Source organism: Nitrobacter sp. CN101 (assembly GCF_055390255.1).
Map to the genome: position 1 here is coordinate 3881701 of NZ_AP038833.1, position 115343 is coordinate 3997043.

Below are 115343 nucleotides of genomic sequence, written 5' to 3' on the forward strand. Positions count from 1 at the left end.
GCCGCCGTCGGCGAAAGCCCACCAGAAATGACCTCGAGCGCAGGTCACCCACAAGGCGTCGTTCGGTAGTTCGTAAAACTCCCGCAGCTCCCTCAATCCGTTGCTGACGCCGCCTGATCTTCGTCCCATCTGCGCCAACTGCTGTCTGGCCAGCGCCCAATCGCCCTTCATACAGATGGGGTGCTCAATTTTGGGATAACCGAAGGGAATGATCCCTTGATCCAGGGCTTGATCCGTCCACTGCCCGCCCCGCCCCAACTTGATGTATCGGACCACAGAAGGGGCAAAGGTTCGCGCGGGCGGCTCGGCTTGCCCGGTCTCGGACCTCAGATCGTTCATTCGAGGATTAATCATGAGCTGGCAGTTCGCTTGCCGTGCCGCCGAAGTCCAGTTGAGCGGTCCAACATCGGACTTCAAAGTTAATATTATCCTTTTTTGGGATAATCCTGTCTCGGGATCAGCTTGCCCGGGCGATGACCATTTCCGCCCGCGGGATCGGCAAAACCGTCCATTCCTCAGATCAGGCCGCCTTCTGCGCCCTGATGGTGGCTGCCCGTAAGCAGGCCGGCCTGACCCAGCATGAGTTGGCGCGCCGTCTCAAGCGGCCTCAGTCCTTTGTCGCCAAATACGAGGGCGGTGAACGCCGGATCGATGTCATCGAGTTCGTGACGATCGTGCGAGCGATCGGAGCCGATCCCGTCAAACTGCTACGAAATCTGATGGCCGGCAAGCCGCCGGCGAAACCTCGGCGCGCATCGGCGAAATAGCCCATCGTCCTCCATTCAGCCCCCCTGCGATCACATCGTGATCCGGCGTCCCCGCTCTTCGCCATAAGATTATCCAGGTTCCGCTCGACTTCGCATGGCCGCAGAGCGGTAGTGGAGCCAACTCACGGAGGGCCCGATGGAGCGCGTCAGCATCGAACCGGCAATCAAGCTCATCATTGCCGAGATTCACACCCGATTGAGCGAAGCGACGCGCATTGCCAAGGCAGCCGAGGCCTGTGTCCAAAACGGCGCTATCGCTGAGGGCGTCGAGGTCGCCATGGATATCGAACAGCTCATTTATGAAGCTGGGCGATTGCAGGATGCTGCCTCGCTGCTCAACCGTATGAGACGGGATCAGAGTTAAGTTGCCAAGCCGTGACCATCTAGAGCTACCGCGAAAGCGGTGAATACTCTCACAGATCGTCGGCGCCCCATGGGGGTCTAACCACCACTCATCAGCAGATTAAGGCTGCTCTCTGGTCGGCTCGTCTTGCGCCAGGCGCTCGGCTCTCTTGTCATCATCATCGTTCCCTCGCGGCGTCATGGCGATAACGCAGCAGTGGCGACAATAGATACTCGATGACGCGTCGTTGGCCGGTCTTGATTTCCGCTGTCACGGCCATGCCCGGCGCAAGCTGGACGTTCCTGTCGTCGATCTGCATGTGAATGCGATCGAGCGAAATACGTGCTGCATAGACCAGCTCCTGGCCCTGAGGTTCGCTCGTATCGGACAGCGCCCCCGGTGTCGATCCGCAGGCTTTTCGTGGACGATGGCATCCTGAGTATCGCCCTGTTCAGATTTGCGGAGCCGGCTCTCTTGTACATGCATGCGACAGATCAGCCACGACGATTGTTCTTTGGTTTGCGTTTCGCATGCGACGCAGTTGCCAGTTGTGGTTGTCCAGTGTGGGCAGGCTTGTTCCGGTGCTTGTTTTTCTTCTCGAAGTCCGGTGTCCTACCAGATCTCACGCCACTTTCCTCGCGGGATTTGCCGTAGAGCTTCTGTTTTGTCGCGCCATCGGAATGGTCGCTGCGATGCGTGCCGCGATCGATGTCTCCGGATTCGTGCCGAGGCTGATGTGAGCGCCGTTCCGAAGGCGCATGATCCCGGACGGCGTCCGCCAGCGGCTCGATGCGGATATTGTCTTCCTTGTCCGGACGCCGGACCTTGGCGGCGAAGGATGCCGCGACTCGCTCGGAAATTTTGAACTCGGTCGTCGTATCCAGAACGCGGATCGTGCCGACGTCCTGCTTCTCGATACCGCCACGACGGCAAATCATCGGCAGGAGCCAGCGCGCTTCCGCTTTCTTCCTGCGTCCAATGGCGGCGCGGAACCAGACCCCGCCCTCTATCATCTGGTGACGCGCGGATGATTTTCGTCTCTTTGATCGGGGCTCGGCCGAGCGATCGTCGCCACGCCGTGATCGGATGCCCTTGTCTCGACCGCGATCGTCAGGAGGCCGGCCGGTGCTCGGGCCGGGATCGAGAATGTCTTCCGGCGACGGAAGCCGCGCGCGGTACAGCCGGGCGAGCGCCGCGGCGATATCCTCCGGCGAGCGCTGGGCAAGCAAGGCCTGCGCCAGTATCAAATCGTCGTTCGTCGTCTCCTCGGTCAGCAGCGGATCGCACAGCATACGCTCCTGATCGAGGTTGCGAATTTCCTCGGGCTGGGGAGCCGTGCCCCAGGTGGCCTCGATGCCAGCCAAATTCAGCAGCAGTTCAGCGCGCCGCCGTCGCGCCGGCGGCACCAGCAATACGCTGACACCCTTTCGACCGGCCCGGCCGGTACGGCCGGAGCGATGCTGCATGACCTCCGGATCGTTGGGAATATCCGCGTGGATCACGAGATCGAGGTTCGGCAGATCAATGCCGCGCGCGGCCAAATCGCTCGCCACGCAGACTCGGGCGCGTCCGTCCCGCAAGGCTTGCAAGGCTTGCGTTCGCTCGTTCTGCGTCAACTCTCCGGACAGCGCGACCACCGAGAAGCCGCGTTCCAGAAGTGTCGCCTGCAAATGCCGGACAGCATTTCTGGTGTTGCAAAACACCAGCGCACTCGGCGATTCAAAGAATCGCAAGACGTTGACCACCGCGTGGTCGACATCGCTGGCGGCGATTCTGATGGCGCGGTACTCAATATCGGCATGACCGCCTTCGTCGCCAGCAACCTCGATCCGAAAGGCCTGTTGCTGATATTGCTTTGCCAGCGCGATGATGCCGCGCGGTAAAGTTGCCGAGAATAACAACGTTCGGCGCGTTTCCGGCGTGGTCTTGAGGATAAATTCGATATCCTCGCGAAAACCGAGATCGAGCATTTCATCGGCCTCGTCGAGCACGACCGCCTTTAGTTCGGAGACGTCGAGACGCCCGCGCCGCAAGTGATCGCACAATCGCCCCGGCGTGCCGACCACGATGTGGGCGCCCTCGGCAAGCTCGCGCTGTTCGCGGCGGGGATCCATGCCGCCGACGCACGAGACGACGCGCCCATTAGCGTATTGATAAAGCCATGCGAGTTCGCGATGGACCTGCAAGGCAAGTTCGCGCGTAGGCGCGACGATCAACGCACGCGGCGCGGCCGCCTGCCCGAACCGCTCGGCGTCACCCAGAAGGTTTTTTACAATGGCCAGCCCGTAAGCGACTGTTTTGCCGGATCCGGTTTGCGCCGAAACAAGAAGGTCGCGATCGACAGCCTCGTCTGCAAGCACGGCGATCTGAACGGGGGTCGGCTGACGGTAGCTGCGCTCGGTTAAAGCTCGGGCGAGTGGCGGAGGTGTGGTCGGAAATGGCACGGGATGACAAACCTTGGTTGGCGTTCAGACCCCATCACATCGAATCGAACGGGATAAAGCTGCGTGCTGGCAGATGCACAACCGCCTATGGGGATTTAATTGAGATGGAAGCGCTTTACGCTAAAGAACGGCAATAGACCATGGCCCCGGCCTGCCCATATCCCTCATGTGCGGGGGCTTCTTCGCGGCGCGCCGACGTGGTTTCCACTGTCGGCTTGGCACCCGATGGTGCGGCTGGCTGGGGAGCTCGATTGGGAGTTTGTGGAGACAAGTTTAAGTGCGGCATGACGATGGATCGGGGCAACGAAATATGCCTCCCCGAAGGGAGGCATTGGTTCAGGAGCTTCCGGCTCGTTGCGCTCGCGGATGACCAGCCACCCATTAGTCGATAAGTGTCTGTGCGACGAAGTTTATGTGAGCCCTGGCGTATCGCTGGTTCTGCCGCCAGCCTCGACTCAAATGTACCCAAATCACCTCTTGCGATGCGCGCGTTGAGCTTCTTCTTTCGAACCTTCTGCAGAGAAATTTAAGCAGACCTCGTACCCATCCGGAACCAACGAAACCCGAGCCAGAACACGGGCGCGGCAACGCGAACTAGCGCAGCTCCCGCTTTACAGGTCGTGAAACGTTAAGACATACGCCATACCACTGCCGGGTCTGCACTCTCGGTAAGTATGGCCAGAACATCCAAGCGCTTCGCCGTTAAACTTGGTCGCTGGGGCCGCCGCGTAAAGTGGGCGCAGCGACTGATCACCAACGCGCCGCAATCGGTTCGGATCGCAGGCATTGTCGCGATCGTGCTTGCCACCTTCGCGTTGATCAACCTTATAGTTCAGGTGGTCCGCAAACCGACTGAGTTGCTCTTTTTCGTCGGCCACAGACTGAGCAAACAGCCTGCCGAGACGTGGCGGCAATACGGACCTTTGTTTCGAACCTTTGCGACCCGTTCGATCTCGCCGGAATTATTGGCGGCGCTCGCTCAAGTTGAAAGTTCGGGCAACCCGGTAGATCGGACATATTGGCGCTGGCGGTTCAGTTTCAATCCTTTCAATATCTATCAGCCGGCATCCAGCGCCATCGGCCTGTTCCAAATGACCGATCCTGCCTATGCCGAGGTCGCACATCTCTGCATCCGAGCGAAATCAATTGAAAATTCTGGTTGTGGCCTCGGCCTCTATATCCGCGTCATACCCAGCCATGCCGTCGAGTTGGCATCGATATACTTGGACCGAAATTTGGCTGACGTCCTCACTCGGTCCGGTAACAAGCCGGCCAACGAGCAACAACGGCAAGATCTTGCCGCCTTTATCCATCTCTGTGGCGGAGGCCCTGCCACCGCATACGCGCGCCGTGGCTTCCAAATGAGGGCTACGGAGCGATGCGGGGATCATCTCGTGGCGGCATACATCTCCAGAGTCAATGCGATGAAGCGGCAGTTCCAGCAGCTTGCTGCCAACAACAGAAATTAGCCGCCAAGCATCCATTTTCATGAGCTTCGGGTGTCAAATCTATCGGAAATTTCGAGTTTGAGCCGCAGCCTACAGGCTCGTTGAAGTCAAAGCGATAATGCTCCCGGGCGACTACCGCTCTTTCAGGTCGGTCTGGATTGGACGAAGAGGGAGCGGACTGTTCAGTGCCCTCGCAGCGGTCTACTTTCAAATAGCTACACGCGCATTAGAAGACGCAGTTAGTCGAATAGACTTACAACGGAGAAAACCGGGCAACAGTCCTGCCATCCGAGGCCGCAGAAACTTCGAGGATACTCGTACATGCCGTCAGAATTGCCCATCCGGCATATCGCGGCTGACCTGAGATCCTGAACTTCCTCCAGCATTAAGTAGAGTACGTCGATCACTTGCGCTAGCGCCGAAGTTTGGACCACCGGAAGTTAGATTTTTTCGCCTCTTGCGCTGGCGGCGACACCGGGATGAAGGTGTCGAACGGCCGTCGTCTGAAGGCTTTGGAAGACAAGAACGCCCGGCTGAAGTAGCCGCTCGCCGAGCAGATGATTCCTCGACCAAACGTGGCGGTGAAGGTGGGACGGTTATTTTCGATTTTTACCAAGGGCATTGAAGCAACCGGTCTCGGCGCTGGAGCATTCCATGAAAAGCATTGCTTATTTGACGGCTGCCGCTGCTGCGATAGCGGGCGGTATTCTCTACACAGCCTCCGCATCAGAACAAACTGACGGAGACGCCTCGCCGATTTATGGAGTCAAAATTCCTGCAGGTTACCGCGACTGGCGGTTAATCTCGGTGAAGCAGCTGGCGGGAACAAAAGTCAAGCAGTTACGCGCTCAACTAGGCAACGACATTGCAATAAGGGCTTTTCGCGAAGCGAAGCTTTCATTCCCAGACGGCTCGATAATTGCGGCGTTGCACTGGAATGAAGCCTCATCGGATTTGGACAACCAAGTGTTGGCCGCCGGTTTTCCCGGCGCTGATCTTGAATCGGTCTTTGCTGGGTCGGCCGTGAACGTACAATTCATGGTCAAGGACTCGAAAAGGTATGCCAAAACGGGAGGTTGGGGATACGGAGACTTCACGAACGGAAAGCCCGGCGATCAGGCGTTGCATGAAAAATGTTTCTCCTGCCATGTACCCGCAAAAGACCACGACTACATATTCACACGTTACGCGCCAACGCCCTGATCTCAACCTCACGTTAAGGTTTTGGCGAGAGATGGACGTGCCTTGAGGATACAGAATTGAGCAGCGACGTCGCTGATTGGCACATCTGGGGTGACACTTGATTGCAAACTCATGTTCTTGTTCACGTAAACGTCAATCCCTGTGTGTACCAAAAACTTATCCGAGTTGATGACGTGATGAAATCACCTAAACTGGCGAAATGATCGGACTGCACTGTTTCGCTTTGGCCGTCCTGGCCTCGCCATTCAAGTCGAAGTTGCGGCTTGAAGCTGAGAACGCGGCGATTCGACATCAGTTGATCGTTCCGCGGCGCAAGCTATACGCGAATGCGCGCGCAAATCATTTCAAGAAACACGCGCTCCCATTTGTCATTGAACAATGACGCGCTGATATCATGTGCCGCCGAGAACAGCCGAACGCATCATCTTCCATCCGATCCTGGGCGGACTGCACCATCAGTATGTCCGGGTTTAATATGAAGGCACAGGGGCCCGGCGCGCCATGGCATCGGCTTTTATATTATTTCTCACATACTGATTGCTGCGTGGATAGCACGGCAATGTTGTGCCAGACCCTCGTGCGAGACCACGAATTTTTTCAATGGCGTTTCGATATCATAAAAGTAAATGTTGGCGATGAAGCCATAGATGGCGGCGTCGATGGTCGTCGGTCGATCGCCATGCACATAGCCTTGTCGCGAGATCTGGTTCGCGAGTGCGGCGAGATCGGCGAGCCCTCTGGCCATTGAAGCGTCAGCCTCGAAGCGGCCAATGCCCTGGTAATAATAACGCTGGGCGTTGAACTCCTTGGCCTTCATCAATCCGTCATTGGTAAGGCTCGGATGTTCGCGCTTGAGCGCATCACGGAACTGGGGCCAGTAGCGCTCGTCTTTCCAGCGCGAATATGACATCACCCAGTAGAGATCGTCGAGAGTGCGAGTAATGAGGAGATTGGTTGTGCGCTGCGCGGACGTCAGCGCCCCGTCCAGCGTCACGCCATATTTTTCGGTGATATAGACAACGATGGTCTCGCTATCGCCGACGCAGTCATGGTTGTCGACGATATAAGGCAATTGCCCGCGCGGCGCCTTCGACGCATCGAAAATGTGTTCGTGCCGGAACGGCACGCCGGCGAGCTTCAGAAAAGCGAACACCTTCAGACCGTAGCCATTGTTGTCGGCGACGCCGAACAGCGGCGGATAGGAATAGAGCGTGAGCATGATGCCCGTCACGTTCAAGGTGGCGGCAGGCTACCTCAGAATTGACTAGTCGGAAACGCCCGGCACGACAACCCGGCGTCGGGACGAATAGGCACAAAGACTGCTTTCGAACGCGGATACTACCGGGGACCGAGCCAGACGGACCAGTCGATTGGCGTTTGGTGAGCGGCCACGACGAATCATGCGGGCCATTAACCGTTCAGGCATGGCACGTCGAAGAGTGTGCTATCCGACGGAGTAGCGCCTGCTGTTCGGGGCCTTCTCCGTCCGCAGGAGTTCTCCAAGTTTGATATGTGATTGTCGACCAGCCCGATGAAGAAACGAGCTGGTGGATGATAAAGTGTGCCCGTCAGCGGACGTGCGCCGTCCAACGAAATGAACGCGGCCAGTTAGCCAAAGCGGCGCAAGTTTGACTCGATCGCGCCTCCCAGGAACGTTTCCCCCGCCAGTCCTTTCACACAGTAACCTAGGAGAAACCAAGCTCTAATGCAGGAGGCCCGGCAGGGTGCCGGGCCTTTGTCTTTCTCTTGCGCTCTGAACAGTTAGGATTAGAAATCCATGCCGCCGCCCGGCATCGCCGGGGCGGCGGTGTTCTTCTTCGGCACTTCGGCCACCATGGCTTCGGTGGTGATCAGTAGGGCCGCGACGGACGCTGCGTTCTGGATTGCCACACGAACCACCTTAGTCGGGTCGATAATGCCCTTGGAGATCAGGTTGCCGTATTCGCCAGTCTGCGAGTCGAAGCCATATGAATATTGCTCCTTCTCGAGGATCTTACCGACGATGATGCTGCCGTCTTCGCCCGCGTTGATCGCGATCTGGCGGGCCGGCGCCGACAGCGCCTTGCGCACAATCTCGACGCCGGTCTTCTGGTCATCGTTCTGCGTCTTAATGCGCTTGAGCTGCTCGGAGGCACGGAGCAGGGCGACGCCGCCACCCGGCACGATGCCTTCCTCGACGGCCGCGCGGGTCGCATGCATCGCGTCATCCACGCGGTCCTTGCGTTCCTTCACCTCGACCTCGGTCGCGCCGCCGACGCGGATCACCGCGACGCCGCCCGCGAGCTTAGCGAGACGCTCCTGCAGCTTATCGCGGTCGTAGTCCGAGGTGGTTTCCTCGATCTGCGCCTTGATCTGGTTCACGCGCGCCTCGATGTCGGCCTTCTTGCCGGCCCCGCTGACAATGGTGGTGTTCTCCTTGTCGATCATCACCTTCTTGGCGCGGCCGAGCATCTGCAGCGTGACGTTCTCGAGCTTGATGCCGAGGTCTTCGCTGATCGCCTGACCGCCGGTCAGAATGGCGATGTCCTGCAGCATGGCCTTGCGGCGATCACCGAAGCCCGGCGCCTTGACGGCTGCGACCTTCAGACCACCTCGGAGACGGTTGACGACGAGGGTGGCGAGCGCTTCGCCCTCGACGTCTTCCGCAATAATCACAAGCGGTTTGCCGCTCTGCACCACGGCTTCTAACAACGGAAGCAATTCGTTCAACTGAGATAGCTTCTTTTCGTTGATGAGGACGTAGGCGTCGTCCATCTCGACGCGCATCTTTTCGGCGTTGGTGACGAAGTAGGGAGAGATGTAGCCGCGGTCGAACTGCATGCCCTCGACCACCTCAAGTTCGGTCTCGAGCGACTTGGCTTCTTCAACCGTGATGACGCCCTCGTTGCCGACCTTCTTCATGGCGTCGGCGAGGAACTTGCCGATTTCCGTGTCGCCATTGGATGAAATGGTCCCGACCTGGGCGATTTCCTCGTTCGAGGTGACCTTCTTGGAGTTCTTGACGAGGTCGGCGACCACGGCTTCGACGGCCAGGTCGATCCCGCGCTTCAGGTCCATCGGATTCATGCCGGCGGCGACCGACTTGGCGCCTTCCTTCACAATCGCAGCCGCCAGAACCGTCGCGGTGGTGGTGCCGTCACCGGCCGCATCCGCGGACTTGGAAGCGACTTCGCGCACCATCTGCGCGCCCATGTTCTCGAACTTGTCCTCAAGCTCAATTTCCTTGGCGACGGTGACGCCGTCCTTGGTGATACGGGGCGCGCCGAATGACTTTTCCAGCACGACGTTGCGGCCTTTGGGGCCGAGCGTGACCTTCACCGCGTTGTTGAGAATCTCGACGCCGCGCAGCATGCGGTCGCGAGCATCAACGCCGAATTTGACTTCTTTGGCTGACATAATAATCTCCGTTTTCGTCAGATCCCAAAGATCGCGCGATTGGACGGTTTCTTGAGAAATGAGATTTGGATTGCGAGCCTTATCCTTCGAGGCGCCAGCTGCGCCGACTCCTCAGGATTAGGAAAAATGGCTGTGCCTACGCGGCCTTCTTCTTGGCGGCGGGCAGATCGGTGAGAACGCCCATGATGTCGCTTTCCTTCATGATCAGGAGATCCTGACCGTCGAGCTTGACCTCGGTGCCGGACCACTTGCCGAACAGCACGCGATCGCCGACCTTGAGATCGATCGGGATCAGATTGCCTGCCTCGTCACGGCCACCAGGCCCGACGGCAGTGATTTCGCCCTGCGAGGGCTTTTCCTTGACCGTATCCGGAATGATGATGCCGCCAGCGGTTTTGTCTTCGGCGTCGATACGCTTGACCACGACGCGATCGTGAAGCGGACGGAAGTTCATGCGATCCTACTTTGCTGTTGGGATTCTGGAATTGGCAGTCGTAATGAACGAGTGCTATCCGCTTCTGACATAAGCCCGGAACGCTAGCGCGCAAGATCTACGACCGCGATATTTCCGGCTTCCGGCGCCGACCGCATGCATGTGCCAGCGGGGACGGAGATCACATCGCCATTGCGAACCGGGCGCCATTGCACCTTATCGGCGATGGAGATGTCTTCGATCGAGGTACGCAACATCGCTGATGACGGCGGATTTCAAACCAACGGCAACCCGCGAGCCGGCTTCGAAAATATCAGGGCTGCCCTCTTACCGTTCGGCAGAAGGGCTGATGGGAGCATGAGGATAAGCGATGATGACGATGCCGAGAAGCAGATACAGGAGATACTCGCGCGCTTCAGCGACGGGCCCGAAAGCACCGACGTGAAGGTGCCGCAGGTCAAGGATACCCTGGAGGCATTCCTGGAAGCGCGTCCGGCAGGCGCGAGGAGCGGCAGCTGATCGTGCTCGACAAGCTCCCCTGATCGACGCTTCGTTCAAGGACTTTCGGAGCAGGCGGAGCTAGCTATGTGGGCGCGCGGTCACCATATCAGATAGGCCTCAGAGGACCATATAGATGGATGACATAGAAGTTCGGGTGACGGAAATCGTCGCGCAGTACGGCGACCTGACGCAGGGCTCGGAGTCGCGGGCAAACGAGTTCAAGAAGACTGTTCAGGACTTCATAGAACACGGCCCCGGCATGCCCGAACAGCGGCGCCAGGCATTGCTCAGGCATATGAAGGGCTGGGACCGCAAGTATAGAGACTTCCTGATTAGCCCGAACTGAACGTTAGGGTGGGAATAGCGAAGCTTGCGCGGCTCGAGGCGTGGTAGACGTCACATATGCCTTTGTTTGAAACAATGACGATTGCGCGTGTGCATTTTACCGATGTGGTAGAATTCATCTGCGCCATTGTTGGCGGAGACATACCGAATACGAGCCGTTCTGCGAATGCGGGGCAGCTTTAATTGTTTATGCGCCAATTCCGCCTTCCCAGGCCATCCGCTCCGTTCAACGGATGTAAACCACACAGCGCGTAAACTGATAGCGGCTCGTTGAAAACTGAATAGGGATAAGAACAATCAACATCAATGGAAGAAAACTACGGATCCGATCTCAGCGGTGCTCTCGAAGCGTTGCGTGACGGCCGCAAGATCCCTCGCAAGAGCTGGACCGCCTACCACTCACTCGGCCTTCAGACGCCGGACGAGCAATCAGCTAACACTATTCGCTACACAAGAAGATCTGCGCTCGCTGCAAGAGCGACAAGACATAAACCTGCTTAATAAGCGGCACCCGAAGAACGGCCGCCATCTAAGCATGTCCGATAACGACTTTGCTCGCTTTGCCGACGGTGCCACCACCGCTACCATTGGCTCAATGGCGTGCAGCAAAACATGCAACGGCAATCGGTGAGATTTATCGAGGATAGGTATCAGAGATAAAAGTGGGGCTCGTGGTCAATCTGAAGATTCGTGCGCATCGGGATTGGATCGTTCTTGCTTGCGCAGCTCCTCTTCGGCCTGATCATAGAACTCTTCGCCTTCAGGACTGCCGGCCTCTTCCCATAGTTGATTGGCGCGGAAGGTGATCTGGGCGTTGTGTGAGGCGTCTATGGGGCTTCCTGCTTTCTGCGACGGGCGGCGCACGGCCCCGCGGGACTCTTGGGGGCAAAAGGTGCGGGACCGTGCGGGATCCTAGGGGGATAGGGCCCTCGACTTGATATGTAGGTCCGTTCCCTTTTTGTTAGATGGTTCGCGCACTACCTGAAGCGCTTCATGCCGGCCAATACTCACTCAACTTGCAAATCCGGCACGCCGCTCGAATGTTTCGCCGAGCGCGAAGATAGAGAGGGAGTTGCGGCCGGAGCTAGGCGGCACATGCTGAGATTCTCGACTTGGCCATCGAGGACGTAACCGCTCGCGAATCGGAGAGAGCCGCGGCTACACCCAAGGCGGCCGAGCGCCGAGGCATTTTCCTGATTAGCGAAGCGTTTGCGGCGCTGCGCGCGCTCGTCGGGATAAAACTTTGAAAAATTCTGCCTAGCCGGTCTCTAAACACGGCTGCGAGTCCGTTTCTCTAAGACGTAAGTCTTTCAAGAGGGTTTGCGCGCGCCGTCCTCATTAGGTGCAAACCGTGGTCATCGCCGTTTGCCGTAGAAAAATAATATCGGCCAGATAAACGCGTAGGTACACGCGGAACGCACATAGTCTTTAAGCGATCGTGGGCCTGCGGATGATCTGCGAGAATATCTATCTTCCAAAACTAGTCCTATGACCGCGCCGATGGCGAGATAAACGGCGCCTAGAGTGATCCACAGCATCATATCACCCATCTTTCTTTCTGCTGGCGCCTCGGAGGCGCGGCCAGGGCCTCGGCATTCTCGGGATTGATGAGAAGGAGAGATTTCCCGAACCGTCCGACCCAAGAATGAGTCCCAATCGTAACCCGTCGGCTGAACCCATCCGTTCCTATTTATGGGCAGTGATGCTGACATCCTTGCCGCCGACGATGATGCAACGAAAGCGCGCCTGGCTCTTGATTGCGTTGGTGCCGCCGTGGTCGAATTGAATCGACGGCTAGCGGAGGCGCGAGCTACGGAGCGCATGGCTTTGGCCGCAAAGATTTTTTGGAGTTGCGTGAACTCGTCGACCTGCCAGATGATGCAACTATGGCATGGAACAAACATTGCATTGCAGACGGAACTGAAGGATTGCCTGTCGTTGACACGGTTGCAACGCCTTGAACTTCATAATCGCTGGATGGGCTTTCGTTCGCCAACGCGATCCGTCTCCTTCCTGTCGGCGGGTTCGAAGAGCACGCGATCGATTTTGAGGAAATTGCTCTGCATCACGCGGGTTACGGCTGACCGCTCGAATGGCGGACGTCACACCACGCGACCACAACACACCTGCGGACGCCAGCCGGATTGTATGGTCTCCAGTGGATGAGCGTGACGACTTACTGGATAACGCATCGCATCGACTTTGGTGCGGACTCTAGTTTCGGCGTTGTAAACTTCTACGCGAAGCATTGGAAATCTTACCAGTAGCTCAGCACCAGCCGCCTTAGCGACTTCCTCATCGGCAAAGTTAGCCTAAACCTGCGGTCGGGATGATATCCGCGCGTTGAGGGTTCCGAGGCCGAAGTTCCTCAGGCTGAGTTTCTTCCTGCTTATCTTTTAAGGGTTTCACGGCTGCCTATTTTGTTGGGTCAATTGTAAGCAAAAACAACCGCGACCGACAGGGGATCAGCCCGTCGAACCTTCAACTTCCTTACCGGACGCAATCCAATTCGGCGTTTCGTTCATTGGCTCATGTACCAAATGGCGATCCCGACAAAAATGGTGACGATCACGCCGACGCCGTAGCGCACCCACTTTGGTATCGAGTCCCACATCCAGCACCGCCGTTCATTTGCAGCGAATAACCCATACTTATCGATTTCCGCCGAAACGCGCCAGATGCAGCGCGTGTCTGCAAAGCTGACCGGCGACACCCCCCGTGCTCGCGCCGATTGATTGGGTGGCTCGGCGGCTGGAGCGGCAAGTAACCGGCCTGTCGCGGACAGCGGGAGCGTATGGTGGAGAAAGCGAGGGAGGGCGGCGCAATGGGAACATGGCGCCGCAGCAATTAGGCGAACTTGGCCGGCGTTTTAACCGAGCAAGTTCGCCCACAAACATCATAGTTGCGGCCCCGACGCCAGGCATCGAACGCGGGCGCGGCTATTGCCGTGCAGGACTTTCCTGTGATCGCGCCGCAAGCGGTTTGCAAGAACGAAATTTCTTATTATCGCGCAACTCCCATTGCGATCACGCGCTCATACCCCTACTTTCCTAAAGAGCGTCCAGAAATTTAGTCCTTACAGAAGTCAACCCCCACAGTTCACGACAATGTGGGTGTGTGTGGGAGGTTGTTATGTCGCTTCAGACACCATCCCGCGTCCGGGACTGGCTTGTTCCGCCGATTGTTATTCCTCTGTTCCTTGGCCTCGTCATTCTGGGCTCTGTCATTTGGCGTTGGTAATTTTAGATCGAATGTCGTGATCGAGATCTGCGCGGTTATCTCCGTCGGAGCTTCGAGGGACAACGTGACCGGAGAGCGTTTTATGACCGTCAGATCCCGTAGAGACTCCGTCGTTTTCAAACATAGCTTCTGCATCGAAGGCATCGATCGGCCGTTTCCGCCCGGTACCTACGAGGTTGTAACCGACGAGGAGGAAATCCAAGGTTTGTCGTTCCTCGCGTTCCGCCGGATAGCGACGTCCTTCAGAGCGACCGATTCGCGCAGAGCGCGTTTAACGACCGAGGCGTTCGATATTGATCCAGATGATCTGAAAGAAGCCTTGCGAATAGACGCTGTAGTCGAGCTAGGCGATGGCTTGTCCGGCTAACCGGACGGTCCTAAACGGCTGAGAATTTACCGGAGTTGTTTGATCATGAATCCCGATAATGAAGTTCGCCCAGGCGGTGTGCCCCCAGTCAGGAACGCGCCAGATATCGAGAGGCTGTTAACGGTCCATGATTTGGTGGCGGAGCTGAGCCAGTGGAATGGTGATGACCAAGTGGTGTTCCGATCGACCTCAGATGGCAGCGCGCTGCGGTTCTATTGTTTTCGATCACCCGAGGCCGGAATCCTTGAGATAAATCTCAGGGGTTACCATTAGATGCGATAGCGGTTCGCTGTACGCTTGATCGCCTAATAACGGATGGAGGACGCTTTTGGGCGATAAGGTTCGTACATTCGTAGACCTTTGGATTCAGTCTCACATCCGCGCCGAGGGCTATTAGGCGAAAGGGGACACCAGGCTCACTAAGGCGCTTGCTCGCAAGTGCGTTGAGATGGCTCAAACGGAGGGCATATCAGCTAGCGATATCGACGCTGAATTCGGTGATATCATCGAGCACGTTCACTGGCAGATCAAACGCGTAAACGACGATTTGGCCATGAGCGTAAGGGATATCGATATAGCAAGTATCCGACGTATCGATCAACAGCTGGAAGAAGGGTGATCGACTCCTTTCCGGCGTCAGATCCCGTAAGTGTTACGCAGCCTAGCAAGTCCAGATTCGAAGCTCGCTAACCGCAAACTCTCTCGAAGGCTCGGCGCAGTGCATTTATCAGCTGAAGGGTGTTCAATGACTTCTTTGCGCAAAACTATCCTGGCATTAACTGCCGGAACCGGCGCTGTAGTCCTTACGTTCTTGACCGCTTCGGCGGGGATCGTTTGCTCCGAAAACGTGTGCTGGCACATACCGGATCAGTACAGCTACCCGCCGGACGCGAGGGTCGTCATTCACGACGATAGTTGGCGCGCCGACCCGCATGTCGTCTTCCGCGAACATGAGGGGCGAGGTAATTGGAGGGGCGACGAATGGGTGACTTGGTAACAAGTCTGCGACAGCCGTGAGAAATGGCCCACGCTTGGTGAGCGAGCTCCGAGTTAAAAGGGCTGATAGATCGCTAGCGCTTCGCCGAACGCTTTCAACACCACCGCGTCGGAGAATTCACCGACGGACGGATCTCCGGTGCGACTACCGAAGTCTTTCCAAATGGCCTGCGGGCGTAAATACGCTCCACATCCGCCTTATGATCTGAGATCCCACGCCACGTTCTGCGCGTCAGTTGCTTACGCTGTCAGCGCATCGTGGAAATCCGTGCCGAAGCGCCCTCGTGTAAGTCCGCGCTGGCTGGCAACATAATTGAACATTATCAGCCGCGCGATGAGGCCCTGTTTGTATCGGTAACTGCGTTTTTTGGGGCAGCCCTGCCGTTGTTCCACTTTAAACTCTCGAACCGGAGGCAAGCTGGCTGCCCAAACCGTTGCAACGTCCTCGGAACGGGAGACGTTGCTCGAGGCTGTAAAATTCGGTTGCGTTCCGCCGGATGATATCCAGGTGACCGAACTGATGACTAAGTAGCAATGACCGTCGCTTGGATGATGTCATCATATGTCGGACTGATGCCTAGTCTTCGTCAATTTGCTATCAGCTTTGTTGCCCGCCCTTTCAGCAAGACGCGGGCAGCTATCTGCCTTTTCGCGAATAAGCTTGATCTTGGGCCATCGTAGACAACGCGCATCCGGCCGGATCGTCGGCTCCCCAGCGTGACACTTGCCTGGCGGCTGTCGTTCAGCTGCAAAGACTCTTGTCTCAATGCCTTTGTGATCGCGGGGCAAAGCAGTTTTGCTTTCGAACTATATTTCCTTGTTGTCGCATGCGCCCATTGTGATCAGCGGTATAGGCCCCACTTCCAACGAGCGCCCAGAAAATTATTTTAGGTTCGTTCCCGAAAAGGAAACACCATGTCCAATACACCGATCACTCCCACTGAACATCCGGGTGAGGCCAAGCCGGTCGCTCAGGACAACACGCGCGATACCAAACCTTTGCCAGAGGCTCCAAAGCAGAAATATCCTGTCATTGTTTGGTGAAAGGGAAGCCCGACGCGTGCCCGGGTTTCTTTTTCCGGCAAGTTGTCATGTCAATTCAGGTACGATTTTGCTTTCGAGACTTGCCCGTATCGCCGATGATTCCTTGGCTTTGTGGCTCCGCCATTTGCGTTGATAAATGATCAATGCGACGATTGGAGATCGATCTGAGCAAGTTATGTCGGTGCTTCGAGCGTAAACATGGCTCACGCATCGCTTGTCCGATTTCTACGGACATCGGTAAGCAACGCTCACGCTTCTGTTCTGGCGATCACATAATCCCGCATCATGAAGGTGATACAAACTTCACTCATCCTTAGCAGATAGTAACGCAATCATGATCCATGATTGCATCAAAGTGCCGCGTTCACGCCACCGCGAAAACAAACGGACGTAAGACACTTCCGGTCGCGCCGCCCCGAGCGCTGAGATTGATCCGTCCATCGACGACGAAAAGAGAGTTTCTATGAGTAAGACATCACTGCACGAACAAGTCGCCAACGCGCTCGTTCACAACGCCGTCAACGACGGCTTTCAAATCTCCATCAACAGTGGGGAGAAGACGATCGTCAACCGATCACGCAATAGCGCAGAGATCATCAAAGCGATGTTTCATGCCGATATGGACACGCTCACGCTTAACGTCGAAGAACAGCGCGTTGGCATCATCACTCTAATGTACGACAACGAAGAAAACGGACTCGATGTGATCGGCGATCACACTGATATCCCCCACATAAACCGTCTCGTCGAGTACACCATGAAGGAGTTCGAGCGGTGAACTTGAGGCTTCTACCAATGAATCTTGAACTGAGGATAGATGAAGTAGCGTCGCCGGCGATCAAGCGCGCCGCGCGGCGTTGTGCGTTATTAGAGAATGCTTCCCGCTTTCACGGGCCTCAAGGAGAGGGAGGCTTCTTCATATTGTAGGAAGCCTAATCGGACGCTTGGTGACTAGGGCGATCCGGCACCAAAGACGACTGGAGATCATCTTCCGCGATTGTCTGCGCGGACCCACTCTCCATCACATCAAGTTCGCGCCTCTTCTCCTGCATCGTAGCCATTTCCAGAAAAATCTTCTGCTGTTGGGCGGTGATTTGGACAAGTGAACGAGAGAGAAGCGACTTTCTGGCCTGATCAATTGACATGAGAGAACCTCATAAACAGCCGCAAAACCCAAACGGTAATGGCGAACAGCCCCGCTTCGGCGGGATTTCCATCAGAGAGGCCGCCCACTGAGGCGGCCTCTCTGTATTTTGGCTCGTTGGTCATTTTGCTCTTGAATATCGAGAAGGCTTCGATCGTTTGACTTTTCCCAAAGCAGGTTCAGCGCTGCTGTAACTGCCCAATCAGATTTGGCCGTCAGACGTTCACGAAAACGACCTAGGCGTTTCGTGCTTGCCAAAACGTAGGCATGATATTTGCCCATTATCTCGGTGCCTGAAGGGCTGGGGACGACAGCCACTTGTCCATGTCGGACGCCATTTCAGCCTGTCGTGCCTCTCGGATCAGCCGCTCTCTTTCAACGCCTGGATGAGTACCCCTCGCCTCTTTACGCAGACGCTGAGCTTCGTCATTCAGGCGCTGATAGAGCGATTTTGGATTCGGTAGAAAGCGAGATCGAGTCTGCATGGCGTGAGTCCTTTTGTTTGCCGAAGGCGGGATCGCACCGCTATCAATCACCTATAAATGCGGAGGTCCGGGCGGCGAAGCGAGGTCGAGCGCTCAGAACGCCGCAAGCGTCACTCGTTATGCGATTTCGCGGCGAGATGGCCGAATCAGGGGGCGCGATGCGTTAGCCGGAGCTTCCGTCGTCCACCGGGTATTGCACTTAGTGCAGTGCCATTCGTTGGTGACGACATGGGGCGAATATTGCGAGCTCACGGGTGCTGTTACAGCATTCCCACAAGCGCAGGTATCAGTCCCTTCGGGGCGCGATCTTCGGATGGGTATCTCACGAGCGACGCGATTTGCCCATCTGCGCTCCGATCCTCTTTGAAGAATCGGATAGACCATGGCGTACATAGCTGGCTCCCTTTGTGGGGCGGGAGCACAGAAGCGTCTCTCTGTTGCCAGAGCCGGTTGGAAGCGTACTGGCAATAATAACTATATGGGCAGCCTCACCCATCATAACTAGAGCCGCACAACCGAAACCCAGAAAGAAAAGAAGGTCTCATGATTCGGTTTGGCCGGGCCTACTCGACAATCCTCGTTGCGAAGATGATTAGACCTTCAATCCGCTCGGGCAGCGTTTCTATAAGAAAAAGCCGCCCATTGGGCGGCCTTCTACGTAGGGAAAGCGGCGGCGCGGCTCTATCAGGTGCCGCCGCTGTATCCACCGTCTCGCTGGTCGTCAGTAGGCTCCATCTCGTGACGCGCTTCTGGTTCATGAGTGTCGTTTTGTCATCCCGTTATCCGGGTCGTGGGCCAGCGTTCTCGCGCAGCCAAGGCCGCGTCTCGCGACCTCAACCTGGACGGATCACTACCTCGTTATGGTAGCCATCGAGCTTTGCGTATCGAGCGTTCCAGTCAAAGACGGACTCCGTACCGTGCTTCGGGCCACCTTTCAGCCGACTCCCGCTGATGTCGGAACTGTATTCGCCAAGGTCGGAGTTATATCGCAGCGCCCTCCAGGGCACCGGGTAATGCTCTTTGCCCATCCCGAGGAAACCACCGAAACTGAGCACGGCGTAGGCTATTTCCCCACTGGTCTTGTCAATCATGACGCTTTCAACTGAACCAATTCTCTTGTTCCCTGCCCCATAGACAGCTTTGCCAGACTCTCTATCGCTGATCAGGTGATCGATCGTTTCTTTGGTTGTCATGTACTTCTCCTAGGTTACTGAGAGAAGGGACTGACGAGGGAAACGTTCCTAGGGCGCGCGATCTACTTTGGACAGTCAACTTGCGCCGGTTTGGCTAATTGACTGCGCTGTCATTTCGGTAGACGGCGTGGATGGCGATGTTAGAGGCGAATACAACGCCAGCGATCACGCGCCGACCTGGATCAAGCTTGGTCGGTAGAGCGCGTCCTAGCGTATGCCCCTGTTCGGAGCGCTTGACGTTTTGGGTGTCGCTGCGGCGAAGATGAGTGATATCGTCGCAAAGCTGAAAGCGAACACTGACTGAACCGAAATTCTTCGCGACGTGATCGCTGAGAATCAATGCTGAATAGATTCGCCTTGCGCGCCGTGCTACATCCCTCGTTTGTTACACCGCGATCTCATGCGGAGCGGTAGCTGATAAGGACGGATTGAAGCCCAAAGCTTCATAGGACATCGCGCCGCCTTTCGTATCTGTGAAAAGCCGAACGGAGCGAAAAGAACGGCGCACGTAGTTCAGAAGATAACGCATGAGGGTGGTGGCGACACCCTGACGACCTGCGCGCTTCAGAACGTAGACATGACGAATGCGGCCCGTACACACTTCGGTGATATAGGGATCTCATCCCCCCACGGCTATCAGGCATGATCCTTGAAAACTCCCAAGGAAGATTTCGCCTAGGCAGTCGAAGCGGTTACTTCCCTTCTCCCAGCCGTTCCACAGCTTTTACAATTTCTGGTTTCCGCTGATCGGTTTGGTGTCAGGGATGTGCCCAAGGCAATTGAGTCAGGCGTTTGTCCCAATACTCCCATGAAAAGTTTGCATCTTCGAGGGCCGCGAAGAACACATTATCGGCGGGGCTAAAGCTCCTCTGGCATTCTTCAAGGTTATGTCTGCGGACAAAGCTCAGAAAGCGAAAGCTCCATCGGTCGCTAATAATGCCATCGGCTATAAGTTTCGCCCGAATTCGATCATGCCACTGATTCTCTCGTTGTTTCAATTTGCGGATTAGGTTTGATGGGTCAGCGGCCGTCGTTACCTCAACGATTATGACTTCAGGCACTCCAGGCTTCTCGAAACTGAGGGCGACGAAATCAGGACAAGACCACTCCGAATGTTCCTCGTCCCCAGGAACGGAATACTGAGGAGCGATGAACACCTTTCCACCGCGCGTCAGGTATGTCGCAATCAACTGTTCGGCTAGGGCTTCCATCCAGCAATTCTCCGTTCGTCATATCTGCCCATAATCGCCCTACACCTTTGATCGGTATGTTTGGTAGGACGCGGCGTGTAGTGGGCACCAAGACGCCGCCGTTCGATTGGGTCTAGGGCCTGTTCGAGGAGGGTGCCGAAGATAGAGGGGTCTACCTCGCGCCAATTGTGGGAAGCGGCCTACCTTGTCGACTCTCCTTCGTTTGCCTGCCGGGCGAATGCACGGGCAGAGGCAAAGTTCAAAAGGCCATTCGCGGCGCGTCGCCCGAGCTCATCTCTGCGGCTGAGAGTGCGGTGCGATAGGAGCCGGCGGACTCTCGGCGGACTTATCGCGCGTGTTGCGCCCGGGCACGATGAAAAGGATACCGAACAGCACTAGGACGACTGCGCCCGCGATAGCCCAGACGGTGGTGCGGCTGAAGCGCCGTGTATTGCTCATCTTCCTGAAAGGGTCGTTGTTATCCGGGAATGCCATGGCTGCGATCCCTGCATGTTTGGAAACAACAGCCGCCGGGCCGCGGCCGTTCCTATGCGGCCGCGCACGGACGCGTGATAACATCAGGAGGAGCCGGAGGGTTCGCCGCCCGTCCAACTTTGAGTGCGGGCAACGGGTACACGAGTCTGTGCGCCGTGCAATTCGGCATGACTTGATAGCCTAGTCGGCGTGGCGTTCTACTCGATCACCGCGCTCGCGGCGGCAATCACCTCATTCACCACCAACCTGTCCGGCACGCCGGCGATCGGAAGACGACAAATGAGCTTGAGACGCTTCTGGTCCTGCTCGCCATCAGTCTCGCTGCGGCCGGCCTGTACTGCGCGCTGGTCGCCGTCGGCTATTGGGAGACGGTCGCCAACGTGCTCCTCATCGCCGGCGCCTTCTACGCGTTCGTTATCCAGCGGTTTGAAAGCATGTCCTAGAAGCCCGCATTGGCCTCTAAATGGCTCTATAACGAAAGAACCCCCCACTTGCGGGGGTTTCTGCGTTTCATGAGGAACGGGCGCACGCGCGGACTGTTGGCTGCATTAGATAAGGAGCTTTCCTAATGAGAAATCCACGTTCTACGGCGCAAGTAGCCGGGCACCCCATCCACCCGATGGTGATCGCGTTCCCCATCGCATGCTTCGTTCTGGCCTTCGCTTCCGATATCGCCTTCTACGCAACGTCGAACCAGTTCTGGGCAATGGCCTCGTTCTGGCTCCTCAGCGTCGGCCTCATCACGGCCGCGGTCGCCGCCGCGACGGGCCTTGTCGAAGTGTTCGGCGACAACCGGGTCCGTGACCTGTCGGACACGCGAGTGCACGCGGTGAGCAACGGCATTGCGCTGCTGATCGCGCTTTATAACTGGTACTCGAGATTCGAGCACGGCAGCTCCGCCGTAGTGCCGACCGGCATGGTCCTCTCGGGGATAGTCGTCCTTGTGCTGATGTTTGCCGGCTGGAAGGGCGGCGAAATGGTGTTCCGCCACCGCGTCGGCGTGGCCGATCACCGCGAACGCTACTGATACCCGGTTCATGAATGTTCTTCTGCGCCCCGTCCTCGAGAGAGCGGGGCGCAGATGCCAGACCGAAGCCGCACCTGCTCTTCACTATACCGGCACCGCAGCACAAATTGAGTCGCTTATGCCGCTTCGATAGGCGCAAAATGAGTTATCACCGCCCGGCCCCTGGCATTCATCGGTGACTGAGAGTGTTGCGCTCCCGCCTGATTCAAGGGAGCGGTACATGCCGGATTATCGACTTTATTTCCTGGGACTGGACGGCCACTTTCGGAAGGCCGAACCTATCCTCGCGGCTAACGATATCGACGCGATGAAGGCAGCCAGAGAGTTTACTGACGGCTCAGAGCTGGAACTTTGGGAAGGCAACCGGAAGATTGTGGCCTTCGGCTCGGATCGGCCTCAGATCGTCAGCCCGCTTTCACCCTCTTCTTTAAAGCGACCTTCATGCGAGTAGACGCCTCAGTGGGCGGCTTTCGATAATTTGCGGTCGGCGGGCGACTCCCGCCGACCTTTCCTGATCTGTAGGAAATAACCCAGTCAGTCGCGGTTGGCCCGTACCACCGAGCTGACCGTGGCTTAGAGCGCGAACCGCCGCACCACAGTAGGTGAAATCTCATGGAATTATGATCGTTCCGAATTAATTGCAGATGGAGCGATTCATGTTGTCGGCGTTGGCATGGGATCGGGCGCAACGACGACGTTAAGGAACCTGACGCCCAATCTACTGTCATGAACATGCTTGTCCGCAGCCTCTTTCAGGATCAGCTTCTCGAGCGTCAGGTCCGACACTGCCTTGCGCAGCCGGCCGTTCTCTTTCTCAAGCTCTTTCGAGCGCTTAACCCGATCGAACAGTCGGCCGGGATTGGGCTGGAAAACGCGCGGCAGTTGATCCTTGTGCGAACTCATCAAGGCATCCTCCATCAGTCGCGCCCGAGCGGATAGAACCGAGTTGCGATTGCGTGGCCGTCGGTTTCGACCATATTGGCCTGCCCCTATGAGGTGGTCCGGTTTCAGTCTTAATGCATAATCGGCTTTTCGGCCATTGCTTGCGCTGCTGGCGGAAGCGATCCGGCTGGCTTTGAAGGCCAGGCGATGGCCTCTGGCGCCGGCGGTTTATATCCGAGCGATGAGTGTGGTCGCTCGGTGTTGTAGTAGCGCCGCCATGCCTCGATGATGACCTTGGCCTCGGCGAGGCTGTAGAAGATCTCACCGTTGAGCAGTTCGTCGCGAAGCTTCGAGTTGAAGCTCTCGCAGTAGCCGTTCTCCCAAGGGCTTCCGGGCTCGATGAACGCGGTCTTGGCGCCGACAGCTGCAATCCACTCTCGCACTGCCTTGGCGATGAACTCCGGCCCGTTATCAGAACGAACGTGGCCGGGCACGCCGCGTAGGATGAACAGGTCCGACAAGACGTCGATGACGTCGGTCGAGTTGAGCTTGCGATCAATCCGGATCGCCAGACATTCTCTGGTGAACTCGTCGATGATGTTGAGCATGCGGAACTTCCTGCCATTGTGGGTCCGGCCCTCGACGAAGTCATAGGACCAAACATGGTTTGGATGCTCGGGCCGAAGCCGGACGCACGATCCGTCATTCAGCCAGAGTCTGCCTCTCTTCGGTTGTTTCTGAGGAACCTTCAGCCCCTCCCGCCGCCAGATACGCTCGACACGCTTGGCATTCACCGTCCAACCCTCGGACCGCAGCATCGCCGTGATCCTGCGATAGCCATAGCGGCCGTAGCGTAAGGCCAGACTGATGATGTCGGTCGTCAATGCCTCTTCATCCGGTCGGCTTTGCGGCTTCTTGCGCTGGGTCGAGCGATGCTGGCCCAGAACCTTGCAGGCAAAGCGCTCCGAGACGGAGAACTTCACCATGACATGGTCGACGCAGCGGCGACGGCGGGAAGGGCTCAGAAGTTTCCCGAGGCAGCCTCTTTCAGGATCAGCTTCTCGAGCGTCAGGTCCGACACTGCCTTGCGCAGCCGGTCGTTCTCTTTCTCAAGCTCTTTCAAGCGCTTTACCTGATCGCCCTTCAGGCCACCAAACTCCTTGCGCCACCGGTAATACGTGAACTGCGTCACGCCGATCGAACGAACCGCTTCGCCAACCGATCTGCCTTGTGAAAGCAAAACATCGACCTGGCGCAGCTTCGCGACGATCTCTTCCGCCTTGTGCTTCTTCTGGGGCATTCCAATGTCCTCTCTAACGGCTAATAGCCTAATTCAGGGAGGACCACTTTTCAGGGGGCAGACCAGAACCGTGCCGTGATCAATATGTGCATCTTCTTTCATTGCTCATCCCTCCCTAAACGATAGCCGCGTGATTTATTCTGTTTCTGGTCCTTGCCAACGCCAAGACCATATTGGCATGCCTTCCAGCCCCTTTTTCTTTTGAGCGTCGGCATGAATCTCGCCCTGAGGCAGGACGAGTCAGCTTGTTGACATCGATCTGGTCCTGCACGGTTTGCGCCTTCTGCTCACGGGCGACTTCCAAGCCGCTACAGGCCCCTATCTGCCCATGCTCTGCCCAAACCGATTTTGTGGGCAGATTGATCTCTCGATCTGGCGTAAGTCGTTGATGTTGTAGCTCCCGAAGAGATTCAAACTCCTGACCCCGAGATTCGTAGTCTGATGCTCGCCGAGCACCGATCCGAGTAACGAGCAACAAGATTGCTCAGAAAGGACTGGCTTTGCTGCGGCAACGGAGCGTTAGTGTGGCTGTGAGCTAACAGGTTCGCAGGATCCTGCCCCGCCGGCCTTTGGCCACTGCGGGGCTGCGGCGGTGGGCGCGATGGGTGCCCCGCAACCACGGAGATCCTGATGACCAAAGCCAAAGCAAAGCGGCCTCCGGCGACCAGACCTGCTTCAAAATCAGCTACGACCGAGCTCGTTAAAGCCAGATACGTTAGCATGAAGAGAAAAAGGCTAGCGGTTTCGAAGGTCTTGCTGACGGCAGATTCATCTGCCTTGCCAGCGAAAGCATCAGGCGCTCGCGCTAATTCTAAGCAGGCTCGGGTGCTCGCTTTGCTGCAAGCGCCAGATGGCTGCACGATCGAAGCCATCGTCAAGACGACGGGTTGGCAGCCGCATTCGGTGCGCGGTTTCTTCGCGGGCGTCATCCGGAAGAAGCTCAAGCTGACGTTGATATCGGAGGCTGCTGAAGCTGGTCGGATCTACAAAGTCATCGGAAACGCCGCATCTGCCGCGTCGACCGGATCGAAGCTTGGCAAGGCCGCGGCCTGATGCCATGGCTCGCAGTTTAGTATCGCGAAAGCCTATCGGTCGAAGGCTGAAGAGCCTGTCAATGGAAGATGAGATTGCACATCTTCGCAGTCTCGATCTGATCGGCCTACAGTGCCGCTGGCAGAGTGTGATGGGGAGGCCAGCCCCGGAGCACCTGTCTAAATATCTGCTGTTCGGCATCCTCGCCTATCGCACCCAGGCCGATGCACTTGGGGGTCTCGATGCTGCGACGGTTCAACTTCTGAAGCGTGCGGCTACCGTGCAGTCTTTGAATGAGGTTTTGCCGCTCGTAGCGGCCCAGGATCAGCGCAAGCAAGCGATGGTGCTCGGCACTGTGCTAACGCGAGAATGGAACGGGCAACATTATCGGGTGATAGTCGTTGACGGCGGCTTCGCTTTCGAGGGAAAGACCTTCGACAGCCTGTCCAAGATTGCATTCGCCATCACCGGCACGAACTGGAATGGGCCCCGCTTCTTTGGTCTCCGTGCCGGAAACGGCACGGGGGTGCGAACATGAAGCCGGCCGACAACCGAGTCGTCCGGTGCGCGATCTATACACGGGTGTCCACCGACTCCGGCCTTGACCAGGAGTTCAACTCGCTGGATGCCCAGTATGATGCGTCCCAAGCTTATATCCGAAGTCAGGTGCATGCAGGCTGGTCGCTGGTCAAGGCGCGATATGATGATGGCGGCTTCTCTGGCGGATCGACCGATCGCCCTGCCCTACAGCGATTGCTGGCGGATGTCGCGGCCCGCCGGATCCACATCATCGTCGTTTATAAGGTGGACCGGTTGACCCGATCTCTGGCTGACTTCGCAAAGCTGGTCGAACTATTCGATGCCCATGGTGTGTCGTTTGTCTCGGTGACCCAGCAGTTCAATACCACCACATCAATGGGACGATTGACGCTGAACGTCCTTTTGTCCTTTGCGCAATTTGAGCGGGAGGTCACCTCGGAGCGTATCCGCGACAAGATCGCAGCCTCTAAACGCAAGGGGCTATGGGTCGGTGGCATGGTTCCGCTAGGCTATATCCTCAAGGAGGGTCAGCTTCACATTCAGGAGGAAGAGGCCAGTACCGTTCGTCTGATCTTTCAGCGCTATCTGGAACTCGGCAGCGTCAACCGCCTGGTCAAGGACCTCAAAGAACGAGGCTTTAAGTCCAAGGTCCGGCAGCTGGCGTCAGGCGGAACGCGAGGAGGTGTGCCGTTCACACAGGGACCGTTGTTTTACATGCTGCGGAACCGCTTCTATCTCGGCGAGGTCAAGTTTAAGGGAGAGATTCTGCCTGGGCCTCAGCCGGCCTTGCTCGACCGCACACTATTTGAGGCCGTTCAGCAAAGGCTGACCGAACAGTGGTCACATCGCACGACGACACGCATCCGAACCCGCGCGCTCCTTGCAGGGCTACTGTTTGATGACGCAGGCCATCGGATGATCTTGACCTACTCCAGTCGGGACCGCGTTCGACATCGCTACTACGTCTCTGCGCCTTGCATCCGGGGTCAAACAGATGAGCCGGTTGGCACTGTCACCCGTGTGCCTGCCTCAGAGCTCGAAGCCACGATCTCCAAGGCGGTCATCGCCAATACGGAGATAGATGAACCGCCTTCGAACGAAACGTTGTCTCGAGACACCCTTGAGCGGTTTGTCACCCGGATTGAGGTTCGTAAGAGCCAGTTGGCCCTTCATCTAAGGTCTGGCGAAAACGATCTTCAAAGAATTCAGAGCCACCACGATCCGGATCCGGCTGAATCTCACGCTGTCACCTCGCGCATCGTCGTCGTGCCCTGGAAAAAGCCATCGAGGCCCGCCCGGGAAATCTTGCTGCCGGCGAACACGCCTGAGCATCGCGCCCGGCCCATGAAGGCCGAACGCCGGTCGGCTCTCATCCGATCGATTGGCCGCGGCCGTCTCTGGCTTCAGGAGATCGTCGAGGGCCGAGACACGATCGAAAGCCTTGCCGCACGGCAACATTGCAGCATCCGACATATTAATATGACCATCTCGCTCGCCTTCCTTGCACCGACCCTGGTCACAGCAGCCGTTGAAGGACGTTTCCCGCGCGGAATCGGTGTTGCTGCGCTTCGCGATGCGCCAGCTGAATGGTCACAGCAGATGAGGCGCCTCGGCTTGGCACCGGCAGATGCTCCCGGTTCTGCCAGCCGATAACCGCGTCTCATTTCGTCCGTCAAAATTTCCAGGAACGGGAATTTATGCCGCAGAGACAGCGCCCCAAAATCAGCCCAGACGGGTCACGGAGACCGTGCCTCCGCAGATCAAAACGCGAAAAAGCCCGCTAACAGCGGTGCTTTTACGTAAGTCTCTGGAAATGCGTGAAATAACAGACTGGGTGGTGGCGGACGCAGTCGGATGCGAACCGGTCTCCCTGTTATTTGGGCTAAACAGGGCAATTTTCGGCAAAAAACAGGGAGACGTATAGCGACGATCGTGACTTGCGCCTGCCTCGTAGCGCTTTCTGTGATTTTTCTGAAAGAGGACATCAGGGAGTAACAGGGAGGCGGCCCCTTAGAAACACGATCGAAAAGACAAAAACACGGCCTTTTCTCAGCACGCTGCCCTTTTCATTCGCTCTAGTTTGTCTATAGATGTTTGATAGACAGGAGCGCTTTCCTTGCCTCATTCTGCAATTGCCGTTTTCACCAGCAAATCACTTGAGACGCTGCTCGCACATGGCGGTTCCGGCCCCTGGGTAGGTGCGGAGCAACGCGTGCAGCAGCAGGAATTTCTGGTCTGTGTCCGAAAGGAGAGGCCCGACGCGGAAAGCCACGGCGGGGCCTTTTTGGTCGGCAAGATCAGTGCTGTCCGTAAGCACGGCTTTGACCGACGAGGTCAACAGCGCTGGTTTTTCGCGATCAGCGAATTCGCCATTCCCAATGGTAGCGGCCGATGGGAGTGGCGTAATCCGGTCAGGTATACAACCCTCGAGGAACTCGGGATTGAGCTCAGGAAGCTCAAATTCAAGCCTGCGCCGCCGCCCACGCAGACTATACCGACGCCGGATGCCATTTCTAGCGTCAAGCCCTTAACGATAGCCGAGGCCAAGGCGGGGCTGGCCGCGAAATTTGGTGTGAGCACCGACGCAATAGACATCCACATCAAAGGATAATCGGGGGCGCGTTAAGCATTGCGGGCATTGGTATGCCACGCCTCATTGCCATGTTTATTAGATATCTATAGATATGCCTGACGAAGTACACGGCAATCGCAGGCATCGATATGAATAACCCACAGATCCAACACGTCGCGCCACACAGTTTGAGGCCGTATGCCGGAAATGCACGCACGCACTCAAAAAAGCAGATCAAACAGATCGCAGGATCGATCGAGCGCTTCGGCTTCATCAATCCTTTGATCGTTTGTGACGGCGTGGCGATCGCCGGGAATGGGCGATTGCAGGCTGCGCTGCAGCTAGGTCTCAAATCCATTCCGATCATCGTCGTGAAAAATTTGTCCGATGCTGATCTCCGGGCCTATGTGATTGCGGACAATCGGCTCGCGCAAAATGCGGGCTGGGACCCTGATGTTCTGGCGATCGAATTACAGGGCCTTCTTGACCTTGGCTTTGATGATTTAGAACTGACAGGATTTTCACTCGGCGAAATCGACGGTATTCTCAGCGACGCCGCAGAGAAGAGCCCTCTCGAGCCCGGCCCCGAAGACTCACTTCCGGAACATTTTGGAGCTGCCGTCTCGTGTCCAGGCGATTTGTGGATGCTCGGAGCACATCGTTTGATCTGCGGCGACGCTCAAAACGAGGCGGACTACCTCCGCGTATTGGCAGGAAAGCCGGCCGATCTCGTTCTGACAGATCCGCCCTATAACGTTCCTATCAAGGGCCACGTCTCCGGCTTAGGCAAGATACAGCATGCTGAATTTGCGATGGCTTCCGGCGAAATGTCGGAGAGCGAATTCACACGTTTCCTCGCGACATTTCTTGCTCACGCGAAAGCTCATTCCAAGGCCGCTGCAATTCTATTCGTCTTTATGGACTGGCGTCATTTGTTCGAACTGACCGTGGCGGGACGCGAGAATAATCTGAAGCTGAAGAATCTTATCGTTTGGGCCAAAGACAATGCCGGAATGGGAAGTTTCTATCGATCAAAACATGAACTCTGTTTTGCCTTCAAAAATGGCGAGGGTTCTCACGTCAATACCTTTGAGCTCGGCCAGCATGGTCGCTATCGGACGAATGTTTGGGAATACGCCGGCGTCAACACGTTTCGAGCGGGTCGTTCAGAAGATCTGGCGATGCATCCAACGGTTAAGCCAACGGCGATGATTGCAGATGCCATTCGCGACGTGACCAAACGGGGAGCCATAGTGCTCGATCCCTTTGCCGGCAGCGGAACGACGCTGATCGCGGCCGAAAAGACCGGACGCGCGGCGTGTGCCATCGAATATGATCCGCGCTTCTGTGATGTCATCATACGCCGTTGGCAGCAATACACCGGTAAAGCTGCGACGCTTGAGGGCGACGCAGGCACCTTCGAAGAAGTTGAAATGAAACGCGCCCACCCTGTCAGCTCCTCGACCTCCGAGGACAATGGCAATGGATGACGATCGCCAGCCTGAGTTCCTTCTCCCGGCCCCATCCTCTGATGACGCCACCGTTGGCCCTGGCCGCCCGCCGAAAGCAACACGCTGGAAAAAAGGAGGTCCCTCGCCTAATCCTAAAGGGCGTCCGCGAAAAGATTCCATGTTCGCAGACGTGAAGAGGCTTTTCGAAGATGCATTGAAGCAGAAGGTTACGCTGACGCGTAACAGCCGGCACGTGACGCTGACGAAGCTTGAGGTGGGCTTTGAGCAATTGGCAAACCAGTTTGCCAAGGGTGATCGCCACGCGCGGAGTGACGTTTTTACGTATTCTGAACAGCTGGGCATTGACCTTACCGGTAAGGCAGAGGCTCTCAAAGAGACGCTGGCACCAAACCACCAGGAAATCCTCGACGCCTATTTAGCCCGTCAACGATCGTCGGACGAACGGCTTAAAGGTGAGCGCGTGATTGCGCCGGTCGATTTGCTCGATAACGACGCGGATGAAGTGGGCTAGTATGAGCCATATATCAAATGCCCTTGATACGGCAGAAATCCCTCCCCAGCTTGTGCTGCGCGCTGCGCTCGCGCGCGATTTCTGTGCATTTATTGAGTTTAGCTTTGGCGTCCTTCGACCGGGCACGCCATTTCGACCCAACTGGCACATTGAGGCGATGGCTCACAAGCTGGCTCAGATCGCCTCTGGCGAGGTCAAACGGCTTATCGTCACCCTGCCTCCGCGCAATCTCAAATCAATCTGCGCGTCCGTTGCGCTGCCTGCTTGGTTTCTTGGTCATCATCCCTCCGAAAGGGTCGTCGCCGTTTCCTATTCTGATTCGCTCGCGAAAACCCACGCCAACGATTTCCGCAAGGTCGTGAGTGATCCGATCTATAAGGCCACGTTTCCGGCAATGAGGGTTTCACGCGATACCGATAGTGAGATCCATACCACGCTACGCGGGCGGCGCTACGCCACCTCGATCGAAGGAACATTGACAGGGCGCGGCGGTAACCTTGTCATCATCGATGATCCACTCAAACCCAACGATGCCCATTCGGAAGCAGCGCGCACTCGGAGTATAGAATGGTATCGCTCGACGTTGGTGACGCGACCCGACGACAAGATGGCGGCCCGCATTGTCGTTGTCATGCAACGCGTTCACGAAGATGACTTGGTTGGCTATCTGTTGGAACAGGGCGGATTTGAAGTCTTAAATCTTCCAGCGATCGCGCAGTCGGATGCCTCCTATGAACTTGGCGCGGGTGGTATTTACAGGCGCCAGAAGGGTGAATTGCTTCATCCATCCCATGAACCGGCCGAGGTGCTGCGCGATCTCAAGAAAAACATGGGATCCTATGCATTTTCTGCACAATACCAGCAGTCTCCTATTCCACCCGGTGGCCGGATCATCAAGAAAAGATGGTTCAAGCGATACGGTCAATTGAGTCATGAACCGCGCGATCGTATTCTGATTAGCTGGGACATCGCGCTGAGCGAAACTGAGGCCGGAGACTTTTCGGTAGGAGTCGTGCTGCTCTGCCGCGCGGAAACGTTTTATGTCCTCGATGTTGTTCGAGGCAAATTTCCCTTCGATCAACTCAAGCGCAAAATTATAGAACAAAAACAAATCTATCATCGCTCAACACTAATTATTGAGGAATCTCCAATCAGCCATGGCCTCATTCAATCAATACAGGAATCGCGCATCAATGTGGTCACGTTCCGGCCCGACAGAGACAAACGGGCTCGGGTGATTTCACAGAGCGATCTGTTCGAAGGCGGATCTGTCTTTTTTCCGGTTGCAGCGCCGTGGCTCGAGGACTTCGAAAATGAACTTCTTGCCTTTCCTGGCCGGCATGACGACCAAGTTGACGCGCTGATTCAGGGCATCGCTTGGCAGCGCGAAGGGTTTGGCATCGTGGGATCAGCAAGAGCCATCGGTCATTATTAGAATGACGGCGATCTCGCGCTAGGGACATCATCGAGACGGCTGCGCGCAACTGGTGTTCACCGATCCGCCCTAGAATGTTTCGTTTGGGCAGCGTTCAGCACCGGGAATTTGCAGCGGCATCGGGCGAGATGTCACCATCGGAATTCACGCGAAGTTGACGCGTGGATGCGCGCGCCATGGGACGAGACGAAGGCGCAGCGACCCTTGCCCGATGACGCGCTGAAGATCGTCATGCGCAGCCCCGACAAAGAGGACAGGATAGCCGGGTGAGCGTCACGCCGGCGATCAATCCAGTTTTTCAGCCCATTCGTCGATTTCTCGATCGATCTGCTCAAACAGACTTCCAGAGACGATATCATCGAGCACGATTGCGGCGCTCACGAACCCTGTCTCACCCTTCTTCGCCGCAGGCAGGCGCCATGCCTCATAGCGGGTAACCCCGGCCCGCGTCCCTTTGGACGGCATCCGATCCAGCTCCAAGCGGTCTGCGGTCGCGGTATTTTCTTCGCGCATGCCTTCGAAGAGCCAACGGAAGTCACTGACCGTACCAAACGAGGGCACGAAATGCGGGATCAGATAATCGCGCACGATGTTGTCCAGATCGTGAAGCACTCCTTTCGGCATGCCGGGGCTCGGCCTGACCACGAGCTGCAGCGCGACCGGAACGGCCAGAGGCGATATTAGCCAGCCCCATTTCTGCTTGAACGCGGCGACCTCTGCTTGCACGCGGTGTTTAAACTGCGTGGATTCTCCTGGCTTCGTTGGAAGCTCGCCCAGCTCGATCCGAAGCGGCGCACTCCGGAACATGGTGTCCCATTGCTTCGGGAAAGGATTGCAGATCCCTCGCCGGGGCACGTCGAACAGCCATGCGAGCGAGCCGGTGGTGACGCTCGCATAGGCGAGCGCGGATCTCTGGGCGTTCCAACGGTAGAACTGCAGCATGGCGTCGTACTTCGTTCCGCCCAGCGCAGCCCGGTTGTACGCTTCCTTCGCGATGAACTCGCGAAGGGTCCGCATGTCCTCAAAGCGGTCGTCACGATCCACGAAATCGTCGCGGTCCACCATTCCGGCGATCGCGAGATCAGCACGGAAGGCGCTCATAGAATGCACGTCGACCACGATCATGGGCTCATCTTCCCCGTGCCTGCACGACACCGACAAGGCGTGGATCTGGCTGTCGTCATGGTAGAGGACCTTCCGGTCGGGGCCGCCGAGAGTGGAATCGGCCGTCCCGAACAGGTCGAGCAGATTCCTGGCGATCGTGTGCGCCTGGGGAGCATCGTGGCGGGTCGTGGCCAGCCGCAAATTGAGCACGATGTCGCCCTTGAACGCCTGCCGGCCTCGGCGATCCATGTCCCTCAGAAGGCTGTCCTGGAACTTGATACGGTCGCCTTCACGCATCTTCTTGGACTGCGGCTCGACGTCCGAAACGGAGATATGGACTCGCCTGGCCTTGCGCCCATAGTAGAGCTCCAGCTCCTTGGCTTCGGAACGGATAGCCTTGGCGGGGATGCGCAATTTCATAGCAAACGTCTATCATGAAGCCCATCGCGTGCGCCACCGAGCTAGTCCGGCAGATCGTCCGAATCGACCTTCATCTCCAGCCGAAAGCCGTGGAGCCTAGCCCGCTGGCGGCTGAACTTCGTGCATCACGACGAACTTGAAGCGCGCGCCGATCATCATCTGCAGGATCGGAGGCAGAGCATCCATGGGTGCATTATCAGAGTCGTCCTTGGCTTGCTCGTGATCGCGATTGTGAATTCCGCTGGTTTCGATTTCGGCCTTCTGCGAAAGGCCTGCGGCTCCTATGAAGGTACGCGCGCGATTGTTTGCGGCGAGAGCCCACGCGCTTACTCCGCCAAAGATCGCTGGTCGGGGCAACGGTGCGCTGACCCAATTCGCCGACAACCGGATGCCCTCACTTTTCAGGCAGTTGGAGGCTCGAACAGACAGATCCAAGTGCTCGACTTTCCGATCAATATGGATCGCCGAGTGGACGACGACCGGCGCGGGCAGCGGAATGTACAGACGGGCCGCCGCGGGTACGGTATCGAAATCGACCCGCTATTATGTGACGTCATTATCCGCAGGCTGCACGCAATTTGCGGCCTTGAAGCCATCCTCGCCGAGCGCTCTGAACCTTGCTGACCTCAAAATTGGAGAGCCGGCTTCCAGCTTGTCGCGGTTAATGCATTCGCTCAATCAGCCACCGAAACAGCCCAGCTTCTATTGCGGCGTCAGCTACCCGCTCAGCCGTCCAAAGATGCAAATCGACGGAGTCGGGCATCCTGAGGACTTTTGGCGCGCTGTGGTAGATAAAGAAACAGCGATGGAAACTGCCGTCGTTATGAAACCGCCGGACATAGTCATCGAGTTCGGTCTGTGTCGACCGGCTCTTGACCTGAACCCAGGCAACCTCGTTTGTGATCGGTTGCGTCAGCACCATATCCACATCGGCCTGATTCCCGCCCACCGCGCTTTGCCGTTGCCACCCTCCCCGGGCAAAGATCAAGTCGATCAGGGTCTCGAAATCGCGCCAGTCGAGCTGGCAGATCATTTGCGATGCCAGATTTCGTTGGTCCTTGATCAGGGCCGCGGCCTTCGTCCTGAGGGGATCGACCTCCCCTCGAATGCGGGCCAACAAATAGTTCGCCTTCTTGACCGCGCAAATCGTCATTTGATAGTTCGCGGTGCTCGTGAGCGCCGAACTGAGGCTACGGACCGTCAGCGGCTCGCCGTTGAGATCTGTGTTCGACCAACCCGCTCGCGTGGAACGATAACGGGCAGGACCGCCGGGCAACGGAGGCTCGATCTCGACCACGCCGCCATCGGCAAAAGCCCACCAGAAATGACCTCGAGCGCAGGTCACCCACAAGGCGTCGTTTGGTAGTTCGTAAAACTCCTGCAGCTCCCTCAATCCGTTGCTGACGCCACCGGATCTTCGTCCCATTTGCGCCAGCTGCTGTCTGGCCAGCGTCCAATCGCCCTTCATACAAACGACGTGCTCAATTTTCGGGTACCCGAAGGGGATGATCCCTTGATCCAGGGCTTGATCTGCCCACTGCCCGCCCCGCCCCAACTTGATGTATCGGACCGCAGAAGGGGAAAAAGTGACCCGTGCGGGCAGCTCGGCTTGCCCGGTCTCGGGCCCTTGATCGACTGTTCGAAGATTATTCATTGAGGTGGCAATTGGCTCGCCCTGCTGCCCAAGTCCAGTCGGACCGCTCCAGCATCGGGCTTCAAAGTTAATACTATCCTTTTTTGGGATAATCCCGTCTCGGGATCAGCTTGCCCGGGCGATGACAGCTTCCGCCCGCGGGATCGGCAAAACCGTCCACTCCTCAGATCAGGCCGCCTTCTGCGCCCTGATGGTGGCTGCCCGCAAGCACGCCGGCTTAACCCAGCATGAGCTGGCGCGCCGGCTGAAGCGTCCTCAGTCCTTTGTCGCCAAGTATGAAGGCGGCGAGCGGCGGATCGATGTCGTCGAGTTCGTGGCCATCGTGCGGGCTATTGGAGCCGATCCCGTTAAACTCCTGCGGGATCTGATGGTCGGCAAGCCGCCGGCCAAACCTCGGCGCGCATCGGCGAAATAACTCACCTTCCCTATATTCAGCTCCCCTTCGATCACATCGTGATCCGGCATCCCCGACCTTCGTCACAAGATTATCCAGGTTCCGCTCGACATCGCGCGGCAGCAGAGCGGTAGTGGGTCGAACCGTTACGGAGGGCCCGATGGAGCGCGCCAGCATCGAACCGGCAATCAAACTCATCATTGCCGAGATTCATACCCGCCTGAGCGAAGCGGCACGCATTGCTAAGGCCGCGGAGACCTGTGTCCAGAACGGCGCAATTGCTGAGGGCATCGAGGTCTCCATGGACATCGAGCAGCTCATTTATGAAGCCGGACGACTCCATGACGCCGCCTCGCTGCTCGACCGCATAAGACGAAACTCACTTTCGCCGTGATGTACCAACCCTGACAAGCCGGAATTTCGCAGCAAGTTTGCGCAGCGGAAGGAGTAAGGTTTTGAGTTCAATCGGGCAAAGCGAAGGATGAACCTGGAGCGGGAGAATGCGCACGGCTGGTTGCTGGGCCGGAGCCGCGGTCATCGTTGCGGTTGTGATCGCGGCGAGATTGAGCAGGCGTGTTCTCTCGCTCAGTGCAGCACACCGGTGTCATTCGTTCACGCGCCATCCTGGGCGGACTTCACCACCACTGCGCCCGAGCTTAAGTTTTCGGTACACACAGGTGTATTTTACAAAAACTCTGGATCGGGCGAAATCAGAGCAGCGCAAGCCGTGCCGATGCGACGGCTTGCGCCCGTTGACTACCACCGGCATGCTCGTGGGCCGTCGATATTCGTTTCTGGCATGGAGCCCACAAAGTTGGTCGGGGGTGAGACCGGCCCGTATGCAGACCTTGACCGCCGCCGGTTCGACGCAAGCTTTTTGACCAAAGCGGACCCCAGGCCGGTGCGAGAAACTCGCCCAAGTGGAACGCGGGTCATTTAGGCGCACGACGTGCACCGAATCAGCGGACGCCTTATTCTCCGGCAAAGATCGGCGGTCCTTTCGTTCGTCCGCCAGCAAGTTAGCCGGGGGTCTCGCGCCATGAAGAAGGTTCTGCGATGGATCGAGCGCATCGCACACACGGTCGGGGTCATTCTTGCCATCGGAGCCATCGCCTGGATTTGGGTTCGCCCTCCAGAGAAAAGTGGTGGCCAGCCGAATTTTGCAGGCGCAGAGCAACAGCAGAAGCGGCTCGCGATCTTTCTCGATGGGACGTGGAACGATGTTAGCAGCAATACGAATGTTTGGCGTATGCGAGCGCTGTGTGCTGCAACAAGCAAAGATAACAAACCTCAGCTTGTTTACTATGACGTCGGCGTGAACGGATTTCTCGGCGGCGTTTTCGGTCAGGGACTCGATCAAAATATCCGGTTGGCCTACGAGTGGCTCATCGAAAACTACAACGACGGCGACGAAATCTTCATTTTCGGTTTCAGCCGGGGTGCATTTACCGCCAGAAGTTTGGCTGGATTGGTCGCGCTCGAAGGCGTGCTGAAAGCAGGCTCCCCCATCGGTCTGGGTCAACTCTTTAAGCGCTACCAGAAGGGAAATGAAGAGAGCATCTGGACGTTGAAGGATAAGGCAGCGGCGGGGGATATAAGCAAGCTGACAGACGAGGAAAAGTGGTTGCTCAAGTATTCGCAACCTACCAAAGTGAAAATGGTCGGCGTTTGGGATACGGTCGGTTCGGTCGGTGTAGCGGCGGGCAATATTCCTTACATCAGCCGGTCACAATTCGACTATCTGCAAACAGGATTGTTCATCCCAATCCAAAACGGCTATCACGCTCTTGCTATTGATGAGCATCGTAGTGATTTCGCTCCCACACTTTGGACCGTTCATCACTATAATGATCCGATTGTGAAGACCCCGCCGCCGCGCTTGCTCGCGAATGTTGAGCAGCGCTGGTTTGTTGGCGCCCATGCAAACGTTGGTGGTGGATATGAGAACGATCTACTCGCTCAGGCCCCGTTGCGCTGGATGATGCAGAAGGCGGAATCACACGGCCTTTCGTTCCGTTCGGAAGTGGTTTTGGATGGAGACATCCTTAAAGCGCCGATCATTGATTCGTATCACTCATTCGGCGAGGGACTTTACGCGCTGGTTTCTCCTGCTCTCAATCGCCCCATCGGCCCCGAACCACATGTTCGAGAAAATGGTGACACCGACACAAACGTCAACGAGACGATCGACGCCAGTGTGTTCGAGCGATGGCGCGCTGACCCGGCGTATCGCCCGACCAACCTTGGTGAGTGGGCACAACGCAAGAACGTTGATCCCAGCCAATTGCAAACTTCTGTGCGGGCTGACGATCCTCGGGTAGGTGTTCCTGACCAATAGACTCGCGCGATATATTAAGTGGGCTGCTGCTCGCTTCTGTCCCCCTGCGACCTCGTCGCGCCAACAGTCCAACCCGAACGCTTCTCAGCAGGCTTCTAGATCGATTTGAGGCGCATGGATACGGACGGCGGCGATCTTTAACCGTCTTGGTCCAGAAGAAGGGCTCATGGGATTCAAGAATGTGGCGTGTCACCGGACAGCGCCGGATGTAGGTTTCCGCATCGACGCTCTCGCCATCGCCGAACCAGTCGCCCTCGAGCCAATAGATGCTCTGGAGCACTGCGTCCTGCGCGGCCGATGCCGAGAACAGCACGAAGCGGTCGTAACCCAGCGGCGCGGCGAAAGCGCGAACCTCATTCTCGATCGCGGCAAGCTCTTCGGCGCCCTCGATGACGAGGACGCTCCGAAGAGCCGTTTCAGCCGCGACCGCGCTCATCGACCAGCTCGACCGATCAATTGACGACGTTCGCGAGCAACGCCTCGGCCGCAAGTTTGCCAAGTGCATTGCCGGCCAGCGGGCTGTCCCCTGTCAGCAACTTGCGATCCTGATGCACAGCACCGGAAATGCCGTCGTTGATGATCTCGACGCCCATTGCTTTCAGCTTTTCGCCAAACTGCCAGGTCAAGTGCCCCGGCATGTAGCCGATGTCGGGAGTCTTGGCGTCAAGCGCATCGGGGAAGGCGCAGATTTTGTAGCCGCGATACCTACGCACATCTCGAGCCGGATGTTCATCTCCGAGCCGCAGCGCGTGGAGGAAAATTGGTGCGCCTGTACTGGCTTTGACGAAAGGGCTATTTGCGGCCGAAGCGACGACATTGATGTCTCACATGAGGTCATTATCACATCTACCGGGTAAATGCGTCGCCCTGCTATCGCGCGTCACATAAAGACGCCGTGAATCGCGTGATCAGCTTGTTTTGAATTATTTTAGAAGCTGGAGACCGGATCGTCGCCTTTGACTTGGCTCCTGATCCTTCGACTGCTCGAAGCTGGAATACCAATTTACGGACGGTGGCAGTCCGCACAATAACCGAAACCTCGCCATAATTTAGGACGCTTTCGTTCAGACGCCATTCACGACATCCTCGATGAAATGCACAATCACTATCGCTATTGTTGGGGCAACACTCATGCGTTTCTGGGCTTGTATTGCGCTCGCGCTTGTCGCGCTCACATCGGTATCCTCGGTCAACGCGCAACAAGCTGAAAAGCGTGTCGCTCTGGTGATCGGTAACGCCGCCTATCAGCCAGAAGCATTGCCCACGCCAGCGAACGATGCTGGCCTGATTGCTCAGACATTGCAGGCTGCCGGCTTTGACGTGGTCGGTGCGCGTGATCTCGACCAGGACACGCTGCGCCGTACGTTCCGTGAGTTTCTCGACAAGGTCAGCGCATCGGGACCAGACAGCGTCGCCGTCATCTATCTCGGCGGATACGGCGTACAACTCGAAGGCGAGAATTATTTCGTACCGGTCGACGCAAAGCTCGCGCACGATACCGATGTGCCGCTCGAAACGCTGCGACTATCCGACTATATCCGGCCGCTGGCAGCGCTGAAGATCAAAGCGGGTATTGTCATCCTCGATGCGGCACGCGCGAATCCGTTCGCCAGATCGGACCAGCCGTTGGCCAGCGGCCTCGCGCTGACGGAGCCCGAACCGCACATGTTGATCGCCTTCAATGCGGCTCCCGGTACGGTGGCGCCACAGGAGAAGGGGCCGTACGGCGCTTATGTGCAGGCGCTCGCCGAAATGATCCGTACCGGCGGCCTGCCGCTCGCCGAAGTGTTCGACCGGACCCGTCTGCGCGTCAATGAAATGACCAAAGGCGGCGAGGTGCCCTGGAGCGCATCGAAGATCGAGGCGCCTTTCATGTTCTTTGACCGTGCGCCTGACGCTCCACCACCGACCGCATCAAATGAACAAATTGCCTCGATGCGTGCGAGACCCATCCGCGATCTCGACGCGCAGGATGCGTATGTCGCTGCGCTGGAACGCGATACGTTACGAGGCTACCTTGATTTTCTCGCCGCCTATCCGAACGATCCGATGGCGAGGCGCGTCCGCGCCATTGTCGCCGCGCGCCGGGAAGCGATCACCTGGCGGCACACACGTAGTGTTGACACACCACAGGCCTACTGGTCGTATCTGCGCCGCTATCCCCACGGGCCGCACGTCGGCGACGCCCATCGCCGCCTCGCCTATCTCGCCGCAGCATTTGAGCCGCCCCCGACGTTCACCGCAATCAGCTACGATATCCCGCCGCCGCCCGAAGACGAGGTCGTATATTTCCGTCAGCCGGTGCTGGTCTTTGACGATCCGGACTATGGATTCGCGCCACCGCCGCCACCGCCGGTGTTCTTCCTGCCACCGCCACCACCAGATTTCGTCGTGCTGGCACCGCCGCCGCCCGTATTCGCGGCGTTCGTGCTGCCGGTCCCCGATTATGTGCCAATGCCCGCATATTACAGCCCGCCGCCCTACGTGGCGCCGCCGCCGCCGAACGTCATCTACAACAACATTCACAATACGGTGGTGATCAACAACACCACCAATATGGTCACGATCACGAGGCCGGGTGGCGAAGCGCAGACGGTGACGCCGGCGCAGGCGCTTGCACCGCTACCGGTATCCGCAACTCCGGCGGCAACGCCAGGCGCTACACAACAACCTGCTGCGCAGCAGCCTGCGACGCCTGCATCGGGCGCTCCCACCACGCCGAACGCTCTCAGTACCGCAGCTACACCGCTGCGGGGCGCATCTCCCGGTGTCGTTGCCGCCGGAGCGGCCGTCGCCGGCGCCGCTCTCCTCGCACCGGCATTGCCGAAAACGGTAGCCAAAAAAGCGGCGGTGACGGCGCCGCACCAGGGCCAGCAAGTACCGGTGCAACAGACCAAGCCTCCAGCACCGGGACCACAACCAGCAACCACGCAGCCTGGCCAACCGCCTGCCGCGCAGGGACAGGCCGCGCCCACCTCGCCTGACCGCAAGTCGACAACAACGCCGCTACCGGGCACACCCGGTGGGCAATCGCTGCCTTCGGTGAACGGCAAGCCGCCGATTCCCGGTCAGCCCCAACATCCGACGACCACGCCAGCTTCCCCCACCCTGTCAGGCAAAGCGGCTGTGCAGCCTCTACCAAGTCCCAGCGGTCAGCCGGGTTCACCGGCACAACCTCTGAAGCAGGACGCCGGCGCAAAACCTGCTGTCGGCACTCCGCCGCGGTCACCGGCATTGCCCGGTCAAAAGTCAGTTGAGCAACCATTGCCCGGGGTGCCCGGTGCACAATCGGCGCCTTCGGTGAATGGCAAGCTGCCGATTCCTGGCCAGCCCCCGCACCCGCAAACGCAGCAACATACGCCGATGCCACCGGCTGTGTCGCCTGCGCAATCGGGCGGCAAAGCTGCCGTACGGCCGCTGCCGAACCCACCTAACCAAAGCAGTCGGCCGATTTCACCCGCGCAGGCACCGCAACAAAAGTCGACTACCTCACAGCCTCCGGCACGAGCCGCGTCGCCGCAGATCGTGCGCCCGAGCTCGCCACCGGCCACACTGCCAGTTCCTCCACCGCCTCAAATGGCGCATCCAGCTCCGCCCGCCGCACGCGCTGCCCCACCCTCAGCCGCAATTGCGCGGCCAGCACCTCCAGCGATGGCCCGACCTGCTCCTCCGCCACCACCTCAAATGGCGCGGCCTGCTCCGCCACCCGTTGCGCGCCCTGCCTCACCTCCAGTTACAGCTGCGCGGCCAGCTTCTCCCCCACCAGTTGCTCGTCCGGCTCCGCCACCAGCAGCCCATCCGGCACCGCAAGCTGCCAAACCTTGCATCGAACCAAACGGACAGCCGTGTAAAAAGTAAGTGCCATAAGCGTGCGCCCCCTTGGCGTACATGGTGTTGAATGCCTAGACGCTCGGCGGTCGCGGTATGGACGCCGTGGCAATAGCGACAGCCGTTCAAGCCCGAAACGTAGGCAGCAGCTCCCGTTCGCCTTCGGTGAACGGCGATGGGCCCCGCAGCAGGGTTTTGTAAAACTCGAGCAACGGCTTTGCTCCGTCTCCGGGAAAGTCCTGAAGACGTCGAGCAACGTGGCGTCCTCGGGCATCGATGGGAGATGGACCATCAGTCCCTCGGACTCCTCGGAACCTAGCACTACTTTGGCAGATCCATTAGATGGATCGTCTCAATAGGATTCTCGAATCACGTTTTCAATGATTCATGGGTGGTCGGCGTTTTGGAGAGCTGACCATGGTTGAGACGACGTCGAGGTGGGAAGACGAGCTTGGACACTGGCTTAAGCCATTTCTGGATCGTTTAGGTCACAAGGCCCGGCGGCGGATGTGTCCGCTGTATGTTTCGGGGCTAATTGGACCGGGCGATCGAAAGAGCGTCCAACCGATGGCGGCGCGGCTGGCGCCGGGCGACTACGACCGGTTGCATCATTTTATCGCTGATGGTGTCTGGGATGCGGCACCATTGGAATCGGAATTGCTGGTTCAGGCCGATCGCCTCGTCGGTGGCAAAGATGCGGTGCTGGTTATCGACGACACGGCGATGCCGAAGAAGGGCGATCGTTCGGTTGGTGTCGCTCCGCAATATGCCCCTTCTCTCGGCAAGACGGCCAATTGCCAAACATTGGTGTCGCTGACGCTTGCGCGGGGTGAAGTGCCGGTCGTGGTGGCATTGCGTCTCTTCGTTCCCGAGAGTTGGACGAGCAATCCGGTGCGTTTGAAGCGTGCGGGCGTTCCAGTCGAGCATCGCGCGGCGCGGACCAAGCCGGAGATCGCGCTGGCTGAGATCGATCGCGTGATCGCCGCCGGTGTTCGCTTCGGCTGTGTGCTGGCGGACGCGGGATACGGATCGAGCGCGCCGTTCCGTCATGCTCTGAGCGAACGTGGCCTCTTGTGGGCAGTTGGTATGTCGCGGCGCCAGAAAGTCTATCCGAGCGATGTCACCATGATCTTTCCGACGGAGAAAGCCCGTAAGCCGCGCAAACACCATATCCCGGATATGTCGCCAGTTTCTGCCGAGACGATGTTGGTCGGCGAAAAGTGGCAGAAGATCAGTTGGCGCCGGGGCACGAAAGGCCCACTGACATGCCTCTTCACTGCACGGCGTGTCCGCATCGCGGACGGCCCAAAGCACCGCGTGTTCGATAAAGGTGTCGAAGCGTATGCCTGGCGATGAAGTGTGGATCCTGGGCGAACGACGATCGAGCGGAGAGCAGAAGTACTACGTCTCGAACCTGCCCGCTGACGTTTCGCTCAAGACGCTGGCAACCGCCGTCAAGGCGCGGTGGATCTGTGAACAGGCGCATCAGCAATTGAAGGAAGAGCTGGGGCTCGACCATTTTGAAGGCAGGTCGTGGGCTGGATTACACCGACACGCCTTGATGACGATGATCGCCTACGCTTTCCTTCAATCCCGCCGCCTCACCGCAGCAGGACGGAAAAAAAGAGTCTCAGGCCCTCCGCCACAGCCGAGCATGCCAGCCATCAGACAAGCCATCCTCGACCTATTCGTGCGGCCTCCACCGTTACGATGCACGCACTGTGAAATGCTGCTCGCAGGCCGCCTTCAGCAAAATCTGCCAAAGTAGTGCTAGTCTCAGGACTCATTGATCAGATCCAGAAGATAACGACTGCTGCGATGCAGATAGCAGACATGAAGGTATGTGCACATCTGTCGTAACGGGTGTGGACGCGTCGCCAGTCCTTGAGTCTGCCGAACATGTTTTCGATCTTATGCCGTTGGCGATAGAGCATGCGGTCATGTTCGATCGGCTTTCAGATCACCAAACCCTCGGGGCAATTGGTGCGGACAAGATTTTTCGATCCGACTTTGAACAGACAAATCGCGGCTCAGACGTGACGGACCTTTTGACCTGTTTACGTAAGCTCGTGCAGCTCTGCGAGCTCTTGTCGATTTTGCAATAGTCAGCGATGCTGATCCTCTGCGTCATGCTGATGAGTTTTAACCCGGTCAAGGTCCGGACGCTGGCCGACGTCCTCGGTGATTGATTAACGCCATGTCCATGAGTTCATCGGCCAAAACCTATTCTCAGGCGCGCGTGCGGCGGGGCTTCTTGTGGGCTCACCGATGGCTCGGGCTGGTGTGCGGCATTGTTGTCGTGCTGATGGGACTCACAGGAAGCTTCAACGTTTTTTACCGGGAAATCGATGCCGCTCTGAATCCGGCGCTCTATACTCCGGCTGGCCCGGAACGATCAGTTACCTTGGCCGAGGTGATACGAGTTGCGGCGACGGTAGACGCCGCCCCGATCTCCACGATCGTAGTTCCGGATCGGGTTTGGCCTGTCTGGGTCGTGATGCATACCCACGAAGGTCCGAAAGATAGCTTCAAGAATCTTTGGACCACCATGATCGATCCTTCGAACGGGAAGGTGCTCGGCCAGCGCGACTACACGAACGCGCCCGCGTTTACGATCTATCGTCTGCACTACACGCTGCTGCTCTACGAATGGGGAGGCAAACAGTTGGTGGGTGTGATCGGGTTCGTGCTGGTTGGTTTGGCGCTGTCGGGCTTATATTCATGGTGGCCGAAGCAAGGGCGGTTCTGGCGATCGGTATCGATACGCCGAGGTGTTTCGCCTCTTCGATTTTTTGTCGATGTTCATAACACGGCGGGTTTTTGGGCATTGATCGTGCTCCTGGCGATCTCTATCACGGGAATCGGTGTCGTTTTTCCCGGGGTGGTCCGCCCCGTCGTTGGTCTCCTGTCAAAGGCGACACCTGATCGCTCGCCTCGCATTGAGACTTCGTCGCCAAAGGGAACGCTGCAACTCCCGCCTGATGAGATCATGCGGATCGCGCAGGCAACCAAGCCCACCTTGTCGATCACTGTGCTGAACCCGCCGACCGAGACTAGCAACGCATGGCGCGTACGATTCCGCCCAGATGACGCTGATCCCGCTTTACGTTCACGAGGCGCGATCTGGCTCGACCCGTGGAGCGGGGCGATAGTGCAGGATCGGACCTCGGATGCCATGTCGATGGGTGATCGGTACATGACAGAACAGCTTTGGATTCACAACGGCTCGACGTTCGGACTCTTCGGCCGTTTGCTCGTGCTTACAGCTGGCTTCGTGCCTTTCGCGCTGTTTATCAGTGGCATAACGATGTGGCTCAAAAAGCGCTCGAGCAAAATTAGAATCAATGAGGCGGCTTCGACGAGAGGCTAAAGAAAGCTAAAAACGTCAGCACCAAGCAAGGCTCAAATGTCAGTCCTTGTGAGGGCTTTCGATGTCATTCGGCGTGCGCGACAGAGTGCATTTCCACAGCAACGGCTCTGTTTATAATAATTCTATGCTCGAATCCTATCTGCACACGTAATGATGCTGTAGAGGAAGCGTTGATCAAACTTGGGGCGATGATGAATCCTTTGACGAAAAAACTTTACTGGGCCGTTTGTTGCGGTGCAGTGAGTTATCTACCGTTGTCCTATGAATTAGCAGAGGATGCGTACGCGCAAGAAGCCACTTCCTTGCCAGCCGTGACGGTCACCGCACCCAAGGCCGCAAACAGGAAACCGCGCACTGTTGCTCGGCGCACTACCGCTCCGGTGAGATCGAGTGCTGTTTCGCGCGTTGCCACTCCGGTGAGATCGCCGGCTGTTCCGTACCTCACGCCTTCGACCGGCACGATAGGTCAGCCGCCGGCTCCCTATGCCGGCGGTCAGGTCGGGACCACCACACGCGTCGGCATGTTAGGCAATCGCAATGTCTTCGATACGCCGTTCAACACGACGGGTTACACGAGCAAGCTAATCCGTGACCAGCAGGCCAACACCATCAGCGATGTCGCCGACAACGATCCCTCGGTGCGTACGAACTCACCACGCTATAGCGGAATCGATGGGTTTTTGATCCGCGGCTTCCCGGTATTTGCGAGCGACTTCGCGTTCGACGGCCTTTTCGGCATCACCGATACGCGCCGCCCTGCGCTAGAGCCTATCGAGCGTGTGGAGATCTTGAAGGGGGCAAGTGCCTTGCTGTATGGGATTTCGCCGTTCGGAAATGTCGGCGGGACAGTCAACCTCATTCCGAAGCGTGCCACCGACGATCCGATCACGCGATTGACGACGGGCTTCGTGTCAAACGGAAATGTCGGGACGGCCGTCGATTTCGGCCGGCGCTTTGGCGAGTACAAGGAGTGGGGCGTTCGCCTCAATGGTGCCTATCGCGATGGCCAGACGCCGATTGCCTTCCAGACGGATGGATTCGGCGTCGGCGCGGCGGCTCTCGACTACCGTGGCGAACGGTTCCGGGCTACGGTGGATGTCGGTTTTCAGAAGCAGAACCTGAAGGCGCCAACACGCGTGCGGCAGGTGAACCCGGGCTTTCCTATCCCGGATTCACCCTTACTCTGGATCAACCAGCAGCAGCCCTGGGAATACTATCAATCGAACCATCAATACGCTGCGCTACGCGCCGAGTATGACCTCAATGATTTCTGGACGCTGTACGGAGCTTACGGTCGCAGCAAATCTGACGAGACTTTCTTCGGTGGAACTCTGAGACTCACGAACGCACTGGGCAGGTTCACGTCACAACCGGCCCTCACCGTACAAGATGCCGATCGCGAAACCGGAGAGGTTGGGCTGCGCGGCCGTTTCGCCACCGGAGTGGTGAAACATTCAACCGTGATGTCGGCCACCGGTCTGTGGCAAGACAACGGAACTGCCGCTACCAATGTCGGATCATTGATTACGTCGAACCTCTATAACCCGGTTTATGTGGCTCCGCGTAGCGCGACGGGCCTGTCACACGATGCGCCACTTGCTTCGCGGCGGATCAATCAAAGCGTCGCGATCGCAGATACAATGTCGGTTCTCGATGATCGCGTGCTCCTCACCGTGGGCGGGCGCTGGCAGGGAATCGATGTTGCCAACTTCAATAGGACCGGTGCCGTGACCTCACGCCCGCAGAACGAGGCGATCACTCCTGCCGTGGCTCTCGTAGTAAAGCCAATCAACAACCTGTCGCTTTACGGCAACTACATCGAAGGCCTAACGTCGGGTGGAATAGCGCCAGTCGGGACCGCCAATGTCGGCCAGGTCTTTCCTGCGATTGTGGCCAAGCAGATCGAAGTCGGCGCCAAGTATGACTTCGGGACTGTGGGTGTGAGTGTAGCAGCGTTTGAGATTACACAGCCCAACGGGTTTACGAATCCGGCAACCAACATCTTCTCGGTCGATGGCGAGCAACGTAATCGCGGATTGGAGTTCAACACCTTCGGTGAAGTCGCTCCCGGAGTGCGTCTGCTCGGTGGCGTGGCCCTCATCGACGGCGTGCAGACCAAGACGGTTGGCGGCCAATTCGACGGCAGGACCGCGGTTGGCGTTCCGGATGTTCAATTCAACCTGTATGGCGAATACGATCTGCCCTTCTGGCGAACCTCGGGAGTGGCGACCCTGACCGGGAGGGTCATTTATACCTCGCGGCAATTTTACGATCAGGCGAACACGCAGCAGATACCTGACTGGACCCGGGCTGACATCGGGGCACGCTACGTCACTAAAGTCGACGGCAGGCTGCTGACATTGCGTGCGGCGGTGGAAAATGTCTTCGGCTTAGACTACTGGGCAACGACAGGACGTGGCTTCCTCACCCCCGGTACACCGCGCACTTACCGGATCTCGGCGAGCATCGACTTTTGAGACGCCATGCGACAGTGACGTTGTGAACGACCGTTCGGGGGCAGCAGCAGCTCAAGCGCGAAACGTCGATGCGGTGCGTGCGTCTGGCTGATCTCATCATCGTCGTTATCACCTTCGATCATTCCACACAGGGCTATAGCGCCCGCGCATGCGTTGCGCGCTTCCAGACGGGGACTGTTGCGATAAATGCGCTGCGGCGACAACTGCCCAAGCCTTGGCAACAAGCGGCAAATCTGAGACAGCCAATGCGCTACCAGACCTCTCGAGTTCTGAAACCCTGACCAGCCACCTCAAACTCGAGAGCTATAGCGTTTTCGAGCGAAGTGGAATCCGGTTCGCGTGACGAAAACGCGCGAGATCAAAAAGATAGAGTCTTTCACCGTTTCCGTGAAGTGTGAAAGACTCTATCAGTCGCGGTGCCCGTCGCACTGGAGCGATGAGGCTTTCCTGACATGTTCGTCCTGTCTGCCGGTCCTGCGATCCGGCACGCCATCAGCCGCGGTCGGACGTTCTGCAAGCAACCATACCGAAACATTGCAAGTCGGCAGTGCTGATGGAAACCGATGGCGGGTGGTTTTCGGCGGGTACAGATCTTTTGCTTTGGCGCGGCGCACAATCTCTTGCGGCGTAACGAGGAAGCCCTCCCGCGTGGCGCGCACCTCCACGTCGTCGTAGTCAAGCAATAGGCATGGCACATAGGCCAGCTTGAGTTGCAATGCGGCTTGCAATCGATGATGACCATCCATGACTGCCATGCTGTTGTGTTCCAGCACAATCGGGATACGCCAGAGTTGCTCGCGCCGAAGCGTTTCCGCCAAGTTTGTAGCATGTTCCGGATAGTGGCATTCGTTCGGCAGGATCGAGTCGGCACGAACGAAGTGGACGGGCAACGCACAGAGCACGGCCGGCTCCTTTCTAATCCAGATAAACCCGTTCCGGATGCGGATGACTTAAAAAGTCATGATGTGAAATGTGCCAGCCATAGGCGCCCGCCAGCAGGAAGGCGATGCAGTCGCCCGCGCGCAGGCGCTCGACCCGGACGTCGCAGGCAAGCGTGTCTTTCGGCGTGCACAGTTCGCCGCACAAGGTCACTGGAGTCTCATGCACGGCTGGGCGCGGGAACGGATATGGCCAGGCTTCGCGCGGCAGCACCACGAACGGATGATTGTGCTGCCATGATGCCGGCAGCCGAAAATGGTGAGATCCACCACGCAGTATCGCGAAGTGCTTGCCGTGGGTGTGCTTGAGGTCGGTGACGTCGGCAAGGTAACAACCGCAGTCCGCAGTCAGAAAGCGCCCGCATTCGAAGACGAGTTGGAAGCGCGGCCGGCGCGCGGCAATCAACGCCGCCAGGCCGGTGCAGAAACCTTCCCAATCGAATGACGCTTGCGGGTCGGCATAGTTGATACCGATGCCGCCGCCGGCGTTGAGCCAATCGAATTCCAGTTGATAGCGCTGCTGCCAAGCTTGCGCCAGATCGAAGTAATATTGGAGCAAGGCGAGATGCGTCTGGACATCCAGATTGTTGGAGATGGAATGGATATGCAGGCCTTTCAGACGCACGCCCGGCAGGCCGAGCGCTAGTTCGATCAGGGCCGGTATCTGCGCCTCTTCGATACCGAACTGGGTCGCCTGCCCTCCCATGCGCAGTGTGGCTTGCTGCGGCACGGATGCCGGGTTGACCCGCAGCAGGATATCCGCCCGCTGATTGCGGCGGCGCGCGATCCAGTCCAGACGTCGCAACTGGTGCGCGCTTTCGACATGGATCAGCAGGATACCCTGATCGAGGGCGCCTTCGAGCTCGACATCGGTCTTGCCAGGCCCGCCGAACACGATCGGCACTGCACCGTCGACCTCACGCACGGCCCGGATTTCCCCCAGCGATGCGACTTCAAAGCCGTCGGTACGATGCAACAGCGACCGCAGGATCGGCGTGTCGCTGTTAGCCTTGATGGCGTAGAACAGTTTGCACTGCGCAGGCAGGCAACGGCGCAGCGTGTCGGCGCGCCTGCGCAAATGCGCCAGATCGTAGAGGTAGGCGCACACCGGTTCGGTGCGGCCGTCCAGGTAATTGCGTAAGTGTTGCAGGTTCATTGCCCGCTGTCTTTCATTTGATGCCGTGCCAGATGGGCCGCCATGGCGCGGCGGCTGATGCCGCGATCATCGCCCAGGATGAACATGCGCACCTGGTCCCGATGCCAGGCCTCGCAATCCTCCGGGGCCCGCGGCAATGCGCAGAAGGCCTTGCCCTGCTGCAAAGCCGCCGCGCGAACGCGCGACACCGCCGCGCGCACCTCCGGATGGCGTGTCTGCCACGGGAGTCCGAGCCACTGCGAAAGATCGGCGGCGCCCTCCAGCAGCACATCCACTCCGTCCACCGCGGCAATCGCACCGGCTTGCTCGATGCCTTCTGGGTCTTCGATCATTGCCACGACCAGCGTGCGCTCGCGCGCGGCCTCGAAGGCGGATACCAGGTCATCGCGCCCATAGCCGCTATGCCAAGTGGCGTTCAAGCCACGTTCGCCGTGCGGTGCGAAATGACAAAGCCGCACCGCGTCCCGAGCGGCTTGTTCTGAGCAAATGCGTGGAAACACGATACCTTCGGCACCGGCGTCCAACGCCTGCGCGGCCTGATGCGGCGCAGCCACCCGGACCAGAGCGGCGATCCCGGCGGCACGCGCCGCCAGCAACATACTGGCTAACCGGTCCGGGCCGATCAGCGTATGTTCCAGATCGATCACCACGAAGTCGTAGCCGGCTGCCGCGATCAATTCGACTGTAAGCGTCGCCGGTGTAGAGCAGAATAATCCATATAATGGATGGGACGCGGCGTACTGTTGCAGACGCGCTTTCAGAGACATGAAAGCTTTTCCTCCGACGCCAGCGGGTTCGGTGCGAGCCGGGTGCGCAAACGGATTTCCTGCCGAAAGCGACGGCTTGCAAGCAGTTCGATCGAGACCCGGCCGGCAAAGCAATCGAACAATCGGTAGCGCGCCGCGCGTTCAGGGTGACGCGATTGATATGACTGCAATACGCCGCGCACGATCTCCCAGAACCGCGCCTCATTCACGTCGTAGAAGCGCTGGAACAGCCACGCCAGTTCAGCCAGGTTGACGAAGAACAGGGCATCGAAGGTGAAATCGCGCAGCTCCTCGGCATCGTCGGTTTCCAGGAAAGAATTCGGATTGACGCGCGCATGTTCGGCAGGCGGCGCGATGAGCGCGGGCGCGGGGCCGGACAGTAGTAGCTTGGAAAACCGTACGCCGTCGTGAAAGTCCTTGAGCGCCACCCGAGCCGGCAACCCGTCTTCGTGCAGGAGTACCATGTTCTGCGCATGCGATTCGAGTGCCGTGCCGTGTTCCCACAGCAAATGCAGTACCGGCAGCCAGGCCCGCTCGACCAAGCGCTTCAGCCATGGCTCGGGGCCATAACGCCTGACCCACGGATCGACAAACGGCCGACCATCAGCATCCACATGCATCAAGGCGGTCATCGGCACCGCGGCTTCGCCGGGCTGCACATGCTGGTGCACGCTTTCACGCCAGATGCATGCCAATGCCCCGTATTGGCCGTGCGCTGGTGCCATGGCGGTGAAGCTCACGCCGGCCACTTCGCGTAGCAGCACCGGACGGGCCATCGGCGCCGGCCAGCAGGTCTGCTCCGTCAGGGTTTGCAGCCAGTCGCTGATGACCGCGGCATTTTGCACGGTGTGTGGCGCCAGCACGCGCGAGGTGGAAGTATTGACAAGGTTCATCGCTAGCTTGAGCGACAAGCCGTTCCGGTCATCCAGATTACCCAGCGTGCGGATGGATTGCTGCGGCAGATAGCGCCTGGTCAGCGGCCCGATGAGCAGCAATTCGCCGCGTGCCAGTGATTGATGGAAAGTGGGAAGAATGACTTCTTCCCACTGCCATGGATGAACCGGCAACGGCAGATAATCCTCAGGACGCACACCACATTGGCTAAGTTTGTCGTGAAAGCGCTGCCAGTCAGTCTCGCCCAGCAGTGCGCGTGTCGCATGCTCCGGGTCGATCGTCGTGCTGATCGAGAGGTGGCTACGATCACGGCGCCCGGCCACCAACAGCGGCGTGACCTCAGATGATATCTCCGGCGCATAAGCGGTGTTGTCATCGAGCGTAAACCCGAGACGCGATTTGTAGCTGGGGTGATAAGGGTGGCTATCGGTCAGCCGGGCTTCCACCGTATCATAATCGGCACCTCGCAGTATCTTGTCGCCACGCGCATGCAAGGTTTGAGCGTCCTTGATCTGGGTCGCCAACAGTTCCGCAGCAAATTGGCTGAGCCGCGTTTCGTCCGCGGTCAGCCAGGGCGAGATTTCCGCCAGGAACAGTGCGGGATCGTTCGCTTCTTCCGTTACATCGCCCGCCTGGCGCAGCAGGGGCGCGGTGATGCGGACACGGCCAAAGCTAAAGCTGCGTTGCGCCTGGCATTGATAGCTAACTGCCGTGTTGCCGGCAGCGCAGCCGGGTATCGTCAGGGTTTCTCCGCGCCACACGCAATGCGGCAATGCCTCTTCGAACAGCAAGGCTTCCAGCAATTGGCGCAGCACGCGGCGGCTGGCCTGCCGGTAGGCCGGGCTGTCGATCAGGTTGTGATAATCATGCGGATGCATAGCCTATCTCTGAAGCAGCGGATTGGGGATCTCCACCCACGACGGGCGTTCACCGCGTTGCTGAAAACTGCTGAGCATGTTGGCTTTGGCCGGCAGCGTCGGCTGCTCGAGCAATTGCCGCACCAGCGAATTGCCGGTCGCGGCAATTCGCTCGGCCGTGTCGCGCCATAGCGCAGCCTCCGTTGTCAGGCCGGTGCGGGCCAGGCAGGCAATGACATGACCGATATGATTGACCAGCACGAAATACTGGAAACGATGCCACGCCTGCTGCTCGTCGTATAAAACAGGACTGTCAGGCTTCAGGCGATCGAGGAACGGGAAGCGCGTGCGGCTGATACTGGTGCCCTCCATGTCGCGCGCATAACCCCGTGCCGGCCAGCCGTCCTGGAATGCCATCATCGTGTTCTGCAGATGTGCCTCCAGACTAATGCCGTATTCGGAGAATAAGCGCAGCAAGGGCATCAGGCTCGCATCCAGGTAGCGTGCCCACCAGCGTTGAACCAAGGCGGCGTCGGGCGCGTTCCGCCCTGCAGCTTGGCGCAGCAGCACCCACAAAGGAATTTCACCCTCCGCCGGTTCTTCCAACACTGACGCAACCACTTGAACATGCTCGGCCTCGGCGCCGGGAATGGCTTTTCGGTACACCACCGTGCAGGCGGCGTGCAGTTCATCGCTCGACAGCTTCAAGCTCTTGCTGCCCAACTCCGCCAAGATATGGAATGCCGGCTGTTCCAATACCTCTTGCGGCAATTGGGACAGCGCGAGGCTTGCATCCAGCGCCCGCTCGACATGTTCGGGCGGATTGTTGCGCACGAAGTTGGTGATGCGGATATTGAGGGATAACTTGAGGAAAAGCTCTTGAGCAGGCAACCAGACCGTGCGTACCGAGGACGTCGGCCAAACCACTTCCCCTAGAGGCCCGAGTGAAATCAGCGAGCGGTTTTTCACCAGCTCGGCGATCTCAGACAGATTCAACAGATGATTGGCTTGCCACGGATGGCAAGGCAGCAGATGGTACCCGCCATCGGCCAGCAGTTCCTCAGCGAAACGTGCCGCCTCCGGATCGATAGGCAACTGTCCGGCGTTTACGACACGCGTATCCAGCAAGCTGGTGGCAACTGCGAAGTAGTGCAAACGAAACGAGGCTCCCAGTTCAGGTGCATAACGCTGCATGTCTTCCTCGCTGAATCCTTCCGAAGCCTTGGAAGTGACATGAAAAATATGGCCGAACCGCAAGCCTTGTTCCGCCGTAACAAAAGCCGATCGATTTGCGGCGGCATGGTGCTGGTGGAAACGGCGTACCTTGTCCACGCTGTTACGCATCAAGGTCTTCAAGCGATCACGGCATTGTTGCGCCGTCTCGGCGGGCTGGCCGCTGGCATCGGCGAGTGTGTCCACGATCCGGTCGACCAGTGGCGTCGCGTTCGTCAGGGGACACCAGTCGCCGTTGTACCCGATCCATGCAAAAGGCGTCATGCGGTGGTAACCGATCGGGGAGAAGTAGTTCAGCGCGCCGACCAGTTGATATCCGGTCTGCGCGAACGACACGAGATACGGCATCAGTCCGGCAGCCCGCCAGCCGGTTATCTGCGCTTGCAATTCGGCTGGTCCCGCGTCAGTCGGTGCTAAGCGAGGATCGAAACAAGCGGTCTCACGGCAATACGTGTTGAGGTACTGCTCCACCAGGCGCCGCTCCAAGGGAGCGAGCCGTGGAAAATGCATTGTCATGCGACATCCTTCCCTTGGTTTTCAATCCTGCAAACAGGGTATGATCGCTGCATGCTACTGCCGAGCACGAGTAAACCGGCCATCAGAAACAGTGCGGTGATCGGCCATACCAAGTTGGCAGGCGCAAGAAACGGCATCAGAAGCATGACGATGAGCGGGCCCAGCATTTGGCCGACGACCATGAAACTGCGGCTCAACCCAGTCACATGCCCATAAACCGCTGCCGGCAGTTGACGGCTGCAGCCCAGCAACATCGATTGCGCCAATGCGGCATAGCAGATCCCCTGAACTACCCTGAGCAAGGCGACCAGCCAAAGTTGATCGGCCTTCATCAACAATCCGATGGACAATGCGCAACCGATCGCGGCCAGCACGAAGTGACGGCGCGGGTCGCCACGATCGTTCAGATGTCCCCACAGCGGGCTCGCCAGCATAGTTGCCAGCCAGCCCAATGCATGCAGCGCCCCGGTCTTGCTGGCAATCGCATCCGCCGCGGGGAAATGCGCCATCAAATAGAGCGGGAAAACATTGACCAGTGCGAATGCAGCGGCCTGGGTCAGGCAGGCAGCCAACATCCAGTTGCGCAAATCGGCGCGGGCAAGCACGGTTTTCAAGCCGGCGAACTGTGGAAGGTTTTTATCCGGCGCCGACTTGGGCGGCTCTCTGAGCTGGCTCCATAACACGCCGCCCGCCATGCCCGTGAGTAGCGCACTCGCTATCAAAAGTGGCTTCAGCGACCATTGGTCCAGCATCATGCCACCCAGCACCGGACCGGCCAGCGCGCCGCAAGCAATCGCGCTTTCCTGCAAGCCCAGCGAGCGTCCACGCGACGCGTCGTTGCTGGCATGGCCGACGAAGGCAGTCAGTACGACGCCAATGGTGCTCATACCTTGCAGCAGGCGACCCAACATGAAACTCAACACGCTTGTGCTCAGCGCCATCAGCAGCATACTTGCGATGAACACAGCCAGCGACACCAGCAACATGCGCCGATAGCCGAATCGGTCACACCACTGACCGGCAAGAGGCGCGAAGCACAAAGTGCCAAGCCCCGGTGCTGCCAGCGCGAGACTGCTCCAGCGTGCGGCGCCAAGCGTATCAATGCCGGTAAGCGTCGCCATATACAGAGGTAGGATAGGCACCAACACCATCAGCCCGAGCGTCGTCACGGCTTGGCATGCCAGCAACAGGACAAGGTTGCGGGAACATGATGTTACGCCAGACATGCATTACATTCGACAGGTAATAACGGGTTGCTCAATCGTCCCATCGCGCTGGGCATGCCGGTGCCGAAGCTCGCTCGGCCGAGCAGCGGTGCCAGTACCTGCTTGAACGGCCAATCTGGTTCATCCAGCAGCAGGCTCCTGGTCTCATTGGCGATGTCGTTCGGCAGCGGCACACGCGCCAGGCAGTCTTCCAACACCGTGCGTATGATGTGCCAGCCATGCGACTCTTCCCGGCGGTAGCGCTCCGCCAACGCGGCAAGGATGGCATACAGGTTGACCTCGATGGCCAGGGTTTGCAGATACGCCAGCAACTCGCGCGGGGTATTCAGTTCGAGCGTGTTCGGCGTGCTGCGATCAATCACATAGTCCGGCGCCGCTACACCCTGGGCCCGCATCAGCGGCGGGCAGATGCGCAAGGTGTCGTGGTCGCGCAGGACCAGCGCGGCGATGCGCTGCCCCTGAAATGCCAGCACCACATTCTGTCCGTGCAACTCCGGCATGACACCGTACGCAAAGCAGCGCAGGCCCAATTCCAACAAGGCGCGGGCGATATCGGCGAACAACGCCCAAACCTTACTCTCCGGTCCGGCAAGACCGATTAGATGGTCGAAAGCCGGCAGCGTTCCTCCGGCGCTCGTCGCCGGCAATGCCGCCATCGGAATGAACGTCGCACCAGCCACCGTCGGATAGCGGCGGATCATACACGCCAGTTCTCCTGGCTCTGCTTGCAATGCATCGCGCTGGCTCAACGCCCACCAGTCATTCTCATTGCACAAGCGTAAAATGGCAGCCAGCCAGTCATCCCGCTGTTTCAGGCGCTCAAGGCAAGCACTGGCGAGCATGCCGTTGTGTAGATAGCGCGGTGGAAGCGTGCGCACCGCTCCCAACGCATTGACGGAAAGCGCAAGCTTGAGGTGCAAGCCGGGGCGGCCGATGACGGCAAGCGAACGCAGCGAAGCGGTCGGCATGACGGATCCCGGCCCTGTGCCCAAGTCAATGCAGCCCGCCAGGTCTGACAGTCCGGTGCGGTTAAGCCGTCCCCACTGCCACGGATGCGCAGGCAGCCATAAGTAAGTATCGCCATCGGCGCCGCGCGCGCGCGCCATCTCGGCGAGGGCTTGCTGCTGGAAGCGGTCCAGCAGCAGGTCCGACAAGGACTCGCAGGAAACGGTGAGGACCTGATCCCGCGGCAATGCCACCCAATGCAGCGCAAAGGAGGCGCCCGTTTCCGGCAAGTAGGCGATCCCGTCGCGTTCATCCCAATCCTTGGCGCGCGCCAGCGGATGAAACGGGCGGTCTTTTAGACAGCTCACTGTCTCCCAGGACAGCAAGTCCTCCGGAACCGCAACAGCCCGCGCTATGATGGCTGGTTCATACACCGCCGTCCATGCGGACTGGTCGTAGGCTAACGCAAAGAAGTGGACGAAACGGCCAGTCCGGTCGCCCCACCAGTCGGCGGTTTGCAAGGTCTCGACGACTTCGACGAGTGTTTGGTTTGTCGTACGGTGAGCGATATGCAACGCGACGGGCCGGTCCGACACCCGGAATGGGCGCAAACCACTGGCTTGATGACCGTGCCAAAGCAACGACCGCGTCTCATCAAGCGCGACATCCAGCATCGTGTCGCCGTCGCCGGTCGAATGAAACCTGCAGTGCTTGCGAAAGCCATACAGATCCTCTAGCCAAAGCGCATCGAACAGATCCTGAGCCAGCCGCCGCGCGTACGGATGGGATGTATTCGACTGCATGCATTTCAACCGTATAGCGGCAATTGCACGCCGACGCCGCGCTCGCGCGCCAGATGATAGAAATGCCGGGCGCATACTATGTCGTCGAGCGCCATCCCCATCGGATTGAGGAGAATGATCTCTTCCTCGCTTTCCCGGCCGGGCCTGTCGCCCACGACGATTTGACCGAGTTCAGCGTGCAACCGCTCGCGGCTAAACCGCCCTTCCAGCACCAACTGGTTGATGATCTTTTTCTCGCGATTCGATTGATCCCAATCGTCCACGACCACTTTGTCGGCCTTTTCGTAGACCTCCTTGCACACATCCATGATCGATACGTTACTGACAAAGGCGCCCCGCTTAAGCCAGCCGAAATGCAGATAAGGTGCATCGGCCACCGTGCAGGTCACGATCACATTGGCGGCACGCACCGCCGCTTCCGCCGAAGTAGCCAGGACAAACTCCTTGTTCGGAAAACGTGCCGCAAACTCGGTGATGAAGGCGTCAGCAGCGGCATGCGAGAGATCAAACAGGTGAAGGCGCTCGACCGACGGAAATTGCTCCAGCAGGGTTTGTACCTGCATGCGCGCAATCGGGCCGCAGCCGATGCTGGCCACGTCGGTAAAGCCGGCGCGTGCCAGATGACGAGTGGCCACGGCTGTGATCGCTGCGGTACGCATGCCGCTAAGCAGCCCCCCCTCCATGAGCGCAATCGGATAATTTGTTTCAGCATCGTTCAGCACCACGATCGCGCTGGCACGCTCCAGCCCGAAGCGAGACGGGTTATGCTGCCGGCTGCCGACCCACTTCACACCTGCGATAGGCCGCTCGCCTCCCAGGTAGCAAGGCATCGCGATGATGCGGTCGGCGATATGGTCCGCGCTCGGCCAGCGCAGGTAGGGTTTGAGCGGCTGCACATGTTCGCCGCGCGCATGCGCGGCCAATCCGTCGACAATGGCGTCGACATACGGTTGTGAGTGACCGCCGCCCAACTCGATCAGGTCGTTACGGTTGAGATAAAGCAGATTTGGTGTGATGGTTGGCGAACTCATGCTGTGTGTTCCATTGACAAGTTGACGGCATTTTTTGCCGTGCGCACCAGGTGGCGGTCTTTCATGCGTGACAGCCATTCGTCGTCGTAGATCGTATCCAGGTAGCGTTCGCCCCGATCCGGCAGAATGGTCAGGATGCGACTGTCGCGTGGCAGGTCTGCACAGAGCCGTTGAATGGCCGCGATCACCGAACCGGACGATCCACCGGCGAAAATACCTTCGTGGTTGACCAGTTCACGGCATGCGACCGCAGATTCATAGTCGTCGATATGAATTGCCTGATCGATCTCATCGCGCTGGAATAACTCCGGCACACGGCTGGCGCCGATTCCCGGCAGGTCGCGAGGATAGGGAGGCGTGCCAAACAGGATCGAGCCGACCGCATCCACTCCCACGACTTTCAACTCGGGCCATGCTTCGCGCAGGCGGCGGGAGATGCCATGCACGGTGCCTGAAGTACTGACGCCCAGCACCAGGCAATCCACCGGACGATCCAGATGTCGCAGGATCTCCTCACCTTCCCCATGGTAGTGGCTTTGCCAATTGCGTTCGTTGGCATACTGATTGACCCATACGGTATCGGGCCAATCGTGCAGCAGGCATTTGATGCGCTCTATGCGCGTTCCCAGATAACCGCCCTGGCTATCCTTCTCGGTGACGAGCTCGATATTGCCGCCATAGCATTGAATAATTTTCAGATTGAGCGGCGAGATCTTCGGGTCGACCACTGCCGTAAAGCGCAGACCATGAATGCGGCAAGCCATGGCCAGCGCGATGGCGAGATTGCCCGACGAACTTTCGATGATGTGTGAATTCGGCCGGATGGACCCGTCCGCCAGACCGCGTTCGATGATATAGCGCGCCGGCCGATCCTTAACACTGCCGCCCGGATTGAACATTTCTAGTTTAGCAAGCACCTCACACGGCGAATTGCGAAACAAGCGAGAAAGACGGACGATCGGCGTATTCCCAGTGCTTTCGAGAATGTTGTGATAGATCATGAGATCATCCTTCACGAATGGATGGCTGGTGTGTGTGGATGCTTATCGCTGCTCGAGAAGTAGGAAGCCGGCACCAGACGATGGAAATTCCGACATTGATACCGAAACAGCGTCTATGCACATCGAAGGTTTGCGGTCCGACAAGCGAGCGGTGCGCCCACTTCGATTCCTTACGAGAACCTTACATAACGAACAAGATCATTCGATCCTGATTGTAGAGCTTCTAACTGTTAAGTCCGTTGCCTCACCGGATAAGCTCACATTATCTTGGGCGAGCTCTAACAAATTTGAATCACTTTGCTCTAAACGTTGCAGTGAGCGCGCACGATCATCGAGCACCTTATCCTTCCTGATCAACGCACGACTCAGCTGGCGGCAGAGAAAGGTTTCCAATGGCTGCCCTAGAGCAAATGCAAAAAGCATCCCAATCGCAAAAGGACGCCGAAGAGTTCGCCAACAAGCAGGCTGATCCACAATCCGGTGAAACCTACTGCCAATGCTTGTGACCGGAGTTGTTCGCTGATTAGCGCCAACGTCGTTGGCTTCGGCAAAGGAACGGCTCGGTCCGTGCCGGTCGGGCTGGAACGACGATTGTTCTAATCCATTTCTGCGCGTGAAATCTAAACGTCACGAATCAGCAGTAGATCACTGTTTGGCGCTAGGTCCTTGGACGCCCTTTGGGCTAGCCGCTCATTACTTGCGCTGCGGTTGCGCTTGGACTTCTTATTTTGGGGCAAAACGGTAAGGCGTCATGAAATGAACCGGCTGCAAAAGTTCGTCGAGTATTTCGTCGAGTATAATGTGACTGGCGACAGGTCGAAACGCGCTGCCTATGCGTTCGACCCCGAGAGATTACCGCCACCAGGCGAAAACCTGGAGTGGTAAGTGGTGTCCTCATTCAATGCCGCTGATGCGATAATGAGGGACGCCGGCTTAAAAGACATCTTCATTCTTGCGATCGATAAGCCACAACACAACCGCGTGCTGCTGGTAGAGGTAAATAAAAGCAGCGTCGAGTAGGTTGTTTCTCTAAAGGTTTTTTTAAGTCTTTTAAAAGATGGTCATCCTTGTTGTTCGCCCACAGCAGACGGAGATAGAAATGAGGAAGTTAGCTGCGGCGGTCCTTGCGACCAGCTTCCTCGTTGGCTCGCTCGTCGCAACCGCTCCTGAAGCAAGGGCCGACGGCGGCCAAATTGCCGCTGGTGTAGCTGGCGGACTCCTCGGTGGGGCGCTTCTCGGCAGCGCTCTCGCCGGACCGCGCGTTTATGTCGCTCCGCCCCCCCCTGTCTACTACGCACCGGAACCGGTCTACGTAGAAGAGTCGGAATGCAGACTGGTCCGCAAGCGATATTGGGATGATTACGGCTATCGGATCCGCCACGTACAAGTTTGCGACTGAGGTGGCACGCCGGAATCTATCGACGATAAGCGTCGCCTCAATCAAGATGCAGGTCTGGACGATCTGTTCGCACAGCGACGGGTTAATCGTTCGACCGTCGCGGTCCAGGAAATAGCCGACGTGCTGAACCCGTCAATCCGCGGACCGCTGCGGCGCACGGTAAAATGCGCGTTCAAACAGCTCGATCATGGACTTCTCCAGATTTGACAGGTCACCCGCGGCTGGACAAAACCTCGCTGCCGACTGCAGCACTCGTGGAACTCTCCAACGCGGCGGGTCCCGGTTCATCAAAACCTAGCTGATCGACTACATGCGCAACACGCGACACTGGAGACGCGCTTGCCATGATCCGGCTGAGCGAAGTGGATGAGGCCGCAGAATTGGTCACCGCGATCCAGCTTTATTACGGGTGCCTCCTACCCTATTGACGGGGGCCTGCTGGCTCATTGATCAACATGCGATATGCGCTTCCGTACTCGATGGCTGGGTTCATCCGCTCGACCTGGCCGTTGTTCAGGGATGATGCTTGAGCTCGGTGAAGCCTCTTCTAAAACGAGGTCCGATCCGTTTAATTCAGAATTACTCGAGCCGGAAATCGCCGCCAGGCAATGTGGTAGTATCGCGAGGCCTCTCGCGACTGAACGAACGTCGTGTTGCACTTTCACATGAAAACATTATCAAGGTTCGCGATGATGTTCTTAACGAGATTTATCTTATCGCGACCATCGTCCGTGACCTGGACTCACCTGCGTGCGGAACAGATTCGAATCGTAAGAAGTGCCTAGCCATCACGCCTAATAAAAACTTCGAAGGAACGAGCTGTAAGCTCGTACACGACGACCGGACGTGCTTATCTCTTCAAGAGCGTAGAGCCCTAACTGACTTCGATGATCTAAAGTATTGGATTCAATTACCAATACCAAGCAACTACGTAAGTCAGCGCGACAGAGTAGCACTGCGCCGCTTTCCGCTGTCCGACCAGGTCTGGGACAAAAATAAAACAACTTATGCGCGCTTGCTGTATTTCACTTGGGTCAACCGTTTGAATGACGCTACGTGTCGGGTCACAGAATGTTTATCCGCCGAAGATGCAGCGAAATATACCGCAAAAATAACTCAAAGCTTCGAGCGAGGGTCGGCGGCGATTAATCCGCTTGGAAACGAAGCTGGTATCGTAGCATTCACGTTAAAGGGGGGATCTGCGGCTAAGATATCGCTTTCACAGAACGATCCCCATCCGGTGACTCCAGTAGTCGAATTGTTTGTAAGGAAGAAGAAGGGATCGCCATGGGTCTCGTTTGCGCGCGACGTGAGGACGATAGGGACATCGTACGTGCGCTATGCAACTCCAGAGGATGTGGACATAGGTGTCCGTGCTCAATGGGTTGCTAAGCTTTTCAACGGTAGGGAAACCACGCCAGCGGTTTTTTTTGCAATAGGCCCTCAGGCCCAGACTGACCCAATGACGGCTGCAGTACGCTGTTACGATGGCGGCGAAACGCAAAAGGACAATTGGCAGCTAGAGGTCAAAATCGATGTAATTCCGCAGCCGAACCAATCTGCCGGAGGGTATTGAACATCGCTTCGGTAGATTGTAACGACTGTTCGCCGTCAGCGCCCTTGAGACCAATTCAGGGACTTCACGAAGGGAGGATTTCTGGTTCATCGTAGCCGCAAGGAGCGAAGATGAAGCAGAAATCCGGGCCTGGCAAAGCGCCGGCAGAACAAGTGCTGAAGGACATCCGACGCCAGACGCGCCGGCAGTATTCGGCGGAAGAGAAGATCCGTATCGTTCTGGAAGGACTGCGCGGCGAGGAGAACATCTCCGAGCTGTGCCGCCGCGAGGGCATCGCCGCGTCGATGTATTACGGCTGGTCGAAGGAGTTCCTGGAAGCTTTGCCGCGGGGGTATGGCTGCAATCTTTGTAAGCTTAGCGTAAGTCACGCCTGATAAATCATGAACGCGGGCCCGGCGGGTAGCGCCAAAGGGATAAAGTTTTTCGGCGAAACTGTTTTTGGCCCGCTTCGACTCTACTTTCCGACAACGATCCCTCTTCTCCGATTTCCTCTAGTCATTTCCGGTTCTGGGCTGATCGCTCATGGCGCACAGGGGCTATTGTTGACGGCAATAACCACAAGTGGTCCGCTTGCCGCGATCGGGAATGGCCGTCTAGTGCAGGCCAGCGCCGATTTCGTGCGGCGGAGTAGTGGCGCCCGGTTGTTGGGTGTCACGCTGGCAGCCTATGCGGCGCTGTGGTTGCTGTATTTCTCAGTCTCGCACGCGAGCGTGGATATCCACTCCGATGTTAGCGAGGCGTCGGTGTGGGCGCGAACACTCTCGTTCGGCTACAAACATCCGCCGATGATTGCGTGGATTTTTCGTGCCTGGTTAGCAATCTTTCCGCGCGCCGACTGGTCAGCGTATCTCCTCGCGATCACAAATCTCACCGCGACGCTGGCGATAACGTGGGCGCTCCTGCGCGATCATCTTGATAAGGAGCGAGTGCTTATCGGGGTGGCGGCGCTAATCCTCGTTCCATTCTATACGTTTCTGGCGTCGCGCCTCAATGCCAACACGGTGATGATGCCATTCTGGGCAGCAACCGTGCTGTTTTATCTACGAGCGCGCCGCAATGTCCGGTGGACCGATGCGGTTCTCGCGGGTGTGTTCGCCGGCCTGACGTTTCTTGGAAAATACTGGGGCATCTATCTGATCGCAGGCATCGCGGTTGCCTCATTTACGGGTGAGGATCTCAAGCGTTACTGGCGATCTGGTGCGCCATTCGTGATGGCCGCCGCCGCGCTTGTCGTGCTCGCGCCGCACATCCACTGGCTGCTCACCGAACACAATCACCCCGCAGAGAATTACATGACGACGAGCGTGATGGTATCTGCGTCGTTTGGTTCAGCGCTGAAGGCCTCCACATTCTACCTCAGCGGCGTGATCGGATATATCGTATTTCCTCTCATCTTTTTCCTAGTCCTGAAGCCGGACCGTGCGGCCTTGCGGGATACGATCTGGCCGACCGATCCCTGGCGCCGTCAGGCGCTGCTACTGCTAATTGTCCCGCTGGTGCTGCCGGCCGTGGCCAATCTTGCATGGCCCCACCGTCTGACGTCTATATGGACGTTTCCAAACTGGGCGCTGTTACCGGTGGTGCTGTTTGGCTCGCCGCGGCTCAGCGTGCCGGCAATCGCTACGGCCCGCGCCTGCCTGATGGCGCTCGCAGTGTCGTTGGCTAGCGTGGCGGCTTCGCCTTTGGTCGCGCGTGCGGATCTCTCTCAACGACGCGCCTCACATAACGCGCATTATCGCCAGATCGCCGCGGAAGTTGTGCACCTTGCCCATTCACCGGCTGTGCTGATCGGCGGAAGCGAAAAGGTCGTTCAGGGACTTTTTTACTATCTGCCCGCCGCGTGGCCTATGGCCAGCCCGCCGAATGATAGAGACGTTAAGCTCTCGATCGCTGCGCGGGCTATGGTCTGCATCGAAGGGGACGTCTCATGCCGCGTGGCGGCCGATTCACTCGCCGGGAGCTCCGGTAGTGTATCGCACGTCACACTTGCCAAAACATTCATCGGCTGTAAGTCATCGCCGCAGAAGTATCTAATCGCTGTCGCGCCCATCATGAACCGATCCCGGGATGGTACTCATTGAACTGAGGCGCAGGCGCAAGGGCGACATGGTTAAACGCCCTACATTTCAATCGCCATACTGTTTGAATCCCACTGGGTAGCTTGTGAACTGACATTTTCGGGAATGGTGCTGTCCTGTGCCTACCGCAAATCAAATCCGGGCATATTGATGGTGCAGTCCGCCCAGGATCGGACGACAGAGAATGCGTCCGGCTGTCTCGGCGGCGCGTGATTTCGGCGCGTCCTTGTTCAATGACAAATGGGTGCGTGTGCCGTTGTAATAGCTCATGTACGAGAGCAGCACGTGACGCAGATGGCGTTCGCCAAACACCACGACATGATCAAGGCATTCCCTGCGGATCGATCCGATCAGCCGTTCGGCGCATACATTTTGCCAGGGTGAGCGAGGAGACGTCGGGCGGTCGCGAATACCGATGGACCGAACCCGACGCATGAATATTTCGCCGTAGGCGCCATCGCGGTCCCGGATCAGGTAACGAGAGGCCTGCTCCCAGCCACACGCCTCCGTCATTTGTTGGCGATCCATTCGGCCGTCGGATGCGCGGTCACCCCAAACCACAGAATCTGCCGCCGGCCATGGCCCATGATCAGCAACCCATAGAGCAGTCGGAACGAGATTGTCGGCACCACGAAAAGGTCCATCGCGGCGATACCGTCAGCATGGTTGCGAAGGAATATCCTCCAACCCTGCGACGGCGGGGCCCTCCTCCGCGCCATATACTTGGCCACACTGGTCTGGCCGATCTCGATGCCAAGCTTGAGAAGCTCACCATGGATTCTCGGCGCTCCCCACAACGGATTGGCGAGGCTCATCTCGCGGATCAGCCGGCGAATTTCTAACGGCACAGTCGGTCGGCCGCAACGGCGTCGCGATTTCCAGCGCCAATACGATCTGAAACCGGCACGATGCCAACGGATCACAGTGTCCGGTCGGACAATCGCCAGGGCATCATAGATCTTAGGAAACAATCGGCAGACACCTCCCAAGATCAGTCTGTCGATCGAGATGAAGATAGGTCTCCTGGGACGGGTTCGCCGCAGCACATTGATTTATTGCCGCAAGACCAGAATTTCTGCCTCGAGCACAACGCGCGACCGCAGCAGGTCGATCACCATTCCAAAGATCAGTCTGCACAAATCCAACATCGAGCAGCAGCATCGCCCTCGATCAACTGCCAGCAGGATTGGATTTACGGTAGGGACATCAGGATCTCGGCTTCCAGCGAGGCCCGCGACCGGAACAACAACACCAGCACTGACCAGACCAGGCTGCAAGCTTCTCTCATAAGACAGAAGCATCGCGCGATTCGGCCTCACGTGCCAGCTGGATTAGGTTTCCGATAGGGACAGCTCGCCGCTAGCGTGATTGCCGGAGCACTCTGGGATGTAGCCGGGCCTGCCGGGACGTTTCTCGCGGGCGCGGCTTTCGCTGCGCTGACTGTTCTAGGACTTCTGCGTGTCCGAGGACGATAACGGAATCCCGCCACATCTCTTGCGGAATAAATCGCCAACGCGTGCGCCGGCATTCGGGGCGCCAACAACAAGAAGAGGAAATAGCGTGCAACTATATAATCTCGACGCTGCCGCAACCCGCGCCATCAACGGTCTCGCAGGAACAAGTGCCCTCGCCGATTTTGCGATGGTCTGGGTGTCGGCCATCGGTGTGCCGCTGCTCGTGGTCGCCGTTGCCGCCCAATGGTGGCGAAGACCGGATAGGCCGCACAACAGGCACATTCTCGTCGCGACCGGCCTTTCCTTCCTGCTCGGTCTTGCGATCAATCAACTCATTCTGTTGCTCGTCCATCGGATACGGCCATACGACGGTGGCATCTCGCATCTGCTGATCAACCCCAGTGCCGATCCGTCCTTCCCCTCTGACCATGCGACTGCCACCTTCGCCATCATGGCGGCATTCCTGTTGCACGGAAGGCGGCAAATGGGACTTTGGTTCCTTACTGCCGCAGCCCTGATCGCGATCTCCCGAGTCTATATCGGCACGCACTATGTCGGCGATGTCCTCGGAGGAGCCACAACGGGAATCATCGCCGCCATTCTGGTCCGCACGCTCTATCGGGAAGGGACGCGCCTTGATCGGTTCGTCACCTCCATCCTGTAGGAGCGCGCAGGAATGGTGGCGTCCTTCTTTGCTGAGTCATCGCGATCATCGCTGCCTATCCGCATCTGGCCTATGCGGCGATACTCCTCCTTGCGCTGTCGGAATCTATCCCCGTCATTGGCGCCTTCATCCCCGGCACGGCCGCGATCCTAGCAGTCAGCGCATTGGTGCCGAGCGGGGTCGTAAAATTGTGACCACTGCTTGGCGCGGCCACCATCGGCGCGATTTTCGGTGACGGTCTCTCCTTCTGGATCGGCCATCGCTATCACCGCGAAATCCCCGAATGCTGGCCGCTCAACCGGCACCCGGAGCTGATCGCGCGTAGCGAAGAGTTTTTCGCCCGGCACGGCGACAAGAGCGTCTTCATCGCCCGTTTCACGCCGGGCGTGCGCGCCTTCATTCCCCTGATCGCCTGTAAACCGGCGTTGAACAATGCCCCTTGAAGCTACAGCGGTAACTCCTCGTGACAAGTAACGGAATCTACGTCGGAGTGGGATCACGATAGGGGCCGATCGTGACCCCACTCCGACCGGCTTTTTCCGATTGTCTTTATCGCGTTACTGCCGGCACCTGCAGCGATCTGACCCCCGTGCCGATTCACACACTCAGCATCAACGGCTCGATCGGCCGGCCTCTCATACCTGCATTCGCCACAAGCGCTCTCCCCCCAGAGGTCCCAGCGCTCTTTTATGTGACGAACTTGCATTCCAGATGACTAGATCCCGCTCGGTGCCATGGACTTACCATGACACGCGGCCCGCTTCGTTCCCGTTCTGATGGTGCTTCTAGCAAGCACCTGGATGACGCGCTCAGCCGTTTGCGGGGAAGGTCGATCATAGTTCGGTAAAAGTGGTTGCGGGGATAGGATTTGAACCTATGACCTTCAGGTTATGAGCCTGACGAATTGCCGCTGCTCTTGCCGCATCAATAGAAACTTCCGAGTGGTCTAGTGTCGGAGCGCTTCTGAAACTTAAATGCTGTCGTCGATCGGCGACATGGAATTTGTAACAAAATTGCTCAGAAACCACTGGCATTGCTGTTCGATTGGAGGGGTACTGTCGGCGCATTGAGTGCCTTTTTCGGCCCCTTAATAGTCCGCCCCGCCGGTGCGTTTGCCGTGACGGGGCTTCGGTGGTGGCAGCGATGATGCTGCAACAACCGGAGCCGTCACATGACCAAATCACAATCCCGCAAAATTGCATCTCGACCAACGGTGGCGCCCAAGCGGGCTAAGTCCGCGCGCCGTGCGTCGACCGAGGCCGCCAAGGTTGCATCCGTCAAGAAGATCAGCTCGGCACCTGTGCCTACCGCAAATCAAATCCGGGCATATTGATGGTGCAGTCCGCCCAGGATCGGACGACAGAGAATGCGTCCGGCTGTCTCGGCGGCGCGTGATTTCGGCGCATCCTTGTTCAAGGACAAATGGGTGCGCGTGCCGTTGTAATAGCTCATGTACGAGAGCAGCACGTGACGCAGATGGCGTTCGCCAAACACCACGATATGATCAAGGCATTCCCTGCAGATCGATCCGATCAGCCGTTCAACATACGCATTTTGCCACGGTGAGCGAGGAGACGTCGGACGATCTCGAATGCCGATGGATCGAACGCGGCGGATGAATATCTTACCGTAAGCTCCATCGCGGTCCCGGATCAGGTAACGAGGGGCCTGCTCCCAGCCACACGCCTCCGTCAGTTGGTTGGCGATCCATTCGGCCGTCGGATGCGCGGTCACCCCAAACCACAGAATCTGCCGCCGGCCGTGGCCCATGATCAGCAACCCATAGAGCAGTCGGAACGAGATTGTCGGCACCACGAACAGGTCCATCGCCGCGATACCGTCAGCATGGTTACGAAGGAACGTCTTCCAACCCTGCAACGGCGGGGCCCTCCTCCGCGCCATATACTTGGCCACACTGGTCTGGCCGATCTCGATGCCAAGCTTGAGAAGCTCACCATGGATTCTCGGCGCTCCCCACAACGGGTTGGCGACGCTCATCTCGCGGATCAGCCGGCGAATGTCCAACGGCACCGTCGGTCGGCCGCAACGGCGTCGCGATTTCCAGCGCCAATACGATCTGAAACCGGCACGATGCCAACGGATCACAGTGTCCGGTCGGACAATCGCCAGGGCATCATAGATCTTAGGAAACAATCGGCAGACACCTCCCAAGATCAGTCTGTCGATCGAGATGAAGATAGGTCTCCTGGGACGGGTTCGCCGCAGCACATTGATTTATTGCCGCAAGACCAGAATTTCTGCCTCGAGCACAACGCGCGACCGCAGCAGGTCGATCACCATTCCAAAGATCAGTCTGCACAAATCCAACATCGAGCAGCAGCATCGCCCGATTCTCGATCAACTGCCAGCAGGATTGGATTTACGGTAGGGACAGGTAGCAATCCTGTCTGGCTCATCCAGCCTGGCCCACCGTGGACTGGCCTGGATCGAAGCATTCGACAACATCGATTTGATCGATCTCCCATCGAAGGCCAAGTTTAATCGCAAAGCCATTCCGAAGAGCCAAGCAATGGCGGCGATGCTATACGAGCGCCCGGCGTAGTTGAGTGCAAGATTCTGAGCTTTCGCGACGCGCGTGAAATCCGCTAGGGCCTTTACCGTCGGCGATACGACGCCGTTTGAACCAGCCAATCACGCTTACGCGTAAGCCCCCAATTTGCTAGACTGACATTTTCCGCGCCGCATGTGGAGTAGAGCCCATCGGTCAGGCGGCCTGAAGCCTTTGGCCGCGGACCTGCGGAGGCCTTGCATGCCGTTAGGCTGGCGTTCAGGAAAGTCTTCTGCTGAGCGCTTTCGAGTTTCTTTTCAAGCACTAGAATTTGCTTTTGCAGATCTTCGACCTGCTCCGGGGGCACGGTCTGTCCGCTCGCTTGTGCGGTGCTGACTGGGCCGACAACGCCGGATCGCTCCAAGAAGCAACTCTTGTGCTTACCGGTGCAATTTTTTGAGCTCGTCGAACAACCTTCCCGCGATTTTCTGTCGCAGACTCAGAGCCTCGCTTTAAATTGACGTAGCTTTGGCACCAAATTATAAAAAAATTCTATTACAGAAATGTGACAGACTCAATGAATAGATAAAATAAACCCCGCGTTCCCCTCGATCGTGATGGAGCATGGTAATGAAATACCTATTGATTGCGATTTGTGCGACAACGATGCTGAGTACTGCGGCGCTCGCTGCTCCGTGGAATAACGAAAGCGGCAAAGCTCGTCGGGCTGATGATCGCGTTTACCAGGCCTACAACTACGCCCGCGGGTATAACCCGACGGACCTTCGCCGCGGATATGCGCTGGCTTATACCGGCCCGGGCTACCGCATCGTCTTCCACGAACGCTGCACCTTCACGAATGACCCGAGCTGTTAGAGCTTGGCCTCGGCTCTGAGCACGTGAGCTCAGAGCCGATTTTGTGAATCGTGTTCCGTCACACTGGAATTGCGGTCGCTGTTCAAGCGCTTGATCATCACCAATGGTTTCCCGGACTTTGCCGGGACTAAATATCAACGATCACATCAGTAACGGACCGAGATACCTAAAAGTCGTCGCGGAGCAAGCGCTGGAATTGCGGTTGCTCAAAAAGAGCAAGATCGCGGAAGGGGGGCGACGACAAATGAGATGTCCCGCTTCCGTTTCTGTTCGACGCGGCTCCCGAGGCGCCGCCATCCCGCTCGGTAGATTGATGACCTCGCAAGTGGACGATCTGCGAATATGGGTTTGCCTTATATGGGTTTCAAAATGCCCACTGGGTGCGCATTGCGTAGGCGTCCCACTTGGCGCCGAGATCCTGATTGGCAAGGTTGGTTTTCCCCATCGTGCCGTGAATCCAGTTGAACATCACGCGCATGTTGTCGTTGAGATACCAGTTGAGGCCGACGGTGATGTTTTCCTGCTTGCCGCCGAACACTGTTTTGTCGTTGAGATCCATGTAGCTGTAGCGCGCCGCGATCTCCCATGCGCCGATGCCGCCTGCCACATCCCAGAAAAAGGGATTGGTAGGGTGCACACCGCCGAACGCAGCGTCATGTTGGAGATATTTGCGCTTTTCACCGGTGAGGATGTAGCCGGCCTGAACGTAACCTCCCGCGAAATGAAGGTCGGAGGGCCCCCCGAAGCGGGAGACGCTGTAGTCGAACCATTCGCCTTGGGCATGGAAAGGGCCGATGGCGCCGCCGACTTCGGCGCTCAGCACCCGCACGTCATCGACATTGCCAATGTTATGGGTGTCGAGCACCCGGGTCGGATCGATGCGAAGTTCGATGCGTTCGCGCAACCGGATGTCATTGACGCCAGGGACGCCGCCGGTGTTGGCGAGATAGAGCACGTCGCCGCCGAACAGGAAGGTCGCGACATCAGTGTTGATCGGCGTGAAAACCAGACGGCCAACCGCTGAATAGGGTGCGCGCAGCGTGTGATCAGAGGCGCGCTCGGGTCCCGTCAGGTAGGCGGCGGCCCACCACCATTGGTCGTATTTGATCACCCCGACGGCGGCGCGTTGGCCGCCGGCGCTGAGGTCGGCAGCCATCACCTGCGCAGAGGAGCGCTCCATGAATGTGATGTTGTTCGAACTGGTGGCCTGTTCGAGGCTCCACATCACTTTCATATAGCCGATGTCGATGCTCGTGTTTTTGAAGCCCTTGTATGACACAAAGGCGTTGTTGATCGTCCCCGTGCCGTCCTGAGAGCCGCCGAATTCGCCGATCAACGCATATGTCCAGTCGCGCGCGAATACGCCGACGAGGCCGATACGGGCGCGGCGTGCGTTGACGCCGTCCTGCAGATCCTGCGGCACGGTTGCAGCCGAATTCGGCGTGTAGTTATAGCCCCCGACATCGAAGTGCAGGCGGCCGGTGATGCCGACGCAGTTGTATCCATCGGCGGTGCAGAAGCGGGGAGCGCCGCCTTTCATTGTCATCAGAACGTCCGGTGGTGCGAATGTCCCCTTTGTCGGCATATAACCGGCGCTGGCGTTCAGGAAAGTGTTGTGCTGAACGCTTTCGAGCTTCTTTTCCAGCACGCTAATTTGCTTTTGCAAATCTTCGACCTGTTCCGGAGTCACGGTCTGTGCGCTCGCGTGCGCAGTGCTGACTGCGCCGACAAGAGCGATCGCTCCAAGAAGCAACTTTGTGCTTACCGATGTGAATTTTGCGTACTCGTGACGAAATGACCCTTCCCGAGAAATTGCATCGGCATTCGTTTTTCCACGCGGCAGCATCAGACCCCCCCCAGTTCTATCTTAACTGGGGCGCACCTCTAAAAGGGTTCCATTACAGAAATACGACAGCGCAAGAACAAACAGGGGCGATTCCGTGCGCTTGCAAGAGAGCGATCCTCCCGATACGAGCCACGTGATAGTGATCGAACAAGAAGTGGAGCACTAGGCGCACTGCATTACAAATCATCGACATGGTCAGTGCCGTGCAGTATCCGTCGACAGCGTCACCGAATTACCTTCAACTGAAGCCACCAGGTCTTAGCGAATATTGACCATCAGAGCCCTAGGCTCAGGACCCATTAAATCTGTTGCGAGAGGACTGGCGGGTTGATTCAATGGTGATGTTTGGGGGACATCGCCATGGCCGATTTGTTGTTGCTGTCGGAGGCGCAGATGCGCCGGATTGAGCCGTATTTTCCGCTGTCGCACGGGATTGCGAGGGTCGACGGGTGATCAGCGGCATCGTCTTCGTCATCAGAAACGGTCTGCGCTGGCGCGATGCGCCGCCCGGCTATGGTCCGCATAAGACGATCTATAACCGGTTCGTGCGCTGGAGCCGGCTCGGCGTGTTCAACAATATCTTTGCCGAGCTGGCACGCAAAGGTGGCAAGCCCTCTCTCCTGATGATCGATGCGACGCATCTGAAGGCGCATCGCACCGCCGCCAGCCTTTTAAAAAAGGACCTGTTCCCCGATGTATCGGGCGCACGAAGGGCGGCTTGAACTCCAAGCTGCGCGCCGTCTGCGACGGTCAGGGACGCCCTGTCATCATGCTGCTCAGCGAAGGCCAGATGAGCGATTATAAGGGGGCGGCCTTGATGATCGATGCGCTGCCGCCCGGGAAGCAGTTGCTTGGCGACAAGGGCTACGACGCCAACTGGTTCCGCCAGCCGCTCGCGGCCCGCGGCATCACGGCCTGCATCCCATCGAAGGCCAGCCGCGCAAAGCCGATCGAACATGACCGCATGCTCTATCGCCAACGACACAAGATCGAAAATGCGTTCGGCAGGCTCAAGGACTGGCGCCGCATCCACACCCGCTACGATCGATGCTCACATACCTTCATGTCTGCCATCTGCATCGCTCCAGCCGTCATCTTTTGGCTCTGATCAATGAGTCCTGAGCCTAGAACGTTGCGTCAGCTTCGCGGATGGACAAACAGGCTCTCCCCGACATCGGCATCATGTCCGTCTATCGTTTCGCGGACGACGACTCCGCGTCGAAGTTTGACATCGCCAACCTATGCGGAACTCGCCAATTCGCACAGCTGGTTGTGGCTGCATCTCAATCTGTCTAACCGTCGTTGCCACGACCGGCTCTCCAGGAGCGCGCCGCTGTCCGATGTCGCGCGTGAAACCCTCCTGGTGCCGACGAGCATCTCCGAATATTTTCGGCGAGGACATCGCCGGCATTTTGCCCGACATGCATCAGGAGTTCTTGCAGGAAGGCGACAATCTCGTACGGGTACACTTTGCGATCTCGTCGAAGGTCCGCTCGACGCAAGCCACTCCACGCGACCGAGCTCACAAGGCGTGCGCTTGATGGCGGCAGCGGGTTTCGCATCCCGGTGTCGCCGTTCGATGCGATCGTCGACCGATTTGTCGATGTAATCGGATGTTATTCGACGGGTCTCGGCGACGAGCTCGACATCCTCGAGAATCATGTGCTGCACGGCGAGATCGACGATGAGCGATTACGGCTCGGCCCCGTGCGGCTGCAGGCGATCCGCACGCGACGGCAGTTGTCGCAGATGCGTGCGCTGTTTCATTGCATGGAGACGCGCGAGGACGTTGAATCCGAAACCCTGCTGTCTGCGATGCGGAAGCTCGCGCAGAAGTTCGACGCGCTCGACTACGAGTTTACGCGATCTATGAGCGCGCGCGACTGCTGCAAGACGAGATCGCCCGACCGCATGACGGCAATCACCAACCGCCGCCTGTTCACGCTGTCGGTCCTGAGCGCGTGCATACTGCCCTCGATGCTGGTCACTGGATTCTTCGGCATGAATACCAAGGACATGCCGTTCCAGAACGGTGACGGCGGCACCTTGTATGCGTTACTGCTAGTGATCTGCCGCGGGAGCATTGATCTGGTGGTTGCTCAGGCGGGCCAAGACGCTGTAAGCGACTATCGAGTGACTTCGAAAAGCCTCCACGATATCAAACGAATATACCGCTGAAGCATTTATTCATTTTTGCGGTGATGAGTGGCTCTGAGCTGACAATGCGGCGGCATATTTTGATACCGCGTTTGTTTTTCGCGGCCCCATTTCGGAAATGGCTTTTTGGTAGCTCGTTCGGTCGCATGGCCGTTGAGGCGGTTCCGGGTCAGCGTCAGATGGTGCCGATCGAGGCGTTTGGGAGTGTACTACAGGCCTTTGAGCTCCAGCCGGCTCCACGGGCTGAAGGAGGCTATGCTCGGATCGCAGATCAAATTCGGCAAGCCTAGGGTGATCCCTGCGGAAGACTGGATGGCAGATCTCGAATCGAACCCAGGATCGTCGGCCCCGACTACCGCTTGGGCGTATAGCAGTGTTGCCAAAGGTGCTTTGCAGCACGGACAGCATAAGCCGGCGGCGCGCACTAAAACGTGCGAAGCGCGCGCACTTCCTTCGCAGCGACCTTCATCAGCGGTCTCACCGCCTGATCCTCGCGACCAAGCACCACGCCGGACGCAAAGGCAAGGGCACGCCGATGGCGACGCGACGCCCTGAGCGCTACATCGACAACCATCTCCCGGTGCGCAACAAAATCGTTGAGCGCTCCCAAGGCATCCTGAATCTTTTTTAAGTGGCCGGACAAACGCGCAAGCTGCTTTTTCTCGCGCTTGGAAGGAAAGAGCGTTCCGAAAAAATCGACGGCATACCTGACCTTTTTCACCCTGATGCGCAATTTATGCCGCGCATGGGGAGACATTTTGTTGAGGTGGCGCCCGTCCTTGCGCAGCTTCGTGATGCGGCGATGGAGCAAATCGGCGGCGAACTTGTCGATCGGCATGCTCGTTTTATCGGTCGTGATGATGGTCTGTCTTGACTCGATCCATTGCAGCGTATCGATCAGCAGCTTCCGAAAGCGCTCCGAGTTGAGCGCCCTTCTTGCGCGCGCGAATGCCTGATCGCGCCTTTCGGAAAATTCCTGTTTGATGGCCTGGCCGCCCCGACGCAGCAGGGTGTCGCCCGTCGCAGGCTTAATGTTCTCGTTCACAAATACGTCGAGTTCTCGCGCCGGAGCGAGTTCGCCCGTCAACCACTTCAGCTGCGCCTTGATTCTCTGCGTGTTTGCTCCAGACATGAGCTTTGAAAAAAGCGAGATCTCCGCGCGCAACCGTCGCAGTCCGACCCGCATCTGGTGAATGCCTTCCGGATTGGAGTTGCGGACCGCCTCGGCGTTTCCGGAAAAATGCCGGACAGCGGAGCGCGCGATGGCCCGGAATGCCTCATCCACGCTCATGTGGTTGTCCAGCTCGATCTCTTCAGCGATGGCGACGCGGTGCTCGTTGCCACCGGCGAGATCATAACCCCGTTCGGCTTTTGACTGTAGATCGAGCTCAGCGCCCGACTTTCGCTCGATCGCGTTTGCAACTCGGAACAAGTCGGGGAGGCGACCGTTCTTCAGTTCCAGCTCAAGCTCATTGACCGGGCTCGATCGGTGCCCGGCGACGATGCTGCCACGATCGATTGTAACCTCGACCTCGCTGCGTTTGATGCGGACCGGTATTGTAATACGATGGACAAACGTCTTGAAGATCGGCTTCAGCTTGCGCTGCAATTTTTTTAGAGCGAACTGCTCGAGCGGCGTACCAATGGCCTTGCCGAGGTTGGGCACGTCGTTCGTTATCTCAGTTTCCCATTCGTCTCGGCCGAACTGTGCTCCGTTCGTCCCTTTGACCGTCTGGATATGCTTCTTACCATCTTGCCGCACGCGAAGCGAAAGTCCATGCCGCTTCAGCTTACGCTTTCCCGTATCGAAATAGGTCGAGACCAGATCGCTCTCGGTCCGGTTCCCAACCTTACCGCCGGCAATCTGCAATTTCCTTAGTGCCTTCAGGCTACTCTCCGGTATGTGGAATTTGAGTTCCTTTTCAACCGCCATTGCGTTCTCCCGGCGAGCTGAATCTTATCTCCTCACCGATACGAGCCACGATCCGTGCGGTGATGAGTCGTTAACACATCGAAATGAATTAAGTTCTTATTTCTCCCGTGGGTTTGTGCGGCTTGCGCCCGCGCGATCCATATTCGTTCCATCTCGCGCTCGGCATTCTTTAGGGCTTTCGTCGCGAATCGCTATGGCCGTCGGCCTCTACCTTCGGCGGCAACGCAAGGACCTATTCGCCGGCCTCTTTCAGGGCACGCAGCGTCTTCCCGTCGGACGCCGTGATCGCGTCGTCGAAGCGGGACCAATCGGTCATTTCTACAACCGAGCATTATCCTACTGGAATGAATCATTGTGGATTGGATGGCGCGCCGCCGGGGTTGGCAGGGAGACCCGGCACGCTGTGGACAAAAGTCACTGTCATATAACTGTTGTCCAACGTCCATAAAACTTCGATGCGCGACGCTTAGCCATTCAGAGCGACGCGATGGAGGCCGCCGGACCATACGAACGCGTTAGCGCGCTAAGCGCCTTCAGGCTGGGTGATGTTACATTTTACTGGATCGTTCGCGCTTGCAGAATCCGATACGCGGTCTCGAACACATGACCGAGCTCGTGCTGTCGCAGGTCAAGTCCATGCTCGAAGCCTATGCGACGCACGACCTGCTGGCGGCTGGAGGAGCGACGAGGAAGTCGATGCGATTTGCACCTCGCTGTTCCGTGAGCTTCTCATCTCCCCGCAACATCTCCTTCGGTATCCACATGATGTTCTGTGCCAAGAACATCGAGCGGATCGGCGATCACGCCACCAATGTTCGGGAAACCATTTTCTACATTATCGAAGGCCAACAGATCATGGACAACCGTCCGAAGCGTGACATGACGACGTTTGCTACCACCGTGCTTGGGAACTAAGGGGAGCACGATCAATGAATGCACGCATTCTTGTGGTTGAAGACGATGAGGCGCTTACCACGCTCCTGCGCTACAACCTCGATGCCGAAGGTTATGAGGTTGAGACAGTTGGCCGCGGCGACGACGCTGATACGCGGCTGAAGGAGCGCGTGCCCGAGCTTCTCCTGCTCGACTGGATGTTGCCTGGCCTGTCCGGCATTGAGCTATGCCGGCGACTCCGGTCACGGCCGGAGACCGAGCAGCTGCCGATCATAATGTTGACCGCGCGCGGCGGGGAGAGCGAACGGGTCCGTGGGCTGGTGACCGGCGCCGACGATTACATCGTCAAGCCGTTTTCGGTGCCGGAACTACTGGCGCGGGTGAAGGGGTTGTTGCGCCGGGCTAGTCCGGAGCGGGTGGTGATCGTCCTGACCTATGGCGACATCGAGCTCGATCGTGAAAAACGCCGCGTCACCCGCGCGGGCCGGCCGATCGACCTTGGCCCGACTGAGTATCGCTTGCTGGAATATTTCTTGGAGCGTCCCGGCCGCGTCTTCAGTCGCGACCAGTTGCTCGACAGCGTCTGGGGCCGCGACATCTATATTGATGAGCGCACCGTCGACGTCCACATCGGCCGCCTGCGAAAACAGCTCAATCCTGGCCGCGAACAGGATCCGATCCGAACCGTGCGCGGCGCCGGCTATGCACTGGATGATCGCTTCACCAAGCCGAACTAAAAGCATAGCGGCACCATGGATGAAGGGTAAGACAGCGCATGGCGGGAGCTGCTTCAACTGACAGCCATCGGCGAGTTCCTCCTCGACAGAGAAACCATCCGGGTGCGCGGGCCGCAATGCTTCCATTCCATTGGCCAGAGTGAAAGCTTCGAAGGCGGAGGGGCCGGTTTGATCTGACTCATCCCTAAGCGAATGATCTCTCAAGTAGATTGATTTCGCTTTTCCTTTTGGATCGGGCTGCGACATGATATTAAGTCATCCAACTGTCACGTACTCATATATGTCAGAAACCGACACGCAACCGCCCGCCCGGGAAAGCGCAAACGCCGTGCACGGGCTCGATAGCGCCCTGCCACGCAGGACAACAACACACGAAAGACTCTGCCTTCAGGCAACACGGCGTCGGGGAGCCTTGTTCACAGGAGTCATCAAAAAATACTCTTTCATGAGCCGCAAACTTCATGAGGCGCAGCGTCGAGGTGATCAGGGAATATCAGAATCCGGGTGCAAAATGGTGCCACGCCTCCCGGCGTCGAGATCGAACTCAGATTTGATGCGATCCGTTGGCTCGTTGAGCAATCTCGACTCGCTGCGGTCGGAAGCAAGATAGTTGGCGCAAAGCCTTTCCGCCGCATGCGATAGGGATGTGTTTCAACGAGGGACGCTACCAACCATCCCGCAGGCCTGTCCTTCGGTCGCCGGCTTTGACGCCCTGGAACAAGTCGTAGAGAGACGTCGGTCAGCCGCCCACCAGAAGGTAGGTCTCGCGCTGGCTGACCGCCGATGCTCGTGTTTCCTGATCGGCGTCGGTGGCTGGGTTGAGGCCAGGGGGTGGCGGAGCGATGTCGCTCCCCAAGATCATTGGTCTATTGAATGTGTGTGCATGTCCACTCCACCTAGCGCACGCGAGGCATTCACTCGCTCTTCCAAGCTTGTCCTCAAGGCCAACATTATCAGATCATGCAATAGGCACCGAAACAGGCCCCTCTGAACTCCCAGAACGCAAAAGAAAATGATGCTTGACCCGTCAATCCGGAACTGCCGCACCGAGTTATATAGGCGCTCGTTGCGCCTCGTGGCGCCGAGATTTTCGTGTCCTGACTGTCCTGTCGATCACGCCAAACAACAGGCTTGATGACTGATGGCACCGTGGCGGGAATAGTCGTTTCGCTAGCTTACCGTTCGAGAGCAGCTTCAAAGCAAGAAAGCGACGTGTTTCAGCGGTTCCGTTAAGGGGGTCTTCAATCGGTGTGGCCGATAAATCCCGCCGACTTAGAGGGCGCCCCATGGACAATACCGCCCGATCGCCCGTCAATCAGCACCCTGCGTATGCCTTCACCTTTCGATACGAGATCGCATTGTGGAAACGGCGACGGAAGCCCGCGGCGCGGAGCGCGGCCCCACCGTGCGCAACGTGCTGGTCGCTGGGACGGCGCTCGTCATCGCGGCCTTCGTAGTCGTCTACATCGTGTATTTCGGAGGCGGGCAGTAATGGGACGCGGTATCCTGCTCTGGCTTATCGGGGTGCCGATACCGGTGATCCTCCTTCTCTGCGGCGGGCCTTTTTGCGGACCAGTATTAGGTGGCCACCTACATCTCAACAGACGAGCTCAATACCCAAACGTCTCAAACACCTCGCGCATTAACTGCGCGGGCAGCGCCACTTCAGAATAAAAATCAGGGCCGTTTGACTCACACTCCACCCAGCGCAACTATGCGGTGATATCATCACAGGGGAAGATAACAGAACAACCGGTACTCAAACCGGCAAGAGTCACTTAGCGGGGTGAGGAGAGGCCGCCGCATCGAAGACGGCGACGTCTGCATTGAGGTGAACCGAAACCGGGTGGCATTGAGCTGGGCGAACAGACGGCGGAGTATCGACATTCAGAAATCAGCCGCCGCGTCCGGTTAGACAAAGGGGAGAGAGAAGAGATGCTAGAAAATATGATCAGTCGCAAAGAAGCCGACCTGCTCATAGACGCGATCAATAAGCTGGTTGATGAGTTTGACGGGATGGGATTCGATCGCGAGGTGATTGGTGCTGCACTTTCAGGGATGGGTCTTGGTCTGGTACAAATGCATGCTGGCCATACCGAGGCCATGAAAATAGTCGGGTCGCTTGAAAGTCTCATTGTGAGGGAGGATCAAGGTTTGCAATAACAACCTCTCCAAATCCTAACGAACCGATTTTATGAAGGAGCATGGATCGAACCAAGGCCGAGAAAAGGGACTAGGACCCCCGACCTTTTACGTTCCTATTCGGCCAGATAGTCTTAGTTCGCTTCGCTAATTGCGTCCTATTTCCGTAACATAACTGTCATCTATCCGCGATACCGAGATCGCAAAAAGCGGAGGAACCATATGCACATTGGGAAGCCGGAGTTCATTCGCAACGATGAACCGTGCGCTGCGCAAGCAGCACTGGACGTCCGCGCTGATCCGTTGACAACAGGTTCTGATTACCACCGCCCGCGACGAACAAGAGGATTGGAGGACGTATGTCGCGACGGACGCTGGATGATACCCTAACTTGTATCACAAGGCTCGATAAGGCCTCGACCCTGGCACAGATTGCCGATGTCGTTGTTGACGTCGCGCGCCCGTTCGGCTTTTCGCATGTGCTCGCAGGCATCATTCCCGTTCCAGGGATGACTGCAGAGCAGCAAATCTCAAATGTCGTTTTGCATCAATGGCCGAAAGCGTGGAGCGAGCGCTATTTCACGCAAGGTTACCTTTTCGACGATCCCACCATCCATAGGGTCAACACCTCTACGGAGCCATTTCTATGGTCCGAGCTTGAACCAACATATCGAAACACACCAGCGCCAACGCGCATCATGGGGGAAGCGCGCGAGTTTAATCTCGGGTGCGGATTCACTGTTCCGATGATCACCCTTGATGGTCAAACCGCCGGTTTTTCCCTGGCAAGCGAGCGTGCTGAAGTGCCCCCCAAGGTGCGGCGACAGCTACAACTGATCGCCATGCACGCTTTCGCGCGAGCCCTCGCGCAAAAATATAACTCAGCTCCAGTGAATCTGACTCCGCGAGAAATGGATATCCTGCAGTGGATGGCGGAAGGAAAAAGTGATTGGGAAATCGGTGTCATTCTGAAGGTCTCAGAACACCTCGTCGACAAGATCGCACGTCAACTTCGCGCCAAGCTGAACACCACAAACCGCACCCAGACCGTCGCGTCTGCGCTCAGACATAACCTCATCCGATAGGTCCAGGTATGGACTCGATGGCGCGCCTGCCCTCGGCCGGGGATATGCGTGCGCCGGTCCTGTTTGCTGCGCCCATTTCTGTGCACTGCGGGCCCGCTTCAACCGCGTCATGGCTGTGCCTACCGCAAATCAAATCCTGGCATATTGATGGTGCAGTCCGCCCAGGATCAGACGACAGAGAATGCGTCCGGCTGTCTCGGCGGCACGTGACATCGGCGCGTCCTTGTTCAATGACAAATGGGTGCGCGTTCCGTTGTAGTAGCTCATGACGAGAACAGCACGTGGCGCAGATGGCGTTCGCCGAAAACCACGATATGATCAAGGCATTCCCTGCGGATCGATCCGATCAGCCGTTCAGCATACGCATTTTGCCACGGTGAGCGAGGAGACGTCGGACGATCTCGAATGCCGATGGATCGAACGCGGCGGATGAATATCTTACCGTAAGCTCCATCGCGGTCCCGGATCAGGTAACGAGGGGCCTGCTCCCAGCCACACGCCTCCGTCAGTTGATTGGCGATCCATTCGGCCGTCGGATGCGCGGTCACCTGTGTGTACTGAAAACCTCATCCGAGTTGATGATGTGATGGAATCGCCTAAGCTGGTGGAATGATCGGGCTGCTCTGTTTCGTTCTGGCTGTCCTGGCCTCGCCATTCAAGTCGAAGTTGCGGCTTGAAGCTGAGAATGCGGTGCTTCGACATTGATTGTATTGCGGCGCAAGCGGCGTGGCCGTGTTCGACCCGCAACCAGCGATCGCTGGTTCTTCGTCCAGCTGTATCGCTGGTTTCCATCAATCCTGACGGTTATCGCGATTGTCCAACCTGAAACCCTCGTGCGTTGGCATCGGGCGGGCTTTCGCTGCTACTGGCGGTGGAAATCGCGGCGGCGGGGTGGTCGCCCGCAAATCGAAGCGGACCTGCGCGCGCTGATCCGGCAGATGAGCATGGAGAATTTGCTTTGGGGTGCGCCGCGCATCCACGGCGAACTGCTCAAGCTTGGATTTAGCGTCGCCCAATCAACCGTCGCCAGGTACATGGTGAAACGACGTGGACCGCCCAGTCAGGGGTGGAAGACCTTCTTGCGAAACCACGCTCCGGATATTGCCGCCATGGATTTGTTCGTGGTCCCGACCATTGGCTTCAAACTGCTTACGGCTTCGTGATTGTACGGATTGATCGCAGAGATCTCGTCTGGATCAACGTCACAGCCAACCCGACGGCGGAGTGGATCGCTCGGCAGATCACCGAGGCTTTCCCTTGGGACGGTGCTCCGGGTTACATGATCCGGGACCGTGATCGCATTTACGGTGCGGTCGTCACACGCCGACTGCGTGCCATAGGCATCCGGGACAAGCCTATTGAACCGGCCTCACCCTGGCAGAATGGTTATGCCGAACGGCTGATTGGATCGATCCGTCGCGAGTGTCTCGATCACGCGATCATCTGTGGCGAGGCACATTTGCGTCGGGTCCTGAAATCTTACGCTGACTATTACAACCGTTTCAGAACGCATCGGTCTTTGAACAAGGATGCACCGGTCTCTCGCTCAGTGCAGCACACCGGTGTCATTCGTTCACGCCCCATCCTGGGCGGACTTCACCACCACTATGGCCGGATTTGAGGTTTTCGGTACAGACAGGGAACGCCTGGCGGGCAGTCGCTGCCTTCGACGAACGGCAAGCCGCCGGTCCCGCACCAGCCACAACATCCAGCAGCACAAACCGCGCCGGCGCAACCGGGCGGCAAGGCGATTGCCCAACCCCTGCCCAGTCCAAGCGGCCAGTCAAGTCCACCGGCATAGCCTCCGAAGCAGGACGCCGGTGCAAACCGGGCTGTCGTCGCCCCGCGGACACCGGCATCGCCCGGTGATAAGTCAGCCGTGCAATCATTTCCCGGCACGCCCGATGCACAGTCGTCGCCTTCGGTGAACAGCAAGCAGCCGATTCCTGGCCAGTCCAAGCATCCGCAAGCGCAGCAACATACGTCGGTGCCAATGATCAAACGGCGAGGACCGCCCAGCCAAGGATGGCGGACCTTTCTGCGTAATCACGCGCCGGAAATTGCCGCGATGGACTTGTTCGTTGTCCCGACTATCGGTTTCGACCTGCTCTATGCCTTCGTCATCGTCCGGCTCGACCGCAGAGACATGGTCTGGATCAACGTCACAACAAATCCGACAGCGGAGTGGATTGCGCGTCAGATAACGGAGGCCTTCCCTTGGGATGATGCCCCAAAACCTCATCCGCGATCGGGATCAAATCTATGGCGCGGTCGTCACACGCCGACTGCGCGCCATGGGCATCCGGGACAAGCCCACTGCACCAGCTTCACCTTGGCAAAAATGGCTTTGCCGAACGGCTGGTCGGATCGATCCGGCGTGACTGTGTGGACCACATCATTGTCTTGGGCGAGGCGCATCTGCGACGGATACTCAAATTTTATGCCGACTATTACAACCGTGTCAGAACCCATCGATCTTTGGACAAGGATGCGCCGGTTTCTCGCTCGGTTCAGCGAACCGGAAGCATCAAATCACATGCCATCCTTGGCGGACTTCATCACCGCTACGCCCGTGTTTAAGTTTTCGGTACACACACCCGTCCTACGGCTCCGCTGGACGCGCGACAGAATACATTCCACAGCAACGGCTCTGTTTATAATAATTCTATGCTCGAATCCTATCTGCACACGTAATGATGCTGTAGAGGAAGCGTTTTTGGGTGGATGATCCAACCGTGACGGTCACCGCACCCAAGGCCGCAAACAGGAAACCGCGCAGTGTTGCTCGGCGCGCTACCGCTCCGGCGAGATCGACTGCTGTTTCGCGCGTTGCCACTCCGGTGAGATCGCCGGCTGTCCCGTATCTCACGCCTTCGACCGGCACGATCGGTCAACTGCCGGCTCCCTATGCCGGCGGCCAGGTCGGGACCACCACACGCGTCGGCATGTTAGGCAATCGCAATGTCTTCGATACGCCGTTCAACACGACGGGCTACACGAGCAAGCTAATCCGCGACCAGCAGGCCAACACCATCAGCGATGTCGCCGACAACGATCCCTCGGTGCGAACGAACTCACCACGCTATAGCGGAATCGATGGGTTTTTGATCCGCGGCTTCCCGGTATTTGCGAGTGACTTCGCGTTCGACGGCCTTTTCGGCATCACCGATACGCGCCGTCCTGCCCTAGAGCCTATCGAGCGTGTGGAAATCCTGAAGGGGGCAAGCGCCTTGCTGTATGGAATTTCGCCGTTCGGAAATGTCGGCGGGACAGTCAACCTCATTCCGAAGCGTGCCACCGACGATCCGATCACGCGATTGACGACGGGCTTCGTGTCAAACGGAAATGTCGGGACGGCCGTCGATTTCGGCCGGCGCTTTGGCGAGTACAAGGAGTGGGGCGTTCGCCTCAATGGTGCCTATCGCGATGGCCAGACGCCGATTGCCTTCCAGACGGATGGATTCGGCGTCGGCGCGGCGGCTCTCGACTACCGTGGCGAACGGTTCCGGGCTACGGTGGATGTCGGTTTTCAGAAGCAGAACCTGAAGGCGCCAACACGCGTGCGGCAGGTGAACCCGGGCTTTCCTATCCCGGATTCACCCTTACTCTGGATCAACCAGCAGCAGCCCTGGGAATACTATCAATCGAACCATCAATACGCTGCGCTACGCGCCGAGTATGACCTCAATGATTTCTGGACGCTGTACGGAGCTTACGGTCGCAGCAAATCTGACGAGACTTTCTTCGGTGGAACTCTGAGACTCACGAACGCACTGGGCAGGTTCACGTCACAACCGGCCCTCACCGTACAAGATGCCGATCGCGAAACCGGAGAGGTTGGGCTGCGCGGCCGTTTCGCCACCGGAGTGGTGAAACATTCAACCGTGATGTCGGCCACCGGTCTGTGGCAAGACAACGGAACTGCCGCTACCAATGTCGGATCATTGATTACGTCGAACCTCTATAACCCGGTTTATGTGGCTCCGCGTAGCGCGACGGGCCTGTCACACGATGCGCCACTTGCTTCGCGGCGGATCAATCAAAGCGTCGCGATCGCAGATACAATGTCGGTTCTCGATGATCGCGTGCTCCTCACCGTGGGCGGGCGCTGGCAGGGAATCGATGTTGCCAACTTCAATAGGACCGGTGCCGTGACCTCACGCCCGCAGAACGAGGCGATCACTCCTGCCGTGGCTCTCGTAGTAAAGCCAATCAACAACCTGTCGCTTTACGGCAACTACATCGAAGGCCTAACGTCGGGTGGAATAGCGCCAGTCGGGACCGCCAATGTCGGCCAGGTCTTTCCTGCGATTGTGGCCAAGCAGATCGAAGTCGGCGCCAAGTATGACTTCGGGACTGTGGGTGTGAGTGTAGCAGCGTTTGAGATTACACAGCCCAACGGGTTTACGAATCCGGCAACCAACATCTTCTCGGTCGATGGCGAGCAACGTAATCGCGGATTGGAGTTCAACACCTTCGGTGAAGTCGCTCCCGGAGTGCGTCTGCTCGGTGGCGTGGCCCTCATCGACGGCGTGCAGACCAAGACGGTTGGCGGCCAATTCGACGGCAGGACCGCGGTTGGCGTTCCGGATGTTCAATTCAACCTGTATGGCGAATACGATCTGCCCTTCTGGCGAACCTCGGGAGTGGCGACCCTGACCGGGAGGGTCATTTATACCTCGCGGCAATTCTACGATCAGGCGAACACGCAGCAGATACCTGACTGGACCCGGGCTGACATCGGGGCACGCTACGTCACTAAAGTCGACGGCAGGCTGCTGACCTTGCGTGCGGCGGTCGAAAACGTCTTCGGGCTAGACTACTGGGCAACGACGGGACGCGGCTTCCTCACCCCCGGTACACCGCGCACTTACCGGATCTCGGCGAGCATCGACTTTTGAAGTCGCCGTGAGACAGTGATGTTGTGAACGACCGTTCGGAGACAACAGCAGCTTGGACTTCCACGAATTCCCGAAGGCTGCGCGTTGCGCTCGTCCGGCTGCATCGTTGGCTTGGCCTGAGCCTGGGCATCCTTCTCGTGGTGATCGGTCTCACGGGCAGCTTCGTCGTCTTTTATCGCGAGATCGACGCAGCATTGAATCCGAGCCTGTACACTCCGGCCGGGCCTCAGCACCGTCTCAAGGCCGCCGAGGTCATGCGGATTGCGGCCATCGCGGATCAGGCGCCGATCCGATCCGTCATCGCTCCTGACCGGACCTGGCCGGTCTGGATCGTCATCCACTCCCACGCGACGGAGAAAGGTCAATATCCGAAGCTCTGGACCACCATGATCGATCCGTCAAATGGGAAGGTGTTAGGTCGGCGCGACTACACCAACTGCTTTGCGTTCACCGTCTATCGCATGCACCACAATCTTCTGCTCTATGACTGGTGGGGTCACGAGCTTGTCGGAGCGATCGGATTCCTACTGCTTGGGATGGCTTGCTCGGGCCTGTATCTATGGTGGCGGGAGCGAGTCCGATTCTGGCGCTCTGTCTCGATCCGCAGACACGTGTCCGCGCAACGCTTCATGCGCGATCTGCACAATACAGCGGGCTTCTGGAGTTTGCCGTTGCTTGCTCTGATCGCCGTGACGGGTATCGGGATCGTGTTTCCAAGTGTCGTCCGACCTTTGGTCGGCTTGATCTCAACGGCCAACCCTGACCCGTCACCGACCGTCAAGTCTTCTCCTCCCAACGAAACCTCACGATTGTCCGCTGATGCGATTATTTTCGCGGCGCGCACCGCCAAACCCGGCTACGAGATAGCGCAATTGACACCGCCGAACGAGACTCGCGACACTTGGCGTATCCTGTTGCGCCCACCGGGCTCCGATCCAGCCCTTCGCACCCGCGGTGCCATCTGGCTCGACCCCTGGACGGGTGCACTCGCGCACGACCGCACGCCTGACTCCATGTCGCTGGGCGACCGCTATATGACCGGACAACTCTGGTTGCATAACGGATCGACCTTCGGCTTGTTCGGTCGTCTTCTGGTCTTTGCCGTTGGCTTCGTGCCGCTTTTTCTCTTTGTCACAAGCTTTCAGATTTGGCGGTGGAGGCGCGCGGCAAAGATCAGCCCTTCGGAAAATGGACTAGATTAGAATCTTCCCTATCTGTCCGGCGTCAGCGCTGATGGGACCAAAGCGGCTTAACTGCGAACGGAGGATTTCTGGTTCATCGTAGCCTTTCAAAGGAGCGAAGATGAGACAGAAATCCGGGACAGGGAAAGCGCCATCGGAGCAGGTCATCAAGGACATCCGCCGTGCGACCCGCAAGCAGTATTCGGCCGAAGAGAAGATCCGCATCGTACTGGAATGCCTACGCGGTGAGGAGTCGATCGCCGCCCTGTGCCGCCGCGAAGGCATCGCTGAGAGCCTGTATTACAACTGGTCGAAGGAGTTCCTGGAAGCCGGCAAGAAACGGCTTGCCGGCGATACGGCGCGGGCGGCCACCAGCGACGAGGTGAAAGTGCTGCGCAAGGAGGCGCGCGATCTCAAGGAGGTCGTCGCCGAACAGGCGCTGGAGCTGCGGCTGCTTAAAAAGCATGATCGCGGATGGGGGCGGCAACGAATGAGATATCCCGCATCCGAGAAGCTGGAGATCATCCGGCTGGTCGAGCAGTCGCGCCTGTCGGCGCGGCGCACGCTGCAAAAACTTGGTATTCCACGGTCGACCTTCAATCGCTGGTATGATCGCTTCCTCACTGGCGGTATCGACGCGCTGGAGGATCGCAGGCCCCGGCCGAACCGGGTTTGGAACCGCATTCCCGAGGAGACGCGAGATCAGATCATCGAGCTGGCGCTAAATGAGCCGGAGCTATCGCCTCGGGAGTTGGCGGTCACCTTCACCGACACCAAGGGCTACTTCGTGTCGGAATCTTCGGTCTATCGCCTGCTCAAGGCCCATGACCTGATCACCAGCCCGGCCTTCATCGTCATCAAGGCCGCCGACGAGTTCCACGACAAGACGACAGCGCCGAACCAGCTCTGGCAGACCGATTTTACCTATCTCAAGGTCAGCGGATGGGGGTGGTTCTACCTGTCGACCGCGCTCGACGACTTCTCTCGCTACATCATCGCCTGGAAGCTGTGCACCACGATGAAGGCGGAAGACGTCACCGACACGCTAACCATGGCGTTGCAGGCATCCGGCTGCGACAGCGCCAGAGTCGTGCAGCGGCCGCGAATGCTTTCAATTGCGCGTTTCCGAGAATTATTTTCAGACGTGCTTGATTGGCCAAAGGCATCGCACGATCGATGACCGGAGGGTTGCCGATCGTCGATTTGGGTCGCTCCGTTTCGCGCGTTCGGCTGAAATCCAGCGACCAAAAGGAGTTGCTTCGATCGCCTTCGATCCGCGCCGCTTCCTGATCCGGGTTCGGCTTCAGCGCATATCGGTCGACGTGCGTTCGCGGCGTTTGCTAACGATCGCGATCGCGTTTCGTTTTGCCGCGAACGCAGGCGGCACCCCAGCCAAGCCCGAGTATCGCAGCTACCGAAGAGCCCAACAGCACGCCGAGCTTCGCCCCAGCCAGTAGGTTCTCGTCGGCAAAGGCAAGCATGGCGATGAAGATGGACATGGTGAAGCCGATCCCGGCGAGCAGGCCGACAAGGGCGATCCCTTCCCAGGTCACGCCGGGTGGTAACCTGCACCAACCCAACCGCACCATGAACCATGTGATGGCGATGATGCCGAGCGGCTTACCCGCGACGAGGGCGACGCCGACGCCGATCATGACCTGTTGCGCGCCGCCGGTGCTGAGGTCGATTCCATCAAGGCTGACGCCCGCGTTTGCTAGGGCAAAGATCGGCATGATGCCGTAGGCGACCCAGGGATGCAGTGCTGTCTGCACGCGCACCACCGGCGGTAACATTTCCCTATTAGCGAGGCGCAACTGCCGCCGGGGCTGGGCCAGACGACGCGCGTCTTTCGCGGGTACCGCGTCATGGCCACGCAGTTCTGCGGCAATGCGGGACAATACGTCGATCGGCTGCTCGCGCATGGGTATGGAAATCACCGGCGTCATCAAGCCGAGAACCACTCCGGCCAAAGTCGGGTGAGCGCCGGTCACCAACAGGCCGATCCAAACAACCGCGCCCGGGATCACGTAAGCATAGGCTGAACCCACACCGATCCGTTGCAGGGCAACCACCATGATGATGCCAGCCCCTGCAATCGCAAACCCGCTCGGGTCCAGTCCGCCGGAATAGAAGAAGGCGATGATCAGAACTGCGATCACGTCGTCAATGATCGCCAGTGCCAGCAGGAATACCCTTACATTGGACGGGATAGAGCGTCCCAACAAAGCCAGCACGCCGACCGCGAAGGCGATATCCGTCGCGGTTGGCACCGCCCAGCCCCCGACACTAGCAGGATCGCTATTGAGGCTCACATAGATTAGCGCTGGCGCGATTACGCCCCCGATCGCCGCAGCGATGGGGAGTGCCGCCTGATTGATCTTGCTCAGCGCCCCTTCATGAATCTCGCGCCGAATTTCCATCCCGACAACCAGGAAGAAGACCGTCATCAGCGCGTCGTTGACCCAGAAATGCAGAGACTGCGCGTAGACGAAAGTTCCGAGTCTGATCGAGAAGGGTAGATGCCAAAGGTCGTGATAGCTTTGGGCGAGAGGAGAGTTGGCCCAGAGCAGCGCCACAACCGCCGCCGCCAACAGCACAATGCCGCTGACAGCCTCGACATGCAGGAATTGATCAAGGGTCCTAAAGGCCCGTTCCGCCAGCCGCTGGGCTTTCGGCAGATCGTTAAATGAAGGGCTCTCGTTCATGGGGTCGCACGCGTCCCGCGTGGCGGCCCGACCATCGCTTGACCTGTCGCTACCCCAATGCAGCGAGCACCCGGGCATTGTTGTGACATCGCTATGGCGACAGTTCAACCTTGAAGAATGACCCCGTCGCTTTACGGGTCGGCCTCAAAACCCTGACCAACTTCGCGAACCCCATGGCTGCGACACGGTCGGTAAAGCCATCCCTCACGACTCACCCAGCCAACCTCCAAGACCGCGCACCAATTCACCAGTGGCACTGTCTCCGGTTGCCATTCGGCAAGCAACCGCTGGCCCGCCTCGCGCCGGGCTCGACATGTTGCGGCGGTGTTTCGATTTTGGAGCAACGACGCCCTGCCCGCTGCTCGGCAGTCCTAACAGGGGAAGGACACTCCCGGCGCGGTGAGCCACCGCTGGAAAATACCGTTTCCCAAACAACAGACGTTTTTAGGTGGGTGAGCCAGCCTAAGCTGTTGCAGAAGGCTTTGAGTGTTCGTTCTCGCTACGGTGGCGATGCAGAGAAGGTTTGGAATGAGCAACAAGATTGCTCAGAAATCACTGGCATTGCCGGGCGATTGGAGCGGTACTGTCGGCAAGTTGAGTGCCTGCTTCGGCCACTTAACGGCCTGCCCCGCCGGCGTGTTCGCCGTGACGGGGCTTCGGTGGTGGCAGCGATGATGCTGCACCAACCGGAGCCGTCACATGACCAAATCACAATCCCGCAAAACTTCATCTCGATCAGCGGTGGCGCCCAGCCGCGCAAAGCCGGCGCGCCCTTCATCGACCAAGACCACCAAGGTTGGACCCGTCAAGAAGAGCAGATCAGCACCAGCCCAATCGTTGGATCAACCGGTGAAGCATCGCGTCGGCAGTAAGCAAGCCCGGGTCATCGAGATGCTGATGAGGGCCGAGGGGGCAACGATCGACGACATCATAAAGGCCACGAATTGGCAGCAGCATTCGGTGCGCAGCTTCTTCGCTGGTATCATACGGAAGAAGCTTAAGCTGACATTGATATCGCAAGCTACTGAATCCGGTCGGATCTACAAAATCACTGGAAACGCCGCATCTGCCGCGTCGACCGGATCAAAGCCTGGCAAGGCTGCGGCCTGATGCCATGGCGCGAAATCCAGGATCACGAAAGCCTATCGGTCGAAGGCTGAACTTGTCATTGGAGGACGAGATTGCGCATCTGCGCCGTTTCGACCTGATTGGCCTACAGCGCCGCTGGCAGAGTGTGCTGGGGCGGTCTGCCCCCGAGCACCTGCCCAAACATCTGCTGTTCGGCATTCTCGCCTATCGTATCCAGGCCGATGTGCTTGGAGATCTCGATGCTGCGACGATTCAACTTCTGAAGCGTGCGGCTACCGTGCAGTCTTTGAACGAAGTTTCGCCGCTTGTAGCAGCCCAGGATCAGCGCAAGCAAGCTATGGTGCTCGGCACTGTGCTGACGCGGGAATGGAACGGCCAATTTTATCGGGTGATGGTCGTCGAAGGCGGCTTCGCGTTTGAGGGCAAGACCTTCGACAGCCTGTCCAAGATTGCATTCGCCATCACCGGCACGAACTGGAATGGACCGCGCTTCTTTGGTCTGCGTGCCCGAAACGGCAAGGAGGCACGAACATGAAGCCGGCCGACAACCGGGTCGTCCGATGCGCGATCTATACGAGGGTATCCACCGACTCTGGCCTTGATCAGGAGTTCAACTCGCTGGATGCCCAGTATGATGCGTCCCAAGCCTATATCCGAAGTCAGGCGCATGCAGGCTGGTCGCTGGTCAAGGCTCGTTATGATGATGGCGGCTTTTCGGGCGGATCGACCGATCGCCCTGCCCTGCAGCGGTTACTAGCGGATGTCGCGGCCCATCGGATTCATATCATCGTCGTCTATAAGGTGGACCGGCTGACACGCGCTTTGGCTGACTTCGCGAAGCTGGTCGAACTGTTCGATGCCCATGGCGTCTCGTTTGTCTCGGTAACCCAGCAGTTCAACACCACCACATCAATGGGACGACTGACGCTCAACGTCCTTTTGTCTTTCGCTCAATTTGAGCGGGAGGTCACCTCGGAGCGCATCCGCGACAAGATTGCAGCCTCTAAACGCAAGGGGCTGTGGGTCGGTGGCATGGTTCCTCTAGGCTACATCCTCAAGGAAGGTCAGCTTCACATTCACGAGGAAGAGGCCAATACCGTTCGGCTGATTTTCCAGCGCTATCTGGAACTCAGCAGCGTCAACCGCCTGGTTAAGGACCTCAAAGAACGAGGCTTTAAGTCCAAGGTCCGGCAGCTGGCATCAGGCGGAACGCGAGGAGGTGTGCCGTTCACGCAGGGACCGTTGTTTTACATGCTGCGGAACCGCTTCTATCTGGGTGAGATCAAATTTAAGCGAGAAATTCTGCCTGGACCTCAGCCGGCCTTGCTCGACCGCACACTGTTTGATGCCGTTCAGCAAAGGCTGACTGAACAGTGGTCACATCGCACGACGACACGTATCCGAACTTGTGCCCTCCTTGCAGGACTTCTGTTTGATGACGCAGGTCATCGCATGATCTTGACCTACTCCAGTCGGGACCGCGTTCGACATCGCTATTACGTTTCTGCGCCCTGTATCCGGGGTCAAACGGATGAGCCTGTTGGGTCTGTCACCCGCGTGCCTGCGTCCGAGATCGAGGTCACGATCTCCAAGGCGGTCATCGCCAACACGGACATGGATGAATCGCTTTCGACCGATACGTTGTCTCGAGAGACGATTGAGCGGTTTGTCACTCGGATTGAGGTTCGCAAGAACCAGTTGGCGATCAATCTGAGGTTTGACGAAAACGATATCCAACGGACCCAGAATCACTACGATCCCGATCCGGCTGAACCTCACGCAGTCGCCTCGCGCACCATCGTCGTGCCCTGGAAGAAACCATCAAGGCCCGCCCGGGAGATTTTGCTGCCGGCGAGTACGCCAGAGCATCGCGCTCGGCCCATGAAGGCCGAACGCCGGTCGGCTCTGATCCGCTCGATCGGCCGCGGCCGTCTCTGGCTTCAGGAGATCGTCGACGGCCGCGAAACAATCGAAAGCCTCGCCGCTCGGCAGCATTGCAGCACCCGACATATTAATATGACCATCTCCCTCGCCTTCCTTGCACCGGCCCTGGTCACAGCAGCCGTTGAAGGACGTTTTCCCCGCGGGATCGGTGTCGCTACCCTTCGCGATGCGCCGGCTGAATGGTCTCAGCAGATGAGGCGCCTCGGCCTGGCACCAACAGGCGCTCCCGATTCTGAGAACCGGTAACCGCGCGCCTTATCCCGTCCGTCCAATTCCCAGGAACGGGAAATTGCGTCGCAGAGACAGAACCCCAAAACCCGCCCAGACGGGTTACGGAGACCGACCCTCCGCAGATCAGAATACGAAAAAGCCCGCCACTAGCGGGCCTTTCTCATCAGTCTCTGAAAATCTGAGAAATAACAGACTGGGTGGTGGCGGACGCAGTCGGATGCGAACGGGTCTTTCCAGCTTTACGGGAATTAACAGGGCAAAAACGCAAATTTGGCCGTTTTCGCGCATATGACATGGCAAACAACGGCGTATTTTTAGGGACTTACGCTATAAATTCCCACGAAAGCCGGGCGGGAATTTGCGACGGGACCTGCGTGAAATTAAAGCGAGCCAGCGCGAAGACCGGCAGCAGCATTGCGCACCAAGTAGCGCTCGATTGATCGGCTTGCCGCAGGACTTGATCGACGCGGCAAATCATTCTATTTTCCGAGGGCCTGAGACGGGTGTCGATGATGCGGCATGGGTCGTTGCGCCGCCCCGTTGTGAATAGAGAGCCGGCATGGGTCGGAGCTATTCTTAAGGTACCTCGACGCTGCATGGGCAGATTGCGTGGTTTTCGGTTTTCACCGGAGCCGCGCTTTTTTTATGCCGACTCCAAATCGAGGAGCAGTCCATGCCCCGTGAGTATTCCGTCGGTTACAAGAAGCCGCCAGTCGAACATCAATTCAAGGCAGGCAATTCGGGCGGGCGTAAGAAGGCTACTTGGAAACGCCGACTTCCAGAATTTGCAAAACAGCTTGATCAACCATTGAGGGCACAACGCGGGGGCAGGACAATCGCGCTACATCCCTTTGAGGCCGGCATAAACTCTCTCGTTAGAGAGGCCCTGAGGGGTAAGCCGCAAGCCGTCAAAAACGTACTCAGGATTTTTGAAAAAGCTGGATTGCTAAACGCGTCCGTGGACGGGCAAACCGAGGGCTCCTTAGTTATTCCGAAGGGCTTCACCACGGCGGCCTTTTTTGTCCTGATGAGCAAGTTGGGATATCCGCCTTGGGACCCCGAAACATTCGCCGCCGCCAAAGCCGAATACGCAAACGATAGGGCCCGGATTGATGAGCTCTACCGAAAGTTAAAGGGGCGCGCCAATGCCTGACGAATCGACACCTTCTGGCGGCCGCAAGCCGCCCCCGATCGAATATCGGTTTCTCAAGGGAGAGTCGGGAAACCCGCGAGGTCGACCGCGAAATTCAATCAGCTTTTCGAAAGTGGCTCAGAAAGTTGCCTTGAAGAAGGTGCAAATCTCGTATGGAGAAAGAAAAATAAAGCAGACTGTCCTCGGACATGTGTTGGAAGTTTTGAAAAGAGAGGCAGCTCGAGGCGTGCCGTCAATGATCACCGAACTTGCACGGATCCATGCCAAGCTCACTCCAGCAGCAGAGGTACAGCGGACCGGCGTCCTTCTCGTTCCAGAAACATTGACGCCAGAAGAATGGACCGCGCAGGCCGAAAAACGTAATGCTACGCTCACTATCGGCTAACAGATCCAACCTGACCATTGTTTATCAGGACATCGCAGCCCTCAATCCGCGCAAGAGCAATCCCCGAACTCATTCCAAGAAGCAAATCGACCAGCTTGCACGAGCAATCACGCAGTTTGGATTCACTAACCCAGTTCTGATCGATGATGCCAACGGGATTATCGCCGGGCATGGCCGCGTCGCAGCCGCCAAGCTCGTTGGCCTGAGCCAGGTTCCGACGGTGCGCCTATCTGCGATGAGCGAATCCGAAATCCGCGCCTATGTAATCGCCGATAACAAGCTTGCCGAAAATGCCGGCTGGGATCGCAACCTACTTGGGCTGGAGTTTCAATATTTGAGCAGCCTCGACATCGATTTCGATGTCAGTTTAACGGGGTTCGAGCTGCCGGAAATTGATCTTCTGATCGGCGAACTCGCCATCGCCAACAGCAACGAACCTACTGATACGGACATTCCGCTTCCCTCAGGTCCTGCCGTGACGCGGCTCGGGGATATCTGGCAAATCGGCAGCCATCGCCTGATCTGTGGCGATTCAACGCAACGGGAGACGTATCAGCGATTGTTGGGCGAAGTCCGCGCGCAGCTGGTGTTCACCGATCCGCCCTATAATGTTCCGATCGCGGGTCACGTTGGAGGTTTGGGCAGCGTGCAGCACCGGGAGTTCGCAATGGCATCGGGCGAGATGTCACAATCGGAGTTCACGGCGTTCCTGACATCTGTTTTTACGAACCTGCGGAATTTTCCGTCGATGGTTCGATCCACTTTCAGTGCATGGACTGGCGTCATGTCGACGAAATCCTGCAAGCCGGCCAGAATGCCTATCATGAACTCAAAAATATCTGTGTCTGGGCCAAAAATAATGGCGGCATGGGATCGCTCTATCGTTCTCAGCATGAACTCGTGTTCGTTTTCAAATCAGGGACTAGCCCTCACATCAACAACGTTGAACTCGGCAAGCACGGCCGCTACCGCACCAATATTTGGAACTATCCTGGCGTGAACAGCTTCGGTAACGATCGTTCTGACCTTGCCCTTCATCCAACGGTCAAACCGGTCGCGCTGGTTTCAGATGCCATCCGGGATTGTTCGCATAGAAAGGGCATTGTCCTCGATGCTTTTGCCGGTTCCGGCACGACTTTGATTGCGGCCGAGCAGACGGGCCGTCGCGGTTATGGGATCGAAATCGATCCATTGTATTGCGACGTCATTATCCGCAGGCTGCGCACAGCATGCCGCCTTGAAGCCATCCTCGAAAGTGCAGGCAAGTCATTTCAAGAAATCCAGGCCGAACGCTCTGAACCGGCTAATGCCTGATTGAGAGCTCAAGCTTTTTTCAGGGTCAAGCGGTTGGCGCGTGGCAGTTTTCATAAGACCTGAAATGAAGGCTTGGTGCGATGAGAATCACGACCTCACCGCCGCCCGGGCGTTCCGGCAGCTTCAATCGAGGCTCCATCTTCTCAGGGTCATCCGGCGGTTGGCTTGAGGCCAGAACATCCGAGGCCGGCACCTGCTTGCCATCCACGTTGACGCTGAATTCTGTTTGGGGCGCGGAGAATCCGGTGACACGCCGACGCCGACGTAGCCAGCTTCGATAGATCGAACTTCGAGGCCGTAGAACTTTTCAGGTCTAAACCGAAACGCGTCCCTCCGCGAAATTTGCTTCGTCCGATCAGGCCTGGATCACGCTGGCTAGCAGTTTCCCGACTGTTTCGTTGGTCACGTTATTATGCGCATCGCTCTCCGGGATCTTGAGAATGTATGTGTCCGCCAGAAAGGTGTTGATTTTGCCTCGTTTGGGAGCGAAAGCCGTCGTCGTGTTGTCGGGCTCGCTCGCGCCTGGGGCGATCCTCTGGGGCCCATTGGCGCCCATCGCGCCAAATTCGTCACTGGCATCTCCAATGCTTTGCGTGTTGTCACGCGAGAGCCGGGAGGCAATTGCATAAGCGAGAGTGCAGGCCAGGTCGTTGTGGGTGTGCGTGATGACGATCGGACCCACCGGCTTGCCTATCACCGACGGGAATGCACCGGACATCTGCGTGGACAAGGCATTGTGGGAATAGGCCCCCTGCAGGATAACGAGCGAAAACAGCTGAACATTCGGCAGCGTGGCCCAGCGATCGGCCGCGGCCGTAACCAGCCGTCCTCCGAAACTGTGGCCGATCAGATGAAGGCGAATGGGGCGAGCGGGCGTCAGTTTGGCAAGCACGTTGTCGACAAGGCTGACTCCGACGACGCCGGCGCGCTTCTTCATTTCGAAATAGGTGAGCTGGTTCAGAAAGCGGCCGACGGCGGCGCGCGAGCCATTGACCAGTCCCTGCACCATGCTGCCCAATCCAAGGGTGGACTGAGCCTTCGGTGCGACCTTCAGCAAGGGCGGCGCTGCGAGACTGCCAAGCAGCAGCTGGGACTCCGTGGAGTCGGCCGAGGCCCGAGCAATCCGGGTTGAATCGCGCTTGAGTTCTGCATCGGGCGACTTAGCGTCAATCGATACAGCGGCTGCGCCCTTCTTGACGAGATCGTGCGACACCGTCGCATTCAGCTGCTTGGCCGCAACGCGCGCGGCCGCGATGGTGCCGGCTGCGGAAGGGCCGATGAAACTGGCGAACTCGGCCAAGAGACCTTCGAACTGCTGCTGTGAGAGATCGGCACCTGCGCCGCCTCCCCCGGTCGAGAGCGCGCCGGCTGCATTGGCCGCCGCCAGCGCAGCCTCGTCGAAGTCCGTTTGGTAGGCCTTGGCCGGCCAAAGGACACCTGCAACGACGATCTTGTCGGCGCGGCCGGCGGGAAGATTGTGGCAGGCATTGTCCCACAGCGTGCCGTACAGCTTGGCCGCATCGGCCTTGTCGTTCTTCCAGCCGTGTGAGATCACCACGAGATCTTCAATCCCCGGCGCGTTCAGCAGTTGCGTCAGTTGCGCGGCCACGCTTGGATCGATTGCGCCGGTTTCGTCGAACTGCAGCCAGATTGACGGAACGTTGCTCATGTGGCCTTCCTCTAGACGGATTGTAGGGCGCGCATCAGGTCGAGCAGGCCCGCGCCTTGAAACTCGGGTCGTCGTTTTAAGTTGGTCGCGGACCCGACCAGTATGTCCTTGACCTCCTCGGGACGGCCCCGGAATTCGCTGCGAACTGACAGGAAAGCGGCGATCGCGCCTGAGACGTGCGGTGCCGCCATGCTGGTCCCAGAATCTTCACGGAACAGCGCAATGGTCTCTGTGCCGGCGTTGTCGTTCATCACCGCGCAGGACACAATGCGCTCGCCTGGCGCAACAAGATCGGGCTTCATCCGCCCGTCCGAGGTCGGTCCCTTGGCCGAGAAAAACGATACGCCGAACGCATGCGGCATGTCGCGGTGGGTCGAGCCGACCGTGATCGCGAGGCTGGCGTTGCCTGGATCCGCGATCGTCCCCATGTGCGACGCGCGTTCCCCCTGGCCCGCATAGTTGCTCACGATTCCGTAACCACCGTTGCCGGCCGCCGCAACGACAACGACGCCCGAGCGCACCAGCCGGTCGACCTCGACGCACAGTGGACTCTGGCCGGCAGCGAACCACTCCGGATCGAACGGATAGCCAAGGCTGAGATTGACACCGTGGATCTTGAGGCTCCGTCCATTGTCGTTGCACCGTTGAATGTAGCCGAGCGCGGCCAGCAGGTTGCTGAGATCGCCGGACTGACTGTCGGTCAGAACCTTCAAGCTTAGAAGCTTGCAATCGCGCGCCAGCCCGGCGATTGGCTCGGTGTACTCGCGATCCACGGTCTCGACATTGCCGTTGCTGTCTCGGACCTGCGTCTTGACGACGATCTTCTCGACGGCCGTGGCAACAGCAGGCTCATTGTCGTGAGGTCGGCAAGTCAGTCCGGCGATGATACCGGCGACATGCGTTCCGTGACCAGCCTTATCGGTGAGCGCCGCAGCCGCCGACTTTTCGGGCGAAGGATGGCTCTCGGTGAAATCCTTGTGCATGAGCCCGCCCGGCACCTCGATCGTCTTGAGCGTTTTGAAGTGCGGGTGAGTCGCATCGATGCCGGTGTCGGCCACTGCCCAAACGATTCCCCTTCCCGATGCCCGAAAGGTATTGCGTGCGGCATCGCACTTGATCGTTCTCACCGACTCATACACGCAGCGCGTGATCGTCTGATCATGCCAGATTTTGTAGATGAGATTGATCGGCTTGTTCGGCGCTGTCGGCGTCGGATTGAGCAACTTCCATTCCGAGAGCTTGCCGATCGTCTCACGCGTCAGCTTGGCGAACACGTAGTTGTCCGTCCACATCGATTTCTCGATATCGATGGAGTCAGCATCATTGAAAAGAGTGGACAGCGACTCATCGAGAACAGGCTGCGCCCCCGTGAGTGCGGGAAGAAGCTGCTTGTCGATCAGGCCCGCAAAATCGGGAAACTTGCGGGCCTTTCTGAAAGCGTCCAGCAATGTCAGCCGCGCTCCCCCAATTCCGCCAACGAAATCCCGATTGAATTCGATGATCACGTTCAACACAGGTGGCCGCTTCGCTTGAGCGGCTATTTTGCCTGGCTTCTTCCGAACGCCGCCGTCCATGACAGCCAACAAGTCCGGCGCAATCGAAGTCTTGGCCAAAATGTTATTAGTCTTGGCGGATGTGTTGTTTGTCTCGTTCGAATCGATCTTGCGCGCCAAGGAATTGTCCCCACCAAGTGCCGTACACGCACGTCGCGCGATTCATAAATCGGGTTGAAATGGCGGGCGCGTTCATCACGCGCGAATGGATGACTCAGCAGCCCGTTCCTATGTCCAGGAGAATTGCACATGGACCGAGCGGGCGCAATTGGCAACGCTCTTCACAGGATGCGTAAGCCGTCCCGCTACTTAAGTTGCTGATTCTCGATCGGCTCGTATAGTTGATCCGCCTTATGGGCAGCCGATAGCGCCGACAAGCCCGACGTGCCCTCGGCGAACGGGCCCGACATGGTGGAAGGGCCCGGACTACAATCGCTACCTTGCGGAAAACACGCCGTAGGCAGCGTGGTATCGCATGCTCGGTTGATGGCCCGTTCGCAGGTCAGGCTGCCGCCGCCTCGCGAGCATCGAATGTTTTGAGAACGCGCTTTGATAGCCCCTCGCCGACAACAATCTGCCAACGCGCGAAGGCGGCGGATTCGTTTTCGTGGCACGCAGGGAGGTCAGCAACAATGGCAATTGTCGATACACTCCGATGCGGGTCGCGTTGGGCTCGGATGGAGAGGCGGGTATGCTTGCGAACGAGTACTCCAAGCGGCTGGCCTTCGCTAGCATCGAGGATGCTTGTCTCGTCGATTTCGATGGCAACGTTGGGCACGAGAACTCCTGTCCAATCGTCATTGCCAGCGCTCGGCATGTATGAAAACCGGTACTGGCCGTCGAGGAAAATTGCGGTCGGTTCACCCGGCGCAGACGTAACAAGAAAAGAAGCTTCCCCCGCGTCGCGGCGCAGCAGGAGGGTTATGCCCGAGGCGAGGGCCAAAGGGCCAACCAAAAACTCGTGGGGAGCTAGCATGCCGGCCCTCTCATGAACGCTTCCATTGCCTGCGCAACGGCACCAGCAAATCTTCCGCAATGCGTTGTCGGTCTAGCCGCAGCGCGGGACGAGGCTTGTGCAGCGAGACCGGCTCACGCTGTTCATTCCGGTAAATCGACATCGTTCCACCGTTCGGGCTGGCATCTTGTTCGCGCTGCGTGCGCCATGCCATGTAGTCGCTTGCCTCGATCTGTACGGCGCAGACGATATGCGACAAGCGCTGCGTCGGATCGACATGGTCAAGCAACCACGACGCATAATTGAGTCCGGCGGTGATGCTCGCAAGCACCGTCTCTTCAATGACCGCAGGAAAGCTTATGTGGTTGTTGCGCCGCTGGTCGGCTTCCTCAAGCGCGATGCGAAGCACAATCGCGCCATCCTCCTCCAACTGAATGCGTCCGCCGCCCTGCTGTTCGAGCACGAGCGAGTCACCATCCATGCCGGTTTCGACACCCAGATTGCGGAAGAAAATGCGCGCACCGAATAGTGCCTCGCGGTGAAGGGCTTCCCCAAGGACAGGCGCTTCAATCTCGGCCGGACGTAGGATTTGCTGTTGCGGGCCCCCGGCAACGGCGAGGGAGATGGCTGCCACTCGTGAGCTGTGGCGCTCGTCCTTCGGCAAGAGCTCTTTCGCGCGCTGGACCAGATCCTTAGGATCAACCGTCCCGACCGCGCGGGCGAGGTCGTAGTCGTGCAGCGCCCGGATAAGTTCGTCCCGCAAATCATCTGGCGCTCTAAACCCGACGCGGAACAGCCCGTTTTCCCACTCCTGCACTTCCCTGATGAATGCCGCCTGCTGGGGCTCAGGCGTCATACTCTCCTGTACGAAAGCGATCACTGGCTTGCGGCCCTTGGCCTCGCGATATTCTTCATGCGTTGCCGACAGGCCCGAGCCGGGCTGGGGTTGGCCATAGCTTTGGCCCAGAACGAGCACGACAAGGTCCGCGCTCCGCAGGCCCTGCAGGCAAGCGACCTGCGGCGAATGCGGGCTGGCTCCGAAATCCTCGGCCATCACGGGCTCGTGCCGCAGCGCGGTAATCGCCCCACGGCAGGCCTGCCGCTCGTGCCCAAATCCGGAAATGAGGGAGCTGACGAAAACCTTCATGGCCGCGATATAGCGCTTTTCCTCAACCGCTCAACGGCCCGAATACGATGAGTCCGCTTCGACCGGTTGAACGCAGTCGCCCAACACGGCGGGCAGGCTACGCCATCTACCATTAATTCGCCATCCTGCTTCACCCCGTGTGCGACGATCTGCAACGCGCCATCCGGCCGACGGTGCTGCAGCCTCAGCGCCCTCTCCCGCCGGCGCGGTGAGCCACACCTCGATCTCGTCCGGTCCAGGACTGTTTTTACCAGTATGAAAGCGGAAAGGTCCATTTGCCGATCTCGGCTTCGTGGCTAACGAATCTGGAGGCAGAACTATTCGCTTTCCCTCACTCGCGGCACGACGATCAGGTCGATAGCATCGCCCAGGCCCGGCCTATGAGATCACCGGATACGACACCTCGATGAGGTGGGCGCGGCATGTTTGGTAACGATCGCTCGCGGAGACGATCCGCGAGCCTTGTCCTATCGAGAATTCTGGCCGGTTAGCTCAGACCGAGTCATACTTTGGAAACGCGCGCTGCAGCCGATCGATAGTGGTCTGCCATGCCGGGACCTTGGGCGCGCAGACAGTGTTGCGGTTACCGAACAGGCCCGGCTGGTCGATGGCGTTGGCTTCCGGAACGGTCTCGGCCCATTCGATCGGGACGAAGTGCTCCATCTTCTCGGGGTCATCCGGCGCTTGGCTTGAGGCCAGAACATCCGAAGCCGGCACCTGCTTGCCATCCACGTTGACGCAGAACTCTGTTTGTGGCGTGGAGAATCCGGTGACCCGGCCGACGCCGACGTAACCGGTGCGGGGAATCTTGACCCAGATCCGGTCCCCGGGCTTCAGCAACTTCAGGGTGTTGGTAAACCAGGTGCCGCCGCCCGCGCTAATAAAGCCATACTTGACCGCCTCCTCCCAGGAGCGGCCCTCGCCTCCGAATGAGACATAATACTCGCCATTCCAGGGCCCCGGCGGCGATCTTGAGGTGGTCGCGCTACTGGCAGCCTGTGATTCCGCGGGATCGCGGAGCCAGGCACGGCTGAGGAGTTTTTCGGCCCCGCATTCAAAGACCTCGAAGCAGAGCACATTGATGGCGACCGACCGCTTGCTGAGATAAGACACGATCCGCTCGGAACTGGCATCCAGCGAGGCCGCCACAATGACGATCTGGTGCTGATGAGGGAAGACTTCGGTATCGAGGCCTACGCCAAATCTTGCTTCAAAATCCTTCGCAAGGTCCCCACCCTTCTTGAACCGGGAATAGATCCGCGCCACGGCCTCGGCGTCGAGCGCCTCGACCCAGGTGGCATAATCGATCGCTTGAGCAACCACCTCTCGCGGCGACCGGCCACGCTTGAGCTCGATCAGAATCAGGGAGCTGTCCGGCGCGATCGCCAGCAAATCGATCCGCCCTCCGAATCCGGTATCCTCCTGCTGACCGATGATCATCCATTGGTCGGAGACGATCTCGGGTTTTGCCACGATCATCTCTTCCAGCTGCCGTTCCGAGGCAAGCCTGGCTTCTGGAAGACGCTCGGGTGATTGGCCGACCCGCCAGATCTGTTGATTGAGCTGCATGTGTAACCTCCGTGGCTCGCGTGAACATGGCCACAGCAATTGCTTCGCTGCGCGCCTGTATCCACTCCAAAGCGAGGTAGCCCCATCAGAACATCAGGTCAGAGTTAATATAATCCTTTTTTTGGGATAATCCCGTCTCGGGATCAGCTTGCCCGGGCGATGACCATTTCCGCCCGCGGGATCGGCAAAACCGTCCACTCCTCAGATCAGGCCGCCCTCTGCGCCCTGATGGTGGCTGCCCGCAAGCAGGCCGGCCTAACCCAGCATGAGCTAGCGCGCCGACTGAAGCGGCCCCAGTCCTTTGTCGCCAAGTATGAAGGCGGTGAACGCCGGATCGATGTCATCGAATTCGTGACGATCGTGCGCGCCATTGGCGCCGATCCCGTCAAACTGCTGCGAGATCTGATGGCAGGAAAGCCACCGGCCAAACCCCGGCGCGCATCGGCGAAATAGTCTACTCTCCCCGTATTCAGGCGCCTGCGATCACATCGTGATCCGATACCCGCGATCTTCGCCACAAGATTATCCAGGTTCCGCTCGACATCGCGCGGCGACAGAGCGGTAGTCGGTTCAACTCTTGCGGAGGGCCCGATGGAGCGCACCAACCTAGAACCAGCGATCAAGCTCATCATTGCCGAGGTTCATATCCGCCTGAGCGAAGCTACACGCATTGCCAAGGCCGCCGAGGCCTGTGTCCAGAACGACGCAATTGGTGAGGGTGTTGAGGTCTCCATGGATATCGAGCAGCTCATTTATGAAGCCGGGCGGCTCCATGACGCCGCCTCGCTGCTAAGCCGCATGAGGCGAGACTCAAACCGTGATACTGACTCTGGCTAACCGGAATTCGCAGCAATAGTTGGCGAAGATTGTTGAGTTCAGCGATATCGGCAGCGGTCAGTTGGCTGACGGTCATCGAATGCTCTCCTCATTTGGGCCACAAGACGTTATCCAGGATCGAATCGTCGCCTTCAGATAGCGCACGCGCTCATTGGCATAACGCACGCCGCCGTGCAGGCGCAGGTCCATGAAGCTGGCGTCGGCACTTATGTGGTCACAGACTTCAAACTCATAAGTGCACCAAAAATCGGGATTTGTCGGTTCGGAACATCTGGCGGCAAAAAACTCTTCGGTATTATTCGGCGAATAAAGTTCGATAGATGCTCCATACGACATACGACCCTAATCTGGTCGCGATGAGCCCCTCAAAGGAGCCCCGATTGACGTACTGCGAACTCTCGTATCGCTTTAGGCTACCTGCCGGGGGGAGGAACGGTGTAGCCTAGCCTGACAGTGGCAACCTCCGCTCGCATTGTATCCCGGAGCGGAAAATCAGAGTCTTTCTGCGCTTTGAGGTCTTTGAGGCGAGCGACACAGGACTCCGTGCGGTCATGAATTATGGCCACGGCCACTCTAGTAACGTCAACCCGCTGCGGAAGGCCCGCGTCACTCTGTTGTTTTTGTGGTTCGGCTACAAAGAATATGTAACCACGCGGTATCCTCAGCGTCGCATGTTCGTTTGAACCCAGCCAATTGCGACGCAGTCGCACATCGATCATGTCCATCCGATCCGGAATACGCCTCCATTCCAAGAACGGAATCAGCGCGCGCCGAACTTCGCCGAAGACAATGTCATCGCCGTCACCGCCGCGCAGCACATCGTTGCCACAACCACCATCGATATAGTCGTCACCGGTATTGCCGAGTAACTTGTATTTGGTGACAAGCCGGGAGGCTTCGGCGCCTATCGCGACATGGAGCTATATGGTCGCGCTGCCTCCAAGAACAAGGAACTGGTGGTGGTCGAAGGGTGGTCGCACTACGACCTTTACGACAAGCCCGAGCCCGTGCGCCTGGCGCTGGAAAAGCTGGTGCCGTTCTTCAAGACGCATCTAAACGGCGCGACCGCCGCAAGCCGGCCCCAGGCGGCAGAATAGGCGCGCTTTTTTCCGCGAAGCGGAGCCGGACTTCCACCCTGCTGCGTATCTTAATGAGGACAGAAAATAACGAAAGTGCTTGTTCTGGGCGCGAGTGGTCACTTACGAGACATTCACAGTCGGAGGCTCCTAGAAATTTCTTTGTGTTGTAGTGCTCGTCAGGTGTCGTATTGGAGGGCTATGGAGCGGACGTAGTTGTCATCATCACCGGTGCGACGCGCCGTCGCAGGTGAAGATGAGAACTATATCTCCTTCATAGCCCTCTGAAGCCTTCCTCATGCGAGAATCGAGGTCGCCACTCTCTCAGCCTCCTCCTGCACTCAGACGACGGAAGCACCACGCCGATATGGGGCATTGTTCGGGGGACATGCCGCCCTTCAGCACGCCCCCGAGCGATCGTTAGCCGCCCGCCAGACGAGTTGGCGGCGCTGACATCGGCTCGGGCATCCCGATGTCAGATGCTCAACCCATCTTGACGAGGTTCTGGTTCGGCAGCGGGCCGCCGGGGAATTGAGTGAGCTTGCCGCCGACCGCCAGCGAGCCGAGATCGATCCCGGCAAATCCGATCCGCTCGATGAGCGATGCCACCTCCGCCTTGGCTGCGGTATCGTCGCCGGAATAGAACAGCACGCGCCGTCCGCCATCCGAGCCCGGATCGGTGGCCAGCAGTTCAGCCCGGAGGTGATTGAAAGCCTTCACGACGCGGGCTCCGGGGACGAGAGCGGCAAACACCTCGCTGGACACACGGCCGCCGAGCTCCGCAGGCTTGAACAGCGGCGCCTCGATCGGATTGTTGGCATCGATGACGATGCGCCCCTTCCAGTCTGGAAGTCCCGCCATCGCTGTGGGAAGCTTCGTCCAGTTCACTGCCACGACGACGATGTCGGCGCTTGCCGCTTCCTCGCGGCTGCCTGCCTTGATGGACGGTCCGAGTTCGCGGACCAGGCCGTCAAGCGAATCCGGGCCGCGGCTATTCGAGATGGTGGCCTCGACACCAGCCCGGCTCAGCGTCCGGGCAAAGGCGGCGCCGATCGCGCCGGAGCCAATGATGCCAATAATCATGTGATGTTCCTTCCGGGGTCGGCGCCGGCAGCGGTCGAACGCGCCGGTGCGTGATTTCACAATCTGTTTCAGATGATGGGTGCGGCGCCGAGCTGCTGCATCAGCGAGAAGAGATTGGCGACACCCCAATGCTCGGCGATCTGTCCGTCGCGCACCCGCATCACGTCGACGGTCTCGAACTGGATTTTCCGGCCTGTCGGCGCCACGCCGAAGAACTCTCCCAGATGCGTCCCATGATAGGTCTTGTAGGTCGTCACCCGGTCGCCATCGGCAAGCTGCCAGTGGATTTCGGCATGGAAGTCCGGAAAGGCGGCGCGGAGGACCTTGTACAGCTCCCGCGCGCCGGCTTTGTCGGGGGTGCGGCCCGGTTGCGGCGTGTGGTCGATGAAGTCGTCGGCGAACAATTCCTCGAAGACCGCGAAATCTCCGCCGCCTTGCACTTCGTCAGTGTTGCGGCGAACCACCGCTTTCGCGGCTTCGCTCACGTCGATCTTGGTCATGACATGCTCCAGAATTGAACGGTGCTTGTGCGATACCCGGCGCGTTCAGGCGCCGACGCCAGCGGCCTGGCCGAGAAGCTGGAGTTCCCACGCGAACGAGGTGCCGGTGGCGCCGGTGTGCGGCAAAACCGTTTCGCCGAGGGCCTTCGCCGTGTCCTGGCGCGCCCAGTCGCGCTGCCATTCGCTCGCGACCGCCAGCCAGTTCATCGGTACGACGCCAGCCATCATCATGCGGCGGACGCCCATCTCATGCGCCTCGACGCTCACGCCGCCGGAAGCATCGGTGACGGCGTAAACGTCATAGCCTTCGCCAGCCGCCTGGATCGCCGGCATGGCGAGGCAGATTTCCGTCCACAGCGCCGCCATGACGATCTTCTTGCGGCCGGTCTTCTTCACCGCATCGACGACCCGCGCGTCTTCCCAGGTGTTGATCCAAGTCCGGTCGATCGGCTTCTGCTCCGGGAAGACCTCCTGCAGCCCCTTGATGAGCTTGCCGCCACGGTCTTCCACCACGGTGGTCAGGATTGTCGGAACGTTGAAAGCCTTCGCCGCCTTCGCGAGGCCGATGACGTTGTTCACGATCATCATCGGCTCATGGCTGTGCAGGTTGGCGAACTGGAACGGCTGGTGATCGATCAGGATCAGCACTGACTCTTCCGGGGTCAGCAGGGCGTTGAGGCCGTTCTTGGGGGCATTGGGCTGGGTGGTCATGAGCGTCTCTCCCGTTGGCGTTGCGTTGCTCGCCACCCAGCTATCGCTCTTTTATTGACCTATCATTAGCCGGTAATTTCTGGCAATTCTTACAAGCATCACTTGAAGAGGTGTCCTTGGAGACGCTCGGTAACCTCGAATCCTTCGTCCGCAGCGCGGAAGCTGGCAGCTTCTCGGTTGCCGCGCGCAGGCTTTCGCTGACCCCGGCGGCGGTCAGCCGCAACGTGGCGATGCTGGAACGCAATCTCGGTGTCCGGCTGTTTCATCGCAGTACGCGCAAGCTGACGCTGACGGATACGGGCGAACGTTTCCTGCTGGAGATCAGGAAAAACCTCGAAGGGCTCCAGCACGCCATTGCGGGCGTGGCGACCAGCGACGGAGAACCGGCGGGCGTGCTCAAGGTTAGTATGGGCCTCAACTTCGGGGCGGATTACATCCTCCCGATGCTGCCCGCCTTCCTTGCCCGCTATCCCGGCATCCGTCCCGATTGGCAATTCACGACGAGGCAGGCGGACCTGATCGCCGAGGGCTTCGATGCCGCGATCGGCGGCGGCATCGAATGGGGTCCCGGCGCCATCTCGCGCACGCTCGCACCGCTGCATCTGATCGCGGTTGCTTCACCCGACTACATGAAGAAGCGCAGACATCCGACCGACCCCACGCAGCTTTCCGCGTTCGATGGGATAGCATGGCGCTCATCAAGGACGGGCCGCGTCCACGAGCGCATCATGCGCAATGTCGAAGGCACCAAAGTTCCGGTCAAACTCAAGGAGACGATCATCCTTGACGACCCTGAGGCGACCTGCCGCGCGGCGCTGCTTGGCCTCGGCGTGACCTTGAACGCTGTGTGCCACGTTCTGCCGCATCTGGAGAGCGGCGCGCTGATCCGCCTGCTGCCACAATGGTACATCGACGAAGGCCCGATCTCGATCTACTACGCGAGCCGGACGCTGCTTCCGTCAAAGACCCGTGTCTTTGTCGATTTCGTCGTCGAGACGTTTCGCGCCAATCGCCTGGCTGAGCGCTTCGCCGGAAGCTTAGGTTAGATGGTGCGTCCAAGCCGTGTGCGTGGTGCTTGCACGCTCCTGGCGAATAAAAATTTGGAATCCAACTCCGGCGTTGCCCTTCGGGCCGCGATTTCGGCTGCGCCGGAACCACACCTGCGGCGCGTTTCCGCCATTCGGCTTCAATCGCTAACGCAAGGCGGCGGCGACGTTCATTTCGAGCGTGCCCCGTATAGGCGAGGCTCCTGAAGGGCTCAATCACCGTCGGACCGGCACCAGTGAGGTGGGGCAGCTCCGCGCAGAGTCGATCGCACAGCAGGCAGCAGAGAAGCGCCGGAAATCCCGGACCGCCAAGCTGCGCGAGCGCGAAATTGCCCGCGTCGGCAGCGGGCTGGCCGCGGGCAAGGGCCTGCCATTCCGCGCCGCCACCGACGGCGAGACCGTCTTCGGCAAGTTCACCGGAACCGTCCAGCTATCGAGCGGCAAGTTCGCCGTGGTCGAGCAGGGTCATGAATTCACGATGATCCCGTGGCGCCCGGTTAGGCCACGCAGATTCCGGGCACGGCGACCGTTTGGAACAGGTGTGGGCTGGCAATGACGGATGAAGGATAGGCTGAAACCCTCGCCCTAAAATCGGGATGAGTGAAAGCGGCGCGGTAAGTCTCCATCGATTCCCAAACTGCATGGTTCAGATAGGCCGGGATCTCGCCGATCGCTCTGTGAAGCTGGGTCGAGATGAAACCTGGTTGGCGTTTCATGAACCGGGCGTCGTCCGCCCATGCTTCGAGAAAGGCTTGCTCCTCGGGAGCATCCACCGTGATCAGGTTAATGAGCACGACCGGCGCGGCATCAATGTCGAGCTGGCGGTCAATCGGGAATCTCTCATCCAGTGGCTTGAAAATGGTCATGTAGATCTCCGTCCGTCTAGGGTTCTGATCAGGGAAAGCTCGGCTTTACTCCGGGGGTGGGAGCAGCGCATTTAAGCCCCCAGGGTCGCCCTGTTCGCTTCGAGGAAGGTCTTCAGCTCCTGCGGCTTGGCACCCCACAGCATCTCAACCGCATTGGTGGTGAGCGCCACGCGGCCGAGGCGGGTGTTGGTGTCGAACGGCACGATCAAGCCATGGACCACGGCCTCGGGCACGCCTGCGGCAAGGGCGCCAGCTGCGAGCTCGGCGTCGGTGACGTCGACCACTTCGATCGGCTTGCCGGTGATTTCGCTGACGACCGCCGCGATTTCACGCGAGGTCAGTGCGACGGTCCCGGTGACCGTCAGGGTGCGGCTGGCGTCGCCGGCGATCAGCGCGCCCGCAACCGCCCGGGCCGCATCCTCGCGCGCGAGGTAGGCGAGAATGCCGTCGCCGGCCGAAGTGTACCACTTGCCGGATTGCAGGGCCGAAGGCAGCGAGTTCAACAGGTTCTCGGCATACCAGTTCATGCGCAGAATCGTGTAGGCGATGCCGGAGGCCTTGATCGCCTCCTCTGTGGCGAAATGTTCGGGGGCGAACGGGATCGGCGAAGCCGGTTCGGGGTCCGGCATCGAGGTGTAGACGATATGCTTGACCCCGGCTGCCTTGGCCGCGGCAACCGCGCTGATTTGCAGCGCCGTGCGGCTCGGGCCGAGTACGTCGATCGAGATCAGCAGCAGCCGATCGACGCCTTCCAGCGCCTTGATGAAGCCGGGCACGTCGCCGTAGTCGGCCTTGCGCGTCTCGACGCCGGGGAAGTTCAGGTTTTCCGGCTGACGCGAGCCGGCGATAATCTTGCCGCTATAGCCGCGCTCCAGCAGCAGCTCGACGACGCGGCGGCCAAGCTTGCCGCTGGCGCCGGCGACGAACAGGGTTGGTGGGGTGGTCATGTCAGGAGGCTCCGTCCGATAGGTTGTCTCGTTGGACCATGATCGTTATAGTCAATAAGATGCATAATTGACATTATGATGTCAATACGGCGAGACAATGACGTATGGATGATGGAACTTTAAGCCCCACCGCTGACGCATTGACGCAGCTCATCCTGTCCATGTTTCGAGCGACCAATCTGGCCGTCACGTGGGGGGACAGGGTGGTGGCGCCGCTGGGACTCACCAGCGCCAGGTGGCAAATCCTGGGGGCGATCATTGAAGCCGAGCGGCCCCAACCAGTCGCGTGGTTGGCGCGCGATCTCGGAGCAAACCGTCAGAACGTGCAGCGGATCATCAATGACCTGGAAAAGGACGGGCTCGTCGAGTTTCAACCCAATCCCCACCACAAGCGTGCGCAACTTGTCGTGCTGACCGAGAAAGGACAGCGGACGTACGACGCTGCGGTCAGGTCGTACAATCCGCACGCCAACGCGATCGCAGATGGGTTTTCACTTGAAGACATCAAAGCCGCATACCGCATCATGCTGGCGCTGCGGCAAAAGCTCGGAAACGAGGTCGCTGAACAGGACGGCTAATCACTATAGCGCAATCCTGTCACGATCTGCTGGATAAGTGCGATCTTCACCTTTGTAGCGATTGGCGCCGGGTTTCAGGTAAGCAACGCTATCGACCTGACATTCAAGGTCGCCGCGACGTGAGTTGGTGTCGCATGCCGACCACACCCCCGCGGCCTCCCCGATACGATTGCCGCAAAACCCCGATAGGCATCGCAAGAAACCAAGAGAAGCGGATGGCTCCGCTCACTAGGTTCGTTCTCGCCAACTGCGAACAGCGTTCGCGCGAACCAAGGAAAAAGCCAATTCGTTGTCGATCTCGATATCCATGATCCCGCAGCGATTGCCGATTATCGCTCAAAAGCGCTCCCCCTTGTCGCCAAGGCTGGTGGCGGCCTCATTGCCCTCGATCACACCGTCCTCGCATTCGCTACCAGGACAACTCCTCGTTTACGTTCGACAAGTCGACTAACGAAATGGTAGCCGACAGCGGCACGAGCAAGACGGTTCGTATCTCGAATTGCGCTTCGAGCCCGTCGCACGACGGATCGGTCCGTTGCCGCCTGACGTCATCCTTATTTCGCAGGATGCGCGCGCGGTCCGCGGACGCAACCGATGGGCTCGACCACGTCGTTCGAGATTGCTGGTTTCCGAATTTCGGGCCCGCACCGGAGGAACGCCCCGCCTCGGTGATGCGACGGAGGCCGTCATGCGGCGGATTGCGTCTCGTCGGGCAGAGCGGGATCCTTGTCGAGGTTGTGGATGGTGACCATCGGCTCGACCGACTTGGCGATTTCACACAGATGCCGGTGATGGGTGAAGTAGACGACTGGCCTGCGCCGGCCATGCCAGCAAGGAGCCTGAAGGCCTCCTCGGCGCGGAAGTCGTCGAAAGTTTCCATGATGTCGTCGGCGAGAAAAGGCGGCGGCGCATGTGCTCGGGCGAACTCGTGATAGCCGGCTACCCGCAACGCCAGGTACAACTGGAAGCGTGTTCCCTTCGAACGCTCCGAAGCGATCTTCGTGCTGCCGTCGGCGCCGTTCGCGATCAGGATTTCGCTTCCGCCGGAGGACTGGGTGACGAGCTTCGAATACCCTCCGCGGCTGATCAGCGCGAAGGATTCCGAGGCGTGAGCCATCATCGAGCTGCGATGACGGTCTCGGTAGGCACACAGCGCGTTGTCCGCGGCCGCGGCACCCAGCCTGAGTTTGAGATAGGCGACGGCCCTGTGGCTCATTTGAGTAGTGCGATGGTTTGGTCCAGTGCGCCAGCAGGCTAAACAATCACAGCACGCGGTTCTGGCTCCGGCAGCCATAATATTCATACTCGAAACGCATCGGGTTTTCCTTGCTGCGGTTCCCGATGAGAGCGCCCGTTACATGATCGCGCGCGGCTCTACGAAGGTAATTGTGTCAACCAGAGTGCCCAAACGCCCCATTTCAACGTCGCTGATGCCATGCTCACGCAAGCCATCGATCGTTCGGAACAAATACTCGGCGGACGATCCCCAGCATCCCTCAGCTGTCGCCAGCCGTCTGATTTTCTCATCCTGCGGCAAAGCGCCCGCGTAATGTTCATGATCCCGGTCAATCGTGAACGCGATCGCCGCGCCAAATTTCTCGCCGTCCATGCCGATAACATCGACCCACGTCGGATTGTAGCCGCCGACAAGCATCTCGCGGCTCCATAGAATAGGAAGCTCAGAGAGAATATCCCGTTCGGCGATCCGGAATGCGACGCCTTCGCAAACGCCGCTCTGGTCGAGGCCAAGTACGAGGCCCGGCTCGTCCGGTGTGCCACGTCCAATGGCCATCGACAGGCAGAAGGAGCGGTGCCAGCCGCGCACTTTGGCGACCCGGCGCTCGGCGACTCTTAGTGCGGGATTCCAAACCAAGGATCCCATGGCAAAGATCCAAAGGTCGCCCGCCGGTCTGGTCTTCATGAACTCGGCGAGCGAGTTCCGGCATTCCACGTCCGAGCGCACACAAATGCCAGTTTCGTCCTGTCCGGCAAAAACCGTTGAACGCCCCGCTGCCAGTACATCGCGCGTCAAAATCAGCGGTTGTTCAGGCAGTGGAGGAGTACGTTTGGTCGTAAGGGGAGCCGCACACATGGGACGTCGCCGTTTCAGTTGGTGGCAGCGACATCTCCGCGGCCTCTGTCCCGACTTCTCTTCGAAACGACCTCCACCGACACTCCGATTGCTACCCGCAAATCGAGAAAGATCCGTGGACGGTCAGATTTCTGAAATTGCGGCTTCAGGATACACCAATGCTATGCGGAGCCACGCGGCGTGGTCGTCATAAAGCCGTGCAGGTCCAAGCAAGCCTTCAAGTATCCGCACAGATTCATGACAATGTAGCCTGTAAGCATTTCCATTCTGGAACTACCGTCTGCATATACGCAGACAAGGTGGCATTCATCGCCGTGATCCGTCATCCTTAACGACATAACACGATACGCCTGCTTCGATAATTCATACTCGCCGTCCGCGATGCCAGGCTTTTCACTAGACATGGTACGAACAGGGTGCCTGGTCGGCAACCGGGCGACGAACCCGGGTTCGTCTGATTCACGTTGCATATCCGATCCGTAGTAGCGCGTACCGCTATAGTATTCGACGCAACTATAAAGCGCCCGACACGGTATCAGGTTTTCCACCTGCCCCGCCTTTTCTCGGATGCATGCCACCACCGACTTGAGGAAGGTGGGTAGAGACGGCGTCGTCAGCACTCCGTTTCTTGTGATCAAAACCTCGAACGACGGGGTCAACTCATCGTTGGCATGCGCCGCCATCCGATCGTTACGCTTTTGAATTTGGAGACAAGAAACGGAGTTTGGCAGAGGGCTCGCTTAAATATCCCTTTTGTCAGGTCATCGAGCGGTTTCGATGGTCGTCCGAAGCTGATGAAAGGACGTTTTTCAATGAGCAAAGAAGAAGACAACAAAGCCGTCGTCGTGCGCTGGTTCACCGAATTCTGGGGTAAGGATGTCAATCTTGCGGTCGTCGATGAGATCGCGGCGCCCGACATGCTTCTTCAGTATTCTCTGCACGAGCCGCGTCGTGGCCGTGAAGACATCAAGGCCTTCATGACCGACTTCCGGGCCGCGTTTCCCGATCTCAATTTCTGGGGCACCGCCGATCTGATCGCCGAAGGCGACTATGTCGTTGGCCAGTGGGAGGGTGGCGGCACGCATACTGGCGCAGCCTGGGACGATCTTCTGCCCGACTACCAAGGCCTCCCCGCCGCAACCGGCCGCAAGATGCACTTCACTGGCAAGACCGTGCTGAAAGTCGTGAACGGCATGATCGTCGAGGAGAACGGACTCGATGACGGCTTGACGGCCATGACGCAGCTCGGATTGATCAAGAAGGCCTGATCGAAACCACACGACGTCCGCTCTTTTGAGCGACGTGCCTCCAATAAGAGAATTGAGGCCCGTGCATATCCTTGTGCGGGCCTCAATTGCCTTTCCTATGCGAAGCAGATTGTTGGATTAAAGAACAGGATTCGGAGCGCGGGAAACATGCGCGATCGGTAGTGATTGCTTATCGAATTTCGATGGCAAGGGATGGAGCTTCCGCCATGATCCGCATCGGCTATGCCCCCCGCGCTTATGACCTCTTTCATGTCGGCCATCTCAGTCCTCTGAGGCGGGCCAAGGAACAATGCGATTTCCTAATCGCCGGCATTGTCGCGGACGAGGTGTTGATCCGGCACAAGGGCGTGACCCCTGTGATCCCGCTCGCCGAGCGGCTGGAGATCGTCCGAAACGTCCGTTTCGTCGATGTCGCTCACGCCGCCATGACAAACGACAAACTCGAAATCTGGCGCGACCTTCGCTTCAATGTCCTCTTCAAGGGTGACGATTGGCGGGGCACCGAGAAAGGCGACAGACTCGAACGCGATTTCGGCGCGATCGGAGTGAAAGTCGTCTACTTCCCCTATACGCGTTCCACCTCAAGCAGCCCACTGCGCAAGACGCGCAAGACGCTACACAGCGTCGATGTGCTGGCATCTCGTGGCAATGCGGTTGTGTCTCCCATCGAGGTTGTTTGCGCGGCCTAATATCGTCAGCTAGTTTTATAGCCCCACGATTACGGCCATCATCGTCGGCCGGGGAAGTCTGCAAAGTTTGGCTGACCTGATCAAAGGCAACATAACCCGACGACGGTCGTCGCGAAGTTTCATTGCGTCTTTGCGATCTGCGGGAATCGGGTGGGCAACATTTCGATCTGAAGGCAAAGAATTGGAGTGCATAGACACGGCGCCGATTGCAGATCGAGGTAAAGACCATTCGAAAAGCCGGAACTATGCGTGATATTTTCAAGTGGGCAGGTCTTATTCCGATTTGAGAGCAAGGATCGGAGTGTGACCGGGGCAGATCGAAGACAAGGTCGTAGCAGAACAAATCCGGATGAAAAGCAATGACCACGAACATCCAGTCTGCAAAAACATACCGCATCAAGACCCCCAACGTTGTGGACGATCCGCGCTGGGCGCGCATCGTCGCCCGCGACAAATCTGCTGACGGTCATCTCTGGTATTCCGTCTCAACGACAGGCGTCTATTGCCGTCCTTCATGCCCGTCACGGACGGCCAATCCCAAGAACGTCACGCTACATGATACGATCGAAAGCGCGCGTGCGACCGGTTTCAGGCCATGCAAGCGGTGTAACCCCGAGGGTGTCTCGCTCGACGGCGAAAACGCCGCGCTGGTTGCGAAGGCATGCCGTATCATCGAGGAAAGCGAGGAAGAGCCTTCGCTGGAAGATCTGGCAGCAGCTGTAGATCGCAGTCCCAGCTATTTCCATTGGGTGTTCAAGGCATCGACTGGCCTGACGCCGAAAGGCTATGCCGCAGCAAGCCGCGCGAAGAAGGTCCGTGCAGGCCTTGAGGCTGGCGTCGGCGTCACCGAGGCGATCTATGACGCTGGTTTCAATTCGAGCGGCCGTTTCTACGAGAAATCGACCGGAATGCTTGGCATGACGCCGACGCAGTATCGCGCTGGCGGCGCCAACGAGGAAATCAAGTTTGCGGTCGGCCAGTCCTATCTTGGCGCGATCCTCGTGGCGTCCAGCACGAAAGGTATCGCCGCGATCCTGCTCGGTGACGATCCGGACGAATTGGTGCGCAATCTTCAGGATCGGTTCCCGAAGGCACATTTAATTGGCATGGACCGCGAATATGAGGCGCTCATCGCGCGCGTCTGTGGTTTCGTGGAGAACCCGAGCGTTGGGCTCGATTTGCCGCTCGACATTCGTGGCACGGCGTTCCAGCGCCGCGTCTGGGAGGCTTTGCAGGAAATCCCGGTTGGCGAACGTGTCTCGTACTCGGAGATTGCCCGCCGCATCGGCTCGCCGCGCGCCACACGAGCAGTCGCCGGAGCCTGCGCGGCCAACAGTATTGCGGTCGTCATCCCTTGCCATCGCGTGGTTCGCAACGACGGAGCGCTGTCGGGCTATGCCTGGGGCGTCGATCGTAAGCATCAGATCCTCGATCGTGAGGCTGCACAAATCGCATGAGGTCATGGCCGGAGAACGGCCGTGTCTCCGCCGTTCTCGCAATCGGACCTGACGACAATGGCCATGATCTTCGACACCGCTCAACGGCCGACACTAGCACCGTTTGGCATCAGGCTGGACGGCCCATCTCTGGGCGCATCGTCGCTCACCTTTCTAAAGCCGCGCCTGAAGGCGATCGTTCGCCCGTTCGCGGCCAAGCTTGCGAATGCGGGATTTATAGCCAATCAGGTGACGATCGCCTCGTTGGCAGGCTCGATCGGCGGCGGCGGCGTGATATGCGCCAATCCTGG

Annotated in this window: 110 protein-coding genes, 1 tRNA gene and 11 pseudogenes (2 of these 122 only partly in view); 66 read left to right on the forward strand and 56 right to left on the reverse strand. The window is 58.3% G+C overall.

Features of this window, described 5'->3' with window-relative positions; all coding sequences use genetic code 11:
* Positions 1-339, reverse strand: partial view of a restriction endonuclease gene (locus tag ACZ5IL_RS19365; protein WP_464594033.1) — the start only. The gene continues 636 nt to the left of window position 1, outside the view; the window shows 339 of its 975 coding nt (coding positions 1-339); it begins with the start codon at positions 337-339; the stop codon falls past the left edge of the window.
* Positions 340-473: 134 nt separating this feature from the next.
* Between ACZ5IL_RS19365 and ACZ5IL_RS19370 the strand changes: the two genes are divergently transcribed.
* Positions 474-767, forward strand: coding sequence for a helix-turn-helix domain-containing protein (locus ACZ5IL_RS19370; protein ID WP_464594035.1), 294 nt, complete (start codon positions 474-476; stop codon positions 765-767).
* A 136-nt stretch (positions 768-903) separates the two neighbouring features.
* Positions 904-1131, forward strand: coding sequence for a hypothetical protein (locus ACZ5IL_RS19375; protein WP_464594037.1), 228 nt, complete (start codon positions 904-906; stop codon positions 1129-1131).
* A gap of 157 nt (positions 1132-1288) precedes the next feature.
* Here ACZ5IL_RS19375 and ACZ5IL_RS19380 read toward each other — a convergent pair.
* Positions 1289-1551: pseudogene (locus ACZ5IL_RS19380) on the reverse strand (HlyD family type I secretion periplasmic adaptor subunit); the annotation flags it as partial.
* Positions 1552-1604: 53 nt separating this feature from the next.
* Positions 1605-3554, reverse strand: a complete 1950-nt coding sequence (locus tag ACZ5IL_RS19385) for a DEAD/DEAH box helicase (protein ID WP_464594039.1) — start codon at positions 3552-3554, stop codon at positions 1605-1607.
* 674 nt (positions 3555-4228) lie between these two features.
* Here ACZ5IL_RS19385 and ACZ5IL_RS19390 point away from each other — a divergent pair.
* Positions 4229-5023: a lytic transglycosylase domain-containing protein gene (locus tag ACZ5IL_RS19390; protein WP_464594041.1), complete on the forward strand. Its 795-nt coding sequence runs from the start codon at positions 4229-4231 to the stop codon at positions 5021-5023.
* A 633-nt stretch (positions 5024-5656) separates the two neighbouring features.
* Positions 5657-6205, forward strand: a complete 549-nt coding sequence (locus ACZ5IL_RS19395; RefSeq protein WP_464594043.1) for a cytochrome P460 family protein — start codon at positions 5657-5659, stop codon at positions 6203-6205.
* Positions 6206-6731: 526 nt separating this feature from the next.
* Here the strand turns inward: ACZ5IL_RS19395 and ACZ5IL_RS19400 are convergent.
* From ACZ5IL_RS19400 to ACZ5IL_RS19410, 3 genes are all read right to left on the reverse strand, one after another.
* Entirely contained in the window at positions 6732-7424 is a 693-nt protein-coding gene (locus ACZ5IL_RS19400) for a glutathione S-transferase family protein (RefSeq protein WP_464594045.1), read from the reverse strand.
* A 548-nt stretch (positions 7425-7972) separates the two neighbouring features.
* Positions 7973-9601 (reverse strand): chaperonin GroEL, encoded by a 1629-nt coding sequence (gene groL, locus ACZ5IL_RS19405; protein WP_464594047.1) that lies wholly within the window; start codon positions 9599-9601, stop codon positions 7973-7975.
* A 136-nt stretch (positions 9602-9737) separates the two neighbouring features.
* Entirely contained in the window at positions 9738-10055 is a 318-nt protein-coding gene (locus ACZ5IL_RS19410) for a co-chaperone GroES (protein ID WP_011509709.1), read from the reverse strand.
* A gap of 336 nt (positions 10056-10391) precedes the next feature.
* On the opposite strand from ACZ5IL_RS19410, the gene ACZ5IL_RS19415 reads away from it, so the two are divergent.
* A complete protein-coding gene (locus ACZ5IL_RS19415) occupies positions 10392-10553 on the forward strand; it encodes a hypothetical protein (RefSeq protein WP_464594049.1) in 162 nt (53 codons plus the stop codon).
* A 115-nt stretch (positions 10554-10668) separates the two neighbouring features.
* The gene (locus ACZ5IL_RS19420; RefSeq protein WP_079445952.1) at positions 10669-10881 is read left to right on the forward strand and encodes a hypothetical protein; all 213 of its coding nucleotides are present in this window, start codon (positions 10669-10671) and stop codon (positions 10879-10881) included.
* Between the two features lie 674 nt (positions 10882-11555).
* Here the strand turns inward: ACZ5IL_RS19420 and ACZ5IL_RS19425 are convergent.
* The gene (locus tag ACZ5IL_RS19425) at positions 11556-11744 is read right to left on the reverse strand and encodes a DUF2934 domain-containing protein (protein ID WP_464594051.1); all 189 of its coding nucleotides are present in this window, start codon (positions 11742-11744) and stop codon (positions 11556-11558) included.
* A 2458-nt stretch (positions 11745-14202) separates the two neighbouring features.
* On the opposite strand from ACZ5IL_RS19425, the gene ACZ5IL_RS19430 reads away from it, so the two are divergent.
* From ACZ5IL_RS19430 to ACZ5IL_RS19440, 3 genes are all read left to right on the forward strand, one after another.
* On the forward strand, positions 14203-14487 hold the full coding sequence (locus ACZ5IL_RS19430; protein ID WP_464594053.1) for a hypothetical protein: 285 nt from the start codon (positions 14203-14205) through the stop codon (positions 14485-14487).
* 1911 nt (positions 14488-16398) lie between these two features.
* Positions 16399-16527, forward strand: coding sequence for a hypothetical protein (locus ACZ5IL_RS19435; protein WP_309775064.1), 129 nt, complete (start codon positions 16399-16401; stop codon positions 16525-16527).
* A 463-nt stretch (positions 16528-16990) separates the two neighbouring features.
* Positions 16991-17305 (forward strand): hypothetical protein, encoded by a 315-nt coding sequence (locus ACZ5IL_RS19440; RefSeq protein WP_079445955.1) that lies wholly within the window; start codon positions 16991-16993, stop codon positions 17303-17305.
* 154 nt (positions 17306-17459) lie between these two features.
* Here ACZ5IL_RS19440 and ACZ5IL_RS19445 read toward each other — a convergent pair whose 3' ends face one another.
* From ACZ5IL_RS19445 to ACZ5IL_RS19475, 7 genes are all read right to left on the reverse strand, one after another.
* On the reverse strand, positions 17460-17672 hold the full coding sequence (locus ACZ5IL_RS19445) for a hypothetical protein (protein WP_309775062.1): 213 nt from the start codon (positions 17670-17672) through the stop codon (positions 17460-17462).
* Between the two features lie 280 nt (positions 17673-17952).
* Entirely contained in the window at positions 17953-18156 is a 204-nt protein-coding gene (locus tag ACZ5IL_RS19450; protein ID WP_079445957.1) for a hypothetical protein, read from the reverse strand.
* A gap of 833 nt (positions 18157-18989) precedes the next feature.
* Positions 18990-19349, reverse strand: coding sequence for a PRC-barrel domain-containing protein (locus ACZ5IL_RS19455; RefSeq protein WP_464594057.1), 360 nt, complete (start codon positions 19347-19349; stop codon positions 18990-18992).
* Positions 19350-19734: 385 nt separating this feature from the next.
* A complete protein-coding gene (locus tag ACZ5IL_RS19460; protein ID WP_464594059.1) occupies positions 19735-19950 on the reverse strand; it encodes a GNAT family N-acetyltransferase in 216 nt (71 codons plus the stop codon).
* A gap of 157 nt (positions 19951-20107) precedes the next feature.
* A complete protein-coding gene (locus tag ACZ5IL_RS19465; protein WP_464594061.1) occupies positions 20108-20560 on the reverse strand; it encodes a hypothetical protein in 453 nt (150 codons plus the stop codon).
* Between the two features lie 270 nt (positions 20561-20830).
* Positions 20831-21034: a hypothetical protein gene (locus tag ACZ5IL_RS19470; RefSeq protein WP_079445962.1), complete on the reverse strand. Its 204-nt coding sequence runs from the start codon at positions 21032-21034 to the stop codon at positions 20831-20833.
* 197 nt (positions 21035-21231) lie between these two features.
* Entirely contained in the window at positions 21232-21525 is a 294-nt protein-coding gene (locus ACZ5IL_RS19475) for a hypothetical protein (protein WP_464594063.1), read from the reverse strand.
* Positions 21526-21653: 128 nt separating this feature from the next.
* Between ACZ5IL_RS19475 and ACZ5IL_RS19480 the strand changes: the two genes are divergently transcribed.
* Together ACZ5IL_RS19480 and ACZ5IL_RS19485 are read left to right on the forward strand one after the other, a co-directional pair.
* Entirely contained in the window at positions 21654-22061 is a 408-nt protein-coding gene (locus ACZ5IL_RS19480; RefSeq protein ID WP_464594065.1) for a DUF2231 domain-containing protein, read from the forward strand.
* 220 nt (positions 22062-22281) lie between these two features.
* The gene (locus ACZ5IL_RS19485) at positions 22282-22512 is read left to right on the forward strand and encodes a hypothetical protein (protein WP_464594067.1); all 231 of its coding nucleotides are present in this window, start codon (positions 22282-22284) and stop codon (positions 22510-22512) included.
* Between the two features lie 203 nt (positions 22513-22715).
* On the opposite strand, the gene ACZ5IL_RS19490 is transcribed toward ACZ5IL_RS19485, so the two are convergent.
* Complete coding sequence (locus tag ACZ5IL_RS19490) at positions 22716-22964, reverse strand: hypothetical protein (RefSeq protein ID WP_464596985.1); 249 nt, start codon at positions 22962-22964, stop codon at positions 22716-22718.
* Positions 22965-23074: 110 nt separating this feature from the next.
* Positions 23075-24243 (reverse strand): IS3 family transposase gene (locus tag ACZ5IL_RS19495; protein ID WP_464593814.1). Its coding sequence is split into 2 segments (ribosomal slippage): positions 23075-23979 and positions 23979-24243, totalling 1170 coding nucleotides; the frame shifts between segments, so codons are not numbered across the junction.
* 825 nt (positions 24244-25068) lie between these two features.
* Here ACZ5IL_RS19495 and ACZ5IL_RS19500 point away from each other — a divergent pair.
* The 7 genes from ACZ5IL_RS19500 (at position 25069) to terL (ending at position 31805) form a co-directional block, all read left to right on the forward strand.
* The gene (locus ACZ5IL_RS19500) at positions 25069-25296 is read left to right on the forward strand and encodes a DUF3489 domain-containing protein (protein ID WP_464594069.1); all 228 of its coding nucleotides are present in this window, start codon (positions 25069-25071) and stop codon (positions 25294-25296) included.
* 61 nt (positions 25297-25357) lie between these two features.
* Entirely contained in the window at positions 25358-25813 is a 456-nt protein-coding gene (locus ACZ5IL_RS19505; protein WP_464594071.1) for a DUF2924 domain-containing protein, read from the forward strand.
* Positions 25810-27468 carry a recombinase family protein gene (locus ACZ5IL_RS19510; protein WP_464594073.1) on the forward strand — a complete coding sequence of 553 codons (1659 nt, stop codon included), beginning with the start codon at positions 25810-25812 and terminating at the stop codon, positions 27466-27468. The genes ACZ5IL_RS19505 and ACZ5IL_RS19510 overlap by 4 nt, the downstream gene beginning before the upstream one ends.
* Before the next feature lie 559 nt (positions 27469-28027).
* Positions 28028-28426 (forward strand): hypothetical protein, encoded by a 399-nt coding sequence (locus ACZ5IL_RS19515; RefSeq protein ID WP_464594075.1) that lies wholly within the window; start codon positions 28028-28030, stop codon positions 28424-28426.
* 110 nt (positions 28427-28536) lie between these two features.
* The gene (locus ACZ5IL_RS19520) at positions 28537-29877 is read left to right on the forward strand and encodes a site-specific DNA-methyltransferase (protein WP_464594077.1); all 1341 of its coding nucleotides are present in this window, start codon (positions 28537-28539) and stop codon (positions 29875-29877) included.
* The gene (locus ACZ5IL_RS19525; protein WP_464594079.1) at positions 29870-30370 is read left to right on the forward strand and encodes a DUF5681 domain-containing protein; all 501 of its coding nucleotides are present in this window, start codon (positions 29870-29872) and stop codon (positions 30368-30370) included. The genes ACZ5IL_RS19520 and ACZ5IL_RS19525 overlap by 8 nt, the downstream gene beginning before the upstream one ends.
* 358 nt (positions 30371-30728) lie before the next feature.
* Positions 30729-31805: a phage terminase large subunit gene (terL, locus tag ACZ5IL_RS19530; RefSeq protein ID WP_464594081.1), complete on the forward strand. Its 1077-nt coding sequence runs from the start codon at positions 30729-30731 to the stop codon at positions 31803-31805.
* A 285-nt stretch (positions 31806-32090) separates the two neighbouring features.
* On the opposite strand, the gene ACZ5IL_RS19535 is transcribed toward terL, so the two are convergent.
* The 3 genes from ACZ5IL_RS19535 to ACZ5IL_RS19545 form a co-directional block, all read right to left on the reverse strand.
* Positions 32091-33329, reverse strand: coding sequence for a hypothetical protein (locus tag ACZ5IL_RS19535; protein ID WP_464594083.1), 1239 nt, complete (start codon positions 33327-33329; stop codon positions 32091-32093).
* A 96-nt stretch (positions 33330-33425) separates the two neighbouring features.
* The gene (locus tag ACZ5IL_RS19540) at positions 33426-33764 is read right to left on the reverse strand and encodes a hypothetical protein (RefSeq protein ID WP_464594085.1); all 339 of its coding nucleotides are present in this window, start codon (positions 33762-33764) and stop codon (positions 33426-33428) included.
* Positions 33765-33990: 226 nt separating this feature from the next.
* Positions 33991-34755, reverse strand: coding sequence for a restriction endonuclease (locus tag ACZ5IL_RS19545; RefSeq protein WP_464594087.1), 765 nt, complete (start codon positions 34753-34755; stop codon positions 33991-33993).
* 349 nt (positions 34756-35104) lie between these two features.
* Between ACZ5IL_RS19545 and ACZ5IL_RS19550 the strand changes: the two genes are divergently transcribed.
* The 3 genes from ACZ5IL_RS19550 to ACZ5IL_RS19560 all read left to right on the forward strand — a co-directional run bounded on the left by ACZ5IL_RS19550 (position 35105) and on the right by ACZ5IL_RS19560 (position 37715).
* A complete protein-coding gene (locus ACZ5IL_RS19550; RefSeq protein ID WP_464594089.1) occupies positions 35105-35398 on the forward strand; it encodes a helix-turn-helix domain-containing protein in 294 nt (97 codons plus the stop codon).
* A gap of 139 nt (positions 35399-35537) precedes the next feature.
* Positions 35538-35771: a hypothetical protein gene (locus tag ACZ5IL_RS19555; RefSeq protein WP_464594091.1), complete on the forward strand. Its 234-nt coding sequence runs from the start codon at positions 35538-35540 to the stop codon at positions 35769-35771.
* A gap of 645 nt (positions 35772-36416) precedes the next feature.
* Positions 36417-37715 carry a DUF2235 domain-containing protein gene (locus tag ACZ5IL_RS19560; RefSeq protein ID WP_464594093.1) on the forward strand — a complete coding sequence of 433 codons (1299 nt, stop codon included), beginning with the start codon at positions 36417-36419 and terminating at the stop codon, positions 37713-37715.
* 148 nt (positions 37716-37863) lie between these two features.
* On the opposite strand, the pseudogene ACZ5IL_RS19565 reads toward ACZ5IL_RS19560, so the two are convergent.
* Positions 37864-38220, reverse strand: a pseudogene (locus tag ACZ5IL_RS19565) (hypothetical protein); the annotation flags it as partial.
* The gene (locus tag ACZ5IL_RS19570) at positions 38168-38428 is read right to left on the reverse strand and encodes a hypothetical protein (RefSeq protein ID WP_464594095.1); all 261 of its coding nucleotides are present in this window, start codon (positions 38426-38428) and stop codon (positions 38168-38170) included. The gene ACZ5IL_RS19570 and the pseudogene ACZ5IL_RS19565, both read right to left, overlap by 53 nt.
* 418 nt (positions 38429-38846) lie before the next feature.
* Here ACZ5IL_RS19570 and ACZ5IL_RS19575 point away from each other — a divergent pair, with 418 nt between their 5' ends.
* Together ACZ5IL_RS19575 and ACZ5IL_RS19580 are read left to right on the forward strand one after the other, a co-directional pair.
* Positions 38847-41573 carry a caspase family protein gene (locus tag ACZ5IL_RS19575; protein WP_464594097.1) on the forward strand — a complete coding sequence of 909 codons (2727 nt, stop codon included), beginning with the start codon at positions 38847-38849 and terminating at the stop codon, positions 41571-41573.
* Positions 41574-41960: 387 nt separating this feature from the next.
* Positions 41961-43268: pseudogene (locus ACZ5IL_RS19580) on the forward strand (IS701 family transposase).
* A gap of 65 nt (positions 43269-43333) precedes the next feature.
* Here the strand turns inward: ACZ5IL_RS19580 and ACZ5IL_RS19585 are convergent.
* Positions 43334-43462: pseudogene (locus ACZ5IL_RS19585) on the reverse strand (transposase); the annotation flags it as partial.
* A gap of 278 nt (positions 43463-43740) precedes the next feature.
* Between ACZ5IL_RS19585 and ACZ5IL_RS19590 the strand changes: the two are divergent.
* Both ACZ5IL_RS19590 and ACZ5IL_RS19595 read left to right on the forward strand, forming a co-directional pair.
* On the forward strand, positions 43741-44913 hold the full coding sequence (locus tag ACZ5IL_RS19590; protein ID WP_464594099.1) for a PepSY-associated TM helix domain-containing protein: 1173 nt from the start codon (positions 43741-43743) through the stop codon (positions 44911-44913).
* Between the two features lie 416 nt (positions 44914-45329).
* Positions 45330-47390 (forward strand): TonB-dependent receptor, encoded by a 2061-nt coding sequence (locus ACZ5IL_RS19595; protein ID WP_464594101.1) that lies wholly within the window; start codon positions 45330-45332, stop codon positions 47388-47390.
* A 407-nt stretch (positions 47391-47797) separates the two neighbouring features.
* Here ACZ5IL_RS19595 and ACZ5IL_RS19600 read toward each other — a convergent pair whose 3' ends face one another.
* The 9 genes from ACZ5IL_RS19600 to sbnA all read right to left on the reverse strand — a co-directional run bounded on the left by ACZ5IL_RS19600 (position 47798) and on the right by sbnA (position 58757).
* Positions 47798-48292: a ParB N-terminal domain-containing protein gene (locus ACZ5IL_RS19600; RefSeq protein ID WP_464594103.1), complete on the reverse strand. Its 495-nt coding sequence runs from the start codon at positions 48290-48292 to the stop codon at positions 47798-47800.
* Between the two features lie 13 nt (positions 48293-48305).
* A complete protein-coding gene (locus tag ACZ5IL_RS19605; RefSeq protein WP_464594105.1) occupies positions 48306-49484 on the reverse strand; it encodes a type III PLP-dependent enzyme in 1179 nt (392 codons plus the stop codon).
* Positions 49481-50161, reverse strand: coding sequence for an HpcH/HpaI aldolase family protein (locus ACZ5IL_RS19610; RefSeq protein WP_464594107.1), 681 nt, complete (start codon positions 50159-50161; stop codon positions 49481-49483). Before ACZ5IL_RS19610 ends, ACZ5IL_RS19605 begins: the two co-directional genes overlap by 4 nt.
* An 80-nt stretch (positions 50162-50241) precedes the next feature.
* On the reverse strand, positions 50242-52023 hold the full coding sequence (locus ACZ5IL_RS19615) for an IucA/IucC family protein (RefSeq protein WP_464594109.1): 1782 nt from the start codon (positions 52021-52023) through the stop codon (positions 50242-50244).
* A 3-nt stretch (positions 52024-52026) separates the two neighbouring features.
* Positions 52027-53751 (reverse strand): IucA/IucC family protein, encoded by a 1725-nt coding sequence (locus tag ACZ5IL_RS19620; protein ID WP_464594111.1) that lies wholly within the window; start codon positions 53749-53751, stop codon positions 52027-52029.
* Positions 53748-54920, reverse strand: coding sequence for an MFS transporter (locus ACZ5IL_RS19625; protein WP_464594113.1), 1173 nt, complete (start codon positions 54918-54920; stop codon positions 53748-53750). The genes ACZ5IL_RS19620 and ACZ5IL_RS19625 overlap by 4 nt, the downstream gene beginning before the upstream one ends.
* 44 nt (positions 54921-54964) lie before the next feature.
* Complete coding sequence (locus ACZ5IL_RS19630) at positions 54965-56725, reverse strand: IucA/IucC family protein (RefSeq protein ID WP_464594115.1); 1761 nt, start codon at positions 56723-56725, stop codon at positions 54965-54967.
* 5 nt (positions 56726-56730) lie between these two features.
* Positions 56731-57696 (reverse strand): 2,3-diaminopropionate biosynthesis protein SbnB, encoded by a 966-nt coding sequence (gene sbnB / locus ACZ5IL_RS19635; protein WP_464594117.1) that lies wholly within the window; start codon positions 57694-57696, stop codon positions 56731-56733.
* A gap of 56 nt (positions 57697-57752) precedes the next feature.
* Positions 57753-58757 (reverse strand): 2,3-diaminopropionate biosynthesis protein SbnA, encoded by a 1005-nt coding sequence (gene sbnA, locus ACZ5IL_RS19640; RefSeq protein WP_464594118.1) that lies wholly within the window; start codon positions 58755-58757, stop codon positions 57753-57755.
* 756 nt (positions 58758-59513) lie between these two features.
* Here sbnA and ACZ5IL_RS19645 point away from each other — a divergent pair.
* The 5 genes and pseudogenes from ACZ5IL_RS19645 (at position 59514) to ACZ5IL_RS19665 (ending at position 63813) form a co-directional block, all read left to right on the forward strand.
* Entirely contained in the window at positions 59514-59642 is a 129-nt protein-coding gene (locus tag ACZ5IL_RS19645; RefSeq protein ID WP_464594120.1) for a hypothetical protein, read from the forward strand.
* 214 nt (positions 59643-59856) lie between these two features.
* Positions 59857-60156 (forward strand): hypothetical protein, encoded by a 300-nt coding sequence (locus ACZ5IL_RS19650; protein WP_464594122.1) that lies wholly within the window; start codon positions 59857-59859, stop codon positions 60154-60156.
* A gap of 526 nt (positions 60157-60682) precedes the next feature.
* A complete protein-coding gene (locus tag ACZ5IL_RS19655; protein WP_464594124.1) occupies positions 60683-61732 on the forward strand; it encodes a hypothetical protein in 1050 nt (349 codons plus the stop codon).
* Positions 61733-61842: 110 nt separating this feature from the next.
* A pseudogene (locus ACZ5IL_RS19660) lies at positions 61843-62052 on the forward strand (transposase); the annotation flags it as partial.
* A 222-nt stretch (positions 62053-62274) separates the two neighbouring features.
* On the forward strand, positions 62275-63813 hold the full coding sequence (locus ACZ5IL_RS19665) for a glycosyltransferase family 39 protein (protein ID WP_464594126.1): 1539 nt from the start codon (positions 62275-62277) through the stop codon (positions 63811-63813).
* Positions 63814-63942: 129 nt separating this feature from the next.
* Here ACZ5IL_RS19665 and ACZ5IL_RS19670 read toward each other — a convergent pair whose 3' ends face one another.
* Both ACZ5IL_RS19670 and ACZ5IL_RS19675 read right to left on the reverse strand, forming a co-directional pair.
* The gene (locus ACZ5IL_RS19670) at positions 63943-64323 is read right to left on the reverse strand and encodes an integrase core domain-containing protein (protein WP_464594128.1); all 381 of its coding nucleotides are present in this window, start codon (positions 64321-64323) and stop codon (positions 63943-63945) included.
* The gene (locus ACZ5IL_RS19675) at positions 64320-64781 is read right to left on the reverse strand and encodes a hypothetical protein (protein WP_464594130.1); all 462 of its coding nucleotides are present in this window, start codon (positions 64779-64781) and stop codon (positions 64320-64322) included. The genes ACZ5IL_RS19670 and ACZ5IL_RS19675 overlap by 4 nt, the downstream gene beginning before the upstream one ends.
* A gap of 589 nt (positions 64782-65370) precedes the next feature.
* On the opposite strand from ACZ5IL_RS19675, the gene ACZ5IL_RS19680 reads away from it, so the two are divergent.
* Together ACZ5IL_RS19680 and ACZ5IL_RS19685 are read left to right on the forward strand one after the other, a co-directional pair.
* Positions 65371-65928, forward strand: coding sequence for a phosphatase PAP2 family protein (locus ACZ5IL_RS19680; RefSeq protein ID WP_464594132.1), 558 nt, complete (start codon positions 65371-65373; stop codon positions 65926-65928).
* Between the two features lie 251 nt (positions 65929-66179).
* Complete coding sequence (locus ACZ5IL_RS19685) at positions 66180-66371, forward strand: DedA family protein (protein WP_464596947.1); 192 nt, start codon at positions 66180-66182, stop codon at positions 66369-66371.
* A gap of 407 nt (positions 66372-66778) precedes the next feature.
* Here ACZ5IL_RS19685 and ACZ5IL_RS19690 read toward each other — a convergent pair.
* Positions 66779-66852 (reverse strand) — tRNA-Met (locus tag ACZ5IL_RS19690).
* Positions 66853-67242: 390 nt separating this feature from the next.
* Positions 67243-68082 carry an integrase core domain-containing protein gene (locus tag ACZ5IL_RS19695; RefSeq protein WP_464594134.1) on the reverse strand — a complete coding sequence of 280 codons (840 nt, stop codon included), beginning with the start codon at positions 68080-68082 and terminating at the stop codon, positions 67243-67245.
* A gap of 985 nt (positions 68083-69067) precedes the next feature.
* On the opposite strand from ACZ5IL_RS19695, the gene ACZ5IL_RS19700 reads away from it, so the two are divergent.
* Positions 69068-69313 (forward strand): hypothetical protein, encoded by a 246-nt coding sequence (locus ACZ5IL_RS19700; RefSeq protein ID WP_464594136.1) that lies wholly within the window; start codon positions 69068-69070, stop codon positions 69311-69313.
* Between the two features lie 364 nt (positions 69314-69677).
* On the opposite strand, the gene ACZ5IL_RS19705 is transcribed toward ACZ5IL_RS19700, so the two are convergent.
* Positions 69678-71003, reverse strand: coding sequence for an OprO/OprP family phosphate-selective porin (locus ACZ5IL_RS19705; RefSeq protein WP_464594138.1), 1326 nt, complete (start codon positions 71001-71003; stop codon positions 69678-69680).
* A gap of 516 nt (positions 71004-71519) precedes the next feature.
* On the opposite strand from ACZ5IL_RS19705, the pseudogene ACZ5IL_RS19710 reads away from it, so the two are divergent.
* The 3 genes and pseudogenes from ACZ5IL_RS19710 (at position 71520) to ACZ5IL_RS19720 (ending at position 73337) form a co-directional block, all read left to right on the forward strand.
* Positions 71520-72267, forward strand: a pseudogene (locus tag ACZ5IL_RS19710) (IS5 family transposase).
* 232 nt (positions 72268-72499) lie between these two features.
* Positions 72500-72700, forward strand: coding sequence for a hypothetical protein (locus ACZ5IL_RS19715; RefSeq protein ID WP_464596986.1), 201 nt, complete (start codon positions 72500-72502; stop codon positions 72698-72700).
* Entirely contained in the window at positions 72630-73337 is a 708-nt protein-coding gene (locus ACZ5IL_RS19720; RefSeq protein ID WP_464594140.1) for a CorA family divalent cation transporter, read from the forward strand. The genes ACZ5IL_RS19715 and ACZ5IL_RS19720 overlap by 71 nt, the downstream gene beginning before the upstream one ends.
* A 403-nt stretch (positions 73338-73740) precedes the next feature.
* Here the strand turns inward: ACZ5IL_RS19720 and ACZ5IL_RS19725 are convergent, their stop codons facing one another.
* Positions 73741-75249, reverse strand: a complete 1509-nt coding sequence (locus ACZ5IL_RS19725) for a CYTH and CHAD domain-containing protein (RefSeq protein ID WP_464594142.1) — start codon at positions 75247-75249, stop codon at positions 73741-73743.
* Positions 75250-75834: 585 nt separating this feature from the next.
* On the opposite strand from ACZ5IL_RS19725, the pseudogene ACZ5IL_RS19730 reads away from it, so the two are divergent.
* Positions 75835-76164, forward strand: a pseudogene (locus ACZ5IL_RS19730) (phosphate signaling complex PhoU family protein); the annotation flags it as partial.
* Positions 76165-76178: 14 nt separating this feature from the next.
* Entirely contained in the window at positions 76179-76880 is a 702-nt protein-coding gene (gene phoB, locus ACZ5IL_RS19735) for a phosphate regulon transcriptional regulator PhoB (RefSeq protein ID WP_464594144.1), read from the forward strand.
* Positions 76881-77619: 739 nt separating this feature from the next.
* Here the strand turns inward: phoB and ACZ5IL_RS19740 are convergent.
* Positions 77620-77742 carry a hypothetical protein gene (locus ACZ5IL_RS19740; protein WP_464594146.1) on the reverse strand — a complete coding sequence of 41 codons (123 nt, stop codon included), beginning with the start codon at positions 77740-77742 and terminating at the stop codon, positions 77620-77622.
* Between the two features lie 498 nt (positions 77743-78240).
* Between ACZ5IL_RS19740 and ACZ5IL_RS19745 the strand changes: the two genes are divergently transcribed.
* From ACZ5IL_RS19745 to ACZ5IL_RS19755, 3 genes are all read left to right on the forward strand, one after another.
* Complete coding sequence (locus ACZ5IL_RS19745) at positions 78241-78372, forward strand: hypothetical protein (protein WP_464594148.1); 132 nt, start codon at positions 78241-78243, stop codon at positions 78370-78372.
* A 443-nt stretch (positions 78373-78815) separates the two neighbouring features.
* Positions 78816-79043, forward strand: a complete 228-nt coding sequence (locus ACZ5IL_RS19750) for a hypothetical protein (protein WP_464594150.1) — start codon at positions 78816-78818, stop codon at positions 79041-79043.
* 338 nt (positions 79044-79381) lie between these two features.
* Positions 79382-80107 (forward strand): helix-turn-helix transcriptional regulator, encoded by a 726-nt coding sequence (locus ACZ5IL_RS19755; RefSeq protein WP_464594152.1) that lies wholly within the window; start codon positions 79382-79384, stop codon positions 80105-80107.
* A gap of 129 nt (positions 80108-80236) precedes the next feature.
* On the opposite strand, the gene ACZ5IL_RS19760 is transcribed toward ACZ5IL_RS19755, so the two are convergent.
* Both ACZ5IL_RS19760 and ACZ5IL_RS19765 read right to left on the reverse strand, forming a co-directional pair.
* On the reverse strand, positions 80237-80374 hold the full coding sequence (locus ACZ5IL_RS19760) for a hypothetical protein (protein ID WP_464594154.1): 138 nt from the start codon (positions 80372-80374) through the stop codon (positions 80237-80239).
* Positions 80371-80655: an integrase core domain-containing protein gene (locus ACZ5IL_RS19765; RefSeq protein WP_464594156.1), complete on the reverse strand. Its 285-nt coding sequence runs from the start codon at positions 80653-80655 to the stop codon at positions 80371-80373. Before ACZ5IL_RS19765 ends, ACZ5IL_RS19760 begins: the two co-directional genes overlap by 4 nt.
* 153 nt (positions 80656-80808) lie before the next feature.
* Here ACZ5IL_RS19765 and ACZ5IL_RS19770 point away from each other — a divergent pair, with 153 nt between their 5' ends.
* The 6 genes and pseudogenes from ACZ5IL_RS19770 to ACZ5IL_RS19795 form a co-directional block, all read left to right on the forward strand.
* Entirely contained in the window at positions 80809-81270 is a 462-nt protein-coding gene (locus tag ACZ5IL_RS19770) for a hypothetical protein (RefSeq protein ID WP_464594158.1), read from the forward strand.
* A complete protein-coding gene (locus ACZ5IL_RS19775) occupies positions 81267-81728 on the forward strand; it encodes an integrase core domain-containing protein (protein ID WP_464594159.1) in 462 nt (153 codons plus the stop codon). Before ACZ5IL_RS19770 ends, ACZ5IL_RS19775 begins: the two co-directional genes overlap by 4 nt.
* Before the next feature lie 641 nt (positions 81729-82369).
* The gene (locus tag ACZ5IL_RS19780) at positions 82370-82687 is read left to right on the forward strand and encodes an integrase core domain-containing protein (RefSeq protein ID WP_464594160.1); all 318 of its coding nucleotides are present in this window, start codon (positions 82370-82372) and stop codon (positions 82685-82687) included.
* Positions 82688-82827: 140 nt separating this feature from the next.
* Positions 82828-85008 carry a TonB-dependent receptor gene (locus tag ACZ5IL_RS19785; RefSeq protein ID WP_464594161.1) on the forward strand — a complete coding sequence of 727 codons (2181 nt, stop codon included), beginning with the start codon at positions 82828-82830 and terminating at the stop codon, positions 85006-85008.
* 23 nt (positions 85009-85031) lie between these two features.
* The gene (locus ACZ5IL_RS19790; protein ID WP_464594162.1) at positions 85032-86210 is read left to right on the forward strand and encodes a PepSY-associated TM helix domain-containing protein; all 1179 of its coding nucleotides are present in this window, start codon (positions 85032-85034) and stop codon (positions 86208-86210) included.
* A 100-nt stretch (positions 86211-86310) separates the two neighbouring features.
* Positions 86311-87345, forward strand: a pseudogene (locus ACZ5IL_RS19795) (IS3 family transposase); the annotation flags it as partial.
* Between the two features lie 184 nt (positions 87346-87529).
* Here ACZ5IL_RS19795 and nhaA read toward each other — a convergent pair.
* Positions 87530-88894, reverse strand: coding sequence for a Na+/H+ antiporter NhaA (gene nhaA / locus ACZ5IL_RS19800; RefSeq protein ID WP_464594163.1), 1365 nt, complete (start codon positions 88892-88894; stop codon positions 87530-87532).
* A gap of 528 nt (positions 88895-89422) precedes the next feature.
* On the opposite strand from nhaA, the gene ACZ5IL_RS19805 reads away from it, so the two are divergent.
* The 8 genes and pseudogenes from ACZ5IL_RS19805 to ACZ5IL_RS19840 all read left to right on the forward strand — a co-directional run bounded on the left by ACZ5IL_RS19805 (position 89423) and on the right by ACZ5IL_RS19840 (position 95010).
* Positions 89423-89569 carry a hypothetical protein gene (locus ACZ5IL_RS19805; protein ID WP_464594164.1) on the forward strand — a complete coding sequence of 49 codons (147 nt, stop codon included), beginning with the start codon at positions 89423-89425 and terminating at the stop codon, positions 89567-89569.
* A gap of 24 nt (positions 89570-89593) precedes the next feature.
* Positions 89594-90004 (forward strand): DUF3489 domain-containing protein, encoded by a 411-nt coding sequence (locus ACZ5IL_RS19810; RefSeq protein ID WP_464594165.1) that lies wholly within the window; start codon positions 89594-89596, stop codon positions 90002-90004.
* A 58-nt stretch (positions 90005-90062) separates the two neighbouring features.
* Positions 90063-90518, forward strand: coding sequence for a DUF2924 domain-containing protein (locus ACZ5IL_RS19815; RefSeq protein WP_464596948.1), 456 nt, complete (start codon positions 90063-90065; stop codon positions 90516-90518).
* Positions 90515-92173 (forward strand): recombinase family protein, encoded by a 1659-nt coding sequence (locus ACZ5IL_RS19820; protein WP_464594166.1) that lies wholly within the window; start codon positions 90515-90517, stop codon positions 92171-92173. The genes ACZ5IL_RS19815 and ACZ5IL_RS19820 overlap by 4 nt, the downstream gene beginning before the upstream one ends.
* A gap of 658 nt (positions 92174-92831) precedes the next feature.
* Complete coding sequence (locus tag ACZ5IL_RS19825) at positions 92832-93311, forward strand: DUF5681 domain-containing protein (RefSeq protein ID WP_464594167.1); 480 nt, start codon at positions 92832-92834, stop codon at positions 93309-93311.
* A complete protein-coding gene (locus ACZ5IL_RS19830; protein ID WP_464594168.1) occupies positions 93304-93696 on the forward strand; it encodes a DUF5681 domain-containing protein in 393 nt (130 codons plus the stop codon). The genes ACZ5IL_RS19825 and ACZ5IL_RS19830 overlap by 8 nt, the downstream gene beginning before the upstream one ends.
* A pseudogene (locus ACZ5IL_RS19835) lies at positions 93674-93904 on the forward strand (ParB/Srx family N-terminal domain-containing protein); the annotation flags it as partial. The gene ACZ5IL_RS19830 and the pseudogene ACZ5IL_RS19835, both read left to right, overlap by 23 nt.
* A 563-nt stretch (positions 93905-94467) precedes the next feature.
* Positions 94468-95010, forward strand: a complete 543-nt coding sequence (locus ACZ5IL_RS19840) for a DNA-methyltransferase (protein ID WP_464594169.1) — start codon at positions 94468-94470, stop codon at positions 95008-95010.
* Positions 95011-95365: 355 nt separating this feature from the next.
* On the opposite strand, the gene ACZ5IL_RS19845 is transcribed toward ACZ5IL_RS19840, so the two are convergent.
* From ACZ5IL_RS19845 to ACZ5IL_RS19865, 5 genes are all read right to left on the reverse strand, one after another.
* Complete coding sequence (locus tag ACZ5IL_RS19845) at positions 95366-96679, reverse strand: hypothetical protein (RefSeq protein ID WP_464594170.1); 1314 nt, start codon at positions 96677-96679, stop codon at positions 95366-95368.
* Between the two features lie 11 nt (positions 96680-96690).
* Complete coding sequence (locus ACZ5IL_RS19850) at positions 96691-98352, reverse strand: S8 family peptidase (RefSeq protein ID WP_464594171.1); 1662 nt, start codon at positions 98350-98352, stop codon at positions 96691-96693.
* Between the two features lie 382 nt (positions 98353-98734).
* On the reverse strand, positions 98735-99208 hold the full coding sequence (locus ACZ5IL_RS19855) for a hypothetical protein (protein ID WP_464594172.1): 474 nt from the start codon (positions 99206-99208) through the stop codon (positions 98735-98737).
* Between the two features lie 10 nt (positions 99209-99218).
* Positions 99219-100334, reverse strand: a complete 1116-nt coding sequence (locus tag ACZ5IL_RS19860) for a DUF4062 domain-containing protein (protein WP_464594173.1) — start codon at positions 100332-100334, stop codon at positions 99219-99221.
* Positions 100335-100826: 492 nt separating this feature from the next.
* A complete protein-coding gene (locus tag ACZ5IL_RS19865) occupies positions 100827-101903 on the reverse strand; it encodes a hypothetical protein (protein ID WP_464594174.1) in 1077 nt (358 codons plus the stop codon).
* 159 nt (positions 101904-102062) lie between these two features.
* Here ACZ5IL_RS19865 and ACZ5IL_RS19870 point away from each other — a divergent pair, with 159 nt between their 5' ends.
* Positions 102063-102356, forward strand: a complete 294-nt coding sequence (locus tag ACZ5IL_RS19870) for a helix-turn-helix domain-containing protein (protein ID WP_464594175.1) — start codon at positions 102063-102065, stop codon at positions 102354-102356.
* A 138-nt stretch (positions 102357-102494) separates the two neighbouring features.
* Positions 102495-102740, forward strand: a complete 246-nt coding sequence (locus tag ACZ5IL_RS19875; protein ID WP_464594176.1) for a hypothetical protein — start codon at positions 102495-102497, stop codon at positions 102738-102740.
* 72 nt (positions 102741-102812) lie between these two features.
* Here the strand turns inward: ACZ5IL_RS19875 and ACZ5IL_RS19880 are convergent, their stop codons facing one another.
* Together ACZ5IL_RS19880 and ACZ5IL_RS19885 are read right to left on the reverse strand one after the other, a co-directional pair.
* Complete coding sequence (locus tag ACZ5IL_RS19880) at positions 102813-103076, reverse strand: hypothetical protein (protein ID WP_464594177.1); 264 nt, start codon at positions 103074-103076, stop codon at positions 102813-102815.
* A 77-nt stretch (positions 103077-103153) separates the two neighbouring features.
* The gene (locus ACZ5IL_RS19885; protein ID WP_464596949.1) at positions 103154-103648 is read right to left on the reverse strand and encodes a hypothetical protein; all 495 of its coding nucleotides are present in this window, start codon (positions 103646-103648) and stop codon (positions 103154-103156) included.
* Positions 103649-103654: 6 nt separating this feature from the next.
* Between ACZ5IL_RS19885 and ACZ5IL_RS19890 the strand changes: the two genes are divergently transcribed.
* Positions 103655-103837 (forward strand): hypothetical protein, encoded by a 183-nt coding sequence (locus tag ACZ5IL_RS19890; RefSeq protein WP_464594178.1) that lies wholly within the window; start codon positions 103655-103657, stop codon positions 103835-103837.
* Positions 103838-104299: 462 nt separating this feature from the next.
* Here ACZ5IL_RS19890 and ACZ5IL_RS19895 read toward each other — a convergent pair whose 3' ends face one another.
* The 3 genes from ACZ5IL_RS19895 to ACZ5IL_RS19905 are packed head-to-tail and all read right to left on the reverse strand — an operon-like array spanning position 104300 to position 106110.
* Positions 104300-104959 carry an NADPH-dependent F420 reductase gene (locus ACZ5IL_RS19895; RefSeq protein WP_464594179.1) on the reverse strand — a complete coding sequence of 220 codons (660 nt, stop codon included), beginning with the start codon at positions 104957-104959 and terminating at the stop codon, positions 104300-104302.
* Between the two features lie 8 nt (positions 104960-104967).
* Entirely contained in the window at positions 104968-105399 is a 432-nt protein-coding gene (locus tag ACZ5IL_RS19900; RefSeq protein WP_464594180.1) for an ester cyclase, read from the reverse strand.
* Positions 105400-105444: 45 nt separating this feature from the next.
* Positions 105445-106110 carry a hydrolase gene (locus tag ACZ5IL_RS19905; protein WP_464594181.1) on the reverse strand — a complete coding sequence of 222 codons (666 nt, stop codon included), beginning with the start codon at positions 106108-106110 and terminating at the stop codon, positions 105445-105447.
* 116 nt (positions 106111-106226) lie between these two features.
* On the opposite strand from ACZ5IL_RS19905, the gene ACZ5IL_RS19910 reads away from it, so the two are divergent.
* The gene (locus ACZ5IL_RS19910) at positions 106227-107156 is read left to right on the forward strand and encodes a LysR family transcriptional regulator (protein ID WP_464596950.1); all 930 of its coding nucleotides are present in this window, start codon (positions 106227-106229) and stop codon (positions 107154-107156) included.
* Between the two features lie 181 nt (positions 107157-107337).
* The gene (locus ACZ5IL_RS19915; protein ID WP_464594182.1) at positions 107338-107712 is read left to right on the forward strand and encodes a DUF3363 domain-containing protein; all 375 of its coding nucleotides are present in this window, start codon (positions 107338-107340) and stop codon (positions 107710-107712) included.
* On the opposite strand, the gene ACZ5IL_RS19920 is transcribed toward ACZ5IL_RS19915, so the two are convergent.
* Positions 107654-108022, reverse strand: coding sequence for an antibiotic biosynthesis monooxygenase family protein (locus ACZ5IL_RS19920; RefSeq protein ID WP_464594183.1), 369 nt, complete (start codon positions 108020-108022; stop codon positions 107654-107656). The genes ACZ5IL_RS19915 and ACZ5IL_RS19920 overlap by 59 nt on opposite strands.
* A gap of 71 nt (positions 108023-108093) precedes the next feature.
* Positions 108094-108969, reverse strand: a complete 876-nt coding sequence (locus ACZ5IL_RS19925; RefSeq protein WP_464594184.1) for an NmrA family NAD(P)-binding protein — start codon at positions 108967-108969, stop codon at positions 108094-108096.
* Between the two features lie 104 nt (positions 108970-109073).
* Between ACZ5IL_RS19925 and ACZ5IL_RS19930 the strand changes: the two genes are divergently transcribed.
* Positions 109074-109547, forward strand: coding sequence for a MarR family winged helix-turn-helix transcriptional regulator (locus ACZ5IL_RS19930; RefSeq protein ID WP_464594185.1), 474 nt, complete (start codon positions 109074-109076; stop codon positions 109545-109547).
* A 303-nt stretch (positions 109548-109850) separates the two neighbouring features.
* Positions 109851-109949: pseudogene (locus tag ACZ5IL_RS19935) on the forward strand (DUF1330 domain-containing protein); the annotation flags it as partial.
* A gap of 284 nt (positions 109950-110233) precedes the next feature.
* Here ACZ5IL_RS19935 and ACZ5IL_RS19940 read toward each other — a convergent pair.
* From ACZ5IL_RS19940 to ACZ5IL_RS19950, 3 genes and pseudogenes are all read right to left on the reverse strand, one after another.
* Positions 110234-110751 (reverse strand): annotated as a pseudogene (locus ACZ5IL_RS19940) (ATP-binding protein); the annotation flags it as partial.
* A gap of 150 nt (positions 110752-110901) precedes the next feature.
* A complete protein-coding gene (locus ACZ5IL_RS19945) occupies positions 110902-111429 on the reverse strand; it encodes a gamma-glutamylcyclotransferase (RefSeq protein WP_464594186.1) in 528 nt (175 codons plus the stop codon).
* Between the two features lie 371 nt (positions 111430-111800).
* A complete protein-coding gene (locus ACZ5IL_RS19950) occupies positions 111801-112322 on the reverse strand; it encodes a hypothetical protein (RefSeq protein ID WP_464594187.1) in 522 nt (173 codons plus the stop codon).
* A gap of 129 nt (positions 112323-112451) precedes the next feature.
* Between ACZ5IL_RS19950 and ACZ5IL_RS19955 the strand changes: the two genes are divergently transcribed.
* The 4 genes from ACZ5IL_RS19955 to ACZ5IL_RS19970 all read left to right on the forward strand — a co-directional run.
* A complete protein-coding gene (locus tag ACZ5IL_RS19955; RefSeq protein WP_464594188.1) occupies positions 112452-112907 on the forward strand; it encodes an ester cyclase in 456 nt (151 codons plus the stop codon).
* Positions 112908-113113: 206 nt separating this feature from the next.
* Complete coding sequence (locus tag ACZ5IL_RS19960) at positions 113114-113596, forward strand: FAD synthase family protein (RefSeq protein WP_464594189.1); 483 nt, start codon at positions 113114-113116, stop codon at positions 113594-113596.
* 359 nt (positions 113597-113955) lie between these two features.
* Positions 113956-115053 (forward strand): bifunctional DNA-binding transcriptional regulator/O6-methylguanine-DNA methyltransferase Ada, encoded by a 1098-nt coding sequence (gene ada / locus ACZ5IL_RS19965; protein WP_464594190.1) that lies wholly within the window; start codon positions 113956-113958, stop codon positions 115051-115053.
* Between the two features lie 21 nt (positions 115054-115074).
* Positions 115075-115343, forward strand: partial view of a hypothetical protein gene (locus ACZ5IL_RS19970; protein ID WP_464594191.1) — the 5' portion only. 106 nt of this gene lie beyond the right edge of the window; only the first 269 of its 375 coding nucleotides appear in the window; it begins with the start codon at positions 115075-115077; its stop codon lies off the right edge, out of view.

Coding starts and splice junctions, on each gene's coding strand:
- ACZ5IL_RS19820 (WP_464594166.1), top strand. CDS start 90,515: ATGAAGCCGGCCGACAACCGGGTCGTCCGATGCGCGATCTATACGAGG.
- ACZ5IL_RS19650 (WP_464594122.1), top strand. CDS start 59,857: ATGAGGAAGTTAGCTGCGGCGGTCCTTGCGACCAGCTTCCTCGTTGGC.
- ACZ5IL_RS19955 (WP_464594188.1), top strand. CDS start 112,452: ATGAGCAAAGAAGAAGACAACAAAGCCGTCGTCGTGCGCTGGTTCACC.
- nhaA (WP_464594163.1), bottom strand. CDS start 88,894: ATGAACGAGAGCCCTTCATTTAACGATCTGCCGAAAGCCCAGCGGCTG.
- ACZ5IL_RS19525 (WP_464594079.1), top strand. CDS start 29,870: ATGGATGACGATCGCCAGCCTGAGTTCCTTCTCCCGGCCCCATCCTCT.
- ACZ5IL_RS19470 (WP_079445962.1), bottom strand. CDS start 21,034: ATGGCATTCCCGGATAACAACGACCCTTTCAGGAAGATGAGCAATACA.
- ACZ5IL_RS19395 (WP_464594043.1), top strand. CDS start 5,657: ATGAAAAGCATTGCTTATTTGACGGCTGCCGCTGCTGCGATAGCGGGC.
- ACZ5IL_RS19855 (WP_464594172.1), bottom strand. CDS start 99,208: ATGCTAGCTCCCCACGAGTTTTTGGTTGGCCCTTTGGCCCTCGCCTCG.
- ACZ5IL_RS19860 (WP_464594173.1), bottom strand. CDS start 100,334: ATGAAGGTTTTCGTCAGCTCCCTCATTTCCGGATTTGGGCACGAGCGG.
- ACZ5IL_RS19545 (WP_464594087.1), bottom strand. CDS start 34,755: ATGGGACGAAGATCCGGTGGCGTCAGCAACGGATTGAGGGAGCTGCAG.
- ACZ5IL_RS19465 (WP_464594061.1), bottom strand. CDS start 20,560: ATGGAAGCCCTAGCCGAACAGTTGATTGCGACATACCTGACGCGCGGT.
- ACZ5IL_RS19490 (WP_464596985.1), bottom strand. CDS start 22,964: ATGAGTTCGCACAAGGATCAACTGCCGCGCGTTTTCCAGCCCAATCCC.
- ACZ5IL_RS19505 (WP_464594071.1), top strand. CDS start 25,358: ATGGAAGATGAGATTGCACATCTTCGCAGTCTCGATCTGATCGGCCTA.
- ACZ5IL_RS19485 (WP_464594067.1), top strand. CDS start 22,282: ATGCCGGATTATCGACTTTATTTCCTGGGACTGGACGGCCACTTTCGG.
- ACZ5IL_RS19390 (WP_464594041.1), top strand. CDS start 4,229: ATGGCCAGAACATCCAAGCGCTTCGCCGTTAAACTTGGTCGCTGGGGC.
- ACZ5IL_RS19555 (WP_464594091.1), top strand. CDS start 35,538: ATGGAGCGCGCCAGCATCGAACCGGCAATCAAACTCATCATTGCCGAG.
- sbnA (WP_464594118.1), bottom strand. CDS start 58,757: ATGATCTATCACAACATTCTCGAAAGCACTGGGAATACGCCGATCGTC.
- ACZ5IL_RS19375 (WP_464594037.1), top strand. CDS start 904: ATGGAGCGCGTCAGCATCGAACCGGCAATCAAGCTCATCATTGCCGAG.
- ACZ5IL_RS19480 (WP_464594065.1), top strand. CDS start 21,654: ATGGTGATCGCGTTCCCCATCGCATGCTTCGTTCTGGCCTTCGCTTCC.
- ACZ5IL_RS19415 (WP_464594049.1), top strand. CDS start 10,392: ATGAGGATAAGCGATGATGACGATGCCGAGAAGCAGATACAGGAGATA.
- ACZ5IL_RS19575 (WP_464594097.1), top strand. CDS start 38,847: ATGCGTTTCTGGGCTTGTATTGCGCTCGCGCTTGTCGCGCTCACATCG.
- ACZ5IL_RS19560 (WP_464594093.1), top strand. CDS start 36,417: ATGAAGAAGGTTCTGCGATGGATCGAGCGCATCGCACACACGGTCGGG.
- ACZ5IL_RS19450 (WP_079445957.1), bottom strand. CDS start 18,156: ATGCAGACTCGATCTCGCTTTCTACCGAATCCAAAATCGCTCTATCAG.
- ACZ5IL_RS19430 (WP_464594053.1), top strand. CDS start 14,203: ATGACCGTCAGATCCCGTAGAGACTCCGTCGTTTTCAAACATAGCTTC.
- ACZ5IL_RS19725 (WP_464594142.1), bottom strand. CDS start 75,249: ATGGCGGTTGAAAAGGAACTCAAATTCCACATACCGGAGAGTAGCCTG.
- ACZ5IL_RS19825 (WP_464594167.1), top strand. CDS start 92,832: ATGCCCCGTGAGTATTCCGTCGGTTACAAGAAGCCGCCAGTCGAACAT.
- ACZ5IL_RS19830 (WP_464594168.1), top strand. CDS start 93,304: ATGCCTGACGAATCGACACCTTCTGGCGGCCGCAAGCCGCCCCCGATC.
- ACZ5IL_RS19760 (WP_464594154.1), bottom strand. CDS start 80,374: ATGAGCTACTACAACGGAACGCGCACCCATTTGTCATTGAACAAGGAC.
- ACZ5IL_RS19920 (WP_464594183.1), bottom strand. CDS start 108,022: ATGACCATTTTCAAGCCACTGGATGAGAGATTCCCGATTGACCGCCAG.
- ACZ5IL_RS19875 (WP_464594176.1), top strand. CDS start 102,495: ATGGAGCGCACCAACCTAGAACCAGCGATCAAGCTCATCATTGCCGAG.
- ACZ5IL_RS19780 (WP_464594160.1), top strand. CDS start 82,370: ATGGCGCGGTCGTCACACGCCGACTGCGCGCCATGGGCATCCGGGACA.
- ACZ5IL_RS19865 (WP_464594174.1), bottom strand. CDS start 101,903: ATGCAGCTCAATCAACAGATCTGGCGGGTCGGCCAATCACCCGAGCGT.
- ACZ5IL_RS19455 (WP_464594057.1), bottom strand. CDS start 19,349: ATGACAACCAAAGAAACGATCGATCACCTGATCAGCGATAGAGAGTCT.
- ACZ5IL_RS19670 (WP_464594128.1), bottom strand. CDS start 64,323: ATGACGGAGGCGTGTGGCTGGGAGCAGGCCTCTCGTTACCTGATCCGG.
- ACZ5IL_RS19930 (WP_464594185.1), top strand. CDS start 109,074: ATGGATGATGGAACTTTAAGCCCCACCGCTGACGCATTGACGCAGCTC.
- ACZ5IL_RS19845 (WP_464594170.1), bottom strand. CDS start 96,679: ATGAGCAACGTTCCGTCAATCTGGCTGCAGTTCGACGAAACCGGCGCA.
- ACZ5IL_RS19510 (WP_464594073.1), top strand. CDS start 25,810: ATGAAGCCGGCCGACAACCGAGTCGTCCGGTGCGCGATCTATACACGG.
- ACZ5IL_RS19520 (WP_464594077.1), top strand. CDS start 28,537: ATGAATAACCCACAGATCCAACACGTCGCGCCACACAGTTTGAGGCCG.
- ACZ5IL_RS19870 (WP_464594175.1), top strand. CDS start 102,063: ATGACCATTTCCGCCCGCGGGATCGGCAAAACCGTCCACTCCTCAGAT.
- ACZ5IL_RS19945 (WP_464594186.1), bottom strand. CDS start 111,429: ATGGGATCCTTGGTTTGGAATCCCGCACTAAGAGTCGCCGAGCGCCGG.
- ada (WP_464594190.1), top strand. CDS start 113,956: ATGACCACGAACATCCAGTCTGCAAAAACATACCGCATCAAGACCCCC.
- ACZ5IL_RS19615 (WP_464594109.1), bottom strand. CDS start 52,023: ATGCATCCGCATGATTATCACAACCTGATCGACAGCCCGGCCTACCGG.
- ACZ5IL_RS19410 (WP_011509709.1), bottom strand. CDS start 10,055: ATGAACTTCCGTCCGCTTCACGATCGCGTCGTGGTCAAGCGTATCGAC.
- phoB (WP_464594144.1), top strand. CDS start 76,179: ATGAATGCACGCATTCTTGTGGTTGAAGACGATGAGGCGCTTACCACG.
- ACZ5IL_RS19400 (WP_464594045.1), bottom strand. CDS start 7,424: ATGCTCACGCTCTATTCCTATCCGCCGCTGTTCGGCGTCGCCGACAAC.
- ACZ5IL_RS19370 (WP_464594035.1), top strand. CDS start 474: ATGACCATTTCCGCCCGCGGGATCGGCAAAACCGTCCATTCCTCAGAT.
- ACZ5IL_RS19880 (WP_464594177.1), bottom strand. CDS start 103,076: ATGTCGTATGGAGCATCTATCGAACTTTATTCGCCGAATAATACCGAA.
- ACZ5IL_RS19700 (WP_464594136.1), top strand. CDS start 69,068: ATGAAATACCTATTGATTGCGATTTGTGCGACAACGATGCTGAGTACT.
- ACZ5IL_RS19590 (WP_464594099.1), top strand. CDS start 43,741: ATGTCCATGAGTTCATCGGCCAAAACCTATTCTCAGGCGCGCGTGCGG.
- ACZ5IL_RS19420 (WP_079445952.1), top strand. CDS start 10,669: ATGGATGACATAGAAGTTCGGGTGACGGAAATCGTCGCGCAGTACGGC.
- ACZ5IL_RS19740 (WP_464594146.1), bottom strand. CDS start 77,742: ATGATCTTGGGGAGCGACATCGCTCCGCCACCCCCTGGCCTCAACCCA.
- ACZ5IL_RS19755 (WP_464594152.1), top strand. CDS start 79,382: ATGTCGCGACGGACGCTGGATGATACCCTAACTTGTATCACAAGGCTC.
- ACZ5IL_RS19925 (WP_464594184.1), bottom strand. CDS start 108,969: ATGACCACCCCACCAACCCTGTTCGTCGCCGGCGCCAGCGGCAAGCTT.
- ACZ5IL_RS19550 (WP_464594089.1), top strand. CDS start 35,105: ATGACAGCTTCCGCCCGCGGGATCGGCAAAACCGTCCACTCCTCAGAT.
- ACZ5IL_RS19440 (WP_079445955.1), top strand. CDS start 16,991: ATGAGTAAGACATCACTGCACGAACAAGTCGCCAACGCGCTCGTTCAC.
- ACZ5IL_RS19535 (WP_464594083.1), bottom strand. CDS start 33,329: ATGAAATTGCGCATCCCCGCCAAGGCTATCCGTTCCGAAGCCAAGGAG.
- ACZ5IL_RS19960 (WP_464594189.1), top strand. CDS start 113,114: ATGATCCGCATCGGCTATGCCCCCCGCGCTTATGACCTCTTTCATGTC.
- ACZ5IL_RS19750 (WP_464594150.1), top strand. CDS start 78,816: ATGCTAGAAAATATGATCAGTCGCAAAGAAGCCGACCTGCTCATAGAC.
- groL (WP_464594047.1), bottom strand. CDS start 9,601: ATGTCAGCCAAAGAAGTCAAATTCGGCGTTGATGCTCGCGACCGCATG.
- ACZ5IL_RS19715 (WP_464596986.1), top strand. CDS start 72,500: ATGTCGCGCGTGAAACCCTCCTGGTGCCGACGAGCATCTCCGAATATT.
- ACZ5IL_RS19805 (WP_464594164.1), top strand. CDS start 89,423: ATGAGCAACAAGATTGCTCAGAAATCACTGGCATTGCCGGGCGATTGG.
- ACZ5IL_RS19605 (WP_464594105.1), bottom strand. CDS start 49,484: ATGAACCTGCAACACTTACGCAATTACCTGGACGGCCGCACCGAACCG.
- ACZ5IL_RS19620 (WP_464594111.1), bottom strand. CDS start 53,751: ATGACAATGCATTTTCCACGGCTCGCTCCCTTGGAGCGGCGCCTGGTG.
- ACZ5IL_RS19905 (WP_464594181.1), bottom strand. CDS start 106,110: ATGACCACCCAGCCCAATGCCCCCAAGAACGGCCTCAACGCCCTGCTG.
- ACZ5IL_RS19435 (WP_309775064.1), top strand. CDS start 16,399: ATGTCCAATACACCGATCACTCCCACTGAACATCCGGGTGAGGCCAAG.
- ACZ5IL_RS19840 (WP_464594169.1), top strand. CDS start 94,468: ATGGACTGGCGTCATGTCGACGAAATCCTGCAAGCCGGCCAGAATGCC.
- ACZ5IL_RS19630 (WP_464594115.1), bottom strand. CDS start 56,725: ATGCAGTCGAATACATCCCATCCGTACGCGCGGCGGCTGGCTCAGGAT.
- ACZ5IL_RS19445 (WP_309775062.1), bottom strand. CDS start 17,672: ATGTCAATTGATCAGGCCAGAAAGTCGCTTCTCTCTCGTTCACTTGTC.
- ACZ5IL_RS19810 (WP_464594165.1), top strand. CDS start 89,594: ATGACCAAATCACAATCCCGCAAAACTTCATCTCGATCAGCGGTGGCG.
- ACZ5IL_RS19890 (WP_464594178.1), top strand. CDS start 103,655: ATGGAGCTATATGGTCGCGCTGCCTCCAAGAACAAGGAACTGGTGGTG.
- ACZ5IL_RS19950 (WP_464594187.1), bottom strand. CDS start 112,322: ATGGCGGCGCATGCCAACGATGAGTTGACCCCGTCGTTCGAGGTTTTG.
- ACZ5IL_RS19900 (WP_464594180.1), bottom strand. CDS start 105,399: ATGACCAAGATCGACGTGAGCGAAGCCGCGAAAGCGGTGGTTCGCCGC.
- ACZ5IL_RS19645 (WP_464594120.1), top strand. CDS start 59,514: ATGAACCGGCTGCAAAAGTTCGTCGAGTATTTCGTCGAGTATAATGTG.